Annotated in this window: 112 protein-coding genes (2 of these 112 cut by a window edge); 48 read left to right on the forward strand and 64 right to left on the reverse strand. The window is 63.7% G+C overall.

Annotation, left to right across the window (positions count from 1 at the left end; translation table 11 throughout):
* The 7 genes from ACOOE2_RS05140 to ACOOE2_RS05170 form a co-directional block, all read right to left on the reverse strand.
* Positions 1 to 285, reverse strand: partial view of a hydrolase gene (locus ACOOE2_RS05140; protein ID WP_420381945.1) — the start only. It extends 921 nt beyond the left edge of the window; only the first 285 of its 1206 coding nucleotides appear in the window; the start codon lies at positions 283 to 285; its stop codon lies beyond the left edge, outside the window.
* Positions 286 to 377: 92 nt separating this feature from the next.
* Positions 378 to 1676, reverse strand: coding sequence for a hypothetical protein (locus ACOOE2_RS05145; RefSeq protein ID WP_420381946.1), 1299 nt, complete (start codon positions 1674 to 1676; stop codon positions 378 to 380).
* 147 nt (positions 1677 to 1823) lie between these two features.
* Complete coding sequence (locus ACOOE2_RS05150; protein ID WP_420381947.1) at positions 1824 to 2123, reverse strand: hypothetical protein; 300 nt, start codon at positions 2121 to 2123, stop codon at positions 1824 to 1826.
* A gap of 154 nt (positions 2124 to 2277) precedes the next feature.
* Complete coding sequence (rsmA, locus tag ACOOE2_RS05155; RefSeq protein WP_420381948.1) at positions 2278 to 3102, reverse strand: 16S rRNA (adenine(1518)-N(6)/adenine(1519)-N(6))-dimethyltransferase RsmA; 825 nt, start codon at positions 3100 to 3102, stop codon at positions 2278 to 2280.
* Complete coding sequence (pdxA, locus tag ACOOE2_RS05160; RefSeq protein WP_420384563.1) at positions 3099 to 4097, reverse strand: 4-hydroxythreonine-4-phosphate dehydrogenase PdxA; 999 nt, start codon at positions 4095 to 4097, stop codon at positions 3099 to 3101. The genes rsmA and pdxA overlap by 4 nt, the downstream gene beginning before the upstream one ends.
* A gap of 13 nt (positions 4098 to 4110) precedes the next feature.
* A complete protein-coding gene (locus ACOOE2_RS05165) occupies positions 4111 to 5418 on the reverse strand; it encodes a foldase protein PrsA (RefSeq protein ID WP_420381949.1) in 1308 nt (435 codons plus the stop codon).
* Positions 5419 to 5762: 344 nt separating this feature from the next.
* On the reverse strand, positions 5763 to 8009 hold the full coding sequence (locus tag ACOOE2_RS05170; protein WP_420381950.1) for an LPS-assembly protein LptD: 2247 nt from the start codon (positions 8007 to 8009) through the stop codon (positions 5763 to 5765).
* 244 nt (positions 8010 to 8253) lie between these two features.
* Between ACOOE2_RS05170 and ACOOE2_RS05175 the strand changes: the two genes are divergently transcribed.
* The 4 genes from ACOOE2_RS05175 (at position 8254) to ndk (ending at position 10832) form a co-directional block, all read left to right on the forward strand.
* The gene (locus ACOOE2_RS05175) at positions 8254 to 9711 is read left to right on the forward strand and encodes a leucyl aminopeptidase (RefSeq protein ID WP_420381951.1); all 1458 of its coding nucleotides are present in this window, start codon (positions 8254 to 8256) and stop codon (positions 9709 to 9711) included.
* A 2-nt stretch (positions 9712 to 9713) separates the two neighbouring features.
* Positions 9714 to 9863, forward strand: a complete 150-nt coding sequence (locus tag ACOOE2_RS05180; RefSeq protein ID WP_420381952.1) for a DUF2256 domain-containing protein — start codon at positions 9714 to 9716, stop codon at positions 9861 to 9863.
* Between the two features lies 1 nt (position 9864).
* Positions 9865 to 10299, forward strand: a complete 435-nt coding sequence (locus ACOOE2_RS05185) for a DNA polymerase III subunit chi (protein ID WP_420381953.1) — start codon at positions 9865 to 9867, stop codon at positions 10297 to 10299.
* A 110-nt stretch (positions 10300 to 10409) separates the two neighbouring features.
* The gene (ndk, locus tag ACOOE2_RS05190) at positions 10410 to 10832 is read left to right on the forward strand and encodes a nucleoside-diphosphate kinase (RefSeq protein WP_420381954.1); all 423 of its coding nucleotides are present in this window, start codon (positions 10410 to 10412) and stop codon (positions 10830 to 10832) included.
* 132 nt (positions 10833 to 10964) lie between these two features.
* On the opposite strand, the gene ACOOE2_RS05195 is transcribed toward ndk, so the two are convergent.
* Positions 10965 to 11651: a PEPxxWA-CTERM sorting domain-containing protein gene (locus ACOOE2_RS05195; protein WP_420381955.1), complete on the reverse strand. Its 687-nt coding sequence runs from the start codon at positions 11649 to 11651 to the stop codon at positions 10965 to 10967.
* A 133-nt stretch (positions 11652 to 11784) separates the two neighbouring features.
* Entirely contained in the window at positions 11785 to 12552 is a 768-nt protein-coding gene (locus ACOOE2_RS05200; protein ID WP_420381956.1) for an AraC family transcriptional regulator, read from the reverse strand.
* A 98-nt stretch (positions 12553 to 12650) separates the two neighbouring features.
* Here ACOOE2_RS05200 and ACOOE2_RS05205 point away from each other — a divergent pair, with 98 nt between their 5' ends.
* A complete protein-coding gene (locus ACOOE2_RS05205; RefSeq protein ID WP_420381957.1) occupies positions 12651 to 13856 on the forward strand; it encodes an MFS transporter in 1206 nt (401 codons plus the stop codon).
* Positions 13857 to 13946: 90 nt separating this feature from the next.
* On the opposite strand, the gene purN is transcribed toward ACOOE2_RS05205, so the two are convergent.
* Positions 13947 to 14861 carry a phosphoribosylglycinamide formyltransferase gene (gene purN, locus ACOOE2_RS05210; protein ID WP_420384564.1) on the reverse strand — a complete coding sequence of 305 codons (915 nt, stop codon included), beginning with the start codon at positions 14859 to 14861 and terminating at the stop codon, positions 13947 to 13949.
* Between the two features lie 37 nt (positions 14862 to 14898).
* The gene (gene purM, locus ACOOE2_RS05215; RefSeq protein ID WP_420381958.1) at positions 14899 to 16005 is read right to left on the reverse strand and encodes a phosphoribosylformylglycinamidine cyclo-ligase; all 1107 of its coding nucleotides are present in this window, start codon (positions 16003 to 16005) and stop codon (positions 14899 to 14901) included.
* 126 nt (positions 16006 to 16131) lie between these two features.
* Between purM and ACOOE2_RS05220 the strand changes: the two genes are divergently transcribed.
* The 4 genes from ACOOE2_RS05220 (at position 16132) to ACOOE2_RS05235 (ending at position 18895) form a co-directional block, all read left to right on the forward strand.
* The gene (locus ACOOE2_RS05220; RefSeq protein ID WP_420381959.1) at positions 16132 to 17397 is read left to right on the forward strand and encodes a heavy-metal-associated domain-containing protein; all 1266 of its coding nucleotides are present in this window, start codon (positions 16132 to 16134) and stop codon (positions 17395 to 17397) included.
* 8 nt (positions 17398 to 17405) lie between these two features.
* Entirely contained in the window at positions 17406 to 18047 is a 642-nt protein-coding gene (locus tag ACOOE2_RS05225) for an HdaA/DnaA family protein (RefSeq protein WP_420381960.1), read from the forward strand.
* 49 nt (positions 18048 to 18096) lie between these two features.
* Positions 18097 to 18480, forward strand: coding sequence for a DUF2794 domain-containing protein (locus ACOOE2_RS05230; protein WP_420381961.1), 384 nt, complete (start codon positions 18097 to 18099; stop codon positions 18478 to 18480).
* 208 nt (positions 18481 to 18688) lie between these two features.
* Complete coding sequence (locus tag ACOOE2_RS05235; RefSeq protein ID WP_420381962.1) at positions 18689 to 18895, forward strand: hypothetical protein; 207 nt, start codon at positions 18689 to 18691, stop codon at positions 18893 to 18895.
* Between the two features lie 6 nt (positions 18896 to 18901).
* On the opposite strand, the gene ACOOE2_RS05240 is transcribed toward ACOOE2_RS05235, so the two are convergent.
* From ACOOE2_RS05240 to ACOOE2_RS05250, 3 genes are all read right to left on the reverse strand, one after another.
* Entirely contained in the window at positions 18902 to 19807 is a 906-nt protein-coding gene (locus ACOOE2_RS05240) for an SDR family NAD(P)-dependent oxidoreductase (RefSeq protein ID WP_420381963.1), read from the reverse strand.
* A 107-nt stretch (positions 19808 to 19914) separates the two neighbouring features.
* Positions 19915 to 21027 (reverse strand): branched-chain amino acid aminotransferase, encoded by a 1113-nt coding sequence (locus ACOOE2_RS05245; protein WP_420381964.1) that lies wholly within the window; start codon positions 21025 to 21027, stop codon positions 19915 to 19917.
* A gap of 434 nt (positions 21028 to 21461) precedes the next feature.
* Positions 21462 to 22124, reverse strand: a complete 663-nt coding sequence (locus ACOOE2_RS05250; protein WP_420381965.1) for a hypothetical protein — start codon at positions 22122 to 22124, stop codon at positions 21462 to 21464.
* 25 nt (positions 22125 to 22149) lie between these two features.
* On the opposite strand from ACOOE2_RS05250, the gene ACOOE2_RS05255 reads away from it, so the two are divergent.
* The 3 genes from ACOOE2_RS05255 (at position 22150) to ACOOE2_RS05265 (ending at position 23912) form a co-directional block, all read left to right on the forward strand.
* The gene (locus ACOOE2_RS05255; RefSeq protein ID WP_420381966.1) at positions 22150 to 22923 is read left to right on the forward strand and encodes a TlyA family RNA methyltransferase; all 774 of its coding nucleotides are present in this window, start codon (positions 22150 to 22152) and stop codon (positions 22921 to 22923) included.
* A 113-nt stretch (positions 22924 to 23036) separates the two neighbouring features.
* Positions 23037 to 23591, forward strand: a complete 555-nt coding sequence (locus tag ACOOE2_RS05260) for a TspO/MBR family protein (protein WP_420381967.1) — start codon at positions 23037 to 23039, stop codon at positions 23589 to 23591.
* 69 nt (positions 23592 to 23660) lie between these two features.
* Entirely contained in the window at positions 23661 to 23912 is a 252-nt protein-coding gene (locus ACOOE2_RS05265; protein WP_420381968.1) for an accessory factor UbiK family protein, read from the forward strand.
* Positions 23913 to 24015: 103 nt separating this feature from the next.
* Here the strand turns inward: ACOOE2_RS05265 and ACOOE2_RS05270 are convergent, their stop codons facing one another.
* Positions 24016 to 24672: an alpha/beta hydrolase gene (locus ACOOE2_RS05270; protein ID WP_420381969.1), complete on the reverse strand. Its 657-nt coding sequence runs from the start codon at positions 24670 to 24672 to the stop codon at positions 24016 to 24018.
* Between the two features lie 120 nt (positions 24673 to 24792).
* Between ACOOE2_RS05270 and ACOOE2_RS05275 the strand changes: the two genes are divergently transcribed.
* The 3 genes from ACOOE2_RS05275 to ACOOE2_RS05285 are packed head-to-tail and all read left to right on the forward strand — an operon-like array spanning position 24793 to position 27277.
* Positions 24793 to 25842 (forward strand): cysteine desulfurase family protein, encoded by a 1050-nt coding sequence (locus ACOOE2_RS05275; protein WP_420381970.1) that lies wholly within the window; start codon positions 24793 to 24795, stop codon positions 25840 to 25842.
* Positions 25839 to 26930 (forward strand): cysteine desulfurase family protein, encoded by a 1092-nt coding sequence (locus tag ACOOE2_RS05280; protein WP_420381971.1) that lies wholly within the window; start codon positions 25839 to 25841, stop codon positions 26928 to 26930. The genes ACOOE2_RS05275 and ACOOE2_RS05280 overlap by 4 nt, the downstream gene beginning before the upstream one ends.
* 14 nt (positions 26931 to 26944) lie before the next feature.
* A complete protein-coding gene (locus ACOOE2_RS05285; RefSeq protein WP_420381972.1) occupies positions 26945 to 27277 on the forward strand; it encodes a 2Fe-2S iron-sulfur cluster-binding protein in 333 nt (110 codons plus the stop codon).
* A gap of 60 nt (positions 27278 to 27337) precedes the next feature.
* On the opposite strand, the gene ACOOE2_RS05290 is transcribed toward ACOOE2_RS05285, so the two are convergent.
* The gene (locus ACOOE2_RS05290; protein ID WP_420381973.1) at positions 27338 to 27571 is read right to left on the reverse strand and encodes a type II toxin-antitoxin system RelE/ParE family toxin; all 234 of its coding nucleotides are present in this window, start codon (positions 27569 to 27571) and stop codon (positions 27338 to 27340) included.
* Positions 27572 to 27629: 58 nt separating this feature from the next.
* Positions 27630 to 27938: a type II toxin-antitoxin system ParD family antitoxin gene (locus ACOOE2_RS05295; RefSeq protein ID WP_420381974.1), complete on the reverse strand. Its 309-nt coding sequence runs from the start codon at positions 27936 to 27938 to the stop codon at positions 27630 to 27632.
* Between the two features lie 124 nt (positions 27939 to 28062).
* Between ACOOE2_RS05295 and parC the strand changes: the two genes are divergently transcribed.
* Complete coding sequence (gene parC / locus ACOOE2_RS05300) at positions 28063 to 30360, forward strand: DNA topoisomerase IV subunit A (protein ID WP_420381975.1); 2298 nt, start codon at positions 28063 to 28065, stop codon at positions 30358 to 30360.
* Positions 30361 to 30394: 34 nt separating this feature from the next.
* Here the strand turns inward: parC and ACOOE2_RS05305 are convergent, their stop codons facing one another.
* Together ACOOE2_RS05305 and ACOOE2_RS05310 are read right to left on the reverse strand one after the other, a co-directional pair.
* On the reverse strand, positions 30395 to 31051 hold the full coding sequence (locus tag ACOOE2_RS05305) for an immunity protein Imm33 domain-containing protein (protein ID WP_420381976.1): 657 nt from the start codon (positions 31049 to 31051) through the stop codon (positions 30395 to 30397).
* 38 nt (positions 31052 to 31089) lie between these two features.
* The gene (locus ACOOE2_RS05310; RefSeq protein WP_420381977.1) at positions 31090 to 33171 is read right to left on the reverse strand and encodes a protein-disulfide reductase DsbD family protein; all 2082 of its coding nucleotides are present in this window, start codon (positions 33169 to 33171) and stop codon (positions 31090 to 31092) included.
* Between the two features lie 138 nt (positions 33172 to 33309).
* Between ACOOE2_RS05310 and ACOOE2_RS05315 the strand changes: the two genes are divergently transcribed.
* Together ACOOE2_RS05315 and ACOOE2_RS05320 are read left to right on the forward strand one after the other, a co-directional pair.
* Positions 33310 to 34992 (forward strand): alkaline phosphatase family protein, encoded by a 1683-nt coding sequence (locus ACOOE2_RS05315; RefSeq protein WP_420381978.1) that lies wholly within the window; start codon positions 33310 to 33312, stop codon positions 34990 to 34992.
* Between the two features lie 8 nt (positions 34993 to 35000).
* Positions 35001 to 36209: a UbiH/UbiF/VisC/COQ6 family ubiquinone biosynthesis hydroxylase gene (locus tag ACOOE2_RS05320; RefSeq protein ID WP_420381979.1), complete on the forward strand. Its 1209-nt coding sequence runs from the start codon at positions 35001 to 35003 to the stop codon at positions 36207 to 36209.
* Positions 36210 to 36299: 90 nt separating this feature from the next.
* Here ACOOE2_RS05320 and ACOOE2_RS05325 read toward each other — a convergent pair whose 3' ends face one another.
* Positions 36300 to 37133 (reverse strand): hypothetical protein, encoded by an 834-nt coding sequence (locus ACOOE2_RS05325; RefSeq protein ID WP_420381980.1) that lies wholly within the window; start codon positions 37131 to 37133, stop codon positions 36300 to 36302.
* Positions 37134 to 37245: 112 nt separating this feature from the next.
* Positions 37246 to 37959: a uroporphyrinogen-III synthase gene (locus ACOOE2_RS05330; protein ID WP_420381981.1), complete on the reverse strand. Its 714-nt coding sequence runs from the start codon at positions 37957 to 37959 to the stop codon at positions 37246 to 37248.
* 247 nt (positions 37960 to 38206) lie between these two features.
* On the opposite strand from ACOOE2_RS05330, the gene tsaD reads away from it, so the two are divergent.
* From tsaD to ACOOE2_RS05350, 4 genes are all read left to right on the forward strand, one after another.
* Complete coding sequence (gene tsaD / locus ACOOE2_RS05335; protein WP_420381982.1) at positions 38207 to 39256, forward strand: tRNA (adenosine(37)-N6)-threonylcarbamoyltransferase complex transferase subunit TsaD; 1050 nt, start codon at positions 38207 to 38209, stop codon at positions 39254 to 39256.
* A complete protein-coding gene (locus ACOOE2_RS05340) occupies positions 39253 to 40302 on the forward strand; it encodes an NAD(P)H-dependent glycerol-3-phosphate dehydrogenase (RefSeq protein WP_420381983.1) in 1050 nt (349 codons plus the stop codon). Before tsaD ends, ACOOE2_RS05340 begins: the two co-directional genes overlap by 4 nt.
* Positions 40303 to 40428: 126 nt before the next feature.
* Positions 40429 to 41937 carry a lipopolysaccharide biosynthesis protein gene (locus tag ACOOE2_RS05345; RefSeq protein ID WP_420384565.1) on the forward strand — a complete coding sequence of 503 codons (1509 nt, stop codon included), beginning with the start codon at positions 40429 to 40431 and terminating at the stop codon, positions 41935 to 41937.
* 10 nt (positions 41938 to 41947) lie between these two features.
* Complete coding sequence (locus ACOOE2_RS05350; protein ID WP_420381984.1) at positions 41948 to 42427, forward strand: hypothetical protein; 480 nt, start codon at positions 41948 to 41950, stop codon at positions 42425 to 42427.
* Between the two features lie 55 nt (positions 42428 to 42482).
* Here the strand turns inward: ACOOE2_RS05350 and ACOOE2_RS05355 are convergent, their stop codons facing one another.
* Positions 42483 to 43004, reverse strand: a complete 522-nt coding sequence (locus ACOOE2_RS05355) for a hypothetical protein (protein ID WP_420381985.1) — start codon at positions 43002 to 43004, stop codon at positions 42483 to 42485.
* Between the two features lie 43 nt (positions 43005 to 43047).
* A complete protein-coding gene (gene uvrB / locus ACOOE2_RS05360; protein WP_420381986.1) occupies positions 43048 to 45246 on the reverse strand; it encodes an excinuclease ABC subunit UvrB in 2199 nt (732 codons plus the stop codon).
* A gap of 161 nt (positions 45247 to 45407) precedes the next feature.
* On the opposite strand from uvrB, the gene ACOOE2_RS05365 reads away from it, so the two are divergent.
* From ACOOE2_RS05365 to ACOOE2_RS05380, 4 genes are all read left to right on the forward strand, one after another.
* Positions 45408 to 45710: a type II toxin-antitoxin system HigB family toxin gene (locus ACOOE2_RS05365; protein ID WP_420381987.1), complete on the forward strand. Its 303-nt coding sequence runs from the start codon at positions 45408 to 45410 to the stop codon at positions 45708 to 45710.
* Between the two features lie 22 nt (positions 45711 to 45732).
* Entirely contained in the window at positions 45733 to 46104 is a 372-nt protein-coding gene (locus ACOOE2_RS05370; RefSeq protein ID WP_420381988.1) for a helix-turn-helix domain-containing protein, read from the forward strand.
* A 50-nt stretch (positions 46105 to 46154) separates the two neighbouring features.
* A complete protein-coding gene (locus ACOOE2_RS05375; protein WP_420381989.1) occupies positions 46155 to 49406 on the forward strand; it encodes an insulinase family protein in 3252 nt (1083 codons plus the stop codon).
* 135 nt (positions 49407 to 49541) lie between these two features.
* Positions 49542 to 50393, forward strand: coding sequence for an esterase/lipase family protein (locus ACOOE2_RS05380; RefSeq protein WP_420381990.1), 852 nt, complete (start codon positions 49542 to 49544; stop codon positions 50391 to 50393).
* A 109-nt stretch (positions 50394 to 50502) separates the two neighbouring features.
* On the opposite strand, the gene ACOOE2_RS05385 is transcribed toward ACOOE2_RS05380, so the two are convergent.
* A complete protein-coding gene (locus tag ACOOE2_RS05385) occupies positions 50503 to 50862 on the reverse strand; it encodes a hypothetical protein (protein ID WP_420381991.1) in 360 nt (119 codons plus the stop codon).
* Between the two features lie 334 nt (positions 50863 to 51196).
* Between ACOOE2_RS05385 and ACOOE2_RS05390 the strand changes: the two genes are divergently transcribed.
* The 6 genes from ACOOE2_RS05390 (at position 51197) to ACOOE2_RS05415 (ending at position 57817) form a co-directional block, all read left to right on the forward strand.
* Entirely contained in the window at positions 51197 to 52516 is a 1320-nt protein-coding gene (locus ACOOE2_RS05390; RefSeq protein ID WP_420381992.1) for an MFS transporter, read from the forward strand.
* Between the two features lie 258 nt (positions 52517 to 52774).
* Positions 52775 to 54190 (forward strand): circularly permuted type 2 ATP-grasp protein, encoded by a 1416-nt coding sequence (locus ACOOE2_RS05395; RefSeq protein WP_420381993.1) that lies wholly within the window; start codon positions 52775 to 52777, stop codon positions 54188 to 54190.
* A 27-nt stretch (positions 54191 to 54217) separates the two neighbouring features.
* Positions 54218 to 55165, forward strand: a complete 948-nt coding sequence (locus ACOOE2_RS05400) for an alpha-E domain-containing protein (protein WP_420381994.1) — start codon at positions 54218 to 54220, stop codon at positions 55163 to 55165.
* A gap of 15 nt (positions 55166 to 55180) precedes the next feature.
* Positions 55181 to 56023: a transglutaminase family protein gene (locus tag ACOOE2_RS05405; protein WP_420381995.1), complete on the forward strand. Its 843-nt coding sequence runs from the start codon at positions 55181 to 55183 to the stop codon at positions 56021 to 56023.
* 118 nt (positions 56024 to 56141) lie between these two features.
* Entirely contained in the window at positions 56142 to 56939 is a 798-nt protein-coding gene (locus ACOOE2_RS05410; protein ID WP_420381996.1) for a peptidase, read from the forward strand.
* A 263-nt stretch (positions 56940 to 57202) separates the two neighbouring features.
* Positions 57203 to 57817, forward strand: coding sequence for a response regulator transcription factor (locus tag ACOOE2_RS05415; RefSeq protein WP_420381997.1), 615 nt, complete (start codon positions 57203 to 57205; stop codon positions 57815 to 57817).
* A gap of 133 nt (positions 57818 to 57950) precedes the next feature.
* Here the strand turns inward: ACOOE2_RS05415 and ACOOE2_RS05420 are convergent, their stop codons facing one another.
* Positions 57951 to 58607, reverse strand: a complete 657-nt coding sequence (locus ACOOE2_RS05420) for a hypothetical protein (RefSeq protein ID WP_420381998.1) — start codon at positions 58605 to 58607, stop codon at positions 57951 to 57953.
* A 267-nt stretch (positions 58608 to 58874) separates the two neighbouring features.
* Positions 58875 to 59585, reverse strand: coding sequence for a hypothetical protein (locus tag ACOOE2_RS05425; RefSeq protein WP_420381999.1), 711 nt, complete (start codon positions 59583 to 59585; stop codon positions 58875 to 58877).
* A gap of 244 nt (positions 59586 to 59829) precedes the next feature.
* Between ACOOE2_RS05425 and ACOOE2_RS05430 the strand changes: the two genes are divergently transcribed.
* Positions 59830 to 60102 (forward strand): hypothetical protein, encoded by a 273-nt coding sequence (locus ACOOE2_RS05430; protein WP_420382000.1) that lies wholly within the window; start codon positions 59830 to 59832, stop codon positions 60100 to 60102.
* A 246-nt stretch (positions 60103 to 60348) separates the two neighbouring features.
* Here the strand turns inward: ACOOE2_RS05430 and ACOOE2_RS05435 are convergent, their stop codons facing one another.
* On the reverse strand, positions 60349 to 60987 hold the full coding sequence (locus ACOOE2_RS05435; protein ID WP_420382001.1) for an extensin family protein: 639 nt from the start codon (positions 60985 to 60987) through the stop codon (positions 60349 to 60351).
* Positions 60988 to 61287: 300 nt separating this feature from the next.
* Between ACOOE2_RS05435 and ACOOE2_RS05440 the strand changes: the two genes are divergently transcribed.
* Positions 61288 to 62709, forward strand: coding sequence for a phospholipase D-like domain-containing protein (locus ACOOE2_RS05440; protein ID WP_420382002.1), 1422 nt, complete (start codon positions 61288 to 61290; stop codon positions 62707 to 62709).
* 13 nt (positions 62710 to 62722) lie between these two features.
* Positions 62723 to 63313: an endonuclease/exonuclease/phosphatase family protein gene (locus tag ACOOE2_RS05445; RefSeq protein ID WP_420382003.1), complete on the forward strand. Its 591-nt coding sequence runs from the start codon at positions 62723 to 62725 to the stop codon at positions 63311 to 63313.
* Positions 63314 to 63574: 261 nt separating this feature from the next.
* On the opposite strand, the gene ACOOE2_RS05450 is transcribed toward ACOOE2_RS05445, so the two are convergent.
* From ACOOE2_RS05450 to ACOOE2_RS05460, 3 genes are read right to left on the reverse strand one after another with little or no spacing between them, the layout of a single operon-like run.
* Positions 63575 to 64915 carry a phenylacetate--CoA ligase family protein gene (locus tag ACOOE2_RS05450; RefSeq protein WP_420382004.1) on the reverse strand — a complete coding sequence of 447 codons (1341 nt, stop codon included), beginning with the start codon at positions 64913 to 64915 and terminating at the stop codon, positions 63575 to 63577.
* Positions 64908 to 65705 (reverse strand): hypothetical protein, encoded by a 798-nt coding sequence (locus ACOOE2_RS05455; RefSeq protein WP_420382005.1) that lies wholly within the window; start codon positions 65703 to 65705, stop codon positions 64908 to 64910. Before ACOOE2_RS05455 ends, ACOOE2_RS05450 begins: the two co-directional genes overlap by 8 nt.
* A gap of 8 nt (positions 65706 to 65713) precedes the next feature.
* Positions 65714 to 66529, reverse strand: a complete 816-nt coding sequence (locus ACOOE2_RS05460; RefSeq protein ID WP_420382006.1) for an outer membrane protein — start codon at positions 66527 to 66529, stop codon at positions 65714 to 65716.
* 282 nt (positions 66530 to 66811) lie between these two features.
* On the opposite strand from ACOOE2_RS05460, the gene ACOOE2_RS05465 reads away from it, so the two are divergent.
* Together ACOOE2_RS05465 and serA are read left to right on the forward strand one after the other, a co-directional pair.
* The gene (locus ACOOE2_RS05465) at positions 66812 to 67936 is read left to right on the forward strand and encodes a phosphoserine transaminase (protein ID WP_420382007.1); all 1125 of its coding nucleotides are present in this window, start codon (positions 66812 to 66814) and stop codon (positions 67934 to 67936) included.
* A gap of 133 nt (positions 67937 to 68069) precedes the next feature.
* Entirely contained in the window at positions 68070 to 69656 is a 1587-nt protein-coding gene (gene serA, locus ACOOE2_RS05470; RefSeq protein WP_420382008.1) for a phosphoglycerate dehydrogenase, read from the forward strand.
* Between the two features lie 256 nt (positions 69657 to 69912).
* Here serA and ACOOE2_RS05475 read toward each other — a convergent pair whose 3' ends face one another.
* The gene (locus tag ACOOE2_RS05475; RefSeq protein ID WP_420382009.1) at positions 69913 to 72243 is read right to left on the reverse strand and encodes a transketolase; all 2331 of its coding nucleotides are present in this window, start codon (positions 72241 to 72243) and stop codon (positions 69913 to 69915) included.
* A gap of 156 nt (positions 72244 to 72399) precedes the next feature.
* On the opposite strand from ACOOE2_RS05475, the gene ACOOE2_RS05480 reads away from it, so the two are divergent.
* Complete coding sequence (locus tag ACOOE2_RS05480) at positions 72400 to 72867, forward strand: Lrp/AsnC family transcriptional regulator (protein WP_420382010.1); 468 nt, start codon at positions 72400 to 72402, stop codon at positions 72865 to 72867.
* A gap of 78 nt (positions 72868 to 72945) precedes the next feature.
* On the opposite strand, the gene ACOOE2_RS05485 is transcribed toward ACOOE2_RS05480, so the two are convergent.
* Both ACOOE2_RS05485 and ACOOE2_RS05490 read right to left on the reverse strand, forming a co-directional pair.
* Complete coding sequence (locus tag ACOOE2_RS05485) at positions 72946 to 73368, reverse strand: hypothetical protein (RefSeq protein WP_420382011.1); 423 nt, start codon at positions 73366 to 73368, stop codon at positions 72946 to 72948.
* Between the two features lie 23 nt (positions 73369 to 73391).
* Positions 73392 to 74759 carry an IS1182 family transposase gene (locus ACOOE2_RS05490; RefSeq protein ID WP_420382012.1) on the reverse strand — a complete coding sequence of 456 codons (1368 nt, stop codon included), beginning with the start codon at positions 74757 to 74759 and terminating at the stop codon, positions 73392 to 73394.
* 646 nt (positions 74760 to 75405) lie between these two features.
* On the opposite strand from ACOOE2_RS05490, the gene ACOOE2_RS05495 reads away from it, so the two are divergent.
* Positions 75406 to 76008 carry a hypothetical protein gene (locus ACOOE2_RS05495; protein WP_420382013.1) on the forward strand — a complete coding sequence of 201 codons (603 nt, stop codon included), beginning with the start codon at positions 75406 to 75408 and terminating at the stop codon, positions 76006 to 76008.
* A gap of 10 nt (positions 76009 to 76018) precedes the next feature.
* On the opposite strand, the gene ACOOE2_RS05500 is transcribed toward ACOOE2_RS05495, so the two are convergent.
* The gene (locus tag ACOOE2_RS05500) at positions 76019 to 77281 is read right to left on the reverse strand and encodes an alanine racemase (RefSeq protein ID WP_420382014.1); all 1263 of its coding nucleotides are present in this window, start codon (positions 77279 to 77281) and stop codon (positions 76019 to 76021) included.
* A gap of 196 nt (positions 77282 to 77477) precedes the next feature.
* On the opposite strand from ACOOE2_RS05500, the gene ACOOE2_RS05505 reads away from it, so the two are divergent.
* Entirely contained in the window at positions 77478 to 77744 is a 267-nt protein-coding gene (locus tag ACOOE2_RS05505; protein WP_420382015.1) for an LssY C-terminal domain-containing protein, read from the forward strand.
* A gap of 125 nt (positions 77745 to 77869) precedes the next feature.
* Here ACOOE2_RS05505 and ACOOE2_RS05510 read toward each other — a convergent pair whose 3' ends face one another.
* Together ACOOE2_RS05510 and ACOOE2_RS05515 are read right to left on the reverse strand one after the other, a co-directional pair.
* Positions 77870 to 78373 carry a hypothetical protein gene (locus ACOOE2_RS05510; RefSeq protein ID WP_420382016.1) on the reverse strand — a complete coding sequence of 168 codons (504 nt, stop codon included), beginning with the start codon at positions 78371 to 78373 and terminating at the stop codon, positions 77870 to 77872.
* Positions 78374 to 78501: 128 nt separating this feature from the next.
* On the reverse strand, positions 78502 to 78711 hold the full coding sequence (locus ACOOE2_RS05515; RefSeq protein WP_420382017.1) for a hypothetical protein: 210 nt from the start codon (positions 78709 to 78711) through the stop codon (positions 78502 to 78504).
* A gap of 117 nt (positions 78712 to 78828) precedes the next feature.
* Here ACOOE2_RS05515 and ACOOE2_RS05520 point away from each other — a divergent pair, with 117 nt between their 5' ends.
* The 3 genes from ACOOE2_RS05520 to ACOOE2_RS05530 all read left to right on the forward strand — a co-directional run bounded on the left by ACOOE2_RS05520 (position 78829) and on the right by ACOOE2_RS05530 (position 82539).
* Positions 78829 to 79962 carry an ATP phosphoribosyltransferase regulatory subunit gene (locus ACOOE2_RS05520; protein WP_420382018.1) on the forward strand — a complete coding sequence of 378 codons (1134 nt, stop codon included), beginning with the start codon at positions 78829 to 78831 and terminating at the stop codon, positions 79960 to 79962.
* A 154-nt stretch (positions 79963 to 80116) separates the two neighbouring features.
* The gene (locus ACOOE2_RS05525; RefSeq protein WP_420382019.1) at positions 80117 to 81406 is read left to right on the forward strand and encodes an adenylosuccinate synthase; all 1290 of its coding nucleotides are present in this window, start codon (positions 80117 to 80119) and stop codon (positions 81404 to 81406) included.
* A gap of 110 nt (positions 81407 to 81516) precedes the next feature.
* A complete protein-coding gene (locus tag ACOOE2_RS05530) occupies positions 81517 to 82539 on the forward strand; it encodes a winged helix DNA-binding protein (RefSeq protein ID WP_420382020.1) in 1023 nt (340 codons plus the stop codon).
* A 21-nt stretch (positions 82540 to 82560) separates the two neighbouring features.
* Here the strand turns inward: ACOOE2_RS05530 and ACOOE2_RS05535 are convergent, their stop codons facing one another.
* Both ACOOE2_RS05535 and ACOOE2_RS05540 read right to left on the reverse strand, forming a co-directional pair.
* Positions 82561 to 83013, reverse strand: coding sequence for a winged helix-turn-helix domain-containing protein (locus ACOOE2_RS05535; protein ID WP_420382021.1), 453 nt, complete (start codon positions 83011 to 83013; stop codon positions 82561 to 82563).
* An 81-nt stretch (positions 83014 to 83094) separates the two neighbouring features.
* Complete coding sequence (locus ACOOE2_RS05540; protein WP_420382022.1) at positions 83095 to 84051, reverse strand: NAD(P)/FAD-dependent oxidoreductase; 957 nt, start codon at positions 84049 to 84051, stop codon at positions 83095 to 83097.
* Positions 84052 to 84291: 240 nt separating this feature from the next.
* Between ACOOE2_RS05540 and ACOOE2_RS05545 the strand changes: the two genes are divergently transcribed.
* Positions 84292 to 84882 (forward strand): PAS domain-containing protein, encoded by a 591-nt coding sequence (locus ACOOE2_RS05545; RefSeq protein ID WP_420384566.1) that lies wholly within the window; start codon positions 84292 to 84294, stop codon positions 84880 to 84882.
* A gap of 391 nt (positions 84883 to 85273) precedes the next feature.
* Here the strand turns inward: ACOOE2_RS05545 and ACOOE2_RS05550 are convergent, their stop codons facing one another.
* From ACOOE2_RS05550 to ACOOE2_RS05665, 24 genes are all read right to left on the reverse strand, one after another.
* Complete coding sequence (locus ACOOE2_RS05550) at positions 85274 to 85753, reverse strand: hypothetical protein (RefSeq protein WP_420382023.1); 480 nt, start codon at positions 85751 to 85753, stop codon at positions 85274 to 85276.
* 20 nt (positions 85754 to 85773) lie between these two features.
* On the reverse strand, positions 85774 to 85935 hold the full coding sequence (locus tag ACOOE2_RS05555) for a hypothetical protein (RefSeq protein WP_420382024.1): 162 nt from the start codon (positions 85933 to 85935) through the stop codon (positions 85774 to 85776).
* 64 nt (positions 85936 to 85999) lie between these two features.
* Positions 86000 to 87766: an SGNH/GDSL hydrolase family protein gene (locus ACOOE2_RS05560; RefSeq protein WP_420382025.1), complete on the reverse strand. Its 1767-nt coding sequence runs from the start codon at positions 87764 to 87766 to the stop codon at positions 86000 to 86002.
* Position 87767: 1 nt separating this feature from the next.
* Positions 87768 to 88202 (reverse strand): hypothetical protein, encoded by a 435-nt coding sequence (locus tag ACOOE2_RS05565; protein WP_420382026.1) that lies wholly within the window; start codon positions 88200 to 88202, stop codon positions 87768 to 87770.
* The gene (locus ACOOE2_RS05570; RefSeq protein WP_420382027.1) at positions 88192 to 88473 is read right to left on the reverse strand and encodes a hypothetical protein; all 282 of its coding nucleotides are present in this window, start codon (positions 88471 to 88473) and stop codon (positions 88192 to 88194) included. Before ACOOE2_RS05570 ends, ACOOE2_RS05565 begins: the two co-directional genes overlap by 11 nt.
* Complete coding sequence (locus ACOOE2_RS05575; protein WP_420382028.1) at positions 88461 to 88988, reverse strand: glycoside hydrolase family 108 protein; 528 nt, start codon at positions 88986 to 88988, stop codon at positions 88461 to 88463. The genes ACOOE2_RS05570 and ACOOE2_RS05575 overlap by 13 nt, the downstream gene beginning before the upstream one ends.
* Entirely contained in the window at positions 88985 to 89302 is a 318-nt protein-coding gene (locus ACOOE2_RS05580; RefSeq protein WP_420382029.1) for a hypothetical protein, read from the reverse strand. Before ACOOE2_RS05580 ends, ACOOE2_RS05575 begins: the two co-directional genes overlap by 4 nt.
* The gene (locus ACOOE2_RS05585; protein ID WP_420382030.1) at positions 89302 to 91704 is read right to left on the reverse strand and encodes a hypothetical protein; all 2403 of its coding nucleotides are present in this window, start codon (positions 91702 to 91704) and stop codon (positions 89302 to 89304) included. Before ACOOE2_RS05585 ends, ACOOE2_RS05580 begins: the two co-directional genes overlap by 1 nt.
* 13 nt (positions 91705 to 91717) lie before the next feature.
* The gene (locus ACOOE2_RS05590) at positions 91718 to 92281 is read right to left on the reverse strand and encodes a hypothetical protein (protein ID WP_420382031.1); all 564 of its coding nucleotides are present in this window, start codon (positions 92279 to 92281) and stop codon (positions 91718 to 91720) included.
* Between the two features lie 140 nt (positions 92282 to 92421).
* On the reverse strand, positions 92422 to 94248 hold the full coding sequence (locus tag ACOOE2_RS05595; RefSeq protein WP_420382032.1) for a M23 family metallopeptidase: 1827 nt from the start codon (positions 94246 to 94248) through the stop codon (positions 92422 to 92424).
* Positions 94248 to 94823 carry a hypothetical protein gene (locus ACOOE2_RS05600; protein WP_420382033.1) on the reverse strand — a complete coding sequence of 192 codons (576 nt, stop codon included), beginning with the start codon at positions 94821 to 94823 and terminating at the stop codon, positions 94248 to 94250. Before ACOOE2_RS05600 ends, ACOOE2_RS05595 begins: the two co-directional genes overlap by 1 nt.
* Positions 94823 to 95284: a hypothetical protein gene (locus ACOOE2_RS05605; protein WP_420382034.1), complete on the reverse strand. Its 462-nt coding sequence runs from the start codon at positions 95282 to 95284 to the stop codon at positions 94823 to 94825. Before ACOOE2_RS05605 ends, ACOOE2_RS05600 begins: the two co-directional genes overlap by 1 nt.
* On the reverse strand, positions 95281 to 97083 hold the full coding sequence (locus ACOOE2_RS05610; RefSeq protein ID WP_420382035.1) for a hypothetical protein: 1803 nt from the start codon (positions 97081 to 97083) through the stop codon (positions 95281 to 95283). The genes ACOOE2_RS05605 and ACOOE2_RS05610 overlap by 4 nt, the downstream gene beginning before the upstream one ends.
* Positions 97084 to 97086: 3 nt before the next feature.
* Complete coding sequence (locus ACOOE2_RS05615) at positions 97087 to 97731, reverse strand: hypothetical protein (protein ID WP_420382036.1); 645 nt, start codon at positions 97729 to 97731, stop codon at positions 97087 to 97089.
* The gene (locus ACOOE2_RS05620; protein ID WP_420382037.1) at positions 97728 to 98342 is read right to left on the reverse strand and encodes a hypothetical protein; all 615 of its coding nucleotides are present in this window, start codon (positions 98340 to 98342) and stop codon (positions 97728 to 97730) included. Before ACOOE2_RS05620 ends, ACOOE2_RS05615 begins: the two co-directional genes overlap by 4 nt.
* 149 nt (positions 98343 to 98491) lie before the next feature.
* Entirely contained in the window at positions 98492 to 98692 is a 201-nt protein-coding gene (locus ACOOE2_RS05625; RefSeq protein WP_420382038.1) for a hypothetical protein, read from the reverse strand.
* Entirely contained in the window at positions 98692 to 99129 is a 438-nt protein-coding gene (locus ACOOE2_RS05630; protein ID WP_420382039.1) for a Bbp16 family capsid cement protein, read from the reverse strand. The genes ACOOE2_RS05625 and ACOOE2_RS05630 overlap by 1 nt, the downstream gene beginning before the upstream one ends.
* 78 nt (positions 99130 to 99207) lie before the next feature.
* Positions 99208 to 100224 carry a major capsid protein gene (locus ACOOE2_RS05635; protein ID WP_420382040.1) on the reverse strand — a complete coding sequence of 339 codons (1017 nt, stop codon included), beginning with the start codon at positions 100222 to 100224 and terminating at the stop codon, positions 99208 to 99210.
* 115 nt (positions 100225 to 100339) lie between these two features.
* The gene (locus tag ACOOE2_RS05640; protein WP_420382041.1) at positions 100340 to 100999 is read right to left on the reverse strand and encodes a hypothetical protein; all 660 of its coding nucleotides are present in this window, start codon (positions 100997 to 100999) and stop codon (positions 100340 to 100342) included.
* A complete protein-coding gene (locus ACOOE2_RS05645; protein ID WP_420382042.1) occupies positions 100989 to 101333 on the reverse strand; it encodes a hypothetical protein in 345 nt (114 codons plus the stop codon). Before ACOOE2_RS05645 ends, ACOOE2_RS05640 begins: the two co-directional genes overlap by 11 nt.
* A gap of 21 nt (positions 101334 to 101354) precedes the next feature.
* Positions 101355 to 103022, reverse strand: a complete 1668-nt coding sequence (locus ACOOE2_RS05650) for a portal protein (protein ID WP_420382043.1) — start codon at positions 103020 to 103022, stop codon at positions 101355 to 101357.
* Between the two features lie 336 nt (positions 103023 to 103358).
* Entirely contained in the window at positions 103359 to 104903 is a 1545-nt protein-coding gene (locus ACOOE2_RS05655) for a terminase (RefSeq protein WP_420382044.1), read from the reverse strand.
* Positions 104866 to 105192, reverse strand: a complete 327-nt coding sequence (locus ACOOE2_RS05660; RefSeq protein ID WP_420382045.1) for a hypothetical protein — start codon at positions 105190 to 105192, stop codon at positions 104866 to 104868. Before ACOOE2_RS05660 ends, ACOOE2_RS05655 begins: the two co-directional genes overlap by 38 nt.
* A gap of 43 nt (positions 105193 to 105235) precedes the next feature.
* The gene (locus ACOOE2_RS05665; protein WP_420382046.1) at positions 105236 to 105676 is read right to left on the reverse strand and encodes a hypothetical protein; all 441 of its coding nucleotides are present in this window, start codon (positions 105674 to 105676) and stop codon (positions 105236 to 105238) included.
* 370 nt (positions 105677 to 106046) lie between these two features.
* Between ACOOE2_RS05665 and ACOOE2_RS05670 the strand changes: the two genes are divergently transcribed.
* Together ACOOE2_RS05670 and ACOOE2_RS05675 are read left to right on the forward strand one after the other, a co-directional pair.
* Positions 106047 to 106703: a S24 family peptidase gene (locus ACOOE2_RS05670; RefSeq protein WP_420382047.1), complete on the forward strand. Its 657-nt coding sequence runs from the start codon at positions 106047 to 106049 to the stop codon at positions 106701 to 106703.
* Positions 106704 to 106784: 81 nt separating this feature from the next.
* Complete coding sequence (locus ACOOE2_RS05675) at positions 106785 to 107135, forward strand: hypothetical protein (protein ID WP_420382048.1); 351 nt, start codon at positions 106785 to 106787, stop codon at positions 107133 to 107135.
* 4 nt (positions 107136 to 107139) lie between these two features.
* On the opposite strand, the gene ACOOE2_RS05680 is transcribed toward ACOOE2_RS05675, so the two are convergent.
* The gene (locus ACOOE2_RS05680; protein WP_420382049.1) at positions 107140 to 107592 is read right to left on the reverse strand and encodes a hypothetical protein; all 453 of its coding nucleotides are present in this window, start codon (positions 107590 to 107592) and stop codon (positions 107140 to 107142) included.
* A gap of 191 nt (positions 107593 to 107783) precedes the next feature.
* Between ACOOE2_RS05680 and ACOOE2_RS05685 the strand changes: the two genes are divergently transcribed.
* The gene (locus ACOOE2_RS05685; RefSeq protein ID WP_420382050.1) at positions 107784 to 108953 is read left to right on the forward strand and encodes an AI-2E family transporter; all 1170 of its coding nucleotides are present in this window, start codon (positions 107784 to 107786) and stop codon (positions 108951 to 108953) included.
* Positions 108954 to 108993: 40 nt separating this feature from the next.
* Here the strand turns inward: ACOOE2_RS05685 and ACOOE2_RS05690 are convergent, their stop codons facing one another.
* Positions 108994 to 109623: a TetR/AcrR family transcriptional regulator gene (locus ACOOE2_RS05690; protein WP_420382051.1), complete on the reverse strand. Its 630-nt coding sequence runs from the start codon at positions 109621 to 109623 to the stop codon at positions 108994 to 108996.
* An 85-nt stretch (positions 109624 to 109708) separates the two neighbouring features.
* Here ACOOE2_RS05690 and ACOOE2_RS05695 point away from each other — a divergent pair, with 85 nt between their 5' ends.
* A protein-coding gene (locus tag ACOOE2_RS05695; protein WP_420382052.1) for an efflux transporter outer membrane subunit crosses the window boundary here: on the forward strand, positions 109709 to 110948 show its 5' portion. The gene runs 200 nt beyond the window's last position; 1240 of the gene's 1440 nt are visible here — the first part of the coding sequence; it begins with the start codon at positions 109709 to 109711; the stop codon falls past the right edge of the window.

The raw sequence follows: 110948 nt of genomic DNA on the forward strand, positions 1-110948 counted from the left end.
CCGGCGATTGGCCTGGGGCCGCACGCGCAGCACAAGGTGCTGGCCATGCGCCTGTGCGATCGTTTGTCCATCGGGCGCGACGGTTTCGACCGGCGCGGCGTTTTCCAGCGCGATGTTGCCCGGCAGAGCGGCAAAAGCAGTGGCCAATATTTGCGCCTGGTGCGCGAGGCCTTCGAGATTGCGGGTGCCGGTGTTGATTGCGCTCCACGCGAGCACCTGATCCAGCATCGGCGCGGCATCGATCGAGGCCAGCATCGTGCGTTCGGTTGGGGAAAGCTCGGTCATGGTTCGGCTTAGCGCAGGCAACCGGGAAGGTGAACCCTCCGCACTTTTTAAACCCCTCCCCTTCAGGGAAGGGGTTCAAGAAGCACAGCGTTTCAGCGGATTTTCAGGCGGAGGAATGGCATCACACCAGTGGGGTCGCTGGCGCCATAAGCCGCGCGCAACGGTGCTGGCACATAATTGACCGTGCCTTGTATGCCCAGGCCAAGCGCGACGTGGCGGGCGACGGGGATATCGTAGACATAGCCGAGCGTTGTTTCCGACACTTGGGCTGCGGCGTTGCTGCCAGTGACCAGATCGTTTTTCTGCACGGTTTCGGCGCGGGCGAAGATCGTGTGCGGCCCGATCGCCAGCGCGGATTCCAGCAGCCATGCATTCAGCACTGCACCCGGTTCGCCGTCGCCGGGGCTATCGCGGTCCTGGCCCCACGCAAGCGTTGTCTGCCAGTTCCCGCCAGTGAATGCACGGTTGTAGGTGCCCGATGCGGTCAGGCGGCGCTGGTTAACATCCGGGGTCAGCTGCTCGGGGCTGTGCAGATGGCCGTAGCTGACCTGGAACGACAGGTCGCGCGTCGGGTTCAGCGTGACGCGGGTCGACCACGAATCGAGGCGTAACGGCTGAAAGCCCCAGCGGTGCTGATCGGGTTCGCGGCCGTTGAACAGCGAGGCTTCGACTTTCAACGGGCCATGCGTGACGCCGGCGGTGACCACGCCGAACGTGATATGCGTGGAATCGAGCCAGTGGTGCGTGATCGGGGCGGCAGGATCGTCCTGCGCGGAGAAGCGGTGCATGAAGGTGGCAGGGCCAAGCGCGGGTTCGCCCGGAAAGCCGACATAGAGGAATGCCGAGGATGCGGGCGCCAGCGGCACCGCATAAACGCCGGCCAGTTCCATCAGCAGGTTGTGCGGGTGCTGGCGGTCGGTCAGCGGGGTGGTGCCGTTGCCCGTTTCGCCGGTTTGCAGCAGCAACGGATAGCCGTAGGGGCCCATCGCCGGATCGAGCGAGAGCATCGACTTGAACGTCAGCGTACCGGGGCCGGCGCTGTGCTGCGCAGTGGCCATCAGCATGCTTTCGGAGAAAGTCTTGTCGTCGCCGCGCGGGCCGCTCTGGTGGTCGTAGACCAGATCGGCGTAGCCGTGGCCCATGCCCGACCAGCCGCCGGACGACCACATCAGGCCCTGCATCGGGGTGCTGGCGGGTTGCCAGGCGGTGCCCGAGGCGTCCTGGGTCATCGCATAGGCGCCGAGAGTGCCCGAGGACATGGTCATGCCCGGCATGGTGTCTTTCGGGGTTTGGGACATGTCCATGCCGGGCATCTGCTGGGCGTGGGCGAGCGTGGGGACAAAAGCGCACAGCAGCGCGCGGACCAAAGTAGGTCGGGTCAAACGGGGCATGGAATTTCCAGATCTGGGCCGGTCGGCATCGCGATGACAAGGCGCCGTTACCCGTCTCGCTCATGTCCGCGCGAGGGCAGACAAGAAGCGGTGTCCCGGATCAGGTCCGGGACGACGGTTGGGTGGGGGCGGCGCGTTCGATCAACGCTATGCTCGTGGTGGTCGGTCCAGGCTCGCAGGGTGTATGCCGGTCAGTGCGGTGACGCTGGCGGGTGCGCGTTGCGGCGCCGGGGGCATCAGTGCGTGGGTGTTCCACGCAGCGAAGCGGGGCAGATCGGCGCCGGCGCAGATCGGGCAGTCGTGGCAGGTGGCGTCGGGCGCGTGATGATGCATGCAGCCGGCATGGTGGGTGGTCATCGGCGCGGCTGGCGCAGGTGACGGCAGCATGGCACCAAAGCACGCCATCAGCGCAAGCATCATCAGCACGGACAGGGCGCGGCGAAACATCTGTGAATAATCGCACGATCGGGGCGGCCTGGGAACGGAATTCTGCGCGGGCGCTCGGCACAAAAATGAAGAAGCACAATCCCGGATCAGGTCCGGGCAGACGATGAGGTGAGGGTGGTGTGGTCGCGCAAGCCGCGCGATGACTTCCCGGCAGTTATCGAGTGCTCATCACTTTTGCGATGGCGATGAATTCGGCGATTTCCAGGGTTTCGGCGCGGCGGGACGGGTCGATCCCCAGCGCTTCAAGCGCGGGGAGCGCGCCGGGCAGGCCCTTGAGGGATTGGCGCAGCATTTTGCGGCGCTGGCCAAAGGCGGCTTCGGTCAGGCGTTCGAGCGTGCGCGGGGTTACGCCTTCAGGCATCGCGGCCGGTTCGACGTGGATGATCGCCGACATGACCTTGGGCGGCGGGGTGAAGGCGCTGCGGTGGACTTTCATCGCGATGCGCGGGGTCGCGCGCCACTGACTGAGCACGGCGAGCCGGCCGTAGGCGTCGCCATTGGCTTTGGCGATGATGCGTTCGGCGACTTCCTGCTGAAACATCAGTGTCAGGCTTTGCCAGGGTGGGGGCCAGGCGGGAGCGGACAGCCAGCCGGTGAACAGCGCGGTGCCGACATTGTAGGGCAGGTTGGCGACGATGTGATACGCGCCGGCGAACAGCGTGGCGGGGTCGATTTTCAACGCGTCGCCCTCGATCACGCGCAATTGGCCGGGAAAGGCTTCGCCAAGGTCGGCCAGCGCGGGCAGGCAGCGGCGGTCCATTTCGATTGCGGTGACGCGAGCACCCGCGCGCAGCAGGCCGCGCGTCAGGCCGCCGGGGCCGGGGCCGACTTCGAGCACATCGGTATCGCGCAGCTTTCCGGGCACGGCGGCGATGCGGGTCAGCAACTGTTCGTCGAACAGGAAATTCTGGCCGAGCGATTTTTGCGCGAGCAGGCCGTATGTGTTGACGACTTCGCGTAAGGGCGGGAGGTCAGTCATGCACGGCGCGCGGCGCATGCCCCGGCCATGGCGATCGCTGCGACTGTCGCGCCGGGGCGCGCGGCGCCGGTGCCCGCGATGCCGAAGGCGGTGCCATGATCGGGGCTGGTGCGGACGATCGGCAGGCCGAGCGTGACGTTTACGCCTTCGTCGAAATCGAGCACCTTGATCGGGATCAGCGCCTGGTCGTGGTACATGCAGATCGCAACGTCGTACGTCTCGCGCGCCTGCGCATGGAACATCGTATCGGCGGGCAAAGGCCCGCGTGCGTCGATGCCGGCGGCGCGCAGCGCGGCCACGGCGGGTGCGATTATCGCGATGTCTTCATGGCCCATGCGCCCGTCTTCACCGGCGTGGGGGTTCAGCCCGGCTATGGCGAGACGCGGGGCCGCAAGGCCGAAATCCCGGGCAAGCGCGGCGGCGGCGATCCTGGCGCGGCGCACGATCAGGTCCGTGGTCAGCAGGCCGGGCACATCGCCGAGCGGGACATGCACAGTGACCGGCACCACGCGCAAATGCGGGCCGGCGAGCATCATCACTGCGTCGGTCGCGGCGACGCCGCAGGCAGCGCCGACGAATTCGGTTTGTCCCGGATAATCGAAGCCGATGTGCGCGAGGCGACTTTTGGCGATCGGACCGGTGACCAGCGCGCTTGCCTTGCCGGTGCGGGTCAGTTCGGTCGCGTGCGTCAGGCTTGCCAAAGCGAGGGCCGCGCCGGCGTCATCGGGTTCGCCGGGAGCATAAGTGCCGTCGCCAATATCGATAACGGGTATCGCCGTGTCGAACACGGCTGCCGCGTCATCGGTATCCCTGATGGCGGTCACGACGGCGTGTATCCCGCGTCGCAGCGCTGCCTGTTCGATCACGCGCCGCGAGCCGACGATCGCGAACGGCGGCAGGCCGGCCGTCGCCGACAGGGCCCAGGCTGCCGCGGCCAGTTCGGGGCCGACGCCGGCGGGATCGCCCATGCTGATGACGATCGGCGCCGGGGTCATGGGCAATGTGCGATCAGTTGTATTCGATCACCGCGTCGCGGCGAAGATCGCGCAGATAGGTCTGCGCACGCTTGTTGACCCGGTCGTCTTCGAGCTGGGTCTGCAACTGGTCGAAACTGGGGCCGTTGTCGACTTTGGGATCGTCGCGGCCGCACAGCAGCAGCACGCGCACGCCATCCTCGACCGAACCGAACGGCGGCGTCGCTTCGCCGACCGCGAGTTTCAGGATCGTGTCCTGCAGCGCGACAGGCAGGTCGCGCGCATTGATCTGGTCGTTGGCAACGACGCTGGCGCCGATCTTGGCGGCGGCGGCATCGACCTGGCCGCAACCGTGGATGTCTTTCACCATCGTGGCAAAGGTGCTGGCGCGCGCGGCGGCGTCGCGTTCGGGCGTGCCTTTGACAAAGCTGATCGAGATCTGTTTCAGGCTGAGGATCGCATCGCGCGGATCGGCAGTCATCACCTGGCGCTTGTCGATCACGTAGATGATCGAATAGCCGCCGGGCACTTCGATCGGGCCGGCGAGCTGGCCCGGGCCCATGCCGGACGCCGCCGCCGCGATCGGGCCGGGCAGCTGGCCCAGGCGGATCCAGCCCAGATCGCCGCCGACGGCTGCGGTCGAGGCCTGGGAATACTGGCGCGCATAGGCGACGAAGCTGCCGCCCTTGCGCAGCTGCTCGACGATCTTGGTGGCATTGGCCAGGATCGCGGGCTTGGTTTCGTCGGTGGCGGCAAGATAGATTTCGCCGAGATGAAATTCCTGCGTGCCCTTGTCCGCCTTCATGCGGTCGAGCATTTCGCGCACTTCGGCATCGGATACGTTGATGAACGGCTGAACATTCTTTCGCAGCAGGTGCTGCCATGCGATCTCGCCGCGGATCTGGCGTTTCAGCGAGGCGCCGGACGATCCGATCGTGCCGAGATACGTTTCGAGCGCGGCCGGGTCCTTGCCCATGTTCTGTTGCGCGACATAGGCAAAGCGCTGGTCGACTTCGTCGCTTTCGACGGTGATGTCGGCGCTTTTGGCTTCCTGGATTTCGAGCGTTTCGTCGATCAGGTTGCGCAGGACCTGCGCGCGCAGCCGGGTCTGTTCCTCGGGCGTCAGCTTGCCCGCGTTGGCATTGGCAAACAGCGCGTAACGTTGGTCGATGTCGGTGCCGGTGATGATTTCGCCGTTGACGATTGCGGTGGCATGACGGTGATTGGGGTCCATCTTGCCGAAAAATTGCGGATTGCTCGGCAGGTTGAGATTGCCCTCGGAATCGGTGCCGACCGGCGGCGGCGGGGCGGTGGCCACAGGCACGTTGGTGCCGTCTTCCACCGGTGCCGGTGCTGCTGGCCCTGGGGCCGGGCGGGATACTGAAGGGGAAGCTTCGACAGGAGCGCCGCCACTGGGTCGGCCACGCTGCTGCGCCAGCGAGGGCGCGCCTGCTATGACAAGCCCGACCATCAGCGCCAACGGGAACGAGACAGGTTTCCAAACAGGCAGCAAACGAAACGTCATGGCAGTTGATCAATCCTGTCTGGCGCGGGTGTGAACGCGCAAATTCCGGCAGAGGCAAAATCTGGCAGAGTTGAGGCTGAAATCGTCAAATCCGGCTTAACCCAAGCTGAGTGACGAGCGCGATAGCGCCTTTGCGCCAAAGAGGGAAGATGCGCGGGGGATTAGCGCGTACCGATATTCTTCAGCGATAGCGTCAGCGAATACGAGTTGCCGCGCACGGCGTCACCCGTCGTCACATAATCACGGCGCCAGGTGACTGCGAGGTCGAGGCAGCCATCGGTATAGGCCAGGCCCAGGCGGTGGCGGATCATCTGGAAGCCGCTGGGGCTGCCGTTTATCCGGTCGTCGGCGAGCGTCGTCAGGTTGACGATGCCCGATCCGAACACCGACCAGTAGTGCGCGATCGAGGCGCGCGCCGATACGCGCAGTTCCTTGCTGTCCTGCAGATCCTCATACGTCAAAGGTATGCTGCGATTGAGCGCGATGTAGCCGATTTCGACATAGGTCTTGTGGCTGCCGATCGTGGCGTCGAATTCGTTGCGGCGCAGCTGGAACGTGTCCTTGTCGAGCTGGAACCGCTCGGTCAGTTGAACCACATCCTTGAACCGCACTTCGGCGCGGCCGATCACATCGGAGAATTTCGCGGCAAGGCCGGTCCCCGGGGGCACCAGGTCGCTTTCGTCGGTAAAGCGATACGATTGCCCGATCGTGGCCGAAACGCGCCAGTCGGGACGATTGAGCCGCCAGTCGATGCCGTAAGTCACGCGCACGCCGTCTTCGACCCGGTCGTAACCCGGGTAGCGGTTGAGCGCGAAGACGTTGTCGTCTTCAAGCTCGACCGCGCGCGAATCCTCGTTGGGGATCGCCAGGTTGCGCACATGGGGCGTCGCCACGACCTGCACTTCGGGGGTCAGCACTTGCGTGCCGCCGAAGGCTTCGCCGGAAAACGGCCATTTGATGTCGGCAGCCAGCGTGGCGACGCCGCGACCCTGCCACCCGGGCAGGCCCCGGTCGGCCGGGTTTACGGTCAGCGCGTTGTCCGTGCTGTGATACAGATCGCCGCGAACCAGCGCAGTCAGGCTGAGCACCTGGCCGCCGGCCGTGATCTGGTGCAGGTCCCACTGCGCACGCGCGATCGCGCGCTGCGTATCCTGGCCGTCGCTGCGGCTGAGCGCGAGCGTGTTCACTTCGATTTCGACTTTGCCGGGGATGCCGGGCACGGCAAAACGCTGGCGATAATCCAGCACCGGCAGCGCCAGCGGCTGCTGGCTTTGCACATCGTTGACCCCGATCGCCTGGACCGCCCAGCCGGTGAAGCTGAAATAGCTGTCCTGCGTGATATGTTCGAGATTGATGTTCGAGCGCAGACGTGTGTCGGACGACAGGTCATAACGGAACAGGAACGTGCGGTCGGACACGTACCGGCCATACCCGCTGATCGACCAGTCGTTGCCTAGCTGGAACTTGCCATTGCCCTCAAGATAACCGCGCGGGGTAAAATCGCCGGTCGCGCCGGGGACTTCGGTGCCGCCGACGCTGGTGGTGGCATCGGTCTGGCGACTGTATGTCAGATAGCCGAGCGCCTGAAACGCGCCGGTGTCGGTCAACTGGCGGAAATGCGCCGAAAGCATCGGCAGCGATTTGGAAAACAGCGTGCCCGTTACCGACAGGTCGCGGTTATCGGCCATGCGCCAGTAGAACGTGTTCGAAATCTGCGCGCCGTTCGACGAGGTCGAGCTGAACGTCGGGATCAGGAAACCGGTTTCAGCGCGAAAATCCGACGGGTGGCTCAGCCCCGGCAGCGGCAGCAGCGGGATGCCAAACACGCGCAACTTTGCGCCGTAATAGCGCACCATTTTCTTGACCGGGTCATACGCGACGCGCACCGCGGTCAGTTCCCAGCTCGGGCGTTTGGGGCAACCTTCGTCGTTGACGACTTCGCAACCGCTGTAGGCGGCGGTGTGCAGGATGACGCGGCCGGCCTCGTCGCGCTCGCTCGACCGCGCAGCCATCCGGCCGCCTTCGCGCAGGACGAGCAGCAGGTCCTGCGTGGCGCCGGCCTTGAACTGGTCGGTCAGGTCCATGTGGTCGGTGTAGAGCACATCGCCGTCTTCATCGACGAAACGGATGTTGCCGGTGCCCACAATCTTGCCGGTCTTGCGCGTGTAGACCACGGTATCGGCGCGCAGCGACTGGCCATCGCGGCGCATCACGACATTGCCGGTGGCGGTAACGATATCGCTGTCGTTGTCGTAGGCCACTTTGTCGGCGGCAAAGCGGACGAGGTCGGATGCGGCCGGTTTGGCCGAATCAGGCACTGTCACGGCGGGCGCATCGGCGGTGCCGATGGCGGGCGCAACCGGGGTTTGCGCCCACGCGGCCGCAGGCACCAGGCTGGCGATTCCCATCAGGGCAAGGCTGACAGCGGAACGGAGCGCGATCCTGCCGCGCAATAGCGGGGGGTGCATGGGAATGGCGTGCAGCGGGGGCCGCGTCAGGGGTCGCATCCGCTTGCCTATCGCACCGGTGCGGCTTAACTGCAAACCCACAATTTACTGCCGTGAGCGCATGTCCGGTGCTTCGCCGTGCGCATGCGCCTCTGATATCACACTGTTGCTGTTCCGGTTTGCCGTTTCGTTCAGGAGTTCTTCGATGACTGTCAATTTCGCTTCGCCCGGCCACGCCCTTCCGCGCCTGATCGCCCGCCTGGTCGGTGAAGGCAATCTGCCCGGCGACCTGTCGGAAACCGTGCGCGAAGCCGCTGCCGCCAGCCGGTTCACGGGCAAGGGCGGGCAAGTGTTCGAAGCCTTTGCGCCGGGCGATGGCGGCCTGATGCGGCTGGCGTTTGCCGGCTTTGGCAAGGCGACGGGGCAGGAGCGCGATGCGGCGCTGGAACGCGCCGGCGGCGCGCTCGTGGCGAAATACCTGACTTCGGGCGAGACGACGCTCGGCATCGACTTTGGCGGCAGCGGGCTGAGCGCCGGCGAAGCGGTGTCGGTGCTGCTGGGCGCGCGGCTGCGCAGCTGGCGCTATGACATCTACCGCACGAAGCTGACCGACGAGCAGAAACCGTCGCTGACGCAGATCGTCGCGATCGGCGCGGCAGAAGGCGCAGAGGCGCTGTGGCAGACCGAAGCGGCGCTGGCCGAAGGGATCGAGTTCACGCGCGAACTGGTGACCGAACCGGCCAATGTGATCTATCCCGAGAGCTTTGTGGCGCGGTGCCTTGCCCGGTTCGAGGGCACCGGCATCGAGATCGTCGTGCTGGACAAGGCCGCGCTCGAAGCCCTGGGCATGGGCGCACTGCTGGGCGTGGCGCAAGGTTCGGTGCGCGAGGCACGCGTGCTCGCGCTGCGCTGGAAAGGTCGCGCGGGCAGCCGGCCGACCGCGTTTGTCGGCAAGGGCGTGACCTTCGACACCGGTGGCATTTCGATCAAGCCGGCCGCCGGGATGGAAGACATGAAGTGGGACATGGGCGGCGCCGGCGCGGTTGCGGGCGCCATGCTGACACTGGCGCTGCGCAAGGCAGCGGCTGATGTCATCGGCGTCGTGGGCCTGGTGGAAAACATGCCCGATGGCAATGCACAGCGGCCGGGCGATGTCGTGACCAGCCTGTCGGGGCAGACGATCGAAGTGATCAATACCGATGCCGAAGGGCGGCTGGTGCTGTGCGACGTGCTGACCTGGGTGCAGAACACGTATGCGCCTGCCACGATCGTCGACCTGGCCACGCTGACCGGCGCGATCATGGTATCGCTGGGCACCGAATACGCCGGGATGTTTGCCAATGACGATCTGCTGGCCAGCCAGCTCGACAATGCGGGCAAGGCGAGCGGCGACAAGCTGTGGCGGATGCCGCTGGGCGCGGCATATGACAAGCTGATCGACAGCCCGATCGCCGACATGAAGAATATCGGCGGGCGGTTTGGCGGATCGATCACTGCGGCGCAGTTCCTGAAGCGCTATATCAACGAGGGTGTCGCCTGGGCGCATCTCGATATCGCGGGCATGGTCTGGGCAGACAAGCCGGGCGCGACGTTCGACAAGGGCGCGACCGGGTTCGGCGTGCGGGTGCTCGATCGTTACGTGCGCGACGTGCTTGAGGGCTGATCATGCCGAAGATGCGGTCAAAGGCGGATCTGCCCACCAAAGTGTGTGCCGCCTGTGGCCGGCCATTCGCCTGGCGCAAGAAGTGGGAACGCGACTGGGACAACGTGCGCTTCTGTTCGGATCGGTGTCGCGGCGCGGGGGCAAAGGGGTAGGATGCGGGTCGATTTCTATCAATTGACCCGCGACCCTGCCGAACTGGTGCTGCCCGCGCTGGCGCGCGCGACATTGGCGGCGGGCGAGCGGATGCTGGTCGTGTCGGACGATGCGGGCCAGTTGGGGCGGATCAGTTCGGCGCTGTGGACGCGGGTGGCAGACAGTTTTCTGGCGCACGGTATGGGCGGCGGCGCGCACGATGCGCGGCAACCGATCCTGCTGGGCGCAGACATGCAGCCGAGCAATGGCGCGCGCTATTGCGCGATTGCCGACGGGCAGTGGCGCGAGGCCGACGGGATGACGCGCGTGTTCCTGCTGTTTCCGCCCGAGCGGATCGACGATGCGCGCCAGACCTGGCGGTTGCTGGGGACGCGCGAAGGGGTGGATCGGCGGTATTGGCGGCAGAATGGCGGCAAATGGGTCGAAGGGCCCTAGCCGGGCCCCATCGACACCTTGCGATTGGCGGTGTTCCCGGCTAGGGGCCCGCGCACAGGGTCTGGCGGAATGCCGGCTCCGCGCGCTTTCCCAATGCTAAGGATTTTATCATGGCGGTTACCCGCACGTTCTCGATCATCAAGCCCGACGCCACGCGCCGCAACCTGACCGGCGCGGTCGCTGCCAAGCTGGAAGAAGCCGGCCTGCGCATCATCGCCTCAAAGCGCCTGCATCTCAGCCGCGAACAGGCCGAAGGGTTCTATGCCGTGCATTCCGAGCGGCCGTTCTTCAACGACCTGGTCGAATTCATGATCTCGGGCCCCGTGGTGGTCCAGGTCCTGGAAGGCGAAGACGCCGTCAAGCGCAACCGCGACGTGATGGGTGCGACCAACCCGGCGAACGCCGAGCCCGGCACGATCCGCAAGGAATTCGCCGAATCGATCGAAGCCAACACCGTGCATGGCTCGGATTCGGAAGAGAATGCCGCGATCGAAATCGCGTATTTCTTCAAGCCGGAAGAAATCGTCGGCTGATTGGCACCAGCCACGGCCGATATGAAAAGGGGGCTTTACGGCCCCCTTTTTTCGTATGCCTGACGGCAATCTTGACAAAAAGAAGCCCACCAGCCTCGCGGCGGTGGGCTCTCTTCAGACTGTCAACCAAGATCAGGCATATGTGACTTGCACATTGCGGCGACGGCGCGAACGCACAGTCATGCCGATCATGCCAAAGCCTACCAGCATCATCGCCCATGTTGCGGGCTCAGGCACCGCAGCGGTGGCGGATGTGAAATCGACGTTGAGCCCTGCAGCACCGCCGCCATTGTTGTTCGTGACGAACGACAAGGTGTTTTCGCCGGAAACAAACAATGGACCGGCGTACGAGAAGTCTGTCCACGAATTGTACGTCCCGGCGCTGATGGGGATGAATTTCCCATTCAACAGGAGTTCGTTGACACCGTCATCGGCCGCAAACATGCCAGCGAAGCTCGCGGTCGAAGCATCCAACCCGGTGAGCGAAAAGGTCGTGCTATACGTGAAAGTCTGGCCGACATTATCGGAGACTGTTGTTCCGGCATCGGGCGTCGAGCCGATCCAGCGTGAGGCTGAGGTGTCGGAAACCCAGTCTCCGGCCGGATAACCCTTACCAGTGAAGTTGACGTAAGCGGTCCCACCTTCAAGGGTCCAGTGAGCGTCGGCAAAGCCAGTGCCCGAAACCGCGGCTCCGTTGTCGTCGACGCCTGTGCTGTACAGCGTACTGATGTCTGCCGCGTTTGCAGCAGGCACATTCGCAATCGCAAGTGCAGCCAGGGTCCCCAGGACAAACGGCTTGGCAATGAATTTCATCATCATCTGTCTCTTCGTCAAAATAGAAAAATCTCTGATTTCACCCAAAGAGCATGTTCCGTGCCACTCGCAGTTTTGCGCCACATCAAGCCAAGGTTTCCACATGGTGTAAGCACTGGCGACACAATGGTTGGCTGGCCTAACCCAGCCGATACCGGCTGGGCGCGACACCGACGCGCCGTTTGAACATCGTCGTGAACGCGGCCGCGCTGTCATAGCCCAGATCGAATGCGATCGTGGTCACGGCTTCGCCGCGCGCCAGGCGGGGCAGGGCGATCAGGATGCAGGCCTGTTGGCGCCACGCGCCAAAGCTCAGCCCGGTTTCCTGCTTGAACATCCGCGTAAACGCCTTGCGGCCAAGGCCCAGGTCTGCGCTCCAGCGGTCGATTGTGTCGTGGGGTGTGGGCGTTTCGAGAAAGGCCTGGCATTTGTGCGCGACGGCGGGGGTCGTCGGGAACGGTACGGCCAGCGGCACGGTCGGGGCGCGAGCGATTTCTTCGAGCAGCAGCGCGATCATTTTGCCGTCGCGGCCCTGCACGTCGTATTCGGCGGGAATTGCGCTCGTTTCATCGAGCAGGCTGCGCAGCAGCGGCGACACCTGGATGACTTTGTTCGCGGGGCCCAGCGATCCGTGCACGCCTGGCTCGATGAGCACACTGCGGGTGCTGACGGCGCCGACCATGCGCACCGAATGCCGGCAGCCGCCGGGTGTCCATACCGCGCGTTCGGGCGGGGCGACCCAGGCGCCATGCGGCGTGCTGACGACAACGACGCCGCGTTTCGCATAGAGCAGCTGGCCGCGCCGGTGCTGGTGCCAGTCGAGCTCGAACGCGGGGGGATAATCGTTGCCGACACCGATCACCGGGCGGTCGACCGTGTCCCACATGTCGGCAGGATTTTGTGCCACGGCCAATGTCCCGATCGCAAAAGATATTGTCCCATACAGGAATGCGGGACGCTTGGGCAGGGCCTATGCACACAGCGATCAGCACCGGGAACCCCATCATGACTGCCACGACCGCGCCCACTCGACCGAACGCCGCCGAAACGACGGTGTTCAGCGTGATCGTGGCGATCAGCGTCTGCCACTTGCTCAACGATATGATGCAATCGCTGCTGCCGGCGATCTATCCCGAGCTCAAAGTGCATCTGGGGCTGACGTTCGGCCAGATCGGGTTGATCACGTTCGTATATCAGATCACCGCGTCGATCCTGCAGCCGGTCGTCGGGTTTTATGCCGACAAGCGCCCGACGCCGATGGCATTGCCCGGCGGCACGCTGTTTTCGCTGGCCGGCCTGCTCGTGCTGTCGGTGGCGCATACGTACATCATGCTGCTGGTCGGAGCGGCGCTGCTGGGCCTGGGGTCGTCGGTGTTTCATCCCGAATCGTCGCGCGTGGCGCGGATGGCGGCAGGCGCGCGGCACGGGCTGGCGCAATCGCTGTTCCAGGTCGGCGGCAATGCCGGGTCTGCGCTCGGGCCATTGGCGGCCGCGCTGGTCGTCGTGCGTTGGGGGCAAAGCAGCCTGGCGTTTTTTGCGATGCTGGCGCTGTTGTCGTGCGCGATCCTGTGGAATGTTGGGCAGTGGTACCGGCATCACGGGCTGGCACGGCTGACGCGCGGGGCGAGCGGCGCGCAGCCGGCAGCCTCGATGCCGCGCGGGCGGGCGATGTGGGGCATTGCCGTGTTGCTGGCGATGATCTTTTCCAAATATGTCTATCTGGGCAGCCTGACGAGTTACTTCACGTTCTATCTGATCCATCGATTCGGCGTGTCGGTCGAGGTGGCGCAGTTCTACCTGTTTGCGTTTCTGGCTTCGGTGCCGGTTGGCGCGATGCTCGGCGGACCGCTGGGGGATCGGTTCGGGCGCAAATATGTGATCTGGTTTTCGATCCTGGGCGCGCTGCCGTTCACGCTGTTGCTGCCGCACGCCAGCTTGTTCTGGACCGGGCCATTGAGCGTGATCATCGGGCTGATCCTGGCATCGGCGTTTCCGGCGATCGTGGTGTTTGCGCAGGAACTGGTGCCGGGCAAGGTCGGGATGATTTCGGGGCTGTTCTTCGGGTTTTCGTTCGGCGTGGGCGGGATCGGTACGGCGGTGCTGGGCGCGGTGGCGGATCGGTCGGGGATCGAGGCGGTGTTCTGGATCTGCTCGTTTCTGCCGGCGATCGGGCTGCTGGCGGTGTTTCTGCCTTCGACACGGCGGGCGTAGGCTATCTTGGGCCCCTCCTTTAAAAAGGGGGGGGCGCGTTGAGGCATCGCGACGTCCGGCGTCTGCGATTACGTCACGCCCTACGCATGATCACCCGCCCAGCAGCGCGGCCAGGCGGCGCGGGGCGATCGCCAGCCAGCTGCGTTGCAGCCGGTCGGCAATGTCGTCCCAATCGGGTTCGTCCTGGTCCAGGCGGATGGCGATCCAGTCGTTGCCGAAATAGGCCGGGCGATAATAGCGATCCGGATCGCGATCGATCAGGGCTTCCTGTTCGTCCAGGCCGCTGATCTTGACGAGCAGCGATGTGCGCGCGTCGCCGTGGTGGTTGACCGAGACGTAGGCGAACTTCTTGCCTTTGGTTATCCCGAAGCAGGTCATGCCGTGGCTGAGCGTTTCCTCGCTCGACGGCAGCGCGAGCGCAAGATCGCGCACTTTGCCGGTCAGCCATGCCGGGTCGGTCGGTGCGCTGACGAGGTCGGCCAGGCACCGTGCATAGAGCTGATGTTCGGCAAGCAGCACGCGCGCCGACAGCGTGGCGGCGGTGTCGCCGGGCAGGATCGCGACCGCGATCTGGCCCAGCACCGGGCCGTCGTCGAGTTCGGGCGTGACCAGGTGCACGCTGCATCCGCCGTGGGTTTCGCCTGCGGCGATCGCGCGGGCATGGGTTTCCAGGCCCTTGTATTTGGGCAGCAGGCTGGGGTGCATATTGACCATGCGCCCGTTCCAGCGTTCGACGAAGCCGGGCGACAGGATCCGCATGTATCCCGCAAGCGCGATCGTGCGCGCGCCGCTGGCCACGATTGCGGCCTCCATCGCGGCGTCGTGGTCGGCGCGCGCCATGCCCTTGTGCGGCAGCACGAACGTAGCCACGCCTTCGGCCGCGGCGAGCACGAGCCCGGCGGCCGCGGGGTTGTTCGAGGCGACGAGCGCGATTTCAAACGGGCAATCGGCGCGGCGGCTGGCGTAGAGCAGCGCGGCCATGTTGGTACCGCTGCCCGAGATCATCACGGCAACCGGGATGCGCGTGTCAGGCCCAGGCACTTCAGGCAAGGTGCACGGCGTCCCAGGCTTCGCGCGCGCTCCATGTCTCGATGCTGCCCGACACGGTGCAGCCGCGCTCGCCGGTGACCACTTCGCCGATCGTGAAGACCTGCTCGCCTGCTGCGGTCAGGTCTTGCGCCAGCGTTTCGGCTTCGCCGGGCGCGACGACGAGAACCATGCCGAGGCCGCAGTTGAAGGTGCGCGCCATTTCCGCAGGCTCGATCCGGCCCTGCGCCTGGAGGAAGGCCATCAGCCGCGATTGCTCCCAGGCGTCGGCGTCGATGCGGGCGTGCAGGTGTTTGGGCAGCACGCGCGGCACGTTTTCGAGCAAACCGCCGCCGGTGATGTGCGCCAGTGCGTGGATCCGGCCCGAGCGGATGAACGGCAGCAGCGATTTCACGTAGATTCGCGTCGGCTCGATCAGGTGGTCGATCAGCAGCTTATCCATGTCGAACAGCGCGGGGCGATCGAGTTTCCACTGCTTGTCGGCAGCAAGGCGCCGGACCAGCGAATAGCCGTTGGAATGGACGCCCGACGACGCCAGCCCGAGCAGCACATCGCCCGCCGCGACACGGTCGCCGGTCAGTTGTTCGCCGCGCTCGACCGCACCCACGCAAAAGCCGGCGAGGTCATAGTCGCCGGCTGCATACATGCCGGGCATTTCGGCGGTTTCGCCACCGATCAGCGCGCATCCGGCGATCTTGCAGCCTTCGGCAATGCCCGCGATCACGCGTTCGGCGATGCCGTTGTCGAGCTTGCCCGTGGCGAAATAGTCGAGGAAGAACAGCGGCTCCGCGCCCTGGACGATCAGGTCGTTGACGCACATGGCGACCAGGTCGATGCCGATCTGGTCATGGCGATCATGGTCGATTGCCAGTTTGACCTTGGTGCCGACGCCGTCGTTGCCCGCGACCAGCAGCGGATCCTTGTATCCGGCGGCGCGCAAGTCGAAAAACCCGCCGAAACCTCCGAGTTCTGCATCGGCGCCGGGACGCGCGGTGGCGCGCGCGATCGGGCCGATCGCCCTGACGAGCGCATTGCCGGCGGCGATGTTTACGCCGGCTTTCGCGTAGCTATACGGGGCGGAGTTGTCGGTTTCGGATGCCATGGCGCATGCCCCTATCGCTTTCCTGCTTGGATTTCCACTTGCCTTTGGGCAAAAGCGCCCCCGGCGTTCTAAATGCCTTGTCCCTTATCCAGTTTCGCGGCGTCGTGTTGCCGTATCGGAGTTCGCTTGGCCGTCTTGAGCTTTCTGTCGAAGACGACGCGTCCCGCCCGGCTCGGGTTTGCGGGCGCGGGCCTGTTGCTGCTGGGCATCGGGGGCGCGATCGTGTGGGCGCAGATCGAGGGTGATCGCGGCATCGCGCCCGTGGCCAGCACCGGCGATTTCGAAGTCAACGGCATCGACGTCAACACCACCGGCAAGGATGCCGACGAGGCGCGGATGACCGGATGGCGCACCGCAACTCGGCTGGCGTGGCAAAAGCTGGGGGCGCAGCGTGGGCCTGGCGGGGTGGCACCGGCGCTCGATGACGGGACGTTGCTGGGCATGGTGTCGGCGGTGACGATCGAACACGAAGAGATCGGGCCGCATCGCTATATCGCAAAGCTGGGCGTGGTGTTCGACCGCGCCCGGGCGGCGGGGTATCTGGGGCTGCAAGGCGGGGGTGCGCAATCGGCGCCGCTGCTGGTGATCCCGTTGCTGTACCAGGGGGGCGTGGCCAGCGTGTTCGAAACGCGCACGCCGTGGCAGAAAGCCTGGGCCGATTTCCATACCGGCGAAAGCGTGATCGACTATGTGCGGCCCAATGGCGGCGGCGCCGACGGGTTGCTGATCGATGCAGGGCAGGTCAGCCGGCGCAGCCGCAACTGGTGGCGGTCGGTGCTCGACCAGTATGGCGCCGAAGACGTGGTGATCCCGATCGCGCGGTTGAGCCGCGAGTATCCGGGCGGCCCGGTCAAGGGTACGTTTACGGCGCGGCACGGACCCGACAATGTGTATCTCGGCTCGTTCGAGTTGACGGCCGACAGCGAGGACAAGCTGCCGGCCATGCTGAGCGAAGCGGTCAGAAAATGCGATGCGCTGTTCGCGCAGGCATTGGCCGAAGGTCAGCTGAAGCCCGACCCGTCGTTGAACAGCGGGCCACAGATCGATCCCAAGCTGATCGCCGGGATTGTCGACAAGATGCCGCCGCCCCGGGGCGCGGCGCGCGCGGCCGCGCCGGGTGTGGCCGTTACCAGTGGTTCGGGCCCGGCAACGCCGACAATGCAGGTGCAAGTGCAATTCGTCAGCCCCGATGCGGGCGCGGTGGATGCGGCGCAGGCCGCCTTGCGCGCGATACCGGGGGTTTCGGCCGTGACGACCAGTTCGCTGGCGCTGGGCGGGGTGTCGGTGGTGCGGGTTTCGTATGGCGGCGACCTGGAAGCGCTGGCCGCGGCCTTGCGCGCGCAAGGGTGGAAAGTGACGCAAGGCTCCGGCGTTCTGATGATGCGGCGCTGATTGCGCGCGTGTCACGCCCAGATACCGTGTCGCAGATTGCGCTGCCTTTGACGCTGCCCGGCGGCGGCGAGTCGATTGTCGGCGGCGACAGTTTGCAACCCGTGTTTGCAGCTTTGCAGGCGAGCGCAGGCTGGCCCTATCGTACCGCTGTGCTGAGCGGGCCGGCGCGATCGGGCAAAAGTCTGATGGCGCGCTGGTTTGCCGACAGCGGCGCCGGGGTTGCGGTCGATGATGCGGACCGGACGGATGAGGTGGGGCTGTTTCACCGCTGGAACCGGGCACAGTCCGAGGGGCAGGCGCTGTTGCTGACCGCGCGGCAGCCGGTGGGTGCGGGTTGGACGGTTGCGCTGCCCGACCTGGCGTCGCGGCTGGGGGCGGCGTTGCAACTGGTGATTGCGCCGCCTGATGATGCGCTGTTGCGGGCGTTGCTCGGCGAGCAGGCGCGGCGCCGGGGGCTGATGCTGGGCGAGGCGGTGCTCGACTGGCTGGTGCCGCGGATCGAGCGCAGCCATGCCGCAACGGAAGATATGGCAAGCACGCTCGACCGGCTGTCGCTGGAGCGCAAGGTGCCGGTAACGCTGGCGCTGGCGCGTGAGGTGCTGGGCGGACGTGTCGATGGGCCCGGCCCTTGGCAACCGCGGCTCTTATGACCATATCGCTTGCATCGCGCCGTGGAAGATGGGGCTTGGTCATGGTCCAATGGGTGAATTTGCAGGTGCTGTCCTGAGCGGGGCCGAGGGTCCGGGCGCAGTGGTGGTGCCGTTTCCGCGCAATGCGCCGGTGCAGGTCGTGTTCGACCGCGCCGAACTTATGCGTATTCTCGATCTGTACGGGCGGATGGTCGCGGCCGGATTGTGGCGCGACTATGCGATCGGGTTCGGGCGTGAGGCGGCGCATTTCAGCGCGTACAAACGCAGCGCCGAGCGGCCGAGCGCGCGAATCGAGAAGCGGCCCGAATTGCGCCAGCGGCAGGGGATGTGGGCGCTGTATGGCGAGGCGGGGCAGGTGTTGAAGCGCGGGCATGACCTGGCTGGCGTGCTGGCTTCGCTGGAGCGCAAGTTGCTGAAAATCGTTGCGGATTAGTCTTCTTCCCCCCTCCGCTTCAGGGGAGGGGCCGGGGGTGGGGGCTCTCGGCTGCATTCGACCTTTGCATGAGCGTTGGCGAGTGGGGATGGCCCCCACCCCAACCCCTCCCCTGAAGGGGAGGGGCTTGGCTTGCGTTTTTATGGCTCTGGCGGTCGCTGGATGCGGGTCGGCGAGGGTTCCGGAACGCCATCGGCAGGGACAGCCCGTGCTGCGCGCTGTTTACCGCGACGAGACGCATCGGTTGCTGGTGGTGTTGCCCGACGCGGCGCATCGCATACCGCCCGGCGATTGTACCGCGCCCTTGCTGATCGACGAGGTCAGCGGCGCGGTGCGGCAGGTTACGCCAGGCGAAACCGCGCAATGGATGCGGCAAATGGAACTGTCGGGCGCGGTAAAGGGGACGTGTCCGTAAAGGGCCCTATTTCGCCGCTGCCGCCATGGCCGACAGGATCGCGTGGCTTTGTTCGGTGCCCGACGCGGGAACGATATCGCTGCTGCGGTCGTTGATCCGGTCCCAGTTGGCGGCAAAGCCTTCGACCGTGCATTCGGCAGGGGGCAATATGACCGGCGCGTTCATCGTGACGACGGACGTGTGGAAGGCGCCGGCCCCGGCACCGACGATCGCGTTGCTCGGGGCGTCTTCGGATACCAGATACAGCGCGGCGGGAACGACGTTTTCAGGGGCGAACAGCTTGAACGCATCTTCGGGAAAGATGTCGGCGGTCATGCGCGTGGCCGCAACCGGCGCCAGCGTGTTGACGCGGACATTGTATTTTGCGCCTTCGAGATACAGCGTCTTGGTCAGGCCCGCGAGCGCGAGCTTGGCAGCGCCGTAATTGGCCTGGCCGAAATTGCCATACAGGCCGCTTGACGATGCGGTCATCAGGATGCGGCCATAGGTCTGTTCGCGCATCAGGTCCCACACTGCCTTGGTCGCGTTGGCCGAGCCGATCAGGTGGACTTTGACGACCAGTTCGAAATCGGCCGGGTCCATCTTGGTAAAGGTCTTGTCGCGCAGGATGCCGGCGTTGTTGATCAGGATATGGACGCCGCCCCAGGTTTCTTTCGCGCGGGCGACCAGCGCCTGCATCTGGTCGTATTCGGTGACCGAATGGCCATCTGCCATAGCCTCGCCGCCGGCTTGCCTGATTTCTTCGACGACGTGTTGTGCTGCGTCCGAGGTGCCGGCGCCGTCGCGCGATCCGCCCAGGTCGTTGACGACGACTTTGGCGCCCCGCTTGGCGAGTTCGAGCGCGTAGGCGCGGCCCAGGCCGCCGCCGGCGCCGGTTACGATCGCGACGCGTCCTGCAAAAGAAATGCTCATATCGCCAGCCTCCTGTGCGTGCCTAACCGCGCGCTTAATTGGCGCGCGGATGCCATGGCTGGCGGGGGTTTGCAATATTGGATTGGAAAGGTTCGACTGGTGCGGGCTTACCCGATGCGGTGGACCCAGCCATGGGTGTCGGGGGCCTGGCCGCGCTGGATGGCGACGAGGCGCTGGCGCAGGCGCTGGGTCAGCTGGCCGGGGCCGCCGCTGCCGATCAGGAATTCGCCATTGGCGTCGGCCACCTTGCCGACCGGGGTGACGACGGCCGCGGTACCGCAGGCAAAGGTTTCGACGAGTTCGCCGCTGGCGGCCTCGGTGCGCCACTGGTCGAGCGCATACGGTTCCTCACGCACGATCAGGCCTTCTTCGCGCGCAAGTGTCATCAGGCTGTCGCGGGTGATGCCGGGCAGGATCGTGCCGCCCAGCGGCGGCGTAACCAGCGATCCGTCGGATTTGACGAAGAACAGGTTCATCCCGCCCAGTTCCTCGACCCAGCGGTGTTCGGCGGCATCGAGGAACAGCACCTGGTCATGGCCGCGGGCAAAGGCTTCGGCAGTGGGGACCAGGCTGCTGGCATAATTGCCGCCGCATTTGGCAGCGCCGGTGCCGCCAGGCGCGGCGCGGGTGTATTCGCTGACCCACAGCGACACCGCGGGCGCGCCCGATTTGAAATAGTTGCCGGCGGGGCTGGCAATGACGAGGAATTTGTAGGTGCGGGCGGGGCGCACGCCCAGGAACGCTTCGGATGCGAACATGAATGGGCGCAGATACAGCGATCCGCCCTCGACCGTGGGGAACCAGTCGGCATCGGCCAGGACCTGCTGGCGCACGGCCTCGACGAACAGGTCGGGGTGGATTTCGGGCATGGCGAGGCGGCGCGCCGAGGCATTGAAGCGCGCGGCATTTGCCTCTGGCCGGAACAGCGCGATACCACCATCGTTCAGGCGGTAGGCCTTGAGGCCTTCGAAGATTTCCTGTGCATAATGCAGCACGGCTGCCGCCGGATCGAGCGCGATCGGGCCGTAGGGGACGACGCGCGGATTGTGCCAGCCCCCGGCACCACCGACAGCGTTTGCGTCGAAATCGATTTCAACCATGTGATCGGAGAAAGCCGTGCCAAAGCCGGGATTGTTCAGGATGATGGCGCGATCATCGGGCTTGCGCGGTGCGGGGTGTGCGATGCGCGCGAATTCGAGCTGGCTGGCGGAGGTCGCCATGGCAAATCCTTCTCACAAAATCATGTCTGGGGCGCGAATCGGCGCACCCATTGCGCGTCTTTGTACTATTATTGCGCAAAATTCAATCAGTTTGAAACAAATGTGAAGGGCCGCTTCCCATTGGGAAACGGCCCTTCGCATGGTCAGCGGCCGGAAGTGCCGCCCACAAAGCCTCTATCGCGTCATTTCGACAATCAGCGATAATGCCTCGTGCTGCTGAATTCCGACCTCTGTGCTGAACCATGAGACATCGGATCACCTCCTTTCGCGCTGTTGAGCCAAGTTCGCCGTCCGCGTGGGCCTCACCCGATCCGGCTGGGCCGCAGCGTACAATCCCGCTGCTGCCTTGGTTTCAAGATGATTCATCTTGGGCGTAACAACAAGACTTGAACTAAAAAAAATTGTCGTCAGAATCAGGCGTCCCGGTTGCGATATCAGCGCTGTCCCCGGCAATCCTCCACGACGCGGCCGACCTCGGACCAGGACGGCAGCACGATCGGCGCCATTGCGCCGATTTCGATGCGGAAACGACCCCGGCTGTACGCCATGGCGTCGAGGATGCGGTTCGATACCGGCAAAGTGACCGCGATCGTCGAGAGCGCACCGATCGTCTGCGGGCCGGCGGCAAAGGTACCGGTGCTGGTCGAAGTGGTGATCGTGGCCGATCGCGTGCCTGTTTGCTCCGATGCCATATACGGCAGGGTCAGCGCCAGGCGGACGACGCCGGCTGCGCGGTCGCAGGCCAGGATCGCGATCGGGGGTGATCCGCTCTGGCCATAGCGCGCTTCGCTGCCGGTGGCGCGCGCGGTCCACGCCCAGTCGCCGGCGGGAAGCGGGAGATCGCGCCAGTCTGTGCCCGTGCCTTGTGCATAAGGTGCCGGTGGCGGGGTAAAAGCGGGTGCCGCATACGGCGCTGCGGGCACGGTTGGCAGCGGGCGCCGTGCCGCTGGTGGCGGGGGCAGCGGCGGTCCTTGCGTGTATCGTGGTGCGACAGGGCGGCTCTCGCCGGCGCGTGGCGCAGGCTGATCACACGCGGCCAGCGACACCGTGGCGAGGATGAGCGTAAAGGATTGCGCGAGTGCGCGGTTGATCTGCATGGCCTGTGTATGGAAGAGACGGACGATGAGCACAAGTCGTGAACCGCCTGCGCGTAAACAACGCATCGATCAGTTGCTGGTCGAGCGCGGGCTCGTCGAGAGCCGTGCGCGGGCGCAGGCGCTGATCCTGGCGGGGCTGGTGTACCAGGGCGAGATCAAGCTGACCAAGGCGGGACAGGCGGTCGCCGTCGATGCCGAGATCACCGTGCGCGGGCGCGATCATCCGTGGGTGTCGCGCGGGGGGATCAAGCTGGCGCACGCGATCGAGCATTTCGCGCTCGATCCATCCGGAGTGGTGGCAATGGACATTGGCAGTTCGACGGGCGGCTTTACCGATGTCCTGTTGCAGCACGGCGGGGCCCATGTGTTTGCGGTGGATTCGGGAACCAACCAGCTGGCGTGGAAATTGCGCAGCGATCCGCGCGTGACCGTGCTGGAACAGACAAGTGCACGCGTGCTGACGCCGCACATGCTGGAGGTCGACGGGGTCGCGCCGCCGACCTGGGTGGTGTGCGATGCCAGCTTCATCGGGTTGCGCAAAGTGCTGGAAGTGCCGCTGGCGCTGGCCGCGCGGCCAACGCGCCTGGTCGCGCTGATCAAGCCGCAATTCGAAGTGGGGCGCGGCGAGGTCGGCAAAGGGGGCGTGGTGCGCGATCCGGCGTTGCATGCGCGGGTTTGCGACGAGGTGCGCGACTGGCTGGCGAGCGCGGGCTGGCAGGTCGACGGGATTGTCGAAAGCCCGATCACGGGGCCGGAAGGCAATGTCGAATTCCTGATCGCGGCTGTATTGGTGCAATAGGCGGTTCAGCAAAGTTGCGTCGGGCGCAATGCGCGGCCAATATCCGCGGCGAATCGCTGTTCGTGTGTGCCTGGCCGTTGGCCGGGGGCAGGCTCGGCACAACCGCAGGTGTTATGCAACAGATTGCCTCGTCCGCTCAGCTCCGTGCCAGTGTCCTGCGCTGGGCGTTGTTTACCGTTCCGCTTTGCATCGGGCTGGGCTTTTTGTCGGCGCGCGCGGCCGGCAGTGTCGCGACCAACGCCTGGTTCGAAACGCTGGACAAGCCCGATATCTATCCACCGGCGATTGCTTTCCCGATTGTCTGGAGCGCGTTGTACGCGCTGATGGGGTTTGCGCTGGCGCTGATCGCATCGGCGCGCGGGGCGCGCGGGCGCGAGATCGCGATGGTGCTGTTCGTCGTGCAGCTGGCGGTCAACCTGAGCTGGAGCCCGGTGCTGTTCAGCATGCACCGGATAACCTGGGCGCTGTGGATCATTTTTGTGCTGATCGTGCTGGTGATCCTGACGATCGCGTTCGCCTGGCGCGTGCGGCGTACGGCGGCTGCGCTGTTGCTGCCCTATCTGGCCTGGATCTGCTTTGCCTCGGTGCTCAACCTGCAGTTGCTCGAATTGAATCCCGGGGCCGATGGCGGGGACGGGTCGGGTTCGACGGTGCGGGTACAACTCTGATCGGGGGCTTGCCGCCATCGCGCGGCATCCCCATGTACCGTGCATGATTCACCTGCATTGAGGTCAGACATGCAAAGCGAAAACCCGCTGATTGCCGATTTCGTCAAACTGTTGAACAGTGCCGCTGGCACAGTCGCGGGCATGGGGCGCGAAGCCAGCGAAACCATGCGCGAACGCGCCAAGGCCACCTTTGGCGGGATGGATTTCGTCAGCCGCGAGGAATTCGACGCGGTGAAGGATCTGGCGGCAAGTGCCCGCGAGGAAATCGAGGCGCTGAAGATCCGGTTGGCTGCGCTGGAAACCCCGCATTTTCCCGATTGATGTTTGCGCCGCCGTTTCCCGCACTTCACCCCGGGTCGAGCCCGGGGTGACGAGCGGGGTTTTGGTTGGTTCGCCCTGCGGCCAGACTACTTGATCGGCCAGACTACTTGATCGGGCAGTCAGGGGACAAACGCATATCCAGGTACGTATCCGCAGCGCGCATCATGTCGTCGAGTTCGTTCTCGTAGAAATGGTTCGCGCGGGGGATTTCGTCGTGGTGGATAGTGATGTGTTTCTGCGTGCGCAGCTTGTCGACGAGTTTCTGCACCGCGTTTGGTGTCACGACTGTGTCGGCGGCACCCTGGATGATGATGCCCGATGACGGGCAAGGCGCCAGGAAGCTGAAATCGTACATGTTGGCCGGCGGCGACACCGAGATGAAGCCGCGCACTTCGGGGCGGCGCATCAGCAGTTGCATGCCGATCAGCGCGCCGAATGAATATCCGGCGATCCAGGTGCTCGACGCTTCGGGGTGGATCTGCTGAACCCAGTCGAGCGCGGCGGCGGCATCGGACAATTCGCCGATGCCGTTGTCGAAACTGCCCTGGCTGCGGCCGACGCCGCGGAAATTGAAGCGCAGCGTGGCAAAGCCGCGTGCGACGAACGTGCGATACAGCGATTGCGTGATGCGATCGTTCATCGTGCCGCCGGCCTGGGGATGCGGGTGAAGGATCATGGCGATCGGTGCACGGGCGCGCGAGGCGGGCTGAAACCGCCCTTCGAGGCGGCCTTCGGGACCGGGAAAGATGACTGCGGGCATCGGGGAATCCTGATAAAACGGCGTTTTTCGAACTGGTGCCAAATAGGCGCAAGCCGAAATTCAAACATCGGCTATATAGAAACGAAGCGCGTAAAAGCAATCATGATAGCAGGGCCCCCTTTGTCTCCACCGCGCCATCAGGCCGATAGCGGCGTTTATCTCGACCATGCGGCGACGACACCGGTGAGCGTGGCGGCGCTTGCGGCGCTGGCGCATGGCTTTGCCGTATGGGCCAATCCTTCGTCGCCGCACCGCGCGGGGCGTGCGGCGCGGGCCGCGCTGGAGGATGCGCGGGCGCGGATTGCCGGAGCCCTGGGCTGGCCGGGCGAAGTTATTCTGACCAGCGGGGCGAGCGAGGCGATTGCGTTGGCGATGACGCGGGCGGTCATGCCGGTGGTGGCGGTTGCGGCCGTCGAACACGAGGCGGTGTTGCGCCATGCGGGGAATGCGGCGCGGTTGGGCGTGGATGGCGCCGGCGCCGTCGTGACAGGCGATGCGCGGCTGGATGAGCTGGTGGCGATCCAGCATGTCAACAACGAGACCGGTGTGATCCAGGCGTTCGATCGGATCATGCCTGCGGTGCGCGCGGCGGGGGGCATCGTGCTCGCGGATTGTGCGCAGAGTGCGGGCAAGCTGGCGTTGCCCGATGCGGACCTGATCGCGATTTCGGCGCACAAGTTTGGCGGACCGATCGGGATCGGCGCCTTGCTGGTGCGCGATTGGGCGTTGTTGCGACCGACGGGCGGGCAGGAGCGGGGGTATCGCGGGGGGACCGAGAACATGCCTGGCGCGCTGGCGATGGCGGCGGCGCTGGAGGATGGGGACGCGTGGATGGCGGGGGCAGCGGCGTTGCGCGCGCGGCTGGAGGCGGGGATTGTGGCCGCCGGCGGCGCGGTGATTGCGGGAGATGCCCCGCGTAGTGCCACGATCGGCGCGTATCGTACGCCGGGGCTTTCGGCCAATGCCTTGCTGATCCGGCTCGATGCGATGGGGATTGCGGTTTCGGCGGGCAGTGCATGTTCGTCGGGGTCGTTGCGGACAAGCCATGTCTTGACGGCGATGGGTATCGATGGGGCGAACGAAGTGATCCGGGTGTCGATCGGGCGTGAAACCGATGAACCGGCGATCGACCGTTTTCTGGCGGCGTATCGCGGTATTGCCGGGCGATGATCTATCTCGATTACCAGGCGACGACACCGTTGGCGCCCGAAGCGCTTGACGCGATGTTGCCCTGGCTGGGCGGGCCGGGGAGCGACGGCTTTGCCAATCCGCATAGCCCCAATCGCGCGGGGCGCGCGGCGGCCGCCGCGATCGAGGTGGCGCGCGAGGCGGTTGCTGCGTTGCTGCCGCCGGGCGGGCGGGTGATTTTTACGTCGGGCGCGACCGAGGCGTTGAACATGGCGCTTCGCGGAGCAGGGACGCGGCGGCTGGCGGTTTCGGCGATCGAACATGCAGCGGTGCTCGACACTGCGCGCGCGATCGATCCGGCGCTGGCGGTGTTGCCTGTCGATCACGACGGGCTGGTCGATGCGGCCGTGGCGATTCCCGAAGGCACCGGTCTGGTCGCGGTGATGCAGGTGAACAACGAGATTGGGACGGTGCAACCGGTCGATGCACTGGCCCGCGCCGCGCATGCGATGGGGGCGTTCTTTTTGTGTGACGCGGTGCAGGGTGCGGGCAAGCTGGCGGCGCCGGCGGGGGCCGATCTGATCGCGGTATCGGCGCACAAATTGTATGGACCCAAGGGGATCGGTGCGTTGTGGGTGCGCGACGGGGTGCAGGTCGATCCGCTGATTACCGGGGGCGGGCAGGAACACGGCGCGCGGTCGGGCACACTGAGCCCCGCGCTGGCCGCCGGGTTTGGCGCGGCGGCGCGATCGTGCGTGGCGTTGCGCGACAGTGATGCGGCGCATGTCGATGCGTTGTGGGCGCGGGCGCGCGGGGCGTTTGCGGGCTGGACGCTGAATGGCAGTGCGACGGCGCGATGGCATGGCAACCTCAGCGTGCGCGTCGACGGGCTGGATGTCGCGCGGCTGTTGTCGGAATGTCGCAGTGTGGCCATTTCTGCGGGATCGGCCTGTGCCAGTGGGTCGGGACGGCCCAGCCATGTCTTGCGCGCGCTGGGACTTTCGGACAGGATTGCACGAACCGCGCTCCGCATCGGATTTGGGCGCTATACGACGGTTGAGGATCTGGAGGAGGCACTGGCGGCAATTCGTGCCGCTGCATCGGCGCAAGGGGTTGGCCCCGGCGCGTGAGGAGCCGTGGACGAATGGTCAAAGTCTGTTTCGTCACCACCGATGGCCGCAGGGTCGATGCGCAGGGTACGCCCGGCGACAGCCTGCTTGCGCTTGGGCAGGCCATCGGCATGCCGCTGGAAGGGACCTGCGAGGGGCAGATGGCGTGTTCGACGTGCCATGTGATCATTGCGCCCGAATGGTTTGACCGACTGCCCGGCGCGGTCGAGGACGAGGAAGACATGCTCGACCTGGCGGCGGGCGTGACGCGCACGAGCCGGCTGGCGTGCCAGATCGTGTTGCAGGACGACCTCGACGGGCTGGAAGTGCGCATTCCCGACGAAGCGCGCGACATGCAGGGGCGTTGACTGTCGCTGCATTAGGCCATTGCATATAACCGTTTAAGGCAAGCTTTAAAGCGCTTGGACCTATAACGTAGCCAGATGGCGAGGCAGGTCCATTGACGCATGAAGTATGCGCACAACGAGGATGTGCTTGGTTTCGCGGTAAAAGATCAGATGAGAGCCGACGTTGCAGGAAAGGTATGTTGTCCCGAGCTCGGACCTGCTGCGCCCGTGTTTCACGCCTTCCACCAGGCCATTGATCGCGGTTTGTATAGTGATGATGTAGCTGTCTGCCTGATGTACCGACCAATGCTTCACGGTGTAGGCGTAAATATTGGCCAGATCGGCTTCAGCAAGCCGGGATAAGCGGTAGGATTCAAACTTGCGGGCCAGGCTGCGCCTTCAGCCCGCCAAGGAACGCCTTGAAATCCAGGGGGTGATCCGGATAACCGGATGCCTCACCGTCGCTGATGGCTTGGCGCAGCGCTTTCAATTTGGCCTCCTGCTCTTCCAGCAGCCGCAATCCGGCGCGCACGACGTCGCTGGCGGAATTGTAGCGCCCCTCTTTTACCGAGGCGGCGATGAACTCTGCGAAATGCTCGCCGAGCGAAACGGACGTATTTTGTGCCTGGGCCATCATTTCACCTTCAGCGCCAAAAATACCAATTTCTGGTATTCTTGGCAAGGCGGCGCTGTCCCGTTTTCAGCGATGGCCACGCGCCCCGATATCCATGAGCGGGCAATGGAAGGGGGATTACGCGTTTCGTCCGGTTGTCTTCGCCTGGTGTGCCCCCTAGGGTTTGAGGGCAATGGCCAAAAAACCCACGCCCCCTGACGATTCCGATCCGTTCGATGCCATCATTGATGCGCCGTTCGATGCGGCGTTGTCGGAGCGGTATCTGGTCTATGCGCTGTCGACGATTACCGCGCGGTCGTTGCCCGATCTGCGCGACGGGTTGAAACCGGTGCACCGGCGGCTGTTGTGGGCGATGCGGCAGCTGAAGCTCGAGCCCACGCTGGCGTTCAAGAAATCGGCGCGGGTCGTCGGTGATGTGATCGGCAAGTATCATCCGCATGGCGATGCGTCGGTCTATGACGCGATGGTCCGCCTGGCGCAGGATTTTGCGCTGCGCTATCCGTTGGTCGAGGGCCAGGGGAATTTCGGCAATATCGACGGCGATAATGCCGCGGCCTACCGCTATACCGAGGCGCGGATGACGCGCACCGCGATGCGGCTGATGGCCGGGCTTGAAGACGGCACGGTCGATTATCACCCGACATACAATGGCGAAGACGAAGAGCCGGAGATCTTTCCGGGGCTGTTTCCCAACCTGCTGGCCAATGGCGCGACCGGGATTGCGGTCGGCATGGCGACATCGATCCCCAGCCACAATGTCGCCGAGATCGTCGATGCAACGCTGATGCTGATCGACAATCCGGCGGTCGAGCATGCCGAATTGATGACGGTGTTTCATGGGCCCGATTTTGCCACCGGGGGTGTGGTCGTCGACAGTCCGGCAAGCATCAGCGCGGCCTATGCTTCGGGCAAGGGCGCGATCCGCACGCGGGGGCGGTTTTCGACCGGTCGCGACGAGGCGGGCGATTGGGAGCCGAGCGGGATCGAGCGGACCGGCAGCGGGCAATGGCAGCTGGTGCTGTCCGAAATTCCCTACATGGTCGCCAAGGGCAAGCTGATCGAGCAGATCGCCAATCTGATCGGCGACAAGAAACTGCCGATCCTGGAAGACATTCGCGACGAATCCGACACGCAGATCCGCATCGTGTTCGTGCCCAAGAGCCGCAATGTCGATCCCGAATTGCTGAAGGAATCGCTGTACCGGCTGACCGATATCGAATCGCGGTTTTCGCTCAATCTCAACGTGCTCGATGCGCGGCGCACGCCGGGTGTGCTGGGGCTGAAGCTGCTGTTGCAGGAATGGGTGATCTCGCAGATCGACATCATGCTGCGCCGCGCGCGGCATCGGCTGGAAAAGATCGCGGCGCGGCTGGAACTGGTCGATGGCTATATCATCGCTTATCTCAATCTCGACCGGATCATCGAGATCATCCGCGGCGAGGACGAGCCCAAGCCGGTGATGATGGCCGAATTCGCGCTGACCGACCGGCAGGCCGAGGCCATTTTGAACATGCGGCTGCGTTCGTTGCGCAAGCTGGAAGAGATGGAGTTGCGGCGCGAGCACGCCGCGCTGATTGCCGAGCAGGACGACCTGACCAAATTGCTGGAAAACCCGGCAAAGCAGCGGACCAAGCTGAAGCGCGAACTGGCCGCGCTGCGCAAGGAATATGGCCCCGATACACCGCTGGGCCGCCGGCGCACGACATTGGCCGAAGCCGCGCCGACGCGCGAATTCAACATGGATGCGATGATCGAGAAAGAGCCGGTGACGGTGATCATGTCGCAGCGCGGATGGATTCGCGGGGCCAGGGGTCATGTCCCGCTCGATGGCGATTTCAAGTTCAAGGAAGGCGACGGGCCGGCGTTTGCGTTTCATGCGCAGACCACCGACAAAGTGCTGATCGCGACCGACGCCGGGCGGTTTTTCACGATCGGCGTGGACAAATTGCCGGGCGCGCGCGGGTTTGGTGAACCGATCCGCACGATGCTCGATATCGATCCCGATGCGCAGATCATGGCGATGGTGGTGCACAAGCCGGGCGGGCAATTGCTGCTGGCAGCAAACACCGGCCGCGGGTTTGCCGCGCAGATGGACGAATTGCTCGCCGAAACGCGCAAAGGGCGCGGGGTGGTTTCGACCAAACCGGGGGTGAAGCTGACCGTGGTGCGCGAGATTGCGCCCGAGCACGACCACGTTGCGGTGATCGGCGACAACCGCAAGCTGGTGATCTTTGCGCTGAACGAAGTGCCGTTGCTGGCCAAGGGGCAGGGCGTGGCCTTGCAGCGCTATCGCGACGGCGGGATGGCCGATGCAATCAGCTTGCGGTTGGAAGACGGGCTGTCTTGGCCGATGGGCGGCGGCAGCGGGCGGATACGGATCGAAAAGGATCTGTTGCCGTGGAAGGTTGCGCGCGGCGCGGGCGGAAGGCTGCCGCCGAACGGATTTCCGCGCGATAACAAGTTTGCGTGACAAAATCCGTCAGTTTTTTAGCGCAAATACTGCGTTATTTTGACCGTTCCGGATTGTAAGTGTCTGTGGTGAAATCGCGCATCATGCGGGTGCCGATTGGTTCGTCGATGAGGTGCAGCCAGCTGTCATCTTCGTTCAGCACTTTGGCGAGTGCAATATATGTCGGTTCGCGCGCTTCGATCTCTTCGTCTGTGGCATCACCCATTCGACCCCGAATGCGCCAGCCGCTATCAGGATACCTGTCACCTTCCTGAGACATGTCCGGTTCTTCGCGATAGATAAATTCGACGGGCTCCTCGCCATCGAGGATGCATTGATCGACCAGGCACCGATCCCAATATTCACGAATATTGTCGGGAGGTGGCGCTGTTTCGGGATTTGCCCATATTATCGAGATAATATTATGGCGTTCGAACAGCACCATGTCTTCGTGTTTCAGGTCAGTGGTGGGTTCGATTGGCTCGTTGGCCAGTGTTCCCGCAAGCGCGTCGTTATCCAAGGATGTCACCCTGACCCACATTCGCTCTGCGCCAAATTCTTCTACATCGTGTGCGTATTCGAAAATTAATTTGACCAAGTCGCCTTTGCCCACGGCCGCAATCTCAACAGCGTTTGGTAAGAAGAATGAATAGGGAGCTTCTTTGGCAATGGGGCGGGGATCGACCAGGCTATAGGACTGCACTTTGGACATCGTATAATCGTACCGAGCGTATCGACGAGCGCAAGCGGTTACACGGCTGTCGGCCCCGCGATTGTCGTCAGCGTCGAAGGCGTCATCACCTGTTGCAGCTTTTGCGGTTCGCCGCTTGCCGGATACCACAAATAAAGCGGAACGCCGGCGGCGCCCTGGGCGGTCAGGAAGCGGGTGATGGCCGGGTCGCGGCGGGTCCAGTCGCCGACCAGGACGACGACGCCGGCCTTCTTGAACGCGGCGGCGGTGGCGTTGGTTTCGATCGCGACGTTTTCATTGACCTTGCACGACAGGCACCAGTCGGCGGTGAAGTAGGCGAAGACCGGGTGGTGCGCGGCGCGGGCGGCGTCGAGCGCGGCTTGCGTGAACGGTTTCGCGCCGATCAGGCTGGCGTCTTCGTGGCGTTCTGCGTTGGCGAGGCGCGGCGTGGCGGCGACCGCGACGACGGCAAGCACGACCAGTGCGGGGACCATCCAGCGCGCGACTTCGCGACCAGAGTGTTGCGAACGGCCCATGACGGTCAGCAGCACGACGACGGCAGCCGACAGCGCGATGGCGGCGGCGCAGAACGTTGCACCGCCCAGGCGCCACGACAGCCAGGCGAGGGCGAGCACGGTCAGGCCCATCGGCACGGCCATCGCATGGCGAAACCAGACCATCCAGGCGCCGGGGCGGGGCAGGATGCGGCGCAGCGCGGGGATGAAGCCGATGGCCAGGAACGGCAGCGCCAGGCCGAGGCCGAGCGCGCCGAACACCGCGAGCGCGGCGACCATCGGCAGGACCAGTGCGGCGCCCATCGCGGCGGCCATGAACGGGCCGGTGCAGGGGGTGGCGACGAACGCCGCCAGCAGCCCGGTGCCGAACGCGCCGAGCAGGCCATGCTGACCCGGCGCGCCGGTCGAGAACGACAGGCCGGGCAATTCATAGAGGCCGGCGAAATTGGCAGTGATTGCGACCGCGAGCAGCAGCAGGACCGCGATGACGCCCGGATTCTGCAGCTGGAACGCCCAGCCCACTTCGCTGCCTGCTGCGCGTAAGCCGAGCATGATGCCACCCAGGACCAGGCAGGCGAGGATGACGCCGGCCGAATAGGCCAGTGCGTCGAGGTGTGCGTTCTGGGTGTTGCCGCGTGCCAGCGCGAGCGCTTTCAGGCTGAGGATCGGGAACACGCAGGGCATGATATTGAGGATCAGGCCGCCGAGTAGCGCACCGAGCACCGACAGGCCCAGCAGTTTCCACGAGAATGCGGCCGTGGGTGCGGCGCCGGCGAGGGGCTCGCCGGGCGGGGGGACGGGGCCGGCTTGCGCGGTCAGGCTGATGCCCGAGCCGTCGGGGCCGAGCGAGAGAACGCCCGCAAGCGCGGTCGGAGCGGTCGCAGGCGGCGTGGTGGCGCGGGTGAGGTCGACCACCAGCGTGTCGCCGTTGCGGCTGAAGTTCTGGGGCGCGGCGTAGTTGATCACGCCGTCGGTGGTGAGGAACACGTGCGGATCGGTGATTGCGGCGTGTGCGGGGAACGGGATCGCCAGGCGATAGCCGGTCGCCGTCGTGGCAAAATGCGCAGGTTGATCGAGCGGGGCGGGCAGCGCAGTGCGCCATGCGGCAAAGCGCGGGTCTGCGGCGGGGGTGGTGCCGGGCGCCGCAATGCTGATCGTGGTGGCGATCGTGGCTTCTTCGGGGACGCAGATGGCTGTGGTGCACGCCAGCCATTGCGCCTTGGCGCTGATCGGCAGCGAAGTGCCGGGTTTTGCGTCGCGGGGAACGGTCAGCGGGATCAGGATCGCGAAATCGTGCACATAGACGTGGTTCATCAGCCCGGCGACGACCAGCTTTTGCGGCACGGGGAATTGCAGCGCGCCGGCGGTCGCGCCCTTGGGCAACGTCCAGTCGAGTGTCAGCGGCAGGCCGGCATCGCCGGGGTTGGACCAGTAGCCGTGCCAGTCCTTGTCGGGCTGCATCAGCAGCGCGAGCGTGATTGTCTCGCCAGGCGTGGCGGCGCGTTCGGCGATCAGCGTCGTGTGGATGTGCGTCGGGGCGCCGGGGCTCAGGCTTTCGGCGTGAGCGGGGGTAAACGCCAGCAGCAGCAACAGCGCGGTGAACAGGCGGAAGACAGGGGCTGACATCGTGCTGAAACTCTGGCGTGGGCAGGGAACAAAGGTGCAAGGCCCCTTGCACCGCGCGTTGCCGGAGGCCATCAGCGCCACAGATAGATTTCCCGGAGCGTCGAGTCCAGCGACGGCGCCGCATCAGGAGCCAGACACATGCGTTATGCCCGAAAGGCCCTGTTGATCCTGGCTGGCCTGGTCGCGCCGATCGCGCCGCACGCGGTCGCGCGTGGCCATAATCCGCCGGCTGCAGCGCCGCATGGCCAGGCGCCGGCGGCCAATGCGCCGCGGCTTGTAATCGCGATTTCGATCGATCAGTTTTCGGCGGATCTGTTTGCGCAGTACCGGTCGCATTTCACCGGTGGACTGGCGCGGCTGGCCGGTGGGGGCGTTTTCCCGTCCGGTTACCAGTCGCATGCCGCGACCGAGACATGCCCCGGGCATTCGACGATCATGACCGGCATGCGCCCCGCGCACACCGGGATCATTGCCAATACCTGGTTTGACCAGTCGATCGCGCGGGCGAACAAGGCGGTCTATTGCGCCGAAGATGAAACCAGGCCGGCGCCCGCCGGGGACTATGTCGCCTCGGTCACGCATCTGCTGGTGCCGACGCTGGGCGAGCGGATCAAGGCGGTGTGGCCAAACAGCCGCAATATCGCGGTATCGGGCAAGGATCGCGCCGCGCTGATGATGGGCGGGCATCGCATCGACGAAGTCTATTGGTGGAAAGCCAGGGGTTTCGTGACGCTGGATGGCGAAACCGTGGGCCGGGTTGCGGCCGAACAGAATGCGGCGGTGGCACAAGCACTGGCGGCGGGCGATCCGGGTTATGCCTTGCCGGATTTCTGCGTGCCAAAGGACCGTGCGGTTGCGGCCGGCCCGGTGACAGTGGGCACCGGGCGGTTTGCGATGGCGGCGAACGATGCCACTGCGTTTCGCGCCTCGCCCCGGCTCGACCGGGCGGTGCTTGATCTGGCGACGCGGGTGATCGATACGGATCGGCTGGGGCACGGGGTTACGCCCGATGTGCTGTCGATCAGCCTGTCGGCGACCGATTACATCGGCCATGGCTATGGCACGCAAGGGGCCGAGATGTGCATCCAGTTGCACCAGCTCGACACCGCGCTCGGCGATTTCTTTACCGCGCTCGATGTGCGCGGGATCGACTATGCGGTCGTGCTGACCGCCGATCACGGCGGTGCGGACATGCCCGAGCGGTCGCGCCAGCAGGCTTTGCCCCTGGCGCAGCGCGCGGACGCTGCGCTTTTGCCGAAGGCGATTTCAGAGCGGGTGGGGGCAAAACTGGGGATCGATCCCAAGGGGTTGCTGCTCGGCGAAGGTCCGTCGGGCGACCTGTGGGTCCGCGCCGATCTGACGCCCGCGCAAAAGAGCGCCGTGATTGCCGCAGCGCACGACGACCTGATAAGCCAGCCGCAAGTCGCCAAAGTGTTTACCGCAGCCGAACTGGCCGCCGAACCGATGCCCAGTGGATCGCCCGAACGGTGGAGCCTGATCCAGCGGGCGCGGGCGTCGTTCTATGCGCCGCGGTCCGGCGATCTGGTGGTTTTGCTGAACCGCGGGGTGATGTCCCTGGTCACGCCGGGCAAGGGCATCGTCGCGACCCATGGCAGCCCGTGGGACAACAATCGGCGCGTGCCGATCCTGTTCTGGCGCAAGGGGATCGTGACGTTCGAGCAGCCCAACCCGGTTGAAACGGTCGATATCGCGCCGACATTGGCCGCGTGGGTCGGGCTGAGACTGCCGCCGGGGACGATGGACGGGCGCTGCCTCGATCTCGATGCCGGGCCGGGCAATACGTGTGGAGCAGACAATTGAGCAAGGATATGCACGCTGAGGTCGTCATCCTGGGCGGCGGGCTGGTCGGGATGACTCTGGCGATCGGGCTGGCGCATGAGGGGATTGCCAGTGTGGTGGTCGATGCGTCGGATCCTGCGACAGTGACCGCCGACGGGTTCGACGGGCGGGCCTCGGCAATATCGACCGCGAGCTGGAACCTGTATACCCACCTGGGGATGGCCGATGCGCTGAACAGCCGGGGGTGTCCGATTGCGGCGATTGCAGTCAGCGACGGAATGAAGCCGGGGCGGATCGACTTTCGGCCCGAAGCCGGTGAAGGGTCGCTTGGGCGGATGTTTGCCAATCGTGATTTGCGGCTGGTGATGTACGAAACGGCGCGGGCGCAGGATCTGATCACGTTCTTGCCCAATGCGCAGGTTGTCGCGCGTGAGCGCGGGGCGCATGGGGTTTCGGTCACGCTGGCCGACGGGCGCGTGCTGGGCGGACGGTTGCTGGTTGCAGCCGAAGGGCGGCGGTCGCCGACGCGCGATGAAGCAGGGTTTACGCCGGCGCGGTGGGGTTACCGGCACCGCGCGGTGGTGGCCGGATTGATCCACGAGCGGTCGCACGAGAACGTCGCGTGGGAGATTTTCTACCCGGCGGGCCCGTTTGCGCTGTTGCCGTTGCGCGATGACGCCGAAGGGTGCCATCGCAGCGCGCTGGTGTGGACTGTCGCGGAAACGGATGCTGCCGGCGTGATGGCGTTGCCCGATGCGGCATTCGTTGGCGAAGTCGTGCGGCGGATGGGCGGGATGTTTGGCGATGTGTCGCTGGCGACGCGGCGTATGGCGTATCCGCTGGATTTCCATCACACGGTCAAGGTTGTCGGGCAGCGTTTGGCGCTGGTTGGCGATGCCGCGCACGGGATGCATCCGATTGCGGGGCAGGGGCTGAACCTGGGGCTGCGCGATGTTGCGGCGCTGGTCGAGGTCCTGGCCGAGGGTATGCGGATGGGGCTCGATGCCGGCGATGCGCAGGTGCTGGCGCGGTATGAGCGGTGGCGGGCGCTGGACGGGTTCATGGTGTCGGGGGCAACGGATGCGTTGACGCGTTTGTTCGGGATTCCGGGGCGGTTGCCCTCGATGGTGCGGCGCCTGGGGATGGCAGGGGTGCAGCGCAGTCCGACTTTGAAGCGCTTTTTCATGGATGAGGCGCGCGGAATGAGCGGGACATTGCCGGCATTGCTGCAGGGGTGAGTTTGCGCGTGTCGTGAACCCCTCCCCTTCACGGGCTGCGGGATTCACAGGCTCAGCATGAGCGGATCTTGGCAGGATTGGCGAGGAACTTTATTGCGCTGCGGCCGTCGGCATAGGTGCTATTGGCGCCGGGATCGGGGCGGCTGTGGGCGTGGACAGCGCGGCGCTTTCGATCTGGTCCAGCGCGCGTTGGGTGGCGATCCAGTCGCGGGCGTGGGCCAGCCAGTCGGTGGCGGCGTCCTTGCCGGGCAGGCGTTCGATTTCGGCGATGGCCAGGTCTACGCGCTGGCCAGCGAGCGCGGCGCGGGCGCGGGCGAGGCGGCCTTCGGGGGCGGGCGAGGGCATGTCGTCGTGGCGGATGATGAACAGGCTGCCGAGCTGGCGTGACATCCAGTCCCAGGTGCGTTCATTGGCCGGGCCGCCGGCGAGCCGTGGCTCAAGGACGGCAAAGTCCTGGCTCAGGCCGCCGATCGTGACCGGTTTTTGCGCGGCGGCGATGATCTGGTCGACGGCATTGGGCTGGGTTGCGCCGAAGCGGGTGCGTAGCGGAGTTTCGAGAGTGCCGAGTGGCTGGCCGCGTTCGATGGCGCGACGGGCGGCAAAGGCGACCAGCAGTGCTTCGGCGCGGGTGGCCTGGCCCGAGGCGGACAGCGCCTGCTGGTTGAGTTCGGCGAGGCGCTGTTGCAGCGCGGTCAGGCGGGCGGTGGCGTCGGCGAGCGCGGCGTTGGTCGCGATCATGTTGCCCTGGATCAGGTTGCCCTGCGCGACAATCGCAGCGGTGGCTGCGCTGGGGGCGGCTGACGGCAGATTTGCAGGGGCTGGGTCCATGGCGGGGGCGAGGCGCGACGCCGCCGAACGAAGCCAGCCGCTGTGCCAGCTGTACCAGGCACCGGCGGCCAGAACCACCAGCAGGAGTGCTGCCAACAGGACGGCCGGGCCGCGGCGGCTCCGGCCCAAAGGGCGGTGCGAATCGGCCATCGTGCCGGAAGTCATTTCCTGTACCGTTGCGTTTTCATTGTAACCCGTTGCCCCGAAGTCACACTATCTGACACATTTGACGGGCCAAGGGAAGCAATGCTTCGTCGTCGGGCCGGGGCGCAATTGCGACGGCCTGCCAACTTTTACCCGCCGCGTCAGCGATTCGCGGGGCAAGGCAGGCCAGCGCAACAGATTCGCGCTGCAGATCCAGGCTGTCGCATTGGGCGGCGAAATGGCGCGCCGCCTGCGCGGAGTGGAGCAGGACCACCACCGGTTCGCTGGCGATCAGACGGGCAGCGTCCCGGGCGAGCGGCAACGGGCGGGCGGCATAGACCACCACGTCGATCACTTCGACGCCCGGCGGCGGGGTCAGCGCAACGCGCTCTGCACCGGCGAGGCGCACATAGCGGCCCGGGGGCAAGGCAGCGACCATCGGGGCAAGGCCGCCGCTGCCGGTATGGGCGACAGTGAAGCCTGCGCCTTGCGCGGCGCGCGCGGTGGTGGGTCCGACTGCGTGGACCGGAACGGGAAGCAGGTCGCCAAGGTTCTGCCCGGCATGGGCGAAGACGGCGGCGCTGCCGATCAGCAATCCTGCCCAATCGCCGCCGGGCAATGTCCAGGGCTGTGCGCCGTAGGCGAACAGCGGTGCGGCATGGGTGTGCAGGCCGTGGGCGTGTGCGGCGCGGCAGGTTGCGGTGTTGCCCGGTTCGGGGCGCAGCACCAGCAGGGGGCGGTTGCGCGCGGGGATCATCGCGCGGACAGGGCTTGCCATGGCCATGATCGCGAATCTGTGGCGGCGCGCGATCGAAGCACGTCGGCGGTGAAGCGGTCTGCCGTGTTGGCTGGCACGTCGCCGGCGGGGACAGGGTGCGCCGGCACAGGTGTGGCGCGAGGGATAGCCCGGGGGTCTGTTATCGGCTCGTTTGTCATGCGTGGCTTGTCGTATAGCCGATTCCGGCTAAGGGAAAGCTCCCCATGGCAATCGTGTCTTGTCTCCCTCTGTTTGATCCTCGGTTCACGTGTCTTTGATCCTCGGGCTGGAATCCTCGTGCGACGAAACGGCGGTTGCGGTGATCGATGATCGCGGCGCGACGCTGGAGACGCGTGTGGTGGCGCAGCGGATTGCCTCGCAGGACGCGGCGCATCGGCCGTACGGCGGGGTTGTGCCCGAGATTGCGGCGCGCGCGCATGTCGAGATGCTGGCGCCGATGGTCGCAGCGACGCTGGGCGATGCGGGGATTGCGCTGGGTGCGATCGATGCGATTGCCGCGACGGCGGGGCCCGGACTGATCGGCGGGGTGATGGTCGGGCTGGTCACGGGCAAGGCGCTGGCGATGGCGGCGGGCAAGCCGCTGATTGCGGTCAACCATCTCGAAGGCCATGCCCTGTCGCCCCGGCTGGCCGATCCGACGCTCGAATACCCGTATCTGTTGCTGCTGGTGTCGGGCGGGCATTGCCAGGTGCTGGAAGTGCGCGGGCTGGGCCAGTATCGCCGGCTGGCGACGACGATCGACGATGCGCTGGGCGAGGCGTTCGACAAGACGGCGAAGATATTGGGGCTGGGCTATCCGGGCGGGCCGGCGGTGGAGCGGTTGGCGCAAGAGGGAAATCCACGCAGTGTGCGCCTGCCGCGGCCGCTGGTCGGGAGCGGGGAGCCGCATTTTTCGTTTGCCGGGCTGAAAAGTGCGGTGTTGCGCGCGCATCAGTCGGGGCAATATGGCGCGGCCGATCTGGCGGCGTCGTTTCAGCAGGCGGCGATCGATTGTATCGTCGATCGGACGCGGATTGCGCTGCGGGCCGCAGGACGCGTGAATGCGCTGGTGATTGCGGGCGGGGTCGCAGCCAACCTGGCGTTGCGTAGCGCGTTGCAGGGGGAGGCCGATCATGCGGGGTTGCGGCTGGTTGCGCCGCCGCTGGCGCTGTGTACCGACAATGCGGCGATGATCGGGTGGGCAGGCGCGGAGCGGTTTGCGCTGGGGCTGGTCGATCCGCTCGATGTGGCGGCGCGGCCGCGCTGGCCGCTCGATGCCGATGCGGCGCCGGTGCGCGGTGCGGGGGTGAAAGGGTGAGCGCGGGCCATCGCGACACCATCGGCGTGATCGGCGCGGGCGCCTGGGGCACGGCACTGGCGCAGATGCTGGCGAGCGACGGGCGCGAGGTCGTGGTGTGGGCGCGCGATGCCGGCCTGGCGCGGGCGATCAACGAGACGCGGGCGAATTCGGTGTATTTGCCGGGCGTCGCGCTGCATCCGACAATACGCGCGACGGGTATTGCCGGAGATCTGGCCGGGCTGGACGTGGTGCTGGTGGTTACACCGGCGCAGGCGATGGCAGGCGTATTGGACGCGATGCCCGATTTTGCGGGCGATCTGGTGGTGTGTGCCAAAGGCATCGAGGCGGACAGCGGGCGGACGATGGCCGACGTTGCGCGTGCGGCCAAGCCGCGCGCGACGATCGCGGTGTTGTCTGGGCCGACTTTTGCGCATGAAGTTGCCGCCGGATTGCCGACGGCGGTTACGCTGGCGTGTGACGGAGGGGCCTTTGACGATGGCTGGGCGCAATGGCAACGGTTGGCACCGGTGTTTGCGAAGCCATGGTTTCGGCCGTATTTTTCGCGCGATGTGATCGGGGCGGAGATCGGCGGCGCGGTCAAGAATGTGCTGGCGCTGGCCTGCGGCGTGGTCGAGGGACTAGGGCTGGGGCAGAATGCGCGGGCGGCGCTGATCAGCCGGGGATTTGCGGAAATGGTTCGCTTTGGCCTGGCTTTCGGCGCAGAGGCGGAGACATTGACGGGCCTGTCGGGCCTGGGCGATCTGGTGTTGACCTGCAATTCGCTGGCGAGCCGCAATTTTGCGTTTGGTCGTGCGTTGGGCGAGGGCGCAGCGGTGTCGGACGTGTTGCGCGGGCGGCGCACGGTCGTGGAAGGGGCCCATACCGCACAGGTGGTAGCCGATCTGGCACGCGCACGCGCGATTGCGATGCCGATTGCCGATGCGGTCGCGGCGCTGGTATCGGGCGCGGTTTCGGCCACCGACATGGCCAGCGCGTTGCTGACGCGGCCGTTGCGGCCGGAACAGGATGTGCGCAGCGCGATTGGAATGGGCAAGATGACGTGACGAAAGCGGGGACGCCAGGATTTGGCTGAGGCGATTGCCAGTGGCAGTGGTGGCGTGGTGCCGTCCGGAGCGGTTCCGGCGGCCGGTGTTGCTGCGTCTGCGCAAAATGGCGATGGCACCGGCGATATTGCCGCGCTGGCCAAAGGCGGGCGGACCAATTTTTACGGGTTTCTGATCCGGCTCGTCGCGCGCGTGCCGTTTCTGTTCATTGCCAGCCGGTTGTATGGCGCCAGCGCACTCGGGCGGTTTGCCTCGGCGCTGGTGATGGTCGAATTTGCCGGGCAGTTGGCGACTTTGGGGCAGAAGCGCGGCCTGGCGCAGCGGTTGGCCGAGACGGCCTGGCCCGAAACCGACCACCTGACCGAGCGGCAGCAGGCCGCAGCGCAGGCCGCCTATGTGCCGGATCCCGATGCAGCGACGCATGCAGTGGCCGACGCACTGCTGGTGACGACGGTGCTTGCCGTGGCGATGTCGGTGCTGATCTGGCTGTATCCCGGATCGATGTATCCCAACGGCAATTTCGGCCAGGGCGAGCGCCTGCTGGTGCTGTCGGTGTGGATGATGGCGGTGGGCGATATTGCCCTGGCCGCGCTGGCGTTCCGGTTTGATGTGGCAACAACCGTGCGTGCGCGCGCGGTGGTCGAGCCGTGGACTTTGTCGATTACGGCGGGGCTGGCGTATTTTGTCTATCCCCAGGGCGGGCTGGCGCTGGCCTATCTGGCGTCTGTCGGAGCGGCAACCGGCGTGGCTCTGGTGGCGCTGGTTCGGGCATATGGCTGGCCGCGCCGGTGGCGGCCGCGGCCATTGCCGCTGTTGCGGCTGGCGATACGGAACATGCCGCTGGCGGGCGCGGATGCGGTCGAATGGGGCACGCGCAAGATCGATGTGTTTATCCTGAGGTTTTTCATCGGCGACGCGCCGCTGGGGATTTATTATTTCGCGCAGCAGTTCGCGTCGTTGCCGCAGAAGCTGAAAACCAGTTTCGAGCCGGTGCTGGGCCCGGTGATCACGCGCAATGTGCGGTCGCACAACATGCCGGCGATCGCGGCGCAAGTGTGCCAGGTGGGGTTCTGGATCACCGCGGCGCAGGCCGGGATCGCACTGGCGCTGGCGATGCCTGGCGCCGGGCTGATGGGGCTGGGCGGGCCGACATTCGTCAGCGGGACCATGGCGCTGTACTTCCTGCTGATGGCCGAAGTCGTGGCGGCGCCCGCGGTGGTCAGCGAGGCGGCGCTGATTTACGTGGCGCGGATGCGCAACTTGTGGATCAGTCTGGGCACGATCGTGTTGCAGGGCGTGCTGACGGTTGCGTTCATCGTGGGAGGGTACCTGTGGGGCGCGAACACCAGTGAATCGGCGATGGCGGCGCTGGCAATGGTCGTGGCGCTGGGGATTTGTTCGGTGTTGAAATCGCGGTTGCTGGGGCGCATCGTGGGCCAGCCGATCAGCAATTGGCGCTGGGCGCTGGTGTGGGCGGCGGTGCCGGCGGTCGCGGTCGGGATGATTGCGCGGCTCCTGCCCGAATGGGCCGAACTGCTGTTCGGGTTGCCCGCGATCATCGGTGTGTATTGCCTGGTAATCTGGCGGGTCGGGTTCGGGCCCGAAGACCGGGTGTTGTTCCGCAAGGCTGTTTGAGGGTTGGGCGATGTCTGAAGTGATGATGTGGGTTGAAGCCAATCCGTGGCTGTGTGCCGGGATTGCGCTGGTGCTGCTGGGGCTGGTGTGGCTGCTGCTGTCGCGGCGGGGGCGGAGCGCGCCGGCGCGGGATTATCATGATGTTTTATCGGAGGGCGCGGGGCCGGCGCAGCGCAATTCCGCGTTGATCGATGCGCCGCCGGCGGCGGCGTTCGTCGTGCCGATTGTGGCGGATGCGCCTTTGCTGGTGCGGGGCGATGACCTGACGCGGATCAAGGGCGTGGGGCCCAAGCTGAGCCGGGTCCTGGGGGATCTGGGCGTGACGAGTTATGCGCAGATTGCCGGGTGGAGCGAGGCGGATCTGGCGGCGATCGATGCGCAACTGGGTGTGTTTGCCGGGCGGCCGAAGCGCGATGCCTGGGTCGAGCAGGCGGTTCTGCTGGCTGGGTCGGATACGGCTGCCTATGAGGCGAAGTTCGGGAAGTTGTAGGTTTTTCCTAGCCCCTCCCCTGAAGCGGCCCTGAAGCGGCCATGAAGCGGAAGGTTCAGGTTTGCTTGGCGTGGCAGCGGTGGACTATGTCGCGGGCGGGTTCGCCGGCGGTGACTTTGATCAGGCCGCCGCCGGGGAGGGTACCGGTGAACGGGCCGGCGAAGACGTCGGTGTCTTCGTTGGTGCCGTCCATGGTGCCTTGCCAGACGAAGCCACGTTGGCCCTGGAGTGGGGTGGCATCGACGGGGATGCGTACGATGCGGCGGGGGCCTTCGATCGCGAACAGCGCGCCGGCGCCGAGTTCGGCGACGATCGGGCGCGTTATCACCAGGCGGCCTTTTTCGCAGGCCAGGGTCAGCATCGCGCTGCCGCCGGGGAAGCCGAAGCGGGCGGTTTCGCCGTCTTTTGACCAGACTGCCTTGCCATCGTCATTGGCAGGGGCCGGGTCGGCGGGGGGCAGTGCGACGCGGTGCGCGTCGACCGGGCCATTGTCGGCCTGCTGCTGCGGCGCGGGTTTTGCGCAAGCGGCGATCAGGATCAGGGCGGCGAGGGCGGCGGTTTGACGAATACAAGTCACCGCGCGGCTATAATCATGGAACGCGGCGCATCACAATGCTTTGTCATTTGCCCCATTTTTTCTGCGACTTGCCATACCGGGTCTTGCGCGTGCCCGGTTTGCCTTCGTTGCTGCGGCCGATGATCGGCGCCCGAGACCCTTCAGGTCGTTCGGCTTCGGGCAGGCCCAGTTCGTTGGCTTCCATGCGGCGGATTTCGTCGCGCAGGCGGCCGGCCTCCTCGAATTCCAGATCGGCGGCGGCGGCGCGCATGCGCTTTTCCAGATCCTCGATATACGAGCGCAGATTATGGCCGACGAGGTTGTTGCGGCCTTCATCCTCGATTTCGACGAGGACGCCGTCGCGGCTGTTGGCATCGCCGATGATGTCGGCGATGTCGCGCCGGATCGTTTCGGGCGTGATGTTGTGTTCGATGTTGTAGGCGTGCTGCCGTTCGCGGCGGCGGTCGGTTTCGGCGATGGCGCGTTCCATCGATCCGGTCATGCGGTCGGCATAGAGGATCACGCGGCCATCGACATTGCGCGCGGCGCGGCCTATCGTCTGGATCAGGCTGGTTTCGCTGCGCAAAAACCCTTCCTTGTCGGCATCGAGGATGCACACCAGGCCGCATTCGGGAATGTCGAGCCCCTCGCGCAGCAGGTTGATGCCGACGAGCACGTCGTAGACGCCGCGGCGCAGATCGCGGATCAGTTCGATGCGTTCCAGCGTTTCGACATCGGAATGCATGTAGCGGACGCGCAGGCCCGCCTCGTGCATGAATTCGGTGAGGTCCTCGGACATGCGCTTGGTCAGCGTGGTGACCAGCGTGCGGTATCCGGCCTGCGCGGTCTGGCGGCATTCGTTGATGCAGTCCTGTACCTGGTCTTCGACCGGGCGGATGAACACCGGCGGGTCGATCAGGCCGGTGGGGCGGATGACCTGTTCGGCAAAGACGCCGCCGGCCTGTTCCATTTCCCAATTGGCGGGCGTTGCCGATACCGCGACGGTCTGCGGGCGCATCGCGTCCCATTCATTGAAGCGCAGCGGGCGGTTGTCGATACAACTGGGCAGGCGAAAGCCATATTCGGCGAGCGTCATCTTGCGGCGGTGATCGCCGCGCGCCATCGCGCTGACCTGGGGGACGGTCTGGTGGCTTTCGTCGAGGAACAGCAGCGCGTTTTCAGGCAGGTATTCGAACAGGGTCGGCGGCGGTTCGCCGGGCAGGCGGCCGGTGAGGAAGCGGCTGTAGTTTTCGATGCCGGCGCATGAACCAGTGGCGGCGATCATTTCGAGGTCGAAATTGGTGCGCTGTTCGAGGCGCTGGGCTTCGAGCAATTTGCCTTCGGCATTGAGCTCTTCCAGCCGGTGCTGGAGTTCGAAGCGGATGGCGTCGGCCGCCTGCTTCATCGTCGGGCCGGGGGTGACATAGTGCGAATTGGCGTAGACGCGCACTTTTTCGAGCCGCGCGGCGGATTTGCCGGTCAGCGGATCGAATTCGGCGATTTCCTCGATCTCGTCGCCAAAGAAACTGACGCGCCAGGCGGTGTCTTCGTAATGCGAGGGGAAGATTTCCAGGCTGTCGCCGCGCACGCGGAACATGCCGCGCGCAAAGGCGTGGTCGTTGCGTTTGTATTGCAGCGCGACGAGTTTGCGGATGATCTCGCGGATATCGCCGGTATCGCCTTTTTTCAGGTCGAAGATCATCGCCGAATAGGTCTCGACCGAGCCGATGCCGTAGATGCAGCTGACCGAGGCGACGATGATCACGTCGTCGCGCTCGAGCAGCGACCGGGTGGCCGAATGGCGCATGCGGTCGATCGCCTCGTTTACCGAGCTTTCCTTTTCGATGTAGGTGTCGGAGCGCGGGACATAGGCTTCAGGTTGGTAATAGTCGTAGTACGAGACGAAATACTCGACGGCGTTGTCGGGGAAGAAGCTTTTGAATTCGCCGTACAATTGCGCGGCGAGAATCTTGTTGGGCGCCAGCACCAGCGCGGGGCGCTGCAGTTCCTCGATGACTTTGGCCATCGTGAAGGTCTTGCCCGAGCCGGTGACGCCGAGCAGGACCTGCGTGCGATCGCCATCGCGCGTGGCCGCTACCAAATCGGCAATTGCGGTGGGCTGGTCACCGGCGGGCTGATAGTCCGAGACCACACGGAACGGGCGGCCGCCTTCGGATTTTACCGGCCGCTGCGGCTTGTGCGGGACGAATGTACCCGAAGTGTCTGGCTCTGCGAGCCCTCTGCGGATGACGAGTTCGGACATGGTTGTGCTGCGGGTTCCGGGGGCGGAAGGAGGGGATGACGCCAATATGGGCGTTCCTGTCCCGTTCCGCAATTGGGGGTGACAGGAAAGTATGGCGCGGCATTTCCCGTGACGGGAAAATTGCAGTTGTTTCCCGTTATGGGAAATGATATGGACCAAGTATGCGGATTATTGCCAGAAACAAGCTGGTGGCGTTCTGGACAAGGCACCCGGAAACGGAGGCTTCGTTAAAGCATTGGTTCGAGGTGACGGCTGCGGCGTCGTGGGGCAGCCCTTACGATGCCGTTTCGACATTTTCGAAGGCGAAGTCGCTCAATGGCGAGCGCGTTCGTTTTGAGGTCGCTGGTGGTGATTATCGCATGATCGTGGCGTTCGACTGGAAGAGGTCGATCGCGTTTATCAAATTTGTCGGCACGCACGCAGAATACGACAAGATCGACGCTTTGACGGTCAGCCTGTTCTGAAGAGTATTTTGGAGGTGTTCGAATGCATATCCGCCTGATCAGGAACGAGGCCCAGCACGAAGCCGCGTTGCGCGAGATCGAAACGCTGTGGGGCGCGCAAGAGGGTAGCGAAGCGGGCGACCGGCTTGATGTGCTGGTGACGCTGGTGGAAAAGTATGAAAGCGAACGGTGGCCGATCGAGCCGCTTGATCCGGTAAGCGCGATCGAGGCCGCGATGGCGATGAACGGCTATTCGCGTTCCGAGCTAGCGGCGCTGATCGGGCAGCCCAGGGCAACGGAAATTCTTGGCCGCAAGCGGGCACTGACGTTGCCGATGATTCGCAAGATCGCCAGTAAATGGCACGTTCCCGAGAAAATTCTGGTGCAGGAATACGCTATTTCCAAAACTGGATAGCGATCCATCTTTTTAGTCCAATTATAAGACGGTGCCACGGGAGAGTCTGGATGGGTTTGTTGCTGATGGGTTTGGCGTTGGCTGCGGGTTCCGAGGCCCAGCCTGTGCCTATCCTGCCGGCGACCTGGGTTACCGCTGCGGATTATCCGGCGCAGGCGTTGAAGGCGCTGCAGACCGGGGCGGTGTTTTATACGCTGACGGTAAATCCATTGGGGGCAACCGTGTTGTGCAGCGTCACGCGCTCGAGCGGGGCGGCGTTGCTGGATCTGGCGACGTGCGATCTGTTGAAAGTGCGGGCGAAGTTTGTGGCGCCAAGGGACGCTGGTGGGCAAGCGCTCGCTTCGACATATTCGGGTTCGGTGAAGTGGGTTTTGCCGGTTGTAGCGCCGGCTATTTCGCTGGCGATCGGGACATTGGCGCAAGGGGGGCGGTATCCGCCGGCGCCTGCGCGGGCTGTGGCGGGACTTGGGTTTGCGCGGCCTTCGTATGTTTCGGCGGTGCCGGCGCAGCGGTATCGTATTCCTCCGGCGGTGGTGGTTGCACCCGCGTCCACGCCGCCGGTCGATGTGGCGCAGGATGCCAAGCCGCCGGTGGATCCGGCGGTGCGGTATGGGCAGCTGGGCAACGGCCTGCGGTATGCGATCATGCGCAATGGGCTGACGTTTGATGCGACTTCGATCCGGCTGAGCGTGGCGGCGGGGTCGCTGGAGGAGACCGATGCGCAGCGGGGGTATGCGCATCTGGTCGAGCATATGATGTTTCGCGGGAGTGCCGACGTGCCCGACGGGCAGTTCGCCAAGTCGCTGGAGCGGGTCGGGTTGACGCTGGGGACCGATACCACCGCGTTTACGACGCCCGAGGCGGTGTTGTTCGGGCTGGATTTTCCTGCGGCCACGCCAACGCCGGTGGCGACCGGGCTTTTTCTGCTGCGCCAGGCGATCGACAAGGCGACGATTGCGCAGTCGGCGCTGGATTCGGAGCGGGGCGTGGTGCTGTCGGAACGGCGGTTGCGCGACGATCCGGGGCAGCGGTGGGAAGTGGCGCGCGAGGCGTTTCTGCTCGCGGGGCAGCGTGCGCCGACGCGGGTGACGATCGGCACGATCGATGCGGTCACGCATGCCGATGCGGCGGGGCTGCGCGCGTATTACGATGCGCATTTTCGGCCGGAGAAGACGTTTCTGGTCGTAGCCGGCAATGTGAACGTCGACCAGGTCGAGCATGAGATCGCGGTGGCGTTCGGCGGTTGGGCGGACAAGGGGCCAGCCGTCGCGGCGGCAGGGCAGGGGCAGGTTGTGGTGCGCGGGCCTGCGACGCATTTGTATGTTGCCCAGGATGCGCCATTTACGGTGGAGGCGGACTGGGTGTCGGATTATGACACCAGCCCCGATACGATGGCGCGCGAGAGGCGCAATCTGGCCAGCAATTATGCAGGAGCGATCCTGAGCGCGCGTCTGGCGCGGCTGGGCGAAGAGGGGAGTGCGCCGTTTGTCAGTGCGAGCGCGCAACGCGGGGCGCTGTATCATTCCGCGATGGTGACGTCGCTGTCGGCCGTGCCGAAGCTGGGGCAGATGGATGCAGCAGTCGTCGCCATGCTGGTGGAGGAGCGGCGGTTGGTGCAATACGGGATTACCGCAGCCGAGCTGGAGCGGGTGGAGCAGCATTCGCGCTCGGCCATGGTCAAATGGACGCAGAGCGCGGCAACGCGCGGGTCGGCCGAACTGGCCAATGCGATCCAGCATGCGGCGGACACCGGGGTCGTGTTTGTGTCGCCGGCACAGGGCGCGGCCAACATGACCAAAATCCTGGCGACTTTGACCCTGGCCGATGTCGATGCGGCGGCGAAGCGGATATTTTCCGGATCGGGGCCGCTGATCTTTGCCTCGGCCGGCACGGCGCCCGTTGGCGGCGAGGCCGGGCTGGCAGCGGCTGTGGCGCGGGCGCAGGCACAATCGGTCACCCCGCCCGCGGCTGTTGCGAAAATCGTGTGGCCTTATGCGAATTTCGGCGCGCCGGGGCAGATTGTCGCGCGCCGGGACATTGCGGACCTTGGCGTGACGATCGTGCATTTTGCCAATGGCACGTCGGTGACGGTGAAATCGACGTCGCAGCCCAAAGATCAGATTCTGGTCAATCTGAATTTCGGGCTGGGCCTGTCGGGGCTGCCCGATGGCCTGGAACGTTCGTATTGGCAGATCAGCGGGGGCAGCCAGACGTTTGTGGCGGGCGGATTGGGCAAAGTCGATTATGCCGATCTGCGCGAGGAATTTCCCGGGCGGCGGATCGGGCTGTCGCTGGGCGCGTCGGAAAGCCGGTTTGTGCTGGGCGGGGAGACGTCGGGGGCGGATCTCGATCTGCAATTGCAGCTGTTGACCGCTTATGCGAGCGACCCCGCCTATCGGCCTGCCGCATTCGAGCGGGCGCGGGCGCTGGCGCGCACGACGCTGGGGCAGGATCATGCAACGGCTTCGCTTGCCATGCAGTCCGACCTGTTTGCGATGTTGAGCAGTGGTGACCGGCGTTGGTCTGCGGTGCCCCGGCCAGCGGATATCGATGCGGCAAAGCCTGAAGATCTGGCGCGTATCCTGGGGCCGGCGCTGGCCGGACCGTTGAATATGGTGATCGTCGGCGATGTGCCGGTCGAGCGGGCGATTGCCGCCGCGGCGGCAACGATCGGCGCCTTGCCCAGGCGGACCGCGCGGGTCACTTCGCATGCGCAGACTTATCCCCTGGCTCCGGCCAGCCCGACCGTGGTGACGGATACCGGTGCGGCGGATGATGCGGTGGTGGTGGCGGCATGGCCGACCCCCGGATTCTTTCGACACACGCCGGATTCGCGGGCTGCGCAAGTGCTGGCCGAAGTGATGCGCGGGCGGCTGACCGACGGGTTGCGCGAAAAAGTCGGAGCGACTTATTCGCCGTCGGTGCTGATCGACCAGTCCGAGCAATCGCCAGGGTATGGGTATATTGCGGCAAATGTGGAATTGAAGCCGGGGCAATCCGGGCTGTTTTTCGCAACGATCGGTGCGATTGCCGATGATCTGATGAAAACGCCGGTTTCGGTCGAGGAGCTGGGGCGGGCGCGTGAGCCGTTGCTCGATACCAGCCGCCAGAAAATGCATGTGATTTCGTATTGGGCATACGGGCTGATCGGTGCCGATGAGGATCCGCGGCTGATGGATGTGATGCGGACGCGGCTGTCGGATCTGGCGGCGGTGAAGCCCGAGGATATTCAACGGTTGGCGCGCGCGTATTTTGCCGGGGTGACGCCGTACCGGATCATTTTCAAAGCGGCTGGCCAATAGCACATACGTCGGAAAATTCCGGTGAATTGCGCGTTCTTGACACAAATTTGAAACAAACCGAAATATGTGGCGTTCACCCGGAGTACACGGCAAAACGGTGCACTTATGGATATGACCCCGCGCCTTTCCTTTTCGATGTCTAGATTCGGGTCTAAATTCGGGCCCAAAATCGGTGATGCCCGCGTTTCGCGGCTGCCCGACCGGGGCGTGGCCGAGGTGTTGCGCGATTGGCAGCGCGAGGTTTCGCGGCGGGGCGGGCTGGCGTTTCAGCCGCGCCCGAGCGAGGCGCGCGGGCCGGCCTGGCCGCGGTTGCTCAGCGAATTGAAGACGCCGTACGAGATGTGGCGTGCGGGGCGGGCCGAGCGGCGCGATCCGGTGGCGTTGCCGGCACCGGCCTTGTCGCGCCCGGTGATGCTGTTGCCGGGGTTCGGCACGCATCCCGCGCGCATGAACGGGTTGCGTCATGCGCTGGAGGGCGCGGGGCACCGCGTTTCCGATTGGGGACTGGGGTTCAACTTCGGGCCGAGTGCGGATCGGTTCGACCGGTTGTGCGAGCGGGTTGTGACGTTGGCGCGGCGCGAAGGTGCGCCGCTGGTGCTGGTCGGGTGGAGCCTGGGCGGGTTGTTTGCGCGTGAGATTGCGCATCGGCATCCCGAGGCGGTGGCGATGGTCATCACGATGGGCTCGCCGTTTTCGGGCGATCGGCGGGCGAACAATGCGTGGCGCGCGTACCAGGCGATTACCGGGCATACGGTCGATGCGCCGCCGGTGGGGGACCAGTTTTTCGGGCTTAAGCCACCGGTGCCGACGGTGGCGCTGTGGAGCCCGCGCGACGGGATCGTTTCGCCGCGCAGTTCGTGCGGACGGCCTGGCGAGCGCGACCGGGCGGTGGCCCTGCGGTGTACGCATCTGGGGTTTGCCGGGCATCCGGATGTGGCGCGGGCTGTGGCGAGCGTGATCATGACGCTGGATCAGGATAACGGCTGAACGAGCCGTGGGTTTCCATGCCCGTGTTTTCGTGCCCGCATCGTAATCTGATTTCGATGCGGATCAGGCGCGCTGCGCTTGCAGGCGCCCGATCCCGGTTATTTGGTCCTTATTGTTCGGGCGGCGCGCAACGGGTGTGGTCGCCCGCTTCGCAGGCCGCGACATCGGCGTGCCAGAGTGCCATGTCACGCCTGTATTGCGCGACATCCGCGTGGTGGGCAGCCGCTGCGTCGTGGTATGCGGCGACGTTGTTTTCCCAGCGGTGCATGGCGGCATTGTAATGGCGCTGGTTGGCCTCGTTCTGGTCGACCTGGCTTGCGGCGGCCTGCGCTTCTGCCCCGTTCAGCGCTGCGCGCTCCTGCTCGGGCGAAGGCGCGCTTGCGGGCGCCTGTTGCGCAGTTGCGGTCGTCACGGTCATGATGGCTGCGGCGACTGCAAGGAACGATGCGGTCATGGCTTTCGGTTTCATAACTGCTCCATTGTCGATTCTGTGGGACAAAACCAGAAAGGAGGGGGCGCAGATGCGACTCACTTTCCGGGCGGTCTGGATGGATTTGCAAACGTCGCGTGGACGCGTTTGTTCCGATTTTGCACGGTGCGGGCGTGGTGGTTTGGGGGTTTTTGCACCTGTTACCGTAAATCCCGAAATTCACCAGGACACGCCGTTCGCCGTGCGTCGCCGCTACGGTTGTATCATGAGGCGCCGCCCCTCCACCACCCTGCGGGCGGTCCCCCTCCCCGTGCCGGGGAGGATTTTGTTGGGGCTTGGCAATTTGTTCGGCATCGCGGCATAGTCTTTGGCGATGCGTGTGGGGGTTGTGATGGTGGTGGCGGATCGGGTTGATGGCGCAGACGTGATGGCCCGCGCGGCGTGGCGGATTATTCCGTTGCTGGGGCTGGCCTATATGATCGCGTTCATGGACCGGTCGAATATCAGTTTTGCCGCAAAGACGATGAATGCCGATCTGGGGTTTTCGGCGACGGTATACGGCATTGGCGGGGGGGTGTTTTTCCTGTCGTATGCGCTGTTCGAGGTGCCTTCGAACATTTTGCTGGAGCGGGTGGGGGCGCGGCGCTGGATTGCGCGGATCATGGTCAGCTGGGGCGTGATTGCTGCGGCGATGATGTTTGTGCACACCGCCTGGCAGTTTTATGTGCTGCGGTTTTTGCTGGGGCTGGCCGAGGCGGGGTTTTTTCCGGGGGTGATTTTCTATCTGTCGCTGTGGTTTCCGCGTGCGGCGCGGGGGCGGGCGATCAGCCGGTTTTATATTTCGGGGCCGTTGACGCGCGTCGTCATGGGCGTGGTGTCGGTGTGGTTGCTGGAGGCCAATGGCGCAGGCGGTTTGCGCGGGTGGCAGTGGCTGTTTCTGGTCGAGGGGTTGCCCGCCGTGGGCGTCGGGCTGCTGGTGCTGTGGTTGTTGCCGGAGGAGCCGGCGCGGGTGGCGTGGTTATCGCAGGCCGAGAAGGACTGGCTGGCGGGGGAATTGGCGGCGGATGGCGCGCGGAACGGGCCGGGGCATGACCGGCGGGTGTTGCGCGCGTTGCGGCTGCCGGCGGTGATGTTGCTGGGCGCGGTCGGGTTTCTCACCACGTGTGCGTATTATACGTTCACGTTGTCAGAGCCGCAGATCCTGGGGGCGGTGACCGGGTGGTCGGTGAAATCGGTGGGGTATCTGGTCAGCGTCGGCGGGTTGGCCGGGGCGGCGGGGATGCTGTTCACCGGGTGGGCGTCGGACCGGGCCGGGTCGCGCATGCCGTTCATGGTCGGCAGTACGGCGCTGGTCTTGCTGGGGTATGTGCTGTTTGCAACGAGCGGCGGCGTGGTCAGCGGGCTGTTTGCCTATGCGTGTTATGTTGCGTGCTGGGGGTCGGTCACGCTGTCGGTGTGGATGGTGTGCACCGATCTGGTCGGGAGCCGGGACATGGCGGTGGCGACCGCGATGGTCAATGCGATGAGCCAGGCGGGCGCGTTTTTCGGGCCGATCGCATGGGGCATCGCGCGCGACCGTACCGGCAGCTATCATGCGGGGCTGTGGGGGCTGGCGGCGGTGCAGGTGCTGGCGTTGCTGTGTGTGGGGGCGATTGCGCGCTATCGGCGCAGCGCCATGCCGACTGCGGTTTGACGCAGAATTTGCCAAAAAGGGCGTTGCCGCCGTTTGGCAGTGCTGAAAGGGATGGAGGAACACGGGGCCGCTTGCCGGGTTTGCAATCCTGTGCAAGCAAGGGGATGCTTCGATGACCATGTGCGGGATGAGCCGATGAACCAGAATACTGCTCAATCCCAGTCCCAGTCACAATCCCAGTCGCAATCTCAATCCCAGTCGCAGTCGCAATCCCAGTCCCAGTCCCAATCTTCGGGCATAGTACCGGGTTATGACGAGATGCTGGATGCGGACGGCCGGGTGCGGCCGGCCTATGCGGGGTACACCGAGTGGCTCGATGCGCAGGCGCCCGGGCTGCTGAAGCGCAAGGGCATCGAGGCCGAGGCTTTTTTCCGGCGCACCGGGATCACGTTCAACGTGTATGGCGCGGCCGATGCCGAGGAGCGGCTGATCCCGTTTGATTCGGTGCCGCGCATCATCACTGCCCAGCAATGGCGCAAATTGTCGCGCGGGATCGACCAGCGGGTGCGTGCGTTGAATGCGTTTCTGCACGATCTGTATCATCGGCAGGAAATCGTGCGTGCGGGGCGCGTGCCCGAACGGCTGTTGCGCGGCAACGCCGCGTATCTGTCGCAGATGGCCGGATTTACGCCGCCGGGCGGGGTGTATACGCATATCGTCGGGGTCGATCTGGTGCGCACCGGCGAAGACGATTTCATGGTGCTGGAAGATAATGCGCGCACGCCCTCGGGGGTCTCCTACATGCTGGAGAACCGCGAGACGATGATGGCGATGTTTCCCGAACTGTTTACGCGCGTGCGGGTGCGCGAGGTTTCGGATTATCCGCGGCGGTTGGCGCGCAGTCTGGCGGCGTGTGCGCCGCCTGCGTTCAACGGTTCGGCGTTTTCCGGCGACAAGCCGACCGTTGCGGTGCTGACACCTGGCATCCACAATTCGGCGTATTACGAGCATGCGTTCCTGGCCGACCAGATGGGAGCCGAGCTGGTCGAGGGCAGCGATCTGAAAGTCATCGGCGGGCGCGTGGCGATGCGCACCACGCGCGGGTGGCAGCCGGTCGATGTGATCTATCGCCGGGTCGATGACGATTATCTCGATCCCTTGTCGTTCAATCCCGGCAGTGTGCTGGGCGTGGCGGGAATCATGGATGTGTATCGCGCGGGCGGGATCACGATCGCCAATGCGCCGGGCACCGGGATTTCCGATGACAAGGCGATCTACAGCTTCATGCCCGAAATCGTCGAGTTTTATACCGGCGAGAAACCGATCCTGGCCAATGTGCCGACGTGGCGCTGTTCGGAGCCCGATGCGCTGGCGTACGTGATGGAGCACCTGGCCGAATTGGTGGTGAAGGAAGTGCATGGGTCGGGCGGGTACGGGATGCTGATCGGGCCGACGTCTTCGAAAAAGGAAATTGCGGCGTTTTCGGCAAAATTGCTGGCGCGGCCGGACAATTATATCGCCCAGCCGACCCTGGCGCTGTCGACCGTGCCGATCTTTACCAAGGCGGGACTGGCGCCGCGCCATGTTGATCTGCGGCCGTATGTGCTGGTCAGCCCGCATGGCATCGATATCACGCCAGGCGGACTGACCCGGGTGGCTTTGAAAAAAGGGTCGCTGGTGGTCAATTCGTCGCAGGGCGGCGGGACAAAAGACAGTTGGGTTCTTGATGATTGACGAGAGCGGAGAACAAGTGAACGCGGCATGTTAGGCAGATCGGGCAACGGCATATTCTGGCTGTTCCGCTATCTCGAGCGGGCGGAAAATACCGCGCGGCTGATCGAGGCGGGGTTTCGCATGGCGCTGACTCGCGACAGCGGCGCCGCAAGCGAGGAATGGGGCAGCGTACTGACCACACTGGGCATGCAGAGCGCGTACAAGGCGCGGCATGGCAACGATGTGACCGGGTATCAAGTGTTCAATTACCTGCTGCGCGACCGGGACAATTCGGCAAGCGTGCTGGCGATGATCGAGCTGGCGCGGACCAATGCGCGCATGGTGCGCACCGGGATCACGCGCGAAGTGTGGGAAGCGGTCAACGAAAGCTGGATGATCCTGCGCGAGGTGCTGGCGCGGCCGGTGACCGAGACGCGGCTTGGCGTGGTGCTCGATGCGATCCGGCGGCAGGCGACGCTGGTACGCGGCGCGATGGAAGGCACGATGCTGCGCAACGACATTTATGACTTTGCCGGGATCGGGACATTCATCGAACGCGCGGACAACACCGCGCGCATTCTGGATGTAAAATACTATGTGCTGTTGCCCAGCCTGTCGGCAGTGGGCACGAGCCTCGACAATGTGCAGTGGGAAAACGTGTTGCGCTCGGTTGCGGGCGAGCGGGCGTATCGCTGGCTGAATGCCGGACAGATGGATCCGCGCGGGATTGCCTCGTTTCTGATCCTGGATCGGCGGTTTCCGCGCAGCCTGGCATTTTGCTATGCCGAATTGCGCGGGCATCTGGCGTATCTGGCCGATGCCTATGGGTTTGAGACCGAGGCGCACCAGATCCTGCATGACAAGGACGAGCGGCTGGCGGGCCTGGATATCGAGACGATCTTCGACCAGGGGCTGCACCAGTTCATCGGCGAATTTCTCGCCTGCAACCACCGGCTCGCGCAACAGATCCAGCGCGATTACCGGTTCGTCGAATGATGGGGGCGTAACGCGATGCGGCTGGCGATCGACCATGTCACCACATACCATTTTGCGGGCCCCGTGCGGCAGGGGCTGCAGCGACTGCGGCTGAGCCCGATGAACGGGCCGGGGCAGACGGTGGAGACGTGGGATATCGCGTGCGATGGAGGCACGATCGAGGCAAGCTATGACGACGAAAATACCGACCGGGTGACGCTGATCGCGATCGCGCCGGGCGCGACGGCGGTAACGATCCGCGCGCACGGGGTGATCGAGACGCGCGATTGCGCCGGCGTGTTCGGACGCCAGACCGGGTATCTGCCGATGTGGCATTTCGAGCGGCCGACTGCGCTGACCAGGGCGGGCGCAGGGGTGCGGGCGCTGTGCGAGCGATTGAAGGCCGAGGGCAAGGTCGGGAATGACCGGCTGGCAACGTTGCACGCGCTGTCTGACCGGGTGGCAGAGGCGGTGGCGTATGAGCCGGGGCATACCGATGTGGCGACGACGGCGGAGGGCGCCCTGGCGGCGGCGCGCGGCGTGTGCCAGGACCAGGCGCATGTGTTTATTGCAGCGGCGCGGTGGCTGGGTATTCCGGCGCGCTATGTCAGCGGGTATCTACTGATCGACGCATGCGAGGATCAGGACGCGGGGCACGGCTGGGCCGAAGGGTTTGTCGAAGGGCTGGGCTGGGTCGGATTCGATGTGGCCAATGCGATCTGTCCCGATGATCGCTATGTGCGCGTGGCGTCGGGGCGGGATTATGACGAGGCCGCGCCGGTAAAGGGGATGACGTATACCGTGGCGCTGGGTGGCGGGGCGCGTGATGTGGAGCGGATGACGATCGCGCTGAACGTCAAGGCACTGGAAAGCGTTTGAATTGTTGGTTGTGAAGGTGAGCGGGACTTCGAAACCGTAGGTTATCTGATTTTCTTTGGTATTGCGAATCGCGCCGGGGCGCTATGAGCCCGTTAACGATTTGGCCGGGATAGCTTTTATGACATATTGCGTGGGCATGATGCTCGATGCCGGCCTCGTGCTGATGAGCGACACGCGGACCAATGCCGGTGTCGACAAGATTTCCGTATTTCGCAAGATGTTCAGCTGGCACGTGCCCGATGAGCGCTCGATCGTGATGATGACCGCGGGCAATCTGGCGACGACGCAATCGGTGATCAGCCAGCTGGAAGAGCGGGGCAAGGTGCCCGACGACCGGCATCCGACGATCCTGGAAGCGCAGACGATGTTCCAGGTCGCCACCGAAGTGGGGCGGATGTTGCGCCGGGTGGTCGAGCAGCCGGGCGAATTTCCCGAGCCAGGTGACGGGCCGCAGGCGGAAGGTGCGCGGTTTACCGCCTCGATCATCCTGGCCGGGCAGATCAAGGGCATGGAGCCACGGCTGTTCCTGATTTACCCCGAAGGCAATTTTATCGAGGCCAGTTTTGACTCGCCGTTTTTCCAGATCGGCGAGACCAAGTATGGCCGACCGATCCTGTTGCGCGGGTATGACCGGGCAATGCCGTTCGCAGACGCGGTGAAGCTGTTGATGGTGTCGTTCGATTCGACGCTGGCGGCCAATCTTTCAGTCGGGCTGCCGTTTGATCTGATGGTGCTGGCGCGCGACCGGATGGAGCCGATCCATCAGCGCCGGATCGTGGCCGATGATCCGTATTTCCGCACGATTTCGCGCGGGTGGGGCGATGCGTTGCGCCGCGCGTTTCAGTCGTTGCCGGCGTATGATCTGGCGACCGGCGGGGCGGCCGAAGCGGTTACGACCGGCTCCGAAGTTAAGTAACTTTGCTCAGGATATCTACTTAGCCATATTGGTTAAGTCCTTGTCCTTAGGCATTTTGCAAAAGTTGGCGGAATGCCGTGTATTATCGTGTGTAAGGCCGAAAGGGTGACGCGCAAAAAGCCTTGGATTTGCAGTCATATCCGTATCGGAGGTTAAATACCCTAAGGATTGTGCGGTATAGGGGCGATCATGCCCCTGGGCTGGGTTCGTAATGAAACTAACCCCATTGGCGCTGGGGGGCGGAAGACTGGTTTAAGAAAACCATGATTGACCGCATCACCTTGCACATCCTCGATGGCGATTCAACCCGCCGCGCGCAGCTCGCCCGCCTGGCCTTTGCCGCCGGCCACCATGCCGAAATCTATGCCAGCACCGAAGAGCTGTTGTCGCATGCGCCGTCGGGCGGACTGGTGCTGGCGCATGACGATCCGCCGGGCGCGGCCGTGGCCGCGCTGATCGCGGCCATGATGCGCGCGGGCCAGTGGCTGCCGGTGATCGCGATCGCCGAAGCGCCGGACACAATTGCGGTGGTCAGCGCGATCAAGGCGGGCGCGCTCGATTACCTGGCGGTGCCGCAACAGATCGCGCCATTGAACGAAGCGATTGCGCGCGCCGCAAACGAGGCGGAAACGCACCGCGCGCAACGCGCGCGCGCGGCCGAGGCGCGGCAACGGATCGCGCGGCTGTCGTTGCGCGAGCGCGAGGTGCTGGACCGGCTGGCCGAAGGGTGCAGCAACAAGGCGATTGCGCGGGACCTGGATATCAGCCCGCGCACAGTAGAGATCCACCGGATGAAGATGATGGGCAAGCTGGGCGCGCGGCATGCGGCCGAGGCGGTAAGATTGCGGATCGAGGCAACGGGGTTGGATGCAGCGTGAGGGGTGTTGAGTGCTGGCTTGGCGAGCTGATTGTTGGGTGCTGCAGTGGCCACTGATGGGTTTTTGCGCTTGGCGGCGGGGAAAATTTGTTCGACCTGAATGACTGACGATGGTGGTTAGCCGCCGTTAGACCCTACAAGCTATTGGCCTGCAAAACCGGGATGGCGAGCAGGTATGCGATCTCCTCGATAATTATATCAGAGCGTTCCTTGCGAAGGTCCGCTTTGGTGTGGACGAGCGCCGGGGAATGTGGATCGAAAAATGTGCAAGGGTTGCTCAGCGTCCTGCCTAGTCTAAGAACACTTTCGTAGGTAATGAACTCGTCTGGCCAATCGCCCGTATCAGCGATTTGCTGTCGGGCAGCCAAATTCATACGACGTAGATAGAAATTATCGTAAATCCGCTCATCTTGCGCCACTAGCCAATTTGTCAAGCACACCCTGCACTCGACGACGTAAAGCCACCACTTGTCTTTACCGTAAACGAATATGTTATCTAAGGAGTTGAATACTTTTTCTTGATAAAGGTCACCGCCCATTGGAACAACGGCCAAGTCTCGAAGCGCAAGGCATTCACATTTTGACAAAGCGCGCAGGCAATCGGCTAACGTTTGACGGAGATGCCAAACAATTTCTTTGTTGGCGTAGTCCGCTGAAACTACTTCCCAATGCAGCTCATTTCCCAAGAAGTCTTCCAACTCAGGTTGCTCGAAGCACCACTGTTCGAAGGTTTCGCCGGACAAATCGCCACGTGCAAAGGCCCACAAAATTGAAAGCTGATCATCAGTCATAGTGTCCGTTAAACCTCAAACGGCCAATGTCCGCTAGTGGGTGTTTGCTGCCGTTGAATTTATCTCACGGGCCTCACGTCATGGACTGGCGGAAAGTGGTGGGGAAACGGAAAGGCGTGCCACGCGTTTCAACTCTGGCGTTCCATGATTGTATGTCTAAGCCTATCGAAACCAGCGCGCCACTCTGCATTCTGGCAAACGGGGGAGAGGGCAGTTGTCGAGGGTTCCATTAAGAGCGACGGCTGTAGCGAATTGCCAGGATGCAAATTAAGACTTCACCTTCGCTCGCGCCCATTCGATCAGCGTGGTTGCATAAAGGTCCTGCATCATCGTGTCCTGTGCAGCCACGAAGTTGTTGGTGCCAAGGCCGGCAGGAAGCCAGTGCCGGCGCCAGCCAATAGTATTTTTTGGCTTTGTCCCCTGCCAGCGGCGAAAAATCCAGCGCACGGCCAGCACGGGCGGGTCAAGGGGCGACCTCGCAAAACCGACTGCTGAAACCAGCAGCTCAGCGTAACAGGCTGATTGCGATGAGCTTATTCGTCGGCCTGCATTGACTGCCTCTCCCAACTGGCTGACGCGTTGCTTTGCGACAGGATCCTTTCCCAGTTCATCGTAGGCCGGCAGAGTGTCTTCGATTACCACCCGCGTTGTGGCCGGGAGACGAAGGGATGAAAGTACGTCCTCCCGCTTCATGGCCGCTGCCTGTGCTTCAGGCGGTATTTTTGCGACTACTGCGGCCGCAATAGTTTGGTTTGTTTGCTTGTGCGCTTGCCGATCCACAAAAGACCCGAACGGTAACAAAACACTGGCCACTCCCTGTACGTTTGCAACACCATCGCGCGTTGGCCAAACATGTAGCTCACAACCAAGTCCCTGACCGAGCGGGACTGAGGCTGTCGCTGCAGATTGTGACAAAGCAGGTGTCCCAACCACCGTCTGCGCAAGCATAAACACTGCCAATCCCGCTGCGCGCGCCATCGAATGCCTCTCCAATCATGGATAACCAGCATGCGCTAGCCGATTTCTGGGCCAACCGCATCAATTTTGGGGTTTGATCTACAACTGATAATGGGAATTAGTTTCAACCGCTTAAGTGGCAATTTTTGGGGCGTGAGCTGCCATGGCGACCATCTGGCCGACCGTAAGGCGGGGAACGGCGGAAAGTGGTTGGGCGCTGTCGTTCACCTAGTACGATGGGAAAGGACAGCGGGGCGCCAGCGCGATGACGAACAAGTTCAATAAAATAGCGATCACCCAAGGGCACCACGCAATTATAAAATTCAGGTATGATCTGGAAGGAGCGACCTTCCGCCAAATAGTGATGGCAAAAGACAGCGCAGCTGCGCCGATAAAACTGGTGATTGCAATATTAAGGCTGTTATTTCCACAATTCCACTCGCCCCATGGCAGGAGAAAATTGAGCGCAGCGAGTATAATCGATATCAGCGCGCCTACCGCTGAGACTATTTTAGTCACGATCCTAAGCATCAGTTGAGTATGCGTCCGGTTCGCTATGTCCGCAAGTTGGCGGAAGCGGACGTTATCAGATTTGGCCATCGACCGTGGCGACCGACCTGCGTGTTGACGAGGTGGACGCGTGTCAGCGCGTTTGCTTCGACAGGCTCAGCATGAGCGGATGTCGTTAGATGCAGACATTTAGGCGAGATGTGCGGATGCTTTGGGTTCGCGCCCGGATGACGAGCGGTTGTGGTGCGTGGTGGCGCGGTTTTGGCCGGCGTGTTTAGTGGCAGAAGGGGTGCGGGGTGCCGACTTCGAGGTGGAAGTGGTCGTGGTGGGCGGCGTTGTAGTCGGGGGTCAGGACTGTGGCGAAGCGGCGGCAGGCGCTGGTGCGGATTACGCGGAGGAAGTTTTGTTCGGCTGGGGTGCCGGTCGACCATTGGGATTTTATGGTGATGCGGTGGCCGTCGGCCAGGACGAAGGCGGCGATGTCGACCGCGTTGGCGGTGGCGTGGCCGCTGCGGTGGTCGCTGCCGGCGATGTTGCGGCAGTTGTAGCTGCCGAAGGTGTCGATGCGCGCGAGCGGGCTGCCCAGAATCTGGCGGGCGGCGCGGTCTACGGCGAAGCGGGCCCAGCCTTCCATTGCGGCGGCGAGCGAGCAGGTGACCGGGCCCATGTTGGCGAGTTGCAGGTGGGCGTCGTCGCCGCGCAGCCAGGTCAGCTTGACGGTGTTGATGGTCGAGCAGCCGGCGCCGAAGCTTTGATCGGGTAGCGGGGTGAAATTGGCCTGGGTCTGGCCCAGGTTGATCAGGCACTGGTTGGTGCTGAGGCGGGGCGGGTATGCGGGTGCGTATTTCGCAACGGGGCGTTGTGTCGCGGTGTAGTGCGCAGGCGCGCTGACGCAGCCGGAGAGCAGGGACATGGCGAGTAGCAACGGGGCGAGTAGCGACGGGGCGACCAGGTGGAACGCGAAGGCGCGGAGCGGAGTCGTGGGGGGGCTGACCATGGCGCAAGTTTGCAGCAAATATGGTCAATAAAGTGTTGCGATTGAATGGGCATTCGACCGGGTTTTGAACGCTTTGTCGTGTTTTGTTTTTGCAGGTGTGACGGCGCCGATGAGAGGGCCATGATGCTATCGTCTGCATTGGGCTTTTCAGTTGTGGCGCAGATGTTAAGGTTGACAGGTTTTACACAGAGGTGCCCCATCGATCCGCTGAAGGCCTTGTCCGACCCATCGTTTTGCCGTGTGGCGGGCGCGCGCCTGTCGGGGGGAAACCGTGTCCGGTTGTTGATCGACGGGCCCGAGACATTTGCCGCCTGGCTCGATGCGATCGGCGCGGCGACGCGGTTTGTCGATCTTGAAAACTATATCCTGCAATCGGATGCGACCGGCGCGCGGTTTGTCGATGCCCTGCTGGCGGCCGCAGCGCGCGGAGTGAAATGCCGCGTCGTGTATGACTGGCTGGGATGTCTGACGCGCACGAAGGCTTCGTTGTGGGCATCGTTGCGGCGCGGCGGGGTCAAGGTGTGCCGGTATAACCCGCTGCAGCTGACCAATCCGATGCACGCGATCAGCCGCGATCATCGCAAGGTGCTGTGTGTCGATGGCGAAGTCGCGTTTACCGGGGGGCTGTGCATCGGGCATGACTGGATGGGGGATGCGGCGCGCGGGATACCGCCATGGCACGATACCGCGATCGAATTGCGCGGGCCGGTGGTGGCCGATATCGAGGCGGCGTTCGAGGATAGCTGGGCGGCGGCGCTGCATCATACGCCGCCGGTGCATGAGGAGGCGCCTTGTGGCGGGGCGCGGACTGCGGCTGGCGGTGAGGGCGTGACCGTTTCGGTGATCGCGGGGCGGCCTGGCGCGATGGGGCTGTACCGGCTGGAAGAGCTGGTGGCCGAAGTGGCGCAGACATCGTTGTGGCTGACCGACGGGTATTTTGTCGCCACGACAGGGTATGTGCGGGCATTGACGGGGGCGGCGCGGGCCGGGGTCGATGTGCGGCTGCTGGTGCCGGGGTCGAGCAACTGGCCGATGGTGGGGGCATTGTCGAAGACGGCGTATCGGCCATTGCTTGATGCAGGCGTGCGGATTTTCGAATGGAACGGGCCGATGGTCCACGCCAAGACCGCGGTGGTCGATGGCTGCTGGACGCGGATCGGGTCGAGCAATTCCAACCTGGCGAGCTGGATCACCAATCGCGAGCTCGATGTCACGATCGAGGATGGTGACCTGGCCGGGCAGATGGAGGCGGCGTTCGAGCGGGATATCGGCAATGCCACCGAGGTCGTGATCGGGACCAGTCGCACATGGCTGGGCAAGCCGCAGACGGTCTCGGGACCGGGTGATGGCGGGCCGGATCGGGAACCCGGGACGGCGGGCAAGCGGTTGTTGTCGGGCGCGATTGCGGTGGGCAGTACATTGGGCGCGACGTTTTTGTATCGGCGCGCGTTGCGGCCGGCGGAATCGTTTGTGGTGCTGGGCGGCGGAGTGGCGCTGCTGTTGCTGGGGCTGGCGTTGATCGTGTTTCCGCGGGTGTTTGCGTGGGCGCTGGCGATCATGGCGATCTGGGGCGGGATCGACCTGGCGTTGCGCGCGTATCGGCTGTGGCGATCGGGCGCGGCGGAGCATGGCGCCTGATGCGGACCCTGCCATGCGAATAGTCAGCTGGAATTTGTTGCATACCACCGGGGCCAAAGGGGAAGATATCAGCCGGTTGATTGCGGCAACCCGTCCGGATTTGCTGGTCATGCAGGAGGCGGAGGCTGCGCTCGATGCTTTGCCGCGGCAGTTGGGCGGGAGTTATGCGCGGTTGCCGTTGCCGGGGCGGCATCATGGGTTGGCCGTATGGAGTCCGGGGGCGTTTACGACGGTCGCGGGCGGGTTGACCCTGCCGCGCGGGTTGATCGTGCAGCGGTGCAGCCAGATTATCGATTTTGGCGGGCTGACCGTGGCCAATGTGCATCTGTCGCATGGGCAGGTGCTCAATCGGCGGCAGTTGCGGCGGATTGCCGATGCGATTCCGCATCGCGCGGTGATTTTGGGCGATTGCAATATGGTGGGCGCGGCGTTGCTGCCCGGGTTTGACGATGTGGGCGCGCGCGAGGCGACGCATCTGATGGGCGGGGTGGTGCCGTTGCGGCTGGATCGGTGTTTTTTGCGCGGAGTGGTGTGCCGGGAGGCGCGGGTGCTGGCGTTCGGGGCTTCGGATCATCGGCCGATGGTGATTGACCTGGCGGTTTAGGAGGGCCTCCGGCGGGCAAGGGTTATCACCCTTGCCTCCCGTTACTGGCTTGCGCTGCGTGTTTGCCGTCGCCCCGGGCTTGACCCGGGGTCCCGCTTCTTTGGCGCGGAAACGCCCGAATTTGAAGATACCGCGAAAGTAAAGCGGGATCCCGGGTCAAGCCCGGGAAGACGAGAAAAAACAAATTTAGCGCCTATGGGCGATGGCTCTTGGCCGCCGGAGACGCTCTTTTTTTGGAATGGGTGGGGGTGGGGGGAGTGGTTAGAAGAGGCGGAGGAATTCTTCGAATTTGCCGGTGCGGGAGCCGGGGAGGTCTTCGGTGTAGTAGCGGAGCGTGAGGGTGAAGGGGTGGCCCAGGGCGGTGTGGAGGTGGGCGCGCAGGGCGGTCTCTTCGGTGGGGGTTACGGGGCGGGTGGTGGCGAAGCGGGCTTCGATCTGATCGGGGTCGTGCTGGATCAGCTGGTATTGGCGGACCGGGGCGAGGTCGCGGAAGCGGTCGAAGCCGACGAGGGGCCAGTGGCGGGTGCCGTCGGGTTTGACGATCATGTTGCGTTCGCGGCCCATGATCTTGCGCAAGGTCGGGCTGGTGCGGCCGCAGGGGCAGGGGCTGCCCATTTCGGCGTGGTCGCCGATTTTGTAGCGGATAAGCGGCGTGGCGGTGTTGGCGAGGTCGGTGATGACGACGGCGCCGGTTTCCCCGGGCTGGCAAGGGGTGCCGTCTGGGTGGAGGACCTCGACCAGCACGGATTCTGCGGCAGTGTGATAGGTCTGGTAATCGGGACACTGGATGGCGATGTGGCCGATTTCCTGGGACGAGTAAGTGTCCTGGATGGAGGTGCCAAGCACGGTCTGGCAGCGGCCGCGCAAATGGGGGGTGACGGTTTCGCCGATGGTGCGGATCATCGCGCCGGCGGGCAGGAAAGGGCCGCGGGCGGCGGCGATGTCGATCAGGGCGGTGAGTGTGGTCGGATAGATCAGCAGGTTGCCCGGGCGATAATCGCGCAAATATTCGTAGAGTTGTTCGGCGTCCCAGGTGATCGGCAGGGAAACCGATGGGCCGGTCGTGGCAAGGAAATCGGCGGGTGGGCCCCAGCCGGGCAGGGCGCGGGGCGCGTCGATATGGGCGCGGATCGAGGCCAGCGGCATGGCGAAGTCGCTGCCGCGCCAGCGGTGTTCGCGCGCGATGTTGGCAAGCCAGATCAATTGCATGACGTGGGAGCGCTGGACGGTGACGGGTTCGCCGGTCGAGCCGGAGGTCGAATTGGTGCCGCGTGGTTCGTGGCCGGGGGGGAGGGTTGCGGCGAACAGGCCTTGCGATTGCTGCAGCCAGCGGCGGTCCATCGGGAGTAGCGCTGTGAAACCGGTTTTGCGTGCGAGATCGGCCGGGGTGAGGCGGGCGGCGCGCAGGCGTTCGGCAAAGCGCGGGGATTGGTTTGCAAAATGCTGCGCAAGGCGGGCGACTTGTGCCAGTTGGCGGGTGTGGATCTGTGTTGGGGGCAGGCGTTCGGCGGCGGCGATCTGGCGGTCGAGGTCGATGACGGTAGCGGGCGCGGGCAGTTTGAGTTTGGGCTGGAGCAGCGGCGCCGGGGTTGGTTTAGGCATCGGTTGCGCGTTCGGCGACAAGGAACGGGCAGCAATGTGACAGCGGGTAATCACCCGAGGCGACCAGGCGCGGGTTGGCGAACGTGGCAGGCAGGGTAGCGAACAGCGCGGCGCGGTTGAAGAATGTGTAGACGGCGTCGGAGATGCGGTAGTTGTCGATTTCGGCCACCAGATGTGGCGGCCAGCCGGTTTGGGCGCACAGGTCTGTGCGATCGGGAAAGCATTCGTCGAAGGCGGCGGCGATGGCGCGGACAGGGATGACGCCGGCGGGGGCAGCTGCGGCCATGGCGACGCGCCATTTGAGTGCGTGGAAGCTGGGTTCCTGGCCCGACATTACCGCGTCGCGGATGGCGGAAAGCGGCTCGGGGTCATCGGGCGAAACGAAGCAGCGCACCACCACTGGCGCGCCGGGGACCATGCAATCGGCCAGTCTCGCGAAGATCTGGCGATAATCGGCGGCCGAGGGGACCATCGTCATGCCGCCATCGCCGATGACGGCGGTGAACGCATGCGGAGGGAAAACCATTTCGCGCCAGTCGATCCGTACCAGACTGGTCCGTTCGGAGGCGCGGGGAACGGGGCGGTGAAGCGCTTCGTCGTTCCAGTCCGCGATGGTCAGATCGTGGCCGATCGTTGCGAGTTCCGGAGTCAGGCCGAGCATCAGCACGCGGGCGTCGTGATCGCAGACGAGATCGGCAAAGCGGTCGACAACCGCCTGGTCCGGCCGTTGCGGCAGTCTCAGGCGATTGCGACGTTCGTGGAACTGTTTCCAGTGGTCTTCGGTCGGCATTGCGCGGATCAGAAGTGCATGTTTACGCCGAGTGCGCCGGTGACATAGTGCGTTTTTACAGCAGCGTTGAAACCGGTGGTGGAATCGCCGGCAGACAGATGGGCTGTGCCGAAATCGTTGTAGAGCACGGTCGCGGCGATCGAGAAGCGATGGCTGAGCATGAATTCCGCGCCGCCACCCGCGACCCATCCGGTCGTGGTCTTGTGCGTGTCGGCCAGGCCCGAATTGGCGATCAGCGTGCTGCGCAGATTGGTGAAGGCGACGCCCCCCGTTCCGAACAGCAGCGCGCGATCGAATGCCAGGCCGGCGCGGCCGCGAACGGTGCCGACGACGCTGCCGTGCGTGGTTACGCCGTAGCCTTCATTCGGCCCGGCGGTGCCGTTGCCCAGGCCGCCGTCGCTGTTGGTAAAGCTGGAGAACGTCACGTCGCCTTCGACCCCGAGCACGGTGGAGCCGGTCTGGTAGTTGTAGCCCAGCCGGGCTCCGCCGCCGCCGGTGGTCGTCCGATGGCGATCGATCACGGTTTCGGTGTTGTTGACGGTCACGAACGATTCGCCGTTGCGCGGGTGCGCTTCCATGACTGTGGGCGAGGCCGAGCCCGACGGAATGGGCGTGTCAGTCGGGTTGCCCTCCGGGCCGTCGGTGGTGGTGGTATAGGCGTTTGTGCCGGACCATTTTGTCTTGGCTCCGACGACAGAGGCATGGACGCCGCCATAAGGCCCATTCCAATCGACAGTATCGGCCGCTGCGGTCTGTACTGGCGCAAGCTGTGCCGGAACGACCAGCAACGCGGCCAACGGCACCGATTTCGATAAACGCACCATGATGATCCCCCGATCTTGTTTGCGCCCGCAGATCACAAAACCCATGCGAAGCAGTATGCGCACCAGATATACCAGTCGACGTGAACTGACAACGCCGTAGTTGTGACAATCTACTCAATCATGATTCGAGGGTTATTGTAATGGTCTGTTCGTTTATTCTTCAACCACTTGCATGTACACGGGCGGCGCGGCGACCGGTTGACAGGCGCTCGTTGGCCACTATGAACGGCGCCGGGCCACGCGGTCCCAACGCCGCGCGTGCTCTCTGCAAGGAGAGACTACATGACTGATACAAGACCCGCCACGAAACCGGTGCGTCCGTTTTTCTCGTCCGGACCGTGTGCAAAGCCGCCCGGATATTCCCCCGACAAATTGGCGACGCAATCGCTGGGCCGGTCGCATCGTGCGAAGATCGGCAAGGAGCGTCTGGGGCTGGCCATCGATCTGATGCGCGAGGGGCTGGAACTGCCCGACACGCACCGCATCGGCATCGTGCCAGGATCCGACACCGGCGCCTTTGAAATGGCGATGTGGACGATGCTGGGTGCGCGACCGGTAACGACTTTGGCGTGGGAAAGCTTCGGCGAAGGCTGGGTGACCGATGCGGTCAAGCAGTTGCGCATCGAGCCGACCGTGATGCGCGCAGACTATGGGCAGTTGCCCGATCTCGATAAAGTCGATTGGTCGAACGACGTGCTGTTTACGTGGAACGGCACGACGTCCGGCGTGCGCGTGCCCGATGGCGCGTGGATCCCGGCCGACCGGCAGGGGCTTTCGTTTGCCGATGCCACCAGCGGCGTGTTTGCCTATGACATTCCCTGGGACAAGATCGATGTCGCGACGTTTTCCTGGCAGAAAGTGCTGGGCGGCGAAGGCGGCCACGGGGTGATCATCCTGGGACCGCGTGCGGTCGAGCGGCTGGAAAGCTATACGCCGGCCTGGCCGTTGCCCAAGGTGTTTCGCCTTGTTTCGAAGGGCAAGCTGACCGAGGGCGTGTTCAAGGGCGAGACGATCAATACGCCGTCGATGCTGGCCGTGGAAGACGCGATCTTTGCGCTGGAGTGGGCGAAGTCGGTGGGTGGCCTGGACGGGTTGAAGGCGCGGTGTGCGGCCAATGCGCAGGCGTTGGACAAGATTGTCGCCGAACGGGATTGGTTGGGGCATCTTGCGCGCGACAGTGGCACGCGGTCGCATACTTCGGTGTGTTTGACGGTGGCCGGGGCTGACGCGGAGTTCATCAAGAAGTTTGCCGGGCTGCTGGAGAAAGAAGGCGCGGCGTTTGATATCGCCGGGTACCGCGATGCGCCGCCGGGGTTGCGGATCTGGTGCGGGGCGACTGTCGATACGGCGGATATCGTTGCACTGGGGCCCTGGCTGGACTGGGCCTGGAGCCAGTTGGCCGCCTGACTTTTGCGCTGCTGCGCGAGGTGGGTGGTGCGTATATTTGACCTTTGCGCTTGGGGCAACGCCCCTCCACCACGCTTCGCGCGGTCCCCCTCCCCGGGACGGGGAGGATTTTTCCTTTTTTTGAGGATTTTTTATGACCAAGCCCAGGGTTTTGATTTCGGACAAGATGGATCCGAATGCTGCGCGTATTTTTGCCGACATGGGGTGTGACGTCGATGTCATCACCGGCAAGACGCCTGAGGAGTTGATTGCGATCGTCGGGCAGTACGATGGCCTGGCGATCCGGTCTTCGACCAAGGTGACCAAGGCAATTCTGGATGCGGCGACCAATCTGAAAGTGATCGGACGGGCTGGGATCGGCGTGGATAACGTCGATATCCCTTATGCTTCGGCCAAGGGCGTGGTGGTGATGAACACGCCGTTCGGCAATTCGATCACGACCGCCGAGCATGCGATCGCGTTGATCTTTGCCCTGGCGCGGCAGTTGCCCGAGGCGGATCTGTCGACACAGGCGGGCAAGTGGGAAAAGAACCGCTTCATGGGTGTTGAAGTCACCGGCAAGACGCTGGGGCTGATCGGCGCGGGGAATATCGGGTCGATTGTCGCCAGCCGGGCACTGGGGCTGCGGATGAAGGTCGTGGCCTATGATCCGTTCTTGACGCCCGAGCGCGCGATCGAGATTGGTGTCGAAAAAGCCGATATCGATACGCTGTTGGCCAAGGCCGATTTCATTACTTTGCACACGCCGCTGACCAGCGAGACGCGCAATATGCTGAGCCGCGAGAATTTGGCCAAGACCAAGCCCGGCGTTCGCATCGTCAATTGTGCGCGCGGCGGGCTGATCGATGAGGCGGCGTTGAAGGACATGCTCGATAGCGGGCATGTTGCAGGCGCGGCGCTCGATGTGTTCGAGACCGAGCCGGCGACGGACAGTCCGTTGTTCGGGACGGCGAATTTCATCTGCACGCCGCATCTGGGGGCTTCGACGACCGAGGCGCAAGTCAATGTTGCGTTGCAGGTTGCGGAGCAGATGGCCGAATACCTGGTGACAGGGGGCGTGACCAACGCCCTGAACATGCCGTCGTTGTCGGCGGAAGAAGCGCCCAAGTTGAAGCCCTATATGGCTTTGGCAGACAAGCTGGGGGCGTTGATCGGGCAACTGGTCGGTGATGAAGTCAAAAAGATCGCTATCGAAGTCGAGGGGGCTGCGGCGCAGTTGAACCAGAAGCCGATTACCGCGGCTGTGCTGGCGGGGCTGATGAAGCAGTATTCGCAGACGGTGAATATGGTCAATGCGCCGTTCCTGGCCAAGGAGCGCGGGCTGGATGTGCGCGAGGTGCGGCATGATCGCGAGGGGCTGTATCGTACGCTCGTGCGGGTGACGGTCGATACCGATGCGGGACAGCGGACTGTGGCGGGGACGCTGTTCGGGCAGGGGCAGCCGCGCCTGGTCGAATTGTTCGATATTGCGGTCGAGGCGGATCTGGACGGGGATATGTTGTATATCGTCAACACCGATGCGCCCGGGTTCATCGGCTCGATCGGGACATTGATGGGGACCGAGGGGATCAATATCGGCACGTTCCACCTGGGGCGGCGCCAGGCCGGGGGTGAGGCGGTGTTGTTGTTGTCGGTGGATAGCCCGGTGGATGCCGAGGTGTTGGCCAAGGCGCGGGCTTTGCCGGGGGTGATTTTGGTTAAGGCTCTGAAGTTCGCCTGATTTTTAAGAGCCTCCGGCGGCCAAAGGCCGGGGGCCCTTGGATCCCGTTACTGGCTTGCACTGGGTGCTTTCTTTGCGGCGGGATGCCGGGGTTGGGGCGGTGCGCAGGTCAAGACGGTAACGGGATGCAAGGGTGTTAACCCTTGCCCGCCGGAGGCCCTTTCCCACTGGCGTCGTAAACCCCCACCCAACCCTCCCCCTTCAGGGGGAGGGCTTTAAGAAAGAGGGGTAGTATTTTGTTTTGGCTTGGTTTTCCTTAGAGGAAGAGTTCGGCGGCGGCGTCGATGATGGCTTCGGCGTCGAGGCGGTAGGTTTTGTAGAGGTCGAACAGGTTTCCGGTTTGGCCGAAGCGGTCGGTGCCGAGCGGGATGACGCGTTGGCCGCGAACGCCGCCCAGCCATGACAGGGCGGCGGGGCTGCCGTCGAGGACGGTGATCAGGCCGGCGTCGGGGGCGAGGGGGCTGAGCAGGGTTTCGATGTGGGAGGGGGTTGGGGTGTCGTTGGTCCAGCGGGCTGACGTGCGTGTGGACCAGCCGCGGTGCAGCAGGTCGGGCGAGGTGACGTTGAGCAGGCCGATGCCGGGGAGGTCGTCGGCGAGGGCGGTCCAGGCTTCGAGGGCTTCGGGGGCGACGACGCCGGTGAAGACGATCGCGGCGGTTGCGCCGGGGGCAGGTTCGCGCAGCCAGTAGCCGCCGGCGAGGGCGCCGGACTGCCATGTGGTGTCGGCGCGGGGTTCCTGGTCGATGCTGCGGGTCGAGAGGCGCAAGTAGACCGACGAGCCGTCGGGGCGCTGCATCCAGTCGAAGGCGTGGGCCATCATCAGCGCGACTTCGTCTGCGTAGGCGGGTTCGTAGCTGGCGAGGCCGGGCTGGCCCATGCCGATCAGCGGCGTGTTGATGGACTGGTGCGCGCCGCCTTCGGCGGCGAGGGTTATGCCCGAGGGGGTGCCGACGAGCAGGAAGCGCGAGTCGGAGTAGCAGCCGTAGTTCAGCGCATCGAGGCCGCGCGCGATGAAGGGGTCGTAGACGGTGCCGACGGGGATGAGGCGCGTGCCGAAGTGGCCGGCGGACAGGCCGAGCGAGGTGAGCAGCAGGAAAAAGTTGTTTTCGGCGATGCCCAGTTCGATGTGCTGACCCGCGGCGTGTTGCAGCCATTTCTGGGTTGAGGGGATTTTGGCGCGCAGGAACACGTCGTCGCATTCCTGGCGGCGGAACAGGCCGCGCTGGTTGACGAAGGCGCCCAGATTGGTGGTTTGCGTGACGTCGGGGGCGGTGGTGACCAGGCGGTCGGCCAGTTCGGTATTTGATTTGGCGAGGTCGTGCATGACGCGGCCAAAGGCGGCCTGCGTCGATTCGGCGCCGGCGGGGGCGGGGATTTCGGGCACGGGGATGGTGGGCGCGGCGGCGGCCTGTTGCTTGCGACCGATCGGGCTGTGGGTGACGAAATCCTGCAGCGCCTTTGCCTGGTTGTCGCCGAGGCCGGCCCATTTGTCCCATTCGGCGCCGTGGGGGACGTTCTGACGGGCGCGGAAGGTTTCCATCTGGGTCGGGCTCATCATGCCCGAATGGTTGTCCTTGTGCCCGGCGAGCGGCAGGCCGTGGCCCTTGACAGTGTAGGCGATGAACATCGTCGGGCGTTCGTCCTGCGCGCTGTCGAACGCTTCGACCAGCGATTCGAGGCAGTGACCGCCGAGGTTGGTCATGACTTTGGCGAGGGTATCGTCATCCATGCCGTCGATCAACGCGCGGACGCCGCGTTTGCCGCCGATGTCGGCGATCAGGCGGGCGCGCCAGGCGGCGCCGCCCTGGTAGGTGAGGACCGCAAAGTCGGCGTTCGAGCAGGTGTCGATCCACTGTTCGAACGCGCGGCCGCCGGGTTTGGCGAACAGTTCGCGTTGCAGGCGGCCGTGCTTGAGCGTGATCACGCGCCAGCCGCAGGTTTCGAAAATGTCGTCGAAGCGGCGGAACATGCGTTCGGCGGTGGTGGAATCGAGCGACTGGCGGTTGTAGTCGACCACCCACCAGCAATTGCGCAAGTCGTGCTTGTAGCCCTCGATCAGGCATTCGTAGATATTGCCTTCGTCGAGTTCGGCATCGCCCATCAGCGCAATCATGCGGCCGGCGTTTTCGGGTTGCACCTGGCCGTGGGCGATCAGGTAATCCTGGACCAGCGAGGTGAACGCGGTGACCGCGACGCCAAGGCCGACCGAGCCGGTGGAGAAATCGACCGGGATCGTGTCTTTCGTGCGGCTGGGATAGCTTTGCGCGCCGCCAAGGCCCCGGTATTTTTCGAGGGTTTCGCGCGTTTGCTGGTCGAGCAGGTAGTGGATGGCGTGGAGCACGGGGCCGGCGTGGGGTTTGACCGAGACTTTGTCGTTGGGGCCGAGAGCGTGGAAATAGAGCGCGGCCATGATCGCGGTCATTGAGGCGCAGCTGGCCTGGTGGCCGCCGACTTTGAGGCCGTCGCGCTTTTCGCGGATGTGGTTGGCGTTGTGGATTGTCCATGACGACAGCCACAGCAGGCGCTGGTTGATCTGTTCCAGTGTGGTGATCAGGTCCTGGCGCTCGTGGGTCATGGTGTCGGTCATGGGATGGGTGCCGTCGTATGAGATGGTGATGGGATGGTGTACGCCCGGGGCGGGCGGTATGTCCTTGCGCAATCCGCCATGGTGGGTTGCATATTTGGCATGGTCTGCCATTTTGTTGGGGTAAAATGGCGGTTTTTGCCGATTTCTGGAAATGTCATGCCATATCCCGACCTTGATCCGATCGACCGGCGTATCTTGCGCGAAGTGCAGCATGATGGGCGGGTGACCAACCAGGATCTGTCGGAGCGGGTGGGGCTGTCGCCGTCGCCGTGCCTGCGGCGGGTGCGGCGGCTGGAGGCGGACGGGGTGATTGCACGGTATGTGGGGCTGGTCGATCCGGTGGCGGTGGGGTTGCCGGTTTCGGCATTTATCCGGGTGCGGTTGCACCAGCAGGATGACCGGCACCTGGCGCGGTTCGAGGCGGCGGTGGCGGCGTTTGCCGAAGTGATGGAATGCTATCTGATGAGCGGGGATGCGGATTATCAGCTGCGCGTGCTGGTGGAATCGCTGGGGGCGTTCGAGGATTTTTTGCGGCAGAAGCTGACGCGGATCGAGGGAGTGGCGGAGGTGACGACGAGTTTTGCGTTGCGGGCGATCGTTTACAAGACGGCGTTGCCGATTTGATTTGGTTTTTTGGTGGTTGTCGGTTTGATTTAGCGTGGCGCTTAGAATGGCCGGTATTGGAGGGAAGCAGCCAAAGCGTCATTTTTCATAATACACTTCGCTGATCGCACCCGAACAGCGGTTAATGTGCATTTCAAGGCCGCCGCTGCCAAATGAAGAATTCCATGGCCAGGCAGGTGGCATTCGTTGATAAGCGATCCAACCCTGGTTTCCGTCTCGCTCAATCTCAAGGATGTAGCGCTTTGAAATTCCGGGTTTTTGGTGGGCAGCGATTACAGCAAGCGCGATCGCTCGTGCGGTCAGGGCGTTTGGGACCGCCGCGCCTATGGGAGAACCACATTCACCATTTGCCGCAGATGCGCGCACCGGAAGCGCGATCAGCATAACAATGATCAAACGGCCAATCATCAATGTAGCATGCAGCGAGCAAGGAATGACCGCAAGTGGGGCGATTGTGTTGAAAAAGTCGATGCTCGGACACGGTGGGATGGCCTGATCCAATCGGCAGCACGAGGGCGCCGACCTCAAGCCGGCACCGGGATCGGCCTCAGCTTGGCCATCTTGCGGAGGTTTTGGGCGGTTGCTGCGAGGAGGAACTCATCTTTTGCACCGTTTGGTCCCCGCAAGCGCAAGCGGTCGAGTTTCAAGATGCGTTTGAGGTGCGCAAAGAGCATCTCGACCTTCTTTCGCTGTCGGCGCGAAGCGATGTAGGCATCGGTGGTCGCAATACTGCGGGCCAAGTCGCGGGCACCTTCATGGATCGAGCGCATAATCTTGCGGGCGGGCATCTTGGGTGTGCAGCGTTGCCGTAGAGCGCAGCCTTTGCAGTCTTGCTGGCGAGCGCGGTAGCGAATGAAGCCGTCCTGATGGACATCGGATCGCGGCACAGTGAAGTTCCGATTGCGCGGTCGCAGGCGCTTGCCGGCGGGACAGACATAGCTGTCATCTTGCGCATCGAAGGTGAAGGCAGAACGCTCGAATGTACCGTCGGTACGGGCGGACTTGTCGAACACCGGGATGTGCGGCGCTATACCTTTCTCCTCGACCAGCCAGCCAAGATTGGCAGCATCACCGTAGCCGGTATCGGCTGCGAGCCGCTCGGGCCACAGGCCAAACCGCTCCTGAGCCCGATCGATCATTCTGCGCTGCGCGGTCACTTCGGCCTGACGCACTGAGGTGGTCGCCTCGACATCGACGATGACCGCATGTTCAAGGTCGATCAGATAGTTGGTTGAGTACGCAAAGAACGCCCGCTCGCGCGTCGCAGCAGTCCAGCGTGCGGCGGGATCGGCCACCGCCAATTGCTTGGGCGCAACCGGGGTCGCGCCACCAAAGGCTGCATCATCCAGCACAGCAAGGTATTCGCGCACCGCATGGCTGGTGGCTTGGTCTGGCAGTTGTTCGGGATGGTCTACGGCGCGCTGCCGGTTTACGTCAGCGCGGATCAAGCTGGCATCGACCGCGAAACCCTCGCCGCCGACCAGACCTTCGGTCATGCATCGCGCGACCGTCGTCTCGAACACCATACGCAGCAGGTCGCTGTCGCGAAATCGGCCATGCCGGTTTTTGGAAAAGGTCGAGTGGTCGGGAACGTCACCCTCCAGCCCAAGCCGACAGAACCAGCGATACGCCAGGTTCAGATGGACTTCATCACACAGCCGCCGCTCAGAGCGGATACCCATGCAATAGCCGATGATCAGCATGCGGATCAGCAGCTCGGGGTCGATCGATGGTCGTCCAGTCTCACTGTAGAAAGGCCGCAAGTGCTCCCGCACCTCAGACAAATCGACAAAACGGTCGATTGAGCGCAGCAGATGTTCTGCCGGAACATGCCGCTCAAGGTTGAAGCTGTAAAATAGCGCTTCTTGCGCCACTGTCCGATCACCCATCATCGGTCTGCCTCCGCTTCTTAGCGAAGATTGAATCAGAACCTCAGCACAACTGCAAGGTCGACTTTTTCAACACAATCGGGGCGTTAGCTGCCATGTATGCCCCGCTCGTCGTACCGGACTTGATCCCTATGGCATTAACACTTCTCGCAACGGCACCAAAAACCAAACCCCGCTCGTCCTGAGCTTGTCGAAGGACGCGCGCGACGCTTGAATTTGCGCATTTTTCCTACCGGGCGGGCGTCAGCATGTGTGCTTCGACAGGCTCAGCATGTGCGGATGTGTTTAAAAAATCAGCTTGTGTGAATGCCGTAGGGATTTGATCCGGAATCCCGCTTTCTTTGGCCCAAGCAGGGAAGACGCTTAAGCCCGGATCAAGTCCGGGCAGACGGAAGGGGGATGGAGAGTAACTTGGCGGGAGGGGATGGAGTAAACCGGCGGGGCGGGACCACGTTCGGCCTGGCAAGGTATGGGACGGGTATGCATGTCCTGCCTGGCGCAACGAGGGGTGGGTGATCGATTGCGCCAGGGAGTCGCGGGATCGGTTTGTGCGGTACTCTTGCGCAGATTGACTGGCTGTGGCTGACAATTGATAGGACTGTTTGAGGCATGGCTGATGATCGGAAATAACGTGGTACGGACCAGGTCGATGCTGGCGATCGGTGGTGCGGTGCTTGCCATCGTGATTGGTGCGGGGCAGCCGATCCAGGCGAAGCCGCTGCTGCCGGCGTTGCAGAGCAAAGTGCCCAATGGTTACGATGTGCTTGCGAACGTCGAGATATCGGCGGGGACGCCGGTGCGGCGGTTTGTCGTTGTTGCGCTGGGGCGGCGCGATGAGGGGGATCATCGGGATGATCCGAAAGGTGCGCCGAACCGTCCGCTGATCATATTCGAACAGGTTGGCGGGCAATATCGGCAGGTTGCGCGCAATGACACGGTTGTTCTGGCGGCCGACGCGGGCGGGCAGTGCGATCCGTTTCTGGATAACGATGGGACGATCGCGGTCAAAGGGGGGTATTTTACGGTCGAGAACGGGGTCGCGTGCGGGTCGCACTGGACGGATTATATCACGTTCCGGTTTGACGATCGGGCTGGCGGGTTTGTGTTCGATAATGAGCGGAATGAGTCGTGGTCGATGAACCAAAGTACGAAGTCTGATGCGGAGGCTTTGGTGCGGGATGGGCCGCAGCGGGTGCGGCGGAATCGGGCGGGGCGGGTTACGAAGTTTTCGGACTGGCAGCCTTTGCCATGACTGGGGCGCCTTATGGCGCGGCAAGGACTTTGGGAAGGGTGGCGCCCAGAACCGCGAGCATTTCGGGCGCATAGGCGCTGCTGTTGTTTTCGAATTCGGCCTGGGTGATGCGATCCGCGCCCTGGGCGCCGAGCAGGACGACTTCGTTGTCGATTGCCAGTTGGTCCTGATGGCCGGTAACATCGACCATCAGGGTGTTCATCGTCACACGGCCGACCACGGGATAGCGATTGCCGCCGATCAGCACTTGCGTGCTGTTGGTGTTTTCGGCGGGGAATTCGGGGCGATTGGCGTGGCTGAAACCGCGGCGGATACCGTCGGAATATCCGATCGGGATATTGGCGAGCCAGGATTCGCGAGTCAGGCGGTAGGTGCGATCATAATTGACGGTCTGGCTCGCCGGGAAGTGGTTGATCGCGGCCACGCGCGATTTGATTGTCGGGACGGGGTGATAGGCGGTGGTCTTGACCGAACCGGGGTCGCCGTAGATCGCGCCGCCGACGCGGACCATGTCGAGCCGCGTGGCAGGCACAGTGAGCGTTGCAAAGGTGTTGGCGGTGTGGTGCGTAAGGTTGCGCGGGGACAGGCCTTCGCTGGCGAGCCACGTGCAGTCGTCTTGGTAGTGGCGCAATTGCGCCAGGATATCGTCAGGCTCTTCACTGGGGTAATGCGTCATGGCGCCGACGATATGCAGCGCCGGCATGGCCAGGATCGCGCGGGCTTCGGCCTTGCCATAGCTTGCCGACAATTCGACGCCATTGCGGCTCATCCCGCCGGCATTGAGCGCCAGATGGATCGGGATCTTGCGATTGCCAGCCAGGGCCGCCAGCCGCCTCGCGGCTTCGGCGTTGCCGACCAGTTCCTCGACCGCGTAGGGCAAGGCGTCGGCCATTTCTTCTGGCAACGCGGTGCGGATGCGGATGAGCCGGCCGCGATAGCCCAGGGCGCGGGCGACGCGCGCCTCGTCATTCGAGGTGATCGCCACATCGGTTACGCGCTGTCTGATGATCGACGGGATCAGCAGAGCCATGCCGTTGCCGTAAGCGTCGGCCTTCATCACAGCGCATAAACGTGCAGCACCGATTGTGGCACGCACGGTGGCGATGTTGGCTTCGAAAGCGGCGGCATCGACTTCGATCCAGCCATTGCGGCGCGATGCGGTGGCCAGAGTGACGCCGAAATTGTCCGGCGACAGGATGGGGGCGGCAAAGCTTTTGGAGGCCGCCAAGGCTGCGAGTGCCGCACCACCCTTGATCATGTCCCGCCGCTGCATCGTGCTGTCCCCCCTGATGCGCCATAGTGGCGCACGCGGCGCGCTTGTCCACCGGGTAGTTGGCTTGTCTGCGCGGGAAGGGAATTGTAGCCACCCATGGCGGGGGAATTTGCAATGTTCAGAGTGAAGCCAATCCATCTGGTGTCGCTTCCGGCGCTTGCGATCGCCTTGCCGGCGGCCTGGTTTGCATTGGCCTATGGCGGATTGCCACGCGTGTGGAGCCACCACGAACACAAATTGCGCGCCGGGATTCAGTCTGTTTACGCTTCAGGTCACACATCATATCGGACCCGACGTCGATGCCGAGCGTGAGCGGATCAGCGCGTTGATACTGGCCGGCGGGGGCAGCGTGACGGGTGTGTTGCCTTCGGGGATTCCGGGCAATCGGTGGCATCGCAATGGCGGCGGGGACAGGTTCCGGACCGATGGCGCGATGCGGGTGCTGGCGCTTGGCCAGTGCTGAACTGTTTGTGTCGGGCCAGGAACGACGACAGGACTGGATTGCTGATTCAAGACAACTGGCAAGCAAAAACCCACCCCCACAGTCGAGTGGGGATGGGTCGTTGACTCGTCGCTAATGCTTAGCGGTTAGTGGTGTCCGCCGCCACCGTGACCGCCGCCACCGCCGCCGCCGTGACCGCCGCCACCACCGCCGCCGCCGTGAAAGCCGCCGCCGCCGTGGTCACCACCGCCACCGCCGTTGCCGCCATGGTAGCCACCACCGCCGCCGTGGAAGTTGCCCCCGCCGCCGCCATGGAAATTACCGCCACCGTGATAACCGCCACCGCCGTGGTAACCGCCGCCGCCGTGGTAATAGCCACCGCCGCGACCACCGCGCCAACCGGCCGGGCCGCCATGACCGTGCCAGCCGTAGCCGCCGCCCCATCCGTAGCCACGACGCCAGCCGTAACCGCACCGGTACCAGCCGGGACCATTCCAGCCCTCGTACCAGCAAAAACGGTTGCCGCCGAAAACGAAGGGATCGATGCCGATACCGATGACCTGGGCTTCGACCGGGGTGGGTACGGCGATTGTGGCTGCGCCGGTCATCGCGGCTGCAGCCAGCAACGCCGTAACAAATAACCTTTTCATGAGGATCTTCTCCACTGGGGCACGCGCCAACAATGGCGCGGAGCACTATCAAGGACCATTTAGCATGAACAACGTCTGGCCATCGGTGCAGTTCCGCACATTGGAGAAAATCGACGTCTGTTCGCTCGTTACGGCGCGGGCGCGGCTGGCTTTGGATCGGGCGCCCATGGCGATGTGCTGGTGATCGCAGCGCTGGCGTGCGCGGCGGGATCGGCCTGCTCGCTTTCTTCGCGGCTGGGGATGCTGCAATAGGCCGTCAGCAAAACCCCGCCGGCCCAGGCGAGCGCTTTCCAGCGGCTGGCGAACAGTGTGTTGAGTTTGGGACCGGGAAACAGCATTTGGTCATTGTGGCAGGGGGCGATTAAGATGTGTTTATGGCCTGGCCTTCGGCGTGAGCCCGTTTCTGCAAAAAACCCGTTCCCACTTTTTCGCATGATGCTCTAAAGGCGCTGCGCATGACCGAAAGTGCCATCACAAACAGCAAGCCCGACCTTTTGCCCGAAGGCCTGGAAGATCGCCTGCCGCGTGAAGCCGCCGCAGTGACGCGGGTGATGCACGCGGTGCAAGGGGTGATGCACAGGCACGGGTATGACCGCGTGCTGCCGCCGATGGTGGAATTCGACGAAACGCTGGGCGCGCGAATGGCGGGAATCCGGTCGCGGCGGATGTTCCGGTTTGTCGATCCGCAAAGCCTGCGCATGCTGATCCTGCGCGGGGATCATACGCCGCAGATCGGGCGGATTGCGGCCTCGCGGCTGGCGGCGGCGCCGCGGCCGTTGCGGCTGTGTTATGCAGGACAAGTCATGCTGATTCGCGGAGACGGGCTCGATCCGGCGCGCGAAAAGCTGCAATGCGGGGCCGAAGTGATTGGCAGCGACAGCGTTGCGGCGGCGAGCGAGATCGTGGCAATGGCGATAGAGGCGCTGACAGCGGCGGGCGCGATTGCGGTGAGTGTGGATTTTACGCTGCCCGACCTGGTCGATATCCTGGCGGCGCAAGCTTTGCCTTTGCCGGCCGATGCCATCGAGCGGGTCCGGCGCGAACTGGATACCAAGGACGCGGGCGGGTTGGTCGATGCGGGCGGGGCGGCGTATGTGCCGTTGTTGTATGCCACGGGTGATTTCGATGTTGCGATCGAGCGGCTGGCGCAATTCGACACGCATGGCGTGCTGGCGGCGCGGATTGCCGCGCTGCGCGAGATTGCCGCGCGGTTGGGCGGGCAGGCGCGGCTGACGCTCGATCCCAGCGAGCGACACGGGTTTGAATACCAGTCGTGGTTTGGCTTTACGATCTATGCGCAAGGTGTGCGCGGGATTTTGGGGCGGGGCGGCACGTACCGCATTGCCGGGGCGACGGGCGGGGAAGCGGCCACGGGGTTTTCCTTGTTTCCCGATGCGCTGATCGACGTGCTGGCCGATGCAGAGCCGCTGGAGGATCGCGTGTTTTTGCCATTGGGGCATGATGCCGATGCGGCGGCGCGGTTGCGCGCGGCGGGCGCGCGCACGGTGGCTGCGCTGACCGAGGCGGACAGTGCGGCGGCATTGGGGTGCAGCCAGGTGTTGCGCGGCGACAGTCCGGTTGCGATCTGATCGATGGCGATGTCTTGACTTGGCGGCTGATTGCCACGTAGGGCGCGCACGCATAGTCGAATGCCGGCAAGTCCGGTTTTCCCGTTTCATCTGCGGCGCCGAGTCCTGTCGAAGGGCGCCTTGCGGATCACCCGGCAGGGGATAATCTGTAACCATGGCAAACGTTACCGTGATCGGCGCCCAATGGGGCGATGAAGGCAAAGGCAAGATCGTCGACTGGTTGGCCAGCCGGGCCGATGCGGTCGTGCGGTTTCAGGGTGGGCACAATGCCGGGCACACGCTGGTCGTGGGTGACCAGGTGTACAAGCTGAGTCTGTTGCCGTCGGGCATCGTCACCGGGACGTTGTCGATCATCGGCAATGGTGTGGTGCTGGACCCTTGGGCATTGCAGGCCGAGGTCGAGAAGCTGACCGGGCAAGGGGTCAAGATTTCGCCCGAGAATTTTGCGATTGCCGACAATTGTCCGCTGATTCTGCCGTTGCACCGCGATCTGGACGGATTGCGCGAAACGGCGGCGGGTTCGGGCAAGATCGGCACGACCGGGCGCGGGATCGGCCCGGCGTATGAAGACAAAGTCGGGCGCCGCGCGATCCGCGTGTGCGATCTGGCGCATCTCGATGCGCTCGACGCGCAATTGGACAGGCTGTGCGCACATCATGACGCCCTTCGTGCCGGGTTTGGCCAGCCGCCGGTCGATCGCGCGGCATTGCTGCAGGATCTGCGCGAGATTGCGCCGTATGTGCTTCAATTTGCGCAGCCGGTGTGGAAGCGGTTGCAGACAGTGCGCAAGGCCGGCGCGCGAATCCTGTTTGAGGGCGCGCAGGGCGTGCTGCTCGATGTCGATCATGGGACGTATCCGTTCGTCACGTCGTCGAACACGGTTTCGGGCACTGCCGCTTCGGGTTCGGGACTGGGCCCTGCGGCGACCGGTTTTGTGCTGGGGATCGTGAAGGCCTATACGACGCGGGTCGGGTCGGGGCCGTTTCCGACCGAGCTGACCGACGCGACCGGGCAGCGGCTGGGCGAGCGGGGCCATGAATTCGGAACGGTGACCGGGCGCAAGCGGCGGTGTGGATGGTTCGACGCGGTGTTGGTGCGGCAGTCCTGCGCCATTTCCGGCGTGACCGGTATTGCGCTGACCAAGGTCGATGTGCTCGACGGTTTCGACAAAGTGCGGATATGCACCGGATATCGGTTGAACGGCAAAGTGCTGGACTATTTTCCCAGCCATGCCGCCGAACAGGCCGCGGTCGAGCCCATTTATGAAGAGATGGACGGCTGGCACGGGACGACGGCGGGCGCGCGATCGTGGGCCGATCTGCCGGCGCAGGCGATAAAATATATCCAGCGCGTGCAGGAATTGATCGAAACGCCGGTGGCGCTGGTTTCGACTTCGCCGGAACGCGCGGATACGATCCTGGTGCGCGATCCGTTTATCGACTGATCTGCAGGCGTTCCGCTGTGCGCCTTGGTCCAATTTCGAGGTATCCGTAGTTGACCTTATAGCCGTTTGTTCCACTCTTGTTCGCGTGTGCGAAAAGGATTGAACGGGACATGGCGCAAGCGGCATCGCAATTCGATTATGGCAGCAATGAGTCCGGATCCGGGCCGGGTTTTGGTGCCCGCGCGGGCCTTGCCATCTCGATATTTGCCGATCGGGGCTATCTGCGGGCGGAAATGGCCGAGGATGCAGCAGCGGCCGGATTGCGCGTGGCGCAAATGACGGATCTGGCGCGGTTGCTCGAACCGGGTGATCCGCCGGCTTTGCCCGATCTCGTGCTCGTCGATTGCCCGGTGATCGATGGCGCGGAACTGGCGGCGCTGTCACGGCTGGACCAGCGGGCCTCGAAATCAGGATCGCATCTCGTCGTATCGACGTCGATGGGCTCTCTGGACGATGTGTTCGGATGCCTCGATCAGGCGGACGCGCAGATTCTCGTTACGCCCACCCGCGCAGATCGGGTCATTGCGCTGGGCCGTGTGCTTGCCCGGAGCGGCAATCGTGTGCGTGAATTGTCGGAAGAAGACCGGCTGAGCCTGTTGCGCCTGACCGAGCAGGTCAGCCAGATCGCGCACAAGCTGGAGCAGATATCGTCGCACGGCGCTGCGGAGGCCTCGGGACCGTTTCGGTTCGACAGCGCGTCAGGGTATGCCGGGAAACTCGATCCAAAACTCGATCCGCAATTCGATGGGGGCAGCGATCGCCTGGTGCGCGCGTCGCGACCGCCGCTTCCCGATCCGCGACTTGTGCGCAAGATTATCCGCCAGCGCCAGTTGCGCGCGCGCTTTTTCGAAGGCGACCTGTTTGCGGATCCGGCGTGGGACATGCTGCTGGACCTCACTGCGGCACGGGTCGAACATGTGCGGGTGTCGGTGACATCGCTGTGTATTGCCTCGGGGGTACCGCCGACGACCGCGTTGCGCTGGATCGGGCAAATGACCGATGTGGGGTTGTTGCAGCGGGTCGACGATGAGACCGATCGCCGGCGTGCCTTCATCACGCTGACGGACAAGGCCGCCGATGCGATGGCGCGCTACTTCTCTGAGCTGGGTAACAGTGTCGCAAGCATGGTTTGATCAGGGATAACCGCTGGGCCCCTAAACAGACGTTTTGGTGTTGCCGGGCTGTTGCGCGAGCGGTGCGGCGCGCATCAATCCGGCCATTTCGTACCAACCATTATCGGCTGCGCAGACGCCAAGACTGTTCTGCATTGCGCGGTACCGCATCAGTACCTTTTCGCCCAGCTCGGTCACGCGGGCACCACCGCTGGCCCGGCCCGGATTGGTTTCGACAAGCCGATCGGCCCAGCAGCGATTCATGATGTCGACAAGTTGCCAGGCACGGCGATAGCTCATGCCCATGTCGCGCGCGGCGCCGGAGATCGACCCTGTTGCCTTTATCCGGTCGAGCAGATCTGCCTTGCCAGGCCCGATCGCGATAACGTCGTCGCACAATACTTGAAGCTTGAGCTTGATTTTCGGCATTGCCGCACACTCCTTGACCTGGCCAAGACGATCCTTGCCCGGTCTGTCACAGTGATCAAGCGGCACAATGTCCTGAGCACCTTTTCTGGCGGCGATTTTTGGATCTTCAGTTAAATTACGACGTGTTCAGGTGTGAACGGTCTGGGACTAACTATTACGGACAGACGACGCCGCAATGATCTTGTCAGCGAGTAACCGCCCGGAAATCCAGGCAGATTCGACTCGTGGGCCCACCAGCCAATCGCCGCACGCGCCGAGCGCCAGGGTTTCATTCCACAAGCAACCCAAATCGGTCCCCGCCGAAAGGGCATAACGCCAGCGGTGGACAGACTGGCCGATGACCGCCGGCAGCCTGATGTCGAGTTCCTGTTCCAAGGCTGCCAAAAGGTGTGGGCCGATGTCGTCCGGCGACTGCTCAAGGCGATCGAGCGACCAACGCGGGCCGGCCTGCACCACCCAGCTTTCCGGACCCGATCGCCCCGGTTTAGCACGGTTGCTCGCCGCCCAAGTGATGATGCCACTGTCGCGGATCAGTCCGGATACGTGCTCAACCCGTTCGGAAAAGACGAACATTCCGGTCCAGCAAGGCTGTGATCGTGCGTAAAGTGCAGCACGGCCAAGATTGAAGTCGTGCAGCGTGATGATCGTCGCAGTTTGTTCTGCCGGCAGGGCGAGAACGACACTATCGAACATGTCCTCGCCGGTATCCGGTCCGGCCAATTGCCAATGCTGGCCATTTCTGACGAGACCTTTGACTAGCGATGAAAAATGGACCGTGTGACGCAAGCACAAATGCTGCAAGACTGCCTTCATGGTCGGAATGCCGATATACGCGTCGGTGCGGGCGGCGGGCCACGGTGATACCAGACCCGAGCGTTCCCAATGATTGACCTGCTCGATGAAAAGCGGGTCGCGCGCCGTAAAATACTGCGCGCCAAAGTCGAATTCGGCGGTGCCCTGTGCAGTTTCGATGCGTCGGCTGGCCATGCGGCCGCCCGGGCCACGCCCCTTGTCGAACAAGGTTGTCCTTATACCCGCCCCGGACAATGTCTCCGCGCACGACAACCCTGACACACCCGCTCCCACGATCGCAACGTGGCGCACGCTAACCGGGGCTCACTATGTCAGACGGAAAGAGTTGCATTGCCAACGGTCCTTTTGCGCAGCCCAGCGCTAACAGTTGAGCGCGCCAGCGACTTAAGTAAGGCGAACGCATTCCAACGTGATACGAGAACGGATTGGGCCTTTGAAAATGTTGTGTTAGAGATCGACTGTGGACTTCGATCGAGCAACATGGTCCTAAGGGCAATTGTGGTCTCGTTCAAATTTGCATTAGGAAAAGGTATGGCAATTGGCAGTCTGATCGATAACAGCATCGTCGCTGCCGTGCTTAGCAATCCGCGCCTGCCGGACAATCCGATCGTTGCCTGTAATCAGGCGTTTGTCGCGCTGACAGGGTACACTGACGACGAAATCATCGGTCGCAATTGCCGATTTCTGCGCGGAACAGGCACGGAGGCAGAGCTTACCAGGCAATTGCGAACAGGGATCGCGACACGCGTCCCGGTAATGGTCGAAATTCTCAATTACAAGAAAGACGGTACCCCGTTCCGCAATGCCGTGATGATTGCGCCGATCTTCGATGAAGATGGCGATCTCGAGTATTTTCTGGGGTCGCAAGTCGAGCTAACCGAAGAGGCGCATGAGGGGCAACAAAACCGGGCCTCGATCGCAAAGGAAAAAATCGATGCGCTACCCCGGCGGCAGCGAGAAATCCTGGAATGCATCGCTGCGGGCAAGCTCAACAAGCAGATTGCCTGGGACCTGCAACTGAGCGAACGCACGGTAAAATTGCACCGCGCCGCCGTGCTGAAAGCGCTGGGCGTACGCACCAGTGCCGATGCTATTCGCATGGCGATCGAAGCCGGGCTTTAGCCCTTGGCGAGGATTGCGTCTGTCGATATAGCAATCGCTGTGTGCGGGCGTGGCGGAACAGGTAGACGCAGCGGACTTGGGTTGTAATTGCTTGGGTGCGCACAGGGAAACCTGTGCTGCAGAACTGCTCAAATTCGGGGAACCCTTTAATCTGGCGATCCCGAGCCAAGCTTCCGGCAGGTGCTGTCGGAAGAAGGTGTAGAGACTAGACGGGCAGCACCTAAACCCTTGTCAAAGAGGGCACGGTGAAGGGATAGTCCAGACCACGAACATCGATTTCGATCGGTGGCGGCGAAAGCCGAAGTCGGTAAGAAAATCCGTTGGGCTTTGCCCGTGCCGGTTCAATTCCGGCCGCCCGCACCACCCGGCAATCAGCTGGTCATCAAAGCTATCACGGATTGATGTTCGCCGCCCAGGTGTGCGCGTTCAAGGCGTATGTGGCGGCGTCTGTGCAGGCTTGCACATCGCCTGTGGATACCACGACGGCGCCGGTGGGCACGCCTGCAGGAACGCTGGCACTGCCACCCGGGGCGGTGGCAGCGGTGCTGCTGCCGCCACTTGCAATGGTCTGGGGCTGCACGCGGTGAGAAGCGATATAGCGATCAGCAGCAGACCGGGTATTCGCCAGTTGGGCTTGATAGGCACTGTCGGCCTCCAATGATTTGGCTGCATACGCCGCCTGCTGATGTTGCAGCGCGGTTTGCGCGATTTGGGTGGCGGCCAATTGCGTCTGTTCGAATGCGGCGGCCTGAGAGCGAACCAAAGCAGCATTGGCCACCGCCCGCGCGTCGAAATGCCACGCGATCAGCGAGACTGTGGCCAGCGCACCATAGGGCCCCGCCTTGACCGCAAGCGAAATTGGCCCAGGCACAAGTGCGCCTAGTAAGCCGCTCACACGCAATACCCAGCGACGGCAGCCAAAACGACCACGGGTATCCAATATGGCCATGCTCGTGCCGCATCGCCCTTCCCGCCGAACCCGGCCCGGATGGCTGTTCGCAACGCGATGATCCTGGTTTTCAGGCCATCGAATACGGCTTCAAAATCAAGCATGCCTTCCCTTTCTTTGAAAAAAAGCGCGCGGCGGTGTCCCGCTCCGGCCTGTAGCGCAGGACGCCTAGACAACGTCCCAGCCGCCACCGTTCGAGACCAGGCGCAGCGTTGCATATTGCGCCGACAACATCGCCGTGGTTGTCCCGTCGATCGTGTCGGATCCGGCGCGCGCAATCGTCACGGCATTGGCGCTGCTGTCGATCTTCTTGCCCGTCCATGCCTGGCCCCGGCACGAACTCGCGGCCGGCAAAGTCAAGGTAAAGGCCGCCGTCGCGGCATTCAGCCGATAATACCCGCACGCCAAGACCTGCGGCGTTGAAAGCGTGGTTGCCGCGGTAATATCCATCCACGGCCTGGCGGTGTTCTGCATCGGCAGATACGGCAACGCAACGTCCGCCGCACCCTGGTCCACCACCGCAAATTCGGCGAGACCGACTGTAACCGGCGTCACCGCGCCTGCCAGAAACGAGATGTTGAACGACGGATTGAGCTCGATTGCGCCAGCCGGTACATTCATCTCGAAATGAAACTGGCACAGCGCAAAGTCATAGCAACCACCCGGGCTGGACCCGTTCTGAAACGTCAGAAGCTGGGTCCGCAGCGACAGGGTTGATGCCTGCCCGAGCGACGAACTGCTGTCGAGCGGGTCGACAACGTTCAGCGACCCGATCGTGTTACCGCTGTTGTCCTTGCATGCAAACGTCAATCCCCAGGCAGAAATCGGCACGTCGTTGTTCGCTGCCAGATAGGCATTGGTGTTATCGACATTAAACCCGGTGGCCCTGGCCTTGAACGACACGCGAACGCGGCGGCCCTGATAGCGCGAGACGTCGATCGCCCTGCCGCCTTGCGCCGACTGGATCACGATCGAACCAGCGCCGTTAGGCCTGGCCGAAACCGACCACAAATTGCCGTTCACACCGCTGGCGGCCGCGATCGTGGCGGATACGGTCGGCGCAGTGCCGTTGCCGGTATACGCTGTTCCCACCCACCATGGCGCCGCAAACGAATACCCGTTCTGCGAAAATGTGCGATAATTGCGAAACAGCGCGTCGCGCACCGATGTGTTCGCCGGCAGCCCATACAGCGTGATCGGCGTAAACAACAGGTTGGCCGCATCCTGCTGCGGCAAAGTCTGACGGGCCGAGCTTAGCAGGAATGGCGAAATTACCGACCAGATCTTCTGCGCGATCAGCCACGAAACCGGAGCGATCGGGTGCGTGCCATCCGACGAATAATTAGCCAGCCAGTGGCCCGGGTTGGCCGGGTCGTTAGTGAGCGCATACACATCGATCAGCGGGATTGTGTTCGCCGCGGCATAGGCCGCAATTATGGCATTGCCCTGCTGCACGAATGCGAGATCTGCCGTCGTGACAGCGCGCGGCGGCATGTTGCGTAAATAGAAAAACGCACCGATTGCTTTTGCCGCAGCATGAATGGTCGCGATATCGGCGGCAAGCGTCGTGAACGGATCGGCATCGCCGTTGGTATCGCCAAAAATGACGAAATTGTTTGTCCCCACGCCGAGCCCGACGATATCCGGCATGTGCCGCTGCATATCGCGAATACAGCGCGCGGCCACAACCGGTGAAGGTTGCCCGCCCACCCCGCCATTGCGGATCGGCAGCAACACACCGTTCGATGCCATGGCCAGTTGTGCCGTGCTGTCCGCAACGCCAAACACGTTGTTGCGCGCATCGCCCAGCAACTGGATTTCGGAATCACCGATTTCCATGCAGCGATAGATCGGGCCATTGCCTTGCGGCATCAGCGCGCTTGCCGTCTTGCTGCCCGCCGACAGCGCCAGGCCCTGCGCGATAAAATCGCTCATGTCACTGGCCCCCCGAAATGAAGCACGTACCCCCGGTAAACGCGGCTTTGACCCACGCACGACCGGAGAGCACGTAGACCCCCACCGCGGTAACATTCGGCGTGGTGGTGATCCCCGCCACATTGTTCAGCACCAGCGTCTGCCCGATATAATCCGGACCATTGTCAGGGGAAATCGCCACACTTCCGGCCGATGGCGCCACCGTGCAGGTTATCGTGATGGTGCCATAGGCACGCATGTCGATCGCGCTGCCCGACCACGGCTGCGGCACAAGATACGCCGGCGCAACCGGCAAACCATTCGACGCCGATACGGGCGCTGCGCCTACGGACAGCGTCGCGTCCACTCGCTCCGCCCAACTGCCATCGCCCTTGTCGACCAGGCGCTTGGGATAATTGCTCAGCCCGGAAAGCAGCGGAATCAGTTCATCGGCCATTGTCAGGCTCCTCGCGAGTTTGTTTGGGTTCGGTGCCATTGGTTCCCCACACGAGGAATCCGACCGACGCGACGATCAGAGGGATGTACGTCTGCAGCATGAAAAACAGGCTGGTCCATATTTCCACATTGACCAGATCGAGCGCTGTCGTGATCACTGCCATCACAGGAAGCACCAAGATCAATACAACAGCGATCGCCATGCCAATCAGGCGCCCGATCGCCACTGTCTGATTATCAGGTCCGGTAATCGCCTCTTTCAGCCAACCCATGACAAGGCGACCCCTTCAATGCGGTCGACGCGCGCCAACCATCCCTTTCCAAACACAGGGAATTCCGTGCGCTGCCGATAAAAATCACGACGTGCGGCGGAAAATCGGTCGATCAGCTTGGCCAATCCGATCCTGCTTGCATAAGTGTCGATCGCACGCGCCGTAGTCTGGCCGCATTGTCCATCGACAGGCGCGCCGACAATGCCCTGCAGCACCCTGATCGCGGCGGCCGGTCCCGCATTCACCGCAAAGTCGAACACCGCCAGGGCCAGCGCGACGGGCAGGGCGTCTCCGCCCACCTTGTCCCAATACCATGCCCTGTACAACGGGCCGACTTTGCCCGGCGTCAGCCCACGCATCACCGTTTCGCTCGCGGGCTTCCCGGACCATGACATCCACGTTCGCGCGGTCACGCCCAGATTGGTCGCACCGCCGGGGTCACGCGCATCATCAACATACCCGCCTTCCTCGTGCACCACGACCACCAGGGCGTCGATAAAATCATGCCCGCTCATCTGCGCGCTGCCTCGCGCTGCTCTTTTGCCCACTCGGCCAAGCTGGCCATGCTCGCATCGATCCGCGCCAGATCGACCGCAAGCTGCTGCATCTGCTGGCCGCGTGCGCTCTGGATCGATTCAATCGTCACCACCCGGCGTTCGATATCGTTGACCCGCTGAAGCTCGAACCCGATCAGATAGATGCCCTGCGCAATGGCGATCAGGACGCTCACCACTGCAATCAGAAGCCCGGCAAATGCAAACCACTCGCCGCGTGTCCACGGCGTGACCGGCTCGGGCTGGGACGCGTCACTGGAAACGGGGCGCATCATCAAACCACCCGCCCGCAGAAAAAAACGCCAAGAGGATTGGCCGTCGGACTGCTGGAAATGACACTGAAGACAAATGGAACGCTGGACGTGATATCAAATCCGGCGGTTTGCAGTGCAAGGCCGGCCAGGCCATCATTGACCGGCGCGGTTCCGGTGGTCGTCAGCGTTGCATAGGCGAAAACCTGGTTGCCGAAAGTCGCAACCATCCGGCAACTCATGACCCACGTCTTGATCGCACCATAGGCGGGCAACGATGCCAGCGAACCCAGCGTCACCGTCACCGTGCCACCCGGTAGCGCCTGTGACAGCACGATCTGCAACGTTGCCCCAGCGCTCAGGTTCGCGGCAAATCCACCCAGCAGTTCGACTTCCCAAGAGGGAGCGACCAGATAATTGCTGCTGTTGGAAAAGCGCAGCATGGCATGAACATCTGTCGAAAACGTCCCGAGCGTCTGTATGCCCGATCCCGCCGCATATCCCGAAACAGTGATCGGCGCGGTTTCACCTTTCAACGCCACACGATAATTGGTGGGCGAATTGCTATAGGATCCGAAATTGCGGCCATCCATCGTGCACCACTCGGGCAGGACATTACCACCCTCGAGCGTGGTGTTGGGACCGATGCGCTGTGCCGATGCCCCAATCGCAGTAAACACGGCGGGCCAGGACGGCCCGATGCGGCCCTGGATCTCATAGGCGTATGAACTGGCCTGGTTGAACAGGCCGACATTGTTGCCGCCCCCGTCAAACGACCATTTGCCACCGATGATACTCCCGGCATTCCCGAAACACACACAGTTGCTGTACGCGCCGACATCGGCGTGCGTATTCTGATGCGTGCCCGGGCCGCCAAAGATCGCGCCGATATTGTTGTACCAGCCCCGAAACTCGCTATCGAAAATGATATCATCGACATAAACGGCACAGGGCGCGAGGTAATACGAAGACATCGTCTCTGATGCGACGGTCTGGCTTTGCGAAACCGTCCACACATTCGCCGAAACCTTGGCCAGCACGACCGTACCAGTCACAACGCCCGTGCCAATCAGGACATTGCCGACCGCCAGCGCCCCCTTGGTGGTGCCCGCTACCGTCAGCGTCGATGTCATCATGTCGCCATTGGCCGCAATCGAGCCAGTCACCATAACTGTCGGACTCGCCGGCAGATTGTTGGCCGCCTGGTCTTCGATACGGTTCCCGGTCACCGATACGCGCGACAGGCGCGATCCTGCGGCCAGCGACGGCGGCGTACTGCGAACGCGCAGAACACCAAGGTTGTGTCCAGTAGTCGCAAAACCAAACCCTGCCTGGACGTTCAGGTATCCGCCCGTGATCGTGGTCTGGTTCATCCCATCGACAAACAGCCCAGGACCGGTGGCACAGGTGAACGACGAATTGTTTGAAACCAGCAGCGTGCCATCGGCAAATTGCTGCGTGATCGCCCAGAATTTGCTCGTGATGCCGGCCGGGCAGACCACCCCCCAGTACGCACCGTTAAGCGCATTCGGCGACTGCGAATTGACCCAGCTATTGTCGAAATAAAACTGGTCGGCACAATACCCGATCACCGCACCTTGTGAAATTGGCCCGAAATCGTTAACCTGGGTGTTACGCATCGTGTACAGATTCATGCCATCACTGACAGTCTCGGCGTAAAGCATCACGCATGAATGCTGGCTCGTCGTGCTTGTCTCGATCCACAGATCGGAAACCAATCCGCCAAACATATTGGTGTTGTCGATCGCCGGATAATTCTCGCTTAAATCCACGACCAGACGGCTGAGCGCCTTGTTGACCCCGGTGATCCCGAAATGGTTCGATACGAACGGATTGGCCTTGCCCGCGTTCAACGACTTCGTGAACCGATAATACCTTGCACCGATTGTCAGCGGCTGGCCGTTGGCAATGCAATACGTCAAGGCCGCCTGGATCGCTGCGGTGTCATCGGGCATCGCGCTGTAATTCGCGATGACCACGGGCGCGCTGCCGATCGCGCCGAACATGGAGAGGGTGACATGCTCGACGGCCAGCTGCCACCACGCACCGTCTACGCTCTGAAAACTTGCGCCGTCAAAAAACGGCCCTGTTGCACGCACATACCTGGCGGCGCCGCCATCGCCCGGCACGGCATAGCCGCTGGTGGTGATAGTGGTCACGATGGCGGGCACATTGCTGGCCATCATCTGCGCCCGCGTCGGCAGCGAGGCGCTGACCTGCCCGCCCAGCAGCGCAGTTACAAACCCCGCCACCGACGTCCACAGGGTGCCGCCCGCGCCATCGTACGCTGCAACGCCGGATGCGCCGTCCGAACCTGCGATCCGCGAGGCGAGCCTGGCCGAAAGCGACTGGACTTTGGCAAGGGCGCCGCTGGCCCGCGTAAATGCTGCGCCGGATCCGGCCATGAAAGGGTCTCCCTTACTGTGCGATGCGAACCGCGACGGTGCCGGCGGTCAGGGTCAAGGACAGGAAATAGGTTGCGGCAGCATCGGTCTCGACGGTCAGAATTTCATTGACGATCGCGCCCGATACCGCAGCGAAAACAAAGGCGCCGATCGGCACGCCACCGGCAGTCAAGCCGATCCTGGTCGCACCCGCATCGGTCGAGCGCAGCAATTGCGCCGTGCCGGTCGTCGTCGTCGTGGCGTTGATCGTCAGCCAGATCTCGCGAGAAAGTTGTGGTGTAAACGGCCCGAGCATGTGCGCCACGGTATCGGACACGGTTACCCGGATCGGTGTGGACGTTGCCGCGGCATATGGCGCCGACAGCGCAGATAGCGACGCATTGCCCAGCGTCTGATTGGCCGCCGTGGCGGCCCCACCCAGCGACCCGAGATTCACGGTACCAACCGCATTTCCGCTCGCCGCAAGCGTCGCAACGGTCATCTCCGCAAACGTGCCGTCGCCCATGTCCACAAGGCGTTTCTTGACAACGCTTCCGCCAATTCCGGGCAAAAGGTCGGGAGTAATCATATCAGCCATGCGTCGCTCCTTGCCTCCGATCTGCGCGATCGAAGTGGTTGCCGGCGGGGTGATGATTGGTGCAGCGACACCATGTCGCTACCGAATCTGAACCTGATTGCCGCGCTATTTGCTGCGCAGCATGTCCCTGCGATCCGGTCTTACAATTGGCCGATCCGGCTTTGGATCGCATCGGCTACAGTGTTGTTGATCGACGCGCGATCGGACGGATCGATCTGATCGAGCCGCATCATCGTCGCAGACGTGCTCTGTATCGCTGGCAGCAGAACGTCGGGCAGTTGCGTTGCATTGACAACTTCATGCCGCGCGATCGCATCGAGTATCGCGGCCCGCCCGCTCTGGGCGCTGTCATCTGGTGCGCCCTGCGCCATCCCGGCCTGCCTCGACGCGAGCTGTGCCAGATCGGCAGGATGGATGTCCCCGATAAGCGGTGCCAGATTGCGCTGAACAAATGCCGCCGGCGTCTGCCGCTGCTCCAGTTCCAGGCGCAATGCGGCAGCATTGTCCGGCGCCGGCATCGTCACCGCCTGCGCTACCCTGCGCAAGGCCCCATCGACTTGCGCCAATGTCGCCGGGCTTAATTGCCCGGCCACGTCAGGTGGCAAATCCGTGGCTTGCCGCACGGTATCAGGCGCAGCGGCATGCAGCGATACCACAGAACGTCCCGCGCTTACATCATTGGCCGCTTGCTGCACGTTGTCCGCCGTCATCCGTCGCTCCGCCAGACCGGCGGCCAGCGCCCGCTCTTCGGGCATCAGATCGCCATGCTGGGCGATACGCACAAGCATCGCCGGGATATCCCAGTTTCGTGGCGTATCGGCTCGTCCGATCACAGCGGCAGCGCCCCCACCGTTGCGCAACAACAAACCGGCATCGATGTCATCACCCGCCGGCGTATTTGCGGCCATTGTAACCATCGGGCTCGCACTGCCAATGACATGCGCGGGTGTCACCAGGTCACCCGGCGCGACCGCCGCCATACCCAATCCGCCATAAGCCGTGGTGCTTCCGTCCGGGTGCACAATTGAAACTCTTGCATTGCCTGGTTCCCCCCCAACCGCATTGACTGTGCCGCCCGCAATGGGATGCACCGCCGCGCCGGCAGGCGCCTCGATCGCAACTGCACTGCGAGCCGGTCCATCTGCAGCATCAACCATATCGCCCTGCGCAACGCCCCCCGCAGCATCCCCGAAAACTTTTGCTATTCGTTGCGTCTGGTTGGCCTGGTCGAGCTTGGCCACTGCGATCTGATATGCCGCCGGCGCCAAGGTATCGCCCCACCCGCCCAACAGGTGTGCAGCAAATTCGGGCTCCCCCGCGGCGAAAGCCTGACCAACCGCACCGGCCACTGCCCCACCCACTGCAGATTTTATCGCAGCCGCCTGCTCTTCGGGGCTCGCTGCACTGCGAGCCTGATCTGCCGCTATCGCCTTGACCGTATCGAGCCCGTCGACGAGGCGTGCCGGATTTTGCCACGCGTCCGCAGCAGCCTGCTGCGCCGCGCGCAATTCCGATTCCGCAACCACCTGTCGCTCGACCACGGCCTGGCGCAACGCATGCGCGGTGACCTGCCCGGTGGCATCGCCGATCGCGGGCACCATCTGCTGGTCATAGGCAGCAACCATCCCCGGCGAGCCCAGCGTGGCCTGGCCATTCGCCTGAACTTTTGCCAACTCATCCAGCGCGAGCGGCTGCGCAACAACGGCATCGCCACCGGTCAGCCCGGCATGCGCATCGACCAGACTGGCCAACGCCGCCTTGTCGCGCAACGCGCGCGCCCGTCCGGCGGTGTCATCGCTCAATGCACCGATGGCTGCATGTGTCGCTGCCATATCGCTCAGCGTATTGCCGCTCACGCTCAGCGCCCGTGCGATGGTATTGCCCAGCGGCGATACCCCGGGCCCCCAAAACCTGGCCTTGTACGCTTCGACCGGCGCCGATGGCGTAATCGAACTCGGCGCGCGCATCACAGTCCGATCCCCGCCTTGAACGGCCCATACTGGCTCGCACCGCCCAGCGCCGTACTCATCGAACCTGACGCCAGCCCTCCGCCAGTCCCGCCAAACCCAGCGCTCAGTCCGCCACTCGTTCCGGCACTGACCAAACCGCTCCCCAGATTGATCAGCCCGCCAACCAGCGCCGCAGTGCTGCGATTTCTGGCCGCAGCGGCCTGGCCCAGGTCATTGGAAACCGCGATATCCGATCCCATCAGGTTCTGGTTCCCCTGCGCATAAATCCGCGCCAGGTTTTCCTGGCCCAAGGTCTGTGTATCCTTCAACGCATTGGCGGCGGTGCCATACCCGATGGCATCGCCATTGGCCGCGGCGGTCAAATTCTGCTCGCCGCTCACCGCGGCCATCTGCCGATACTGCTGCAACGCCGCATCGCGCATATTCTGCTGTCCGATCTGCGCCGCATTGCTTTCCGCTGCGGCATTGGCGTTGGCCGCAGCCGCCTGCGCCCTGGCCTGGTTCATCGCCGAAATCGTGCTGATCCCCGTGCCGACAGCGCCCAGGCCTGCGGCGATAATTGGCGCACACATCACTTGCTCTCCCGGATGAAACGCCGAAACGCGACACCGCGCATGACGACTTGTTCGTGTTCTACGGAAAATCCCCAGCGTTCGAGCAGGCGGATCGCCTGGCGATTGTCCGAAGACACAAAATTACGCAGCCGCGCGCCATGCCCATGCATGGCTGAAATCACCGCCGGCCCCAGCTCGATCATGGCACGCCCATGTCGGGCCACCAGGTCGCTGCCCAAAAACCACGGAATGGCATCACCTGCCGCCGCGCTCTCGACCACGACGCCAAACATTGCGTGCGGCTCACCGCCAACCATCACGGTCCAGACTTGCGCACTCGCCGCGAGCCCATGACACAGCGCCCGACCAGCACTGCGTCCCATTGCCTCGCATTCCATCCGGTCGATGGCACGCAACCGCTTCGCCAGACCAGCAACATGACTTTCATGGCCGGTTACCACGCAAAGTGCGGCTTTCATCCGTCAATCACCGGATCAACCGCAACCCCCAGCAACGTGAACGGCATCGGCAAAGTCTGGTTGATCCATACCGTACATTCGGTACGCACTTTGTTGTCCATCGCCGCAATATAGCTACCGTCAAACAACGCCCCGGCGGCGTCAGTCGGCAACGGCCGGACCGGAAACAGATCACCAGTGCCGATCCCGGCGTTTACCGGTCCCGAATTCGACAACGTCAGCACCGCCTGCGCCGGGTTCTGCACCCGCGCAATATTCGACCCCGACCCCGGCTGCGTGATCCGCAAAGGCAACGTCTCGATATCGACGTCGTAAGGCAACCCAAACGACACATTCGATCCCGTGCCGATCTCACTGGGAAGCGCCACAGTGCCATTGGTAACGGTCAGCCCGGTTACTGGGACGCCATCGACCAGCCCCGCGACGCCGGTACACCCCTCCAGGTGCCACAGCCCCGAAAATCTCGATTGCGGCGTGGAAAAACTGGCCGACACCGCGCAGTCAAGAAAGCAGCACTCCTCCACGGCATCCCACAAATGCGAAACCATCCGCTCCACAAACGTCTGCGCCTGTCCCGCAATCGTCCGCTCGACAGTCAGATAAACCCGGTCCTCGCCATTTTCGGTAATCGAACACACCGACTTCACCGCGCCGGCCGTCTCGCACATCGTCCAGCCCCAGACATTCTGCTCCTGTTCCCAGGTAAAGCACAGCAAGATGCCATCATCGCGCACCGCCCATACCAGCGACCTCGGCTCCTGGCTGTAACACCAGGAAACAATCGTATGCCCTTCAAAGAAATGCGGCGAAAATATTGTGATATCGTTTGCGCGCAGCCCGTTGATCGAAAAATCATACCCAAGACTGCGGATCGAACACCCGATCGACGGCACATAAAACACGACATTGTCGACTACCAGCGGCGGCAACCGCGCCGAACCCCGCCCGACCTGTCGCTGGATCGCCGGCGGTGTCGTACCGTTCAACGGCCCGCCGCCAACCGTTCCGACAATGTCGAACACGCTGTCACTGGTCAGCGCCAGGAGTGATGTGGTCGATGTCAACTGGTTCACCGAATTGACCCGCCCGGCCATGATCGCAAAGCTCATGCCATCATCGGCGCGCAGCGGCGTCGAATAATCCATGTTCTCGATCAGCCCGGATTTCGACGCCCATATCCCGTGCGGCACATTGGTTGATCGCGCCCAGATCGACCGTTGTTGAAACAGCGTGACTGTCGATGGATAATTGCCCGCCAGCGCAAACGGATTGTTGGCCAGTGGCGGCGCCCGGTCATACGAAGGCCCGATATTGTCATCGATGAATGTCACGCTCGTCGTCGTGCCGATATACCCGTAAAACTGGGTATTATTGGCTTTGTAGACATTATACCGCTTTGCACCGGCAACCGCCGGCCATGCCAGGCTGTTGTAATTCCGCTTCAATGTCAGGTCATTGTACGCGCTCGCGCTCGGCGACGCGCGGCTCTCCTCGGTGGTGTCGTCATTCACGGCGGTCACGCAATACGTCGCGATCTCGGGAAAATAATTAAGCCCGTTGTTCGCCGTATCCGTGTCCGCCACCGTCGCGCTCACGCCGCATCCCACAGGCGCCGCAATCGCCGGCGCAAATTGCACCGTCTCGAACGTCCAGCTTGTGTTGCTGGCACGAACCAATTTGGTTGGCGGATGGTTGAGATGCGCAAGATACAGCGTATCGGCAGTCTGCTCAAAATCGATATCGGCCAGTTCGACGCCATTGAACGGCGAACCGACCACGCACACGCGCGAAGCTCCCATCGCTCAATCCCCCCCACGGTTTTGGCCCAGACCACCGCCATACGAAACAACCGGGGCAGGGACTGTCCCCGCTGGCGGCGGCACCGTCGGCGGCGGCACGATGATCGGCGGCGAAGCGTTGGCGGTCCCGCCGGTACACCCCGAAAATGCCGCACATGCCGATGTATCGGCGTTGATCGTAAACGTGTTGGCATCGATCACCGCGATCACGGTCCAGGTGCGATAATTCAGCACCGCGCCCATTCCGCCGGAAACGCCGTCGATATACACCGGATCTCCGACCGAAAACCCGTTGAATGCAATGGTCAAGCGCGCAGCTGTCGCGTTGGAAATTGCCGTAATCGCCTGCTCGGCCTGCAACACCCGCCCACCCAGCGCTGTCGGCACCATATAGCCCTGGCCCATCTCGAGCACATACGTCTGGGTCAGTGAAAACTGGAATGGAATTAACCGAACCGGTTGGCCGGCGTTGACCACGCTGCCTACCAGCCGCGTGCCCGGACGCTTGGTCACACCCCCATATTTCATCACGATAACATTGCGCGCCTTGCGCAGCGCCGACTGCCAGACATCGACGTCGAACCGGCCGTAAAGCTCCGGCGCGAGTTCCCCCTTGCTGAAATTGACCTGCGGAACGCGCACCGTCACAGATCGCTCCCGATCCCGGCACGGGCAAACGCGGCTTCGCTTACATAACGCGCCGGACGCAGCCCACGCTGGTTCTCGTCATCCGCAATCGCCCTGGCCCGCGCAATTTCAGCCGCCGTACTGGCTGCGCGCGCCAGTGCGGTATCCTTTCTGATGGGAATCGCCACCCGCGCCGCCAATTCCAGCGCAAACGCCCGCTGCACCAGCGGCGGCAGGACCGCCGGATCGCTCAGCGTCGCCACAAAGACCAGCGTCGCGCTGCAGACATTGCTGTAAATCAGCCCGCCCTCATGCAGAAACGCCAGCGGCACACTGTCCTGCAGCGGAAACGGATAAGGACCACCCAGCGGCAAAACCTGCGCATCATCCTGCACCTGGCGCACCGCCAGCGGCCGCGCGCAGTTTGCCGGCACGACATAGGCATGCGTCCACTCGGCCGGCCGATCATTGGTCGTCTCGACCAACACCGCCCGCGTCACCGCCCAGCTCCAGTCCGACCACAGCGACACCTCGGCGAGCAGCGGCCCGAAAAACCGCGACACCTCGCGCGCTTCGATCGAATTGTCGCTCACATCACCAATCGGCCCCGAAGCGATCTCGGCCAACGCCATGTTACAAATGTCATCAAGCGTCGCCACACCAAATCCTCCGCTTAAAAGCCCCCCTCAGGGGGAGGGTTGGGTGGGGGTGTCCAACGCCAAAGGAAGCCACCCCCACCCGCGCCGCGCACAGCATCAGCGAGCCCAGCGAGCAAACACGGTCACTTCCCCGGCGAACCCGCCAGACGCCGCCCCGCCCCACCGACAGCCGCACCAGCAGCCGCCGTTACCGCCACCGCCGGCGCATCCAGCGCAATCCACGCCCGCCCCGGTATCTCGTCGCTGGCAAAGGTCTCCCCCTCCGCAATCAGCCGCCGCTCACTGCTGAGATAGATCGCCTCACTGGCGCGATACCGAGGCATCAGATGGCCCCACTCGCGATATTGGTCTGACGGCTGGCAACCACCGCAGCACTGATCGCGCCTGCCGTCGCAGCTCCGACGACTGTATAATACAGCCGCAAATACCGCGCCGGCGCATTCTGGACGAGATTGGGCACACGAAACATATACCCGGTGTTCAGCGAAGCCGCCGCAATCGGCGCTCCGGTATCAACGCTCGTCCAGGTCACATTGTCGGGCGACGTCTGCACGGAAATCTGCAGCGACGTCAGACCTGCAAACGCCTGGCTGACCGAAACCGCCAGGTCGAGCCGCTCCCCTCGGCCGATATCGCGCAACAGCGGATTGGCCGCGCCAAACGGCGTACCTGTTGCGCCAAGATCGATGATATTAGCAGAAGGAGCCGAAACGGTCACCAGCTGCTGGTCGCTGAACACAAGCGAAGTGTCGATGATCATGGAAAAAATGCCTTTCTGCAAAAAGGTTGCCGGATCACCCGCGCCGCGCGCGATCCGGTCAGCCGACGCTGGTTCCGTTTACGAAACCAGCGTCTCGGTGGTCAGCAGCGCATCGGACTCGCGCACCGGGATCCCGCGCCAGGTCATCACTTCCTCGCCCTGGATTTCCATCGGCGTCAGCCGCACGAAATTGTCCACGCCCGACCTGCTGTTGGTGCCCTCGGCATCGAGCGCTTCAAGCAGCGTGCGGTTCATGTAGATCACGCTGCGACCCGGACTGATCTGCCCTTCGTTCTCGACGCGATACGCGCGGCGCCCCTGCAGCTTGTAATACGCATGCCGCATCAGCGGGTTGAGCGCGACCGTCCCGGCCAGCACGCTGGGCACATCCAGGTTGCACACGCGCGCGTTGTAACGCCAGTCCTTCACACACAGCCCGACATGCTGCGTAAACTTCTCTTCCTTCACATAAAACGGATTGCCATTGGCATCGAGCACACGCTGGCGCCCCATGTCTTCGCGCTGGATACCGCCGGGAATATGGTCGGGCACGACGATCGAAGTCTGCGCATCACCATGCGTCACAAACCATATCGACGCGTTGTTCGATCCCGTTGCGCCCGCGCTGACCACATTGGGATTCTGCAGCGAATTGAACCTCGGCCCCATGCCGTGGAACTGCTTGCCGTTCACCTTGACGTCGGAATACCAGATCGCGCTTTCGATCGTCTGCGCAATCGCTTCCAGAAAGCCCTGGCCCTCGACCAGCCGCAGCTTGGCCGCTTCTGCCGGCTTCAGATTGAGCAAACGCTCGTCCACACTCGACAGCCCCTCGACAAACCCGGTGGTATCCTTGACCTCGGTATAATTGCCCTTGGACTGCGCAATTCCCTGGTACAGCGCCCCCCACGAAACCGAAGGAAGCCCGGTGCGGATCGAAGACCGATGCTCGGTCCCGCTGTTGCAGTTGATGACGTTGGCGTCCTTCATGAACGGCGTCAGCTGGGTCAGCGCCTCGACCACATCGCCGATGCCGTCGCTGCTGGTTTTCAGAACGTCGATCAGATTCCAGTACGTGCTGCCAAGAATGGCCATGCTCAGGTCTCCTTAGGGAATCCCGCAGATCCGCGCGGGGGACGTTGGCGCGCGGGCACACCCGCCAAACCCAGGCAGCCGCACCAACGCACAAACAAAATCGAAAAAGACGAACTTACCTGCCGTCGTCGGGATACAATCGTTCCCACACTGGCGGCGTCCGATTGCTGGCCGTCATCGGCCGCACCAGCCCGCCATCCTCGCTCACCAGCTCACCCAGCCGCCGAAACGCCCGGATCATATCGGGATGATTGCCAAAGCCGCTGGTATTCAACGCAGCCCGAAACGGATGCCCATCGCGAAACCCCAGCGCATCCAACGCCTTGGCCGCAAAATGCTCGGTCTCGCCGCGCCGCGTCCCGCCAATCTCGGGATCGGCGACAAACGCCTCATACCATTCTTTTTTCTGGATGGCAGCCGCATCCTCGATCTGCCGCACCAGGCTTTCCTGCGTGCGCGTCATGATATCGCGCGCCACCGGCATCAGTTTGTTGGCATCGTCATTGCTCAGCCCGAGGTTGCGCAACACCGGATCGGCATTCTGCATCAGCGCCGGGTCCACAGTAAATCCTTCCAGCGCCAGCGAATACCGCTCAGGCACGACCGGTGCATACGAAGGCGAGGGCGGCCCATCGGCTGGCTGCACATAGGCCACCGGCGGCAACACCCCCGGCACCGGCACGATCGGGACCACGCTTGCGGCCAACACCGTCGGCTGATCCGGCGCCGGCGCAACCGCCGCAGCCGCCACGACTGGCGCGGCACTACCCTCCACGGGGGAGCTCGTCATAGCGGGCGACGTCGCGGAAACGGCTTGGGTCACTATGGCTATCCTTGCTTTGAATGGCTTGCGCCAGGCACTGGCCCAGCGTGGTGATCCCGTCGGGATCCTGGGCCCGCACGGCCTCGCTCTGGCCGGCATGCACCATCATCAGGATGTCGAAACCCAGCGCGCGCCGGCCCTCGAGATGCCCCAGATCACGGCTGCCTGCGCTACTGGCAGAAACGGTATGCCCCAGAATTCCCGAACTTTGGATCGCAACAAACAAAAACCGGCGAAATTCCGGGTGGCCCAACAGAAACTCGGCGTCCCTCGGTTCGAACTTCATGCACGGGCCCCCTCGTAAATCTCAGCCAGGTGGCAACAGCCGCGCCAACAAGCTGTCGCCATTCCCCACATCGGTCGCGGCCAGCAAGCGCGCCGCATCCGCGCCAGCCTTCATCGCCGGCATCGCCGCCAGCGCCTGCGCCGTCGCCGCCGCCTGGGCCCGTGCCTTGCGCAACGCCGCAACCTCGCGCTCGGGCCGGATCAACCGGGCAGGGGCCCCCGCGCGGTACCCATACTCATCGACGGCCTCGTCAAAATCGATCTTGTCCAGCGCCTCGGGATGCACCGCCGCCAGGTTGCCGACAAACCCGACCACCCGCTCGATCTGCCCCAACCCGACCATCCGCTGCATCTGCTGCAGGATCGAAACAAACTCGACATTGATCGGCCTGTCCGACAACGCTGCCGGCACCGGCGGCAAAAACCCGCCCCGTTGCAAAATCCCGAAGCCGCGCTCGATCGCCACCTGCAACTTCTCGTTGGCCACCCGCTCGATCACCGGCCCCAGCTGCGTCAGCTTCTCTTCATTGCGCGCCGCAATTTCCTCGACCGTACGCGGTTGGATCCCTGCCATATTGGTGATCGCGTTGAACAGATCGGCAAACGCCAGCGAGTCAATCTGCTGCCGGCACTTGTCCATCTCCTGCCCGATCGCGGCCACCGCCTGGTACGGCATCTGATACGGAATAAATATCTGGTCACGATCGACACCTGCCGCCACCACCACGCGCCCCGGCTCACCGGTCAGCCGCACATTGGGCGGCGCAATCTTCTCGGGCTTGACCATCTGGTCGATCGCCTCGTTGCGCCGCTTGGCCTGCATCTGCAACTCGCGCAAACTCGGCAACGCCTCCATTCCCGGCGAAACCCCATACGTATCCCCGCCAACGACATCCCAGCGCGGCGCCCAGAACGGCTGCTCACTATACCCCGACAGCCGCAGCACGGTATCAGACCGATCCGCCGGATCCCAATACACCGATCTCCACGGCTTCGCGCCAAACTTCATCGGATCATACTGCGGATCAGGCTCGATCGCATGATAGATCTCGATCGGCGCCTCATACTGGCTACGATCATACAACCCGCGAATGATCGGCGAACACGCCTCGCCAAACGTCTCGATCGCCTGCTTCACACTCATCGGGCACACCCGGTACAGCGTATCGGGCACCAGCGCGTCCGACAGCCCGATCCAGTATTCGCCAAACGTCAGCGCATGACACACCGCACCCGCCGTCGGGTGCTCGACCATCACACACGCTTCGGTGCCGAACAGCCCCATCTCGCCATAGCCAGACTTGGCCGCAGCATAAAAATTGGTCGAGGCAAAAAACGCATACAACCGCCGCTCGACATCCGACAGCCAACCGCGCACGCCACTGGCTTCCATTAGCGCCGCATCCGCCAGGTTCAGCGTAAACCACGGCCGCGATGCACTCGACAGCCCGCTGGTCATGCCATTGGTCAGCGTACGAAACGCCTCGATCCCGTGCGGGTCGAACAAGGTCTTGTTCCACATCCGCCGCCGACCACCGTTCTGGTCCTTGCTCCCGCGTAAAAACCGCGATCGCGCCGGCTGCGCAAACCGCGCAATCTGTTCGGCCTCCGCATCATAATCGTTGCGCACATTCTTCATCAGCGCCAGCCGCGCCTCGCAGTGACTCCGGATTTCCGCATTTGCAGTCATTCGCATTGCGCTCCTCAGCCCAAAGTCGGCCTGGCGACACTTGGCGTGCCAAGCACACCCTGCGGCCCCGTAACCATCCCTGCCAAAACGGTCCGCTGCCAGGCTTCAGGATCAACCGGCCCGGCCGGCGCGCCCTGGTCGGGCAATTGCACCGGCTGCCGAACCGGAACGGTCGGTATCGTCGGAGTGCTGCATATCAAGACCTCCTCTATCTGTCGATTTCCATATAAGCCCCCAATGAACCGATTTGGATCGCAACCCACTTCCCCCCTCCCCTTCAGGGGAGGGGCCGGGGGTGGGGCCTCTCCCGACGCGCCAAGGCCGCGATCTTCGGACTCAGTCCAATTCGGTATACCGATCCTCGTCGCGCATCACCGCCACCCGATCGGGATCAAGCCAGTTCGGCACGCTGCGCGGCAAAACAACTTCAGCAAACGTGCAAGCCAGTGCATCGGCCCAATCGGGGCTGGGCAACCCGCGCCGCTTCATATCGACCTTGCGCTCCAGGCGCACACGCGTGTCGTCCGCCGCAAACCCGTACGTCGGCCCGGCCAGATCATCGCGCAGCCGCGGCACATCGGGCACAGCCCCCCGCCGCAACCACGCCCGCATCCGCGTCCAGATCTCTGCCCGCTTGTTGGCCGTATGCACGGCAATCCCCGGCTCCAGCTCGGCATCACGCCCCTGGCCCCCAAACCACACCTCGATCACCGGCACATCGCCCACCAATTGCCGCAGCCGGTCGACAATTGCCGCACCGATATTGCCCGCATCGACCATGATCGCATCCGGCTGCCACCGCTGCGCCGCAATCGCGATATCGCCTGCCAACTGCATTGCATCGGTCGCCCGCCACGATTGCCACGCGCGCGATCGCGCATCGTTCCCGCACCGGATCGCCAACACACTCTCGTCATCGCCATACCGCGCACAATCGACGCCAAACACCACCGGCTCGCCTCCCGCCATAACCGGAATGGCACGCGCCAAAGCCCCCTCGATCTCGCGCGAAGCAATGAACTGCATATCGCTCGAAGATGGAAACAACCCCCGCACACGCACCCGCGCCACATTCGAATCCTCGCCGAATGTCCGCACCAGCTCATCGAGATACGCCTTGTTGGTCCCCTCGACCGCACGCGCATCGATCTGCGCTGTATTCCACAACGCGCGGTGCCGCCCGAAACACTCGCGAAACGCCCCACTGGCATGCGTGGGATTGCCAAACGCCAGCCAGATGATTTCGGTTTCGCTATCGGTCAGCGCCCCCAACGCCACCTCCCAGACCTTGTCGGCAATCCCCGAAGCCTCATCGAACACCAGCATGATCCGCTTGCCCTGGTTATGCAGCCCGGCAAACGCCTCGGTGTTGTTCTCGCTCCAGGTCACCAGGTCGCACCGCCAGGATTTCTCCCGACCCGCCATGGTGGAATTCATCGCCGTCGCACTCTGCCGAAACCACGCAGACGTCAGCGCCAACCGTGACCATTTCCCCAATTCGGGCGCAGTCTTGGTCCGCAACTGCGCCTCGGTGTTGGCGGTAATGATCACGCGCGTATCCGGACACGTATCAAGCGCCCACTTGGTCAGCATCGCAATCAACGCCGACTTGCCAATTCCGTGGCCCGAAGCCCGCGCAATCCGCAAAGGCTGAAACCGCCGCGCCGGATCGCACAAATGCGTGCGGATCTCGGCCATAACCTCGCGCTGCCACGCACGCGGTCCCGTCATCCCCGCCAGATCGCCTTCGCCCCAGGCAAACGCATAATGTGCATACCCCAGCGGGTCAGCGGTAAACGCACCAATATCCTCGGCCAGCGCCAGCACCGGATCGGCCGAAGCACTATTGACGGGGTGATTTGTCCGCGTCCGTATCGCCATCGGTTTTGCCATCCCCCCCAGATTTCACAGCGCCCTGCCGATGCACCCGCGACCGTGCCCGTTGGATCGCGGCCACCGCATCTCCCGCGCTCGAAAACTCGAAATCCTGCCGCGGCTTGCCCCACGCCCGGTCGAGCACGGCATTCGCCGCACTCACCCGCGCCGTCGCGGGCGCATCGCCATTGCCCATGATCGCCACCAGAGTAGCCAGTGCATCCCCGGTATGCGCCCGCGCCATCGCCGCATCGCCGCGACCTTGCGCCGCTGGCGTCACCGCAGTTTTGCGCACGGATGGCTTGGTAGCGGCCGGTGCAGGGGATGCCCCCGCCGCCTTAACGCGCGGCATAAGGCTTGCGATCGCTCGGCAATCCCATGGCCGATGCCGAACGCGCTCCGCGGCGCACCAGCGGCCGGTCGGCCTGCATCGACGGATGCCGCGCTGTCTGTTTGCCCGTCGCAACGATCTCGACCAGCCGGAACCGCTGAAACCGGCTGACCCGGATCAACCCCCGCTTTTCCAGCTTGCGCACCAGCTTGGGTCCCATGGAGCTCGAATTGAACCCCGCCGCCACCTCGATGTCGATATTGACCGGGCAGGGCCGCCCGGTCTCGGCCGCATGGTTGATCAGCCGATATGCAATCCGCTCCGCCACCCCCAGATCATCGGCGCACACCGACGCCGGCAAGGGCAAGGCATCCTCGAAACAAGCGCCTTCGTTGTTCCAGAATGCGTCGAGGCAGTCACCCGCCTGCTTGATCCAACCCTGTTTCATCAACGGCGCAAACTCCCGCAGTGGTCAAAGGAAAAAGGCGGTGGGGCGCTCAAATCGCGCACCCACCGCCAGGCTCGGCAAACACCGCAGAGGGGGACACGGTCGTTTACGCATGCAGCCCAACCGGCAATCGAGATGCCGGCGATCGAAATCCCCAGGATCAAGATCCCGGCTTCGCTACCAGACACCGCCAGGGGACGCCTTGCGGAGAGGGGGGGCGACTCGACAGATTGCGCTGCGTGAGAGGATGCCTACTGCATAATCTGATATTCGGATATAAAAATCATTCCGAAAACGGATATAATTTTCTTTTCAGATTAATTCCAATCCGCTAATACAATCCCACCCCCCTTTCAGATAGGGCCGCTCCATGCGTGCTTTCGATGCCATCCTCGTGCGCCAGACCATGAAGGCCCGCACCATCAGCCAGTCCGAGCTCGCCCGCGCGCTCGGCTTTACCAGCCAGTCAGCAGTCTCCGCACTGCTGGCCGGCAAACGCCGCGTCACCGTCGACGAAGCCGCCGCAATCTACGACCTGCTCGGCCTCTCCGATGCCGCGCAAACCACCGCTCCCACCCCATTCTCCCAACCCGAACCGGCGTCCGCGCGCTTCCGCGAAACCCACAGCGCGCAAAATGCCCCCGATTACGCAATCGTGCCGGTCATCGGCATCGCCGGCGCCGGTCGCTGGAGGGAAGCGATCGAAATGCCGCTTGGCCACATGCCCGTCCTCGGCCGAATGGCCGGCCACGGCGTCTTCGGCATCGAAGTCAGTGGCGATTCCATGGACCAGCTGATCGACGACGGCGGCCTGATCCTGATCGATCCCGGTCAAAAGGAATTGTCCCCGGGCGGCGTCTACCTGATCACCAACAGCGGCGGCGAGGCGACGGTAAAACGCTACCGCCGCGACCCCGCCCGCTTCGAACCCTGCTCGAACAACCCGCATCACCAGTCATTCCTGATTAGCGAAGACGATTTTTCGGTGCTCGGCAAAGTCGTCTGGAAAAGCGCAGCGGTCATGTGACCAGCAACAGCAAACCGGCTGCGATTGAAGTAATCTGAATATCAGATAATTCCCGCGCTAAATCGCCCGGGAACACGATCAATGCGCCATTCGTGCAAAAACTGGCACCAGACACCGACTGTGCGCCACTTGCTGGACGATCTGCGCTCAACCGACCTGCGACTGGCGTTGACGCGCGGCGACCTTACCTGGCACGCCGCCAGCGACCATGGTGCAACGACGTTTGCTGCCCTGGCACGCCTGCGCGGCGCAGCGACGGATACTGCCTTTGCATCAGCGCCCGATGACCACACGCGCGCAGCCGCGCTTACGGCGGCGCAATCCGCGCCGACTGTTCCCGCCGTGATCGCCGCACATTTTGGCGACCCGCTCCGCTGGCAAGGCTATGAACCGCTCGACGCAACCCGCCGCTTCCGCGCCAATTGCGCCTGATCGATCAGACAAACGCCCGCACCAGGCCCAAGACTCCCAACACGACCAGCGCAGCGCCCACGCGCCGACGCCAGCGCCGCGCCCGCTGTGTCGCGCCCCGCCGGCGCGGCTTGGGCTTGATCAGTTTGCCCGGCCCCCGCTCGGTAAACGTCAACGCGCCACACACGATCAGGATGCCGCATACCAGCGCAACAAGGATCGGCCCGACACTCGTGGGATCATGAATTTGTTGCGGCGCACAAAGCGGGACCCCCGGGGCATGCGGACCAGGCCCTCCATGGCTGCAATTCGCAGCGGTACGCACCACGGGCACTGCATCGATAACCTGGCCCGACATATCCCGGCGTACCACCGCAACCGTATGCCGGGCACCGCCCGCTGGCGCTGTACTGTCAGCCCCGGTCGATGGAGTGCCTGACGACGCTGGCGCGGTTTGCGTTTCCACAGGATCAGGCATCGCGGCATCATCTCACTTGGGCAAGTCGAATGTCCCGGGCATAGTGAAACGCCCGATACCAGGCAATCGCGTTGTGCAGGTGCACAATATCGAACTGGCACAAATCTGTCACGCAGATTGCCCGGTGCAATCTTCGTGAGCATCGGCGACACTGGCAATTGCCGCGCGCCTGGCGTAATCCTGCGCGAGACATGTCCGAAACAAACGCACCCCCCCCGACTCAGCCGCCCGCCAGCCCGCCCCAATTCAACGAGCCGATCAGGCAACCCGGTACGTACAAGCGCAACCACGCCGACCCCTGGACGGCGGGCCAGCGCCGTGCTGGCCTGGTCGCGTTGGCCCTGTTCGCGCTTCTTGGGTTGTGGACACTGCGCGTATTCCTCCCCGCGATCGGCTGGGCGCTGATCCTGGCCATCTCCCTGTGGCCCTGGCGCAATCGCGCCGTCGCGTTCTGGCCCAAGGGCGCCGATTTCACCTGGCCTGCGCTGTTCACGCTCACGGTGGCATTGTTTTTCGTGATGCCCCTGCTGATGGTCGCCCACGCCGTGGCACTGGACGGTCACTTCGCATTTCAATGGGCGATGGATGTCCGCGCCCACGGCTTGCCCGTGCCCGATGTCCTCGCGCATCTGCCCGCCGGCCCCGCCGCAACGGCCTGGTGGCAGGCGCATCTTGCCACGCCGCAGGCATTCGGCAATCTGCACATCCCCGGCGGCACCGGCCGTTCGCCGTTCGGCGAAGGACAACACATTCTCGGGCTGGTGCTGCACCGCGTCGTGCTGGCGGTATTCCTGCTGCTTATCCTGTTTTTCCTGCTGCGCGACGGCGACCGCGTCGGCGATAGCCTGCACAATGGCTGCGAACGCCTGTTCGGCCGTGCCGGTGTCAATGTCGCGCTGCAGGCGCTGCGCGCAGTGCGCGGCACCGTCAATGGCCTTGTCGTCGTCGGCTTCGGAGAGGCCGTGCTGCTCGGACTGGTCTATTTTTTCTCAGGTGCGCCCCATGCCGCGTTGCTCGGTCTGCTCACCGGCCTCCTTTCGGTCATCCCGCTCGGCTCGGTCATTGCCGCTGCTGTCGCTGCGATCGCGCTTGCCGCCGCCGGCAAGATCACCGCGGCCATCATCGTCGCCGTTATCGCGTCCATCGTGATCTTCGTTGCCGATCACTTCGTGCGTCCGGTCATGATCGGCGATGCCACCAGGCTCCCGTTCCTGGTCGTCCTGCTCGGCATCCTGGGCGGCATCGAAGCCTGGGGCCTGATCGGACTTGTCGTCGGTCCCGCGTTGATGGCAGTTCTGATGCTGCTCTGGCGCGAATGGGTCGGCTCGCAAAAAGGCCCGCTTAACCCGCCCCCCGCATAATCCACCCCCCGAATAATCCGCCGTCTCTATAATCAGTGTGTCACCTGCGCTGCAGACCATACACAAAGATCTGCGCGGCGTGCCGTGCCTGCCGCTCTATCTCCGCATCATCGGGCGCCGGCCACAGCCCAGCCGAATAGCGCAAGTGGTGATCGCCCCGGACCATCCCCAGAAACTGGCCCGCCGCCAGCCTGAGGTCGTCGCACGCAATCAGCCCTGCGGTCTCAAATCGCTCGAGCGTGGCACGCAGTTCCTCGACCACCGCGTCGGGCCCCGATCGGAAAAACGCCTTGCCCAATTCGGGAAAGCGTAAACCCTCGCTTTGGATCAGTCGGTGTACATCCAGCGAAACCGGCTCATAAATCTTGGTCAGAAAGGCCACGCCAAACTTTGCCAACAGCGATTCCAGATCCGCGTCGTCGCTGCTCCGCAGATCCCGCAACGGCGCCAGAACGCGCTCGCATCGCCCGCGCAGGACCGCTTCAAACAGAAGCTCCTTCGAAGGAAAGTATTTGTAAAGCGTGGCTTTCGACCCACCGAGCCGTGCTGCGATCGTCGACATGGAACTGGCGCCATAACCAATCTGCGCAAACACGTCCGCAGCTATGGCAATGATGTGCTCACGCCTGTCATCGGGGCTGGAACGGGACAATCTGCAGTTAGTGACCATTGTGTACAGATAGCGCTTGACACCGCCGGGTCAAGCATGTGATTTGAATAGTGACCGATCAGTACACCTGCCGAGCGGAGCTCAAATGACCTTTCACGTGCTGACTCCGCCGCCTGCCGCACGTAAAACGGCGCCAGCGATTTTGCTGTCGCTGTTGCTCGGTGCCTGCGCAGTGCCTTCGCCAATGGGCAACACGCCCACTCTGCGTCACGCCAACACCGTCGCATCCGACAGCCTGAACGGTCCCGACGGTGCCGGCTGGCCACAGGAAAGCTGGTGGCGCGACTATGGCGATGCCCAGCTGACCGCACTGATCGAAGAAGCGATCAAGGATTCGCCCACTCTGGCCGAGGCCCAGGCCAAATTGCGCATCGCGCAAGGCTATGCGCGCACCGCCAATGCCGCCCTGCTGCCCACGCTCTCGGCCAGCGGCAACGCCGGCGCCATCAAGCAAAGCTACAACGAGGGCATCCCGCCTGCATTTGTGCCCAAGGGCATCAACAGCAGCGGCGCGGCACAACTGAACGCCAGTCTCGATCTCGACTTGTTCGGCCGAAATCACGCCCTCCTGCGCGCCGCAACGTCCGAACGCATCGCATCGGAAATCGAGGCCCGCGCCGCCCGCCTGGCCGTCGCCACCGAAGTCGCCAGCGCCTATGCGGATCTAGGCCGCTACGCCGGCCTGCGCGATGTCGCTGCCTCTGCGCTCAAAGTACGCCAGGAAACGGCGACTTTGGTCACCAGCCGCGTTGCCAACGGCCTCGACACCCTGGCCGAACAGCGCCAGGCCGAAGCCGATGTCCCCGTCGCCCGGTCCGATCTCGCCGCCGCAGACCAGGCCCTCACGCTCACCCGCAACCGCCTGGCCGCGCTGCTCGGTGCCGGACCCGATCGCGCCACGATCATTACCCCGCCATCCCCTGCGCAATTCTCGTTGGTCCCGCTGCCATCACGTCTCGCGCTCGATCTCGTCGGCCGCCGCCCCGATATCGCCGCCGCTCGCGCCCGCGCGGTCGCCGCCACCGCCCGTGTCGGCGCCGCCCGCGCCGCCTATTTTCCCGATATAAACCTCATGGCGTTCATCGGCGCGCAATCGCTGGGTCTCGCCAATCTCACCGCAGTCGGCTCCGAGGCCGGCCAGGGCCAGGCCGCAATCAGTCTTCCGCTGTTCTCCGGCGGCGCACTCGCCGGCAACTACAACGCAGCCCGTGGTGGCTATGACCAGGCCGTCGCCCAATACGACGACACCCTGGTCCAGGCCGTCCATCAGGTCGCCGATGCCGCCGCCGGCCAGAACGCGCTGGCAATTCAGCTGACCGCCGCAC

The sequence above is a fragment of the Novosphingobium sp. genome (assembly GCF_965214355.1).
Taxonomy (GTDB): domain Bacteria; phylum Pseudomonadota; class Alphaproteobacteria; order Sphingomonadales; family Sphingomonadaceae; genus Novosphingobium.

Coding starts and splice junctions, on each gene's coding strand:
- ACOOE2_RS05145 (WP_420381946.1), bottom strand. CDS start 1,676: ATGCCCCGTTTGACCCGACCTACTTTGGTCCGCGCGCTGCTGTGCGCT.
- ACOOE2_RS05150 (WP_420381947.1), bottom strand. CDS start 2,123: ATGTTTCGCCGCGCCCTGTCCGTGCTGATGATGCTTGCGCTGATGGCG.
- rsmA (WP_420381948.1), bottom strand. CDS start 3,102: ATGACTGACCTCCCGCCCTTACGCGAAGTCGTCAACACATACGGCCTG.
- pdxA (WP_420384563.1), bottom strand. CDS start 4,097: ATGACCCCGGCGCCGATCGTCATCAGCATGGGCGATCCCGCCGGCGTC.
- ACOOE2_RS05170 (WP_420381950.1), bottom strand. CDS start 8,009: ATGGGAATCGCCAGCCTGGTGCCTGCGGCCGCGTGGGCGCAAACCCCG.
- ACOOE2_RS05175 (WP_420381951.1), top strand. CDS start 8,254: ATGACTGTCAATTTCGCTTCGCCCGGCCACGCCCTTCCGCGCCTGATC.
- ACOOE2_RS05180 (WP_420381952.1), top strand. CDS start 9,714: ATGCCGAAGATGCGGTCAAAGGCGGATCTGCCCACCAAAGTGTGTGCC.
- ACOOE2_RS05185 (WP_420381953.1), top strand. CDS start 9,865: ATGCGGGTCGATTTCTATCAATTGACCCGCGACCCTGCCGAACTGGTG.
- ndk (WP_420381954.1), top strand. CDS start 10,410: ATGGCGGTTACCCGCACGTTCTCGATCATCAAGCCCGACGCCACGCGC.
- ACOOE2_RS05195 (WP_420381955.1), bottom strand. CDS start 11,651: ATGATGATGAAATTCATTGCCAAGCCGTTTGTCCTGGGGACCCTGGCT.
- ACOOE2_RS05205 (WP_420381957.1), top strand. CDS start 12,651: ATGACTGCCACGACCGCGCCCACTCGACCGAACGCCGCCGAAACGACG.
- purN (WP_420384564.1), bottom strand. CDS start 14,861: ATGATCTCGGGCAGCGGTACCAACATGGCCGCGCTGCTCTACGCCAGC.
- purM (WP_420381958.1), bottom strand. CDS start 16,005: ATGGCATCCGAAACCGACAACTCCGCCCCGTATAGCTACGCGAAAGCC.
- ACOOE2_RS05230 (WP_420381961.1), top strand. CDS start 18,097: ATGGGTGAATTTGCAGGTGCTGTCCTGAGCGGGGCCGAGGGTCCGGGC.
- ACOOE2_RS05240 (WP_420381963.1), bottom strand. CDS start 19,807: ATGAGCATTTCTTTTGCAGGACGCGTCGCGATCGTAACCGGCGCCGGC.
- ACOOE2_RS05245 (WP_420381964.1), bottom strand. CDS start 21,027: ATGGCGACCTCCGCCAGCCAGCTCGAATTCGCGCGCATCGCACACCCC.
- ACOOE2_RS05250 (WP_420381965.1), bottom strand. CDS start 22,124: ATGCAGATCAACCGCGCACTCGCGCAATCCTTTACGCTCATCCTCGCC.
- ACOOE2_RS05255 (WP_420381966.1), top strand. CDS start 22,150: ATGAGCACAAGTCGTGAACCGCCTGCGCGTAAACAACGCATCGATCAG.
- ACOOE2_RS05260 (WP_420381967.1), top strand. CDS start 23,037: ATGCAACAGATTGCCTCGTCCGCTCAGCTCCGTGCCAGTGTCCTGCGC.
- ACOOE2_RS05265 (WP_420381968.1), top strand. CDS start 23,661: ATGCAAAGCGAAAACCCGCTGATTGCCGATTTCGTCAAACTGTTGAAC.
- ACOOE2_RS05270 (WP_420381969.1), bottom strand. CDS start 24,672: ATGCCCGCAGTCATCTTTCCCGGTCCCGAAGGCCGCCTCGAAGGGCGG.
- ACOOE2_RS05280 (WP_420381971.1), top strand. CDS start 25,839: ATGATCTATCTCGATTACCAGGCGACGACACCGTTGGCGCCCGAAGCG.
- ACOOE2_RS05285 (WP_420381972.1), top strand. CDS start 26,945: ATGGTCAAAGTCTGTTTCGTCACCACCGATGGCCGCAGGGTCGATGCG.
- parC (WP_420381975.1), top strand. CDS start 28,063: ATGGCCAAAAAACCCACGCCCCCTGACGATTCCGATCCGTTCGATGCC.
- ACOOE2_RS05305 (WP_420381976.1), bottom strand. CDS start 31,051: ATGTCCAAAGTGCAGTCCTATAGCCTGGTCGATCCCCGCCCCATTGCC.
- ACOOE2_RS05310 (WP_420381977.1), bottom strand. CDS start 33,171: ATGTCAGCCCCTGTCTTCCGCCTGTTCACCGCGCTGTTGCTGCTGCTG.
- ACOOE2_RS05315 (WP_420381978.1), top strand. CDS start 33,310: ATGCGTTATGCCCGAAAGGCCCTGTTGATCCTGGCTGGCCTGGTCGCG.
- ACOOE2_RS05320 (WP_420381979.1), top strand. CDS start 35,001: ATGCACGCTGAGGTCGTCATCCTGGGCGGCGGGCTGGTCGGGATGACT.
- ACOOE2_RS05330 (WP_420381981.1), bottom strand. CDS start 37,959: ATGGCAAGCCCTGTCCGCGCGATGATCCCCGCGCGCAACCGCCCCCTG.
- ACOOE2_RS05350 (WP_420381984.1), top strand. CDS start 41,948: ATGTCTGAAGTGATGATGTGGGTTGAAGCCAATCCGTGGCTGTGTGCC.
- uvrB (WP_420381986.1), bottom strand. CDS start 45,246: ATGTCCGAACTCGTCATCCGCAGAGGGCTCGCAGAGCCAGACACTTCG.
- ACOOE2_RS05365 (WP_420381987.1), top strand. CDS start 45,408: ATGCGGATTATTGCCAGAAACAAGCTGGTGGCGTTCTGGACAAGGCAC.
- ACOOE2_RS05370 (WP_420381988.1), top strand. CDS start 45,733: ATGCATATCCGCCTGATCAGGAACGAGGCCCAGCACGAAGCCGCGTTG.
- ACOOE2_RS05375 (WP_420381989.1), top strand. CDS start 46,155: ATGGGTTTGTTGCTGATGGGTTTGGCGTTGGCTGCGGGTTCCGAGGCC.
- ACOOE2_RS05380 (WP_420381990.1), top strand. CDS start 49,542: ATGTCTAGATTCGGGTCTAAATTCGGGCCCAAAATCGGTGATGCCCGC.
- ACOOE2_RS05385 (WP_420381991.1), bottom strand. CDS start 50,862: ATGAAACCGAAAGCCATGACCGCATCGTTCCTTGCAGTCGCCGCAGCC.
- ACOOE2_RS05390 (WP_420381992.1), top strand. CDS start 51,197: ATGCGTGTGGGGGTTGTGATGGTGGTGGCGGATCGGGTTGATGGCGCA.
- ACOOE2_RS05395 (WP_420381993.1), top strand. CDS start 52,775: ATGCTGGATGCGGACGGCCGGGTGCGGCCGGCCTATGCGGGGTACACC.
- ACOOE2_RS05400 (WP_420381994.1), top strand. CDS start 54,218: ATGTTAGGCAGATCGGGCAACGGCATATTCTGGCTGTTCCGCTATCTC.
- ACOOE2_RS05405 (WP_420381995.1), top strand. CDS start 55,181: ATGCGGCTGGCGATCGACCATGTCACCACATACCATTTTGCGGGCCCC.
- ACOOE2_RS05410 (WP_420381996.1), top strand. CDS start 56,142: ATGACATATTGCGTGGGCATGATGCTCGATGCCGGCCTCGTGCTGATG.
- ACOOE2_RS05415 (WP_420381997.1), top strand. CDS start 57,203: ATGATTGACCGCATCACCTTGCACATCCTCGATGGCGATTCAACCCGC.
- ACOOE2_RS05420 (WP_420381998.1), bottom strand. CDS start 58,607: ATGACTGATGATCAGCTTTCAATTTTGTGGGCCTTTGCACGTGGCGAT.
- ACOOE2_RS05425 (WP_420381999.1), bottom strand. CDS start 59,585: ATGGCGCGCGCAGCGGGATTGGCAGTGTTTATGCTTGCGCAGACGGTG.
- ACOOE2_RS05430 (WP_420382000.1), top strand. CDS start 59,830: ATGACGAACAAGTTCAATAAAATAGCGATCACCCAAGGGCACCACGCA.
- ACOOE2_RS05435 (WP_420382001.1), bottom strand. CDS start 60,987: ATGTCCCTGCTCTCCGGCTGCGTCAGCGCGCCTGCGCACTACACCGCG.
- ACOOE2_RS05445 (WP_420382003.1), top strand. CDS start 62,723: ATGCGAATAGTCAGCTGGAATTTGTTGCATACCACCGGGGCCAAAGGG.
- ACOOE2_RS05450 (WP_420382004.1), bottom strand. CDS start 64,915: ATGCCTAAACCAACCCCGGCGCCGCTGCTCCAGCCCAAACTCAAACTG.
- ACOOE2_RS05455 (WP_420382005.1), bottom strand. CDS start 65,705: ATGCCGACCGAAGACCACTGGAAACAGTTCCACGAACGTCGCAATCGC.
- ACOOE2_RS05460 (WP_420382006.1), bottom strand. CDS start 66,529: ATGGTGCGTTTATCGAAATCGGTGCCGTTGGCCGCGTTGCTGGTCGTT.
- ACOOE2_RS05465 (WP_420382007.1), top strand. CDS start 66,812: ATGACTGATACAAGACCCGCCACGAAACCGGTGCGTCCGTTTTTCTCG.
- serA (WP_420382008.1), top strand. CDS start 68,070: ATGACCAAGCCCAGGGTTTTGATTTCGGACAAGATGGATCCGAATGCT.
- ACOOE2_RS05475 (WP_420382009.1), bottom strand. CDS start 72,243: ATGACCGACACCATGACCCACGAGCGCCAGGACCTGATCACCACACTG.
- ACOOE2_RS05480 (WP_420382010.1), top strand. CDS start 72,400: ATGCCATATCCCGACCTTGATCCGATCGACCGGCGTATCTTGCGCGAA.
- ACOOE2_RS05490 (WP_420382012.1), bottom strand. CDS start 74,759: ATGATGGGTGATCGGACAGTGGCGCAAGAAGCGCTATTTTACAGCTTC.
- ACOOE2_RS05495 (WP_420382013.1), top strand. CDS start 75,406: ATGCTGGCGATCGGTGGTGCGGTGCTTGCCATCGTGATTGGTGCGGGG.
- ACOOE2_RS05500 (WP_420382014.1), bottom strand. CDS start 77,281: ATGCAGCGGCGGGACATGATCAAGGGTGGTGCGGCACTCGCAGCCTTG.
- ACOOE2_RS05505 (WP_420382015.1), top strand. CDS start 77,478: ATGGCGGATTGCCACGCGTGTGGAGCCACCACGAACACAAATTGCGCG.
- ACOOE2_RS05510 (WP_420382016.1), bottom strand. CDS start 78,373: ATGAAAAGGTTATTTGTTACGGCGTTGCTGGCTGCAGCCGCGATGACC.
- ACOOE2_RS05515 (WP_420382017.1), bottom strand. CDS start 78,711: ATGCTGTTTCCCGGTCCCAAACTCAACACACTGTTCGCCAGCCGCTGG.
- ACOOE2_RS05520 (WP_420382018.1), top strand. CDS start 78,829: ATGACCGAAAGTGCCATCACAAACAGCAAGCCCGACCTTTTGCCCGAA.
- ACOOE2_RS05525 (WP_420382019.1), top strand. CDS start 80,117: ATGGCAAACGTTACCGTGATCGGCGCCCAATGGGGCGATGAAGGCAAA.
- ACOOE2_RS05530 (WP_420382020.1), top strand. CDS start 81,517: ATGGCGCAAGCGGCATCGCAATTCGATTATGGCAGCAATGAGTCCGGA.
- ACOOE2_RS05545 (WP_420384566.1), top strand. CDS start 84,292: ATGGCAATTGGCAGTCTGATCGATAACAGCATCGTCGCTGCCGTGCTT.
- ACOOE2_RS05555 (WP_420382024.1), bottom strand. CDS start 85,935: ATGCTTGATTTTGAAGCCGTATTCGATGGCCTGAAAACCAGGATCATC.
- ACOOE2_RS05560 (WP_420382025.1), bottom strand. CDS start 87,766: ATGAGCGATTTTATCGCGCAGGGCCTGGCGCTGTCGGCGGGCAGCAAG.
- ACOOE2_RS05565 (WP_420382026.1), bottom strand. CDS start 88,202: ATGGCCGATGAACTGATTCCGCTGCTTTCCGGGCTGAGCAATTATCCC.
- ACOOE2_RS05570 (WP_420382027.1), bottom strand. CDS start 88,473: ATGGGTTGGCTGAAAGAGGCGATTACCGGACCTGATAATCAGACAGTG.
- ACOOE2_RS05575 (WP_420382028.1), bottom strand. CDS start 88,988: ATGAGCGGGCATGATTTTATCGACGCCCTGGTGGTCGTGGTGCACGAG.
- ACOOE2_RS05580 (WP_420382029.1), bottom strand. CDS start 89,302: ATGATGCGCCCCGTTTCCAGTGACGCGTCCCAGCCCGAGCCGGTCACG.
- ACOOE2_RS05585 (WP_420382030.1), bottom strand. CDS start 91,704: ATGGCCGGATCCGGCGCAGCATTTACGCGGGCCAGCGGCGCCCTTGCC.
- ACOOE2_RS05590 (WP_420382031.1), bottom strand. CDS start 92,281: ATGGCTGATATGATTACTCCCGACCTTTTGCCCGGAATTGGCGGAAGC.
- ACOOE2_RS05595 (WP_420382032.1), bottom strand. CDS start 94,248: ATGCGCGCGCCGAGTTCGATTACGCCATCGGCGCCGGTCGAAGCGTAC.
- ACOOE2_RS05600 (WP_420382033.1), bottom strand. CDS start 94,823: ATGTGTGCGCCAATTATCGCCGCAGGCCTGGGCGCTGTCGGCACGGGG.
- ACOOE2_RS05605 (WP_420382034.1), bottom strand. CDS start 95,284: ATGAAAGCCGCACTTTGCGTGGTAACCGGCCATGAAAGTCATGTTGCT.
- ACOOE2_RS05610 (WP_420382035.1), bottom strand. CDS start 97,083: ATGGGAGCTTCGCGCGTGTGCGTGGTCGGTTCGCCGTTCAATGGCGTC.
- ACOOE2_RS05620 (WP_420382037.1), bottom strand. CDS start 98,342: ATGGCGTTGGCCGAGATCGCTTCGGGGCCGATTGGTGATGTGAGCGAC.
- ACOOE2_RS05625 (WP_420382038.1), bottom strand. CDS start 98,692: ATGCCTCGGTATCGCGCCAGTGAGGCGATCTATCTCAGCAGTGAGCGG.
- ACOOE2_RS05630 (WP_420382039.1), bottom strand. CDS start 99,129: ATGATCATCGACACTTCGCTTGTGTTCAGCGACCAGCAGCTGGTGACC.
- ACOOE2_RS05635 (WP_420382040.1), bottom strand. CDS start 100,224: ATGGCCATTCTTGGCAGCACGTACTGGAATCTGATCGACGTTCTGAAA.
- ACOOE2_RS05645 (WP_420382042.1), bottom strand. CDS start 101,333: ATGAAGTTCGAACCGAGGGACGCCGAGTTTCTGTTGGGCCACCCGGAA.
- ACOOE2_RS05650 (WP_420382043.1), bottom strand. CDS start 103,022: ATGACTGCAAATGCGGAAATCCGGAGTCACTGCGAGGCGCGGCTGGCG.
- ACOOE2_RS05655 (WP_420382044.1), bottom strand. CDS start 104,903: ATGGCGATACGGACGCGGACAAATCACCCCGTCAATAGTGCTTCGGCC.
- ACOOE2_RS05665 (WP_420382046.1), bottom strand. CDS start 105,676: ATGAAACAGGGTTGGATCAAGCAGGCGGGTGACTGCCTCGACGCATTC.
- ACOOE2_RS05670 (WP_420382047.1), top strand. CDS start 106,047: ATGCGTGCTTTCGATGCCATCCTCGTGCGCCAGACCATGAAGGCCCGC.
- ACOOE2_RS05675 (WP_420382048.1), top strand. CDS start 106,785: ATGCGCCATTCGTGCAAAAACTGGCACCAGACACCGACTGTGCGCCAC.
- ACOOE2_RS05680 (WP_420382049.1), bottom strand. CDS start 107,592: ATGCCTGATCCTGTGGAAACGCAAACCGCGCCAGCGTCGTCAGGCACT.
- ACOOE2_RS05685 (WP_420382050.1), top strand. CDS start 107,784: ATGTCCGAAACAAACGCACCCCCCCCGACTCAGCCGCCCGCCAGCCCG.
- ACOOE2_RS05690 (WP_420382051.1), bottom strand. CDS start 109,623: ATGGTCACTAACTGCAGATTGTCCCGTTCCAGCCCCGATGACAGGCGT.